Annotated in this window: 111 protein-coding genes and 1 tRNA gene (2 of these 112 running past the window's edge); 48 read left to right on the top strand and 64 right to left on the bottom strand. The window is 71.1% G+C overall.

Annotated features, from left to right (window positions below):
• The 4 genes in view from DX116_RS19550 to DX116_RS19535 are tightly spaced (at most 14 nt apart) and all read left to right on the top strand, a layout consistent with a single transcriptional unit that may run on beyond the window.
• A protein-coding gene (locus DX116_RS19550) for a glycosyltransferase family 4 protein (protein WP_119705962.1) crosses the window boundary here: on the top strand, positions 1-683 show its 3' portion. The gene continues 583 nt to the left of window position 1, outside the view; the window shows 683 of its 1,266 coding nt (coding positions 584-1,266); the start codon falls outside the window, past its left edge; it ends in the stop codon at positions 681-683.
• Between the two features lie 14 nt (positions 684-697).
• Complete coding sequence (locus DX116_RS19545) at positions 698-1,411, top strand: class I SAM-dependent methyltransferase (RefSeq protein WP_119705961.1); 714 nt, start codon at positions 698-700, stop codon at positions 1,409-1,411.
• Positions 1,412-1,416: 5 nt separating this feature from the next.
• The gene (locus tag DX116_RS19540) at positions 1,417-2,469 is read left to right on the top strand and encodes a prenyltransferase/squalene oxidase repeat-containing protein (RefSeq protein WP_119705960.1); all 1,053 of its coding nucleotides are present in this window, start codon (positions 1,417-1,419) and stop codon (positions 2,467-2,469) included.
• On the top strand, positions 2,466-3,125 hold the full coding sequence (locus tag DX116_RS19535) for a class I SAM-dependent methyltransferase (RefSeq protein ID WP_119706016.1): 660 nt from the start codon (positions 2,466-2,468) through the stop codon (positions 3,123-3,125). The genes DX116_RS19540 and DX116_RS19535 overlap by 4 nt, the downstream gene beginning before the upstream one ends.
• 77 nt (positions 3,126-3,202) lie before the next feature.
• Here DX116_RS19535 and glgB read toward each other — a convergent pair whose 3' ends face one another.
• The 7 genes from glgB to DX116_RS19500 all read right to left on the bottom strand — a co-directional run bounded on the left by glgB (position 3,203) and on the right by DX116_RS19500 (position 13,919).
• Positions 3,203-5,098, bottom strand: coding sequence for a 1,4-alpha-glucan branching protein GlgB (glgB, locus tag DX116_RS19530; RefSeq protein WP_119705959.1), 1,896 nt, complete (start codon positions 5,096-5,098; stop codon positions 3,203-3,205).
• Entirely contained in the window at positions 5,095-6,495 is a 1,401-nt protein-coding gene (locus DX116_RS19525; protein ID WP_158592046.1) for a maltokinase N-terminal cap-like domain-containing protein, read from the bottom strand. The genes glgB and DX116_RS19525 overlap by 4 nt, the downstream gene beginning before the upstream one ends.
• The gene (gene treS / locus DX116_RS19520; RefSeq protein ID WP_119705958.1) at positions 6,492-8,345 is read right to left on the bottom strand and encodes a maltose alpha-D-glucosyltransferase; all 1,854 of its coding nucleotides are present in this window, start codon (positions 8,343-8,345) and stop codon (positions 6,492-6,494) included. The genes DX116_RS19525 and treS overlap by 4 nt, the downstream gene beginning before the upstream one ends.
• Positions 8,342-10,318, bottom strand: coding sequence for an alpha-1,4-glucan--maltose-1-phosphate maltosyltransferase (locus tag DX116_RS19515; RefSeq protein ID WP_119705957.1), 1,977 nt, complete (start codon positions 10,316-10,318; stop codon positions 8,342-8,344). Before DX116_RS19515 ends, treS begins: the two co-directional genes overlap by 4 nt.
• Positions 10,319-10,417: 99 nt before the next feature.
• Positions 10,418-11,098, bottom strand: a complete 681-nt coding sequence (locus DX116_RS19510; RefSeq protein ID WP_233556967.1) for an alpha/beta hydrolase — start codon at positions 11,096-11,098, stop codon at positions 10,418-10,420.
• A gap of 29 nt (positions 11,099-11,127) precedes the next feature.
• Positions 11,128-13,263 carry a glycogen debranching protein GlgX gene (glgX, locus tag DX116_RS19505; RefSeq protein ID WP_119705956.1) on the bottom strand — a complete coding sequence of 712 codons (2,136 nt, stop codon included), beginning with the start codon at positions 13,261-13,263 and terminating at the stop codon, positions 11,128-11,130.
• Positions 13,264-13,331: 68 nt separating this feature from the next.
• A complete protein-coding gene (locus DX116_RS19500; protein ID WP_119705955.1) occupies positions 13,332-13,919 on the bottom strand; it encodes a hypothetical protein in 588 nt (195 codons plus the stop codon).
• 185 nt (positions 13,920-14,104) lie between these two features.
• Here DX116_RS19500 and DX116_RS19495 point away from each other — a divergent pair, with 185 nt between their 5' ends.
• On the top strand, positions 14,105-14,920 hold the full coding sequence (locus DX116_RS19495; RefSeq protein ID WP_119705954.1) for a PhzF family phenazine biosynthesis protein: 816 nt from the start codon (positions 14,105-14,107) through the stop codon (positions 14,918-14,920).
• A 105-nt stretch (positions 14,921-15,025) separates the two neighbouring features.
• Here DX116_RS19495 and treZ read toward each other — a convergent pair whose 3' ends face one another.
• The 7 genes from treZ to DX116_RS19460 form a co-directional block, all read right to left on the bottom strand.
• On the bottom strand, positions 15,026-16,660 hold the full coding sequence (gene treZ / locus DX116_RS19490; protein WP_119705953.1) for a malto-oligosyltrehalose trehalohydrolase: 1,635 nt from the start codon (positions 16,658-16,660) through the stop codon (positions 15,026-15,028).
• Between the two features lie 13 nt (positions 16,661-16,673).
• The gene (gene treY / locus DX116_RS19485; RefSeq protein WP_119705952.1) at positions 16,674-18,974 is read right to left on the bottom strand and encodes a malto-oligosyltrehalose synthase; all 2,301 of its coding nucleotides are present in this window, start codon (positions 18,972-18,974) and stop codon (positions 16,674-16,676) included.
• Positions 18,971-21,112 (bottom strand): glycogen debranching protein GlgX, encoded by a 2,142-nt coding sequence (gene glgX, locus DX116_RS19480; RefSeq protein WP_233556966.1) that lies wholly within the window; start codon positions 21,110-21,112, stop codon positions 18,971-18,973. Before glgX (DX116_RS19480) ends, treY begins: the two co-directional genes overlap by 4 nt.
• A 52-nt stretch (positions 21,113-21,164) precedes the next feature.
• On the bottom strand, positions 21,165-23,126 hold the full coding sequence (malQ, locus tag DX116_RS19475) for a 4-alpha-glucanotransferase (protein WP_233556965.1): 1,962 nt from the start codon (positions 23,124-23,126) through the stop codon (positions 21,165-21,167).
• Positions 23,127-23,319: 193 nt separating this feature from the next.
• The gene (locus DX116_RS19470; protein ID WP_119706013.1) at positions 23,320-24,099 is read right to left on the bottom strand and encodes an enoyl-CoA hydratase/isomerase family protein; all 780 of its coding nucleotides are present in this window, start codon (positions 24,097-24,099) and stop codon (positions 23,320-23,322) included.
• A complete protein-coding gene (locus tag DX116_RS19465; protein WP_199716185.1) occupies positions 24,092-25,399 on the bottom strand; it encodes an MFS transporter in 1,308 nt (435 codons plus the stop codon). Before DX116_RS19465 ends, DX116_RS19470 begins: the two co-directional genes overlap by 8 nt.
• The gene (locus DX116_RS19460; RefSeq protein WP_119705949.1) at positions 25,396-25,926 is read right to left on the bottom strand and encodes a winged helix-turn-helix domain-containing protein; all 531 of its coding nucleotides are present in this window, start codon (positions 25,924-25,926) and stop codon (positions 25,396-25,398) included. Before DX116_RS19460 ends, DX116_RS19465 begins: the two co-directional genes overlap by 4 nt.
• 100 nt (positions 25,927-26,026) lie before the next feature.
• Here DX116_RS19460 and DX116_RS20205 point away from each other — a divergent pair, with 100 nt between their 5' ends.
• Positions 26,027-26,887, top strand: a complete 861-nt coding sequence (locus DX116_RS20205; protein ID WP_199716183.1) for an NUDIX hydrolase — start codon at positions 26,027-26,029, stop codon at positions 26,885-26,887.
• Positions 26,888-26,914: 27 nt separating this feature from the next.
• Here the strand turns inward: DX116_RS20205 and DX116_RS19450 are convergent, their stop codons facing one another.
• The 7 genes from DX116_RS19450 to DX116_RS19425 form a co-directional block, all read right to left on the bottom strand.
• Positions 26,915-27,883, bottom strand: a complete 969-nt coding sequence (locus tag DX116_RS19450) for a hypothetical protein (protein WP_119705948.1) — start codon at positions 27,881-27,883, stop codon at positions 26,915-26,917.
• On the bottom strand, positions 27,880-28,926 hold the full coding sequence (locus tag DX116_RS19445; RefSeq protein ID WP_147393733.1) for a hypothetical protein: 1,047 nt from the start codon (positions 28,924-28,926) through the stop codon (positions 27,880-27,882). Before DX116_RS19445 ends, DX116_RS19450 begins: the two co-directional genes overlap by 4 nt.
• 129 nt (positions 28,927-29,055) lie before the next feature.
• Positions 29,056-29,973, bottom strand: coding sequence for a tetratricopeptide repeat protein (locus tag DX116_RS19440; protein WP_119705946.1), 918 nt, complete (start codon positions 29,971-29,973; stop codon positions 29,056-29,058).
• Between the two features lie 47 nt (positions 29,974-30,020).
• Entirely contained in the window at positions 30,021-30,593 is a 573-nt protein-coding gene (locus tag DX116_RS19435; protein ID WP_119705945.1) for a PH domain-containing protein, read from the bottom strand.
• Positions 30,594-30,600: 7 nt separating this feature from the next.
• Positions 30,601-30,759, bottom strand: a complete 159-nt coding sequence (locus tag DX116_RS20200) for a hypothetical protein (RefSeq protein ID WP_199716181.1) — start codon at positions 30,757-30,759, stop codon at positions 30,601-30,603.
• A gap of 71 nt (positions 30,760-30,830) precedes the next feature.
• Positions 30,831-31,793, bottom strand: a complete 963-nt coding sequence (gene meaB, locus DX116_RS19430) for a methylmalonyl Co-A mutase-associated GTPase MeaB (RefSeq protein ID WP_119705944.1) — start codon at positions 31,791-31,793, stop codon at positions 30,831-30,833.
• Between the two features lie 23 nt (positions 31,794-31,816).
• The gene (locus DX116_RS19425) at positions 31,817-33,019 is read right to left on the bottom strand and encodes an acetyl-CoA C-acetyltransferase (protein WP_119705943.1); all 1,203 of its coding nucleotides are present in this window, start codon (positions 33,017-33,019) and stop codon (positions 31,817-31,819) included.
• 143 nt (positions 33,020-33,162) lie between these two features.
• On the opposite strand from DX116_RS19425, the gene mce reads away from it, so the two are divergent.
• From mce to DX116_RS19410, 3 genes are all read left to right on the top strand, one after another.
• A complete protein-coding gene (mce, locus tag DX116_RS19420; RefSeq protein ID WP_119705942.1) occupies positions 33,163-33,606 on the top strand; it encodes a methylmalonyl-CoA epimerase in 444 nt (147 codons plus the stop codon).
• 84 nt (positions 33,607-33,690) lie between these two features.
• Complete coding sequence (ccrA, locus tag DX116_RS19415; RefSeq protein WP_199716178.1) at positions 33,691-35,028, top strand: crotonyl-CoA carboxylase/reductase; 1,338 nt, start codon at positions 33,691-33,693, stop codon at positions 35,026-35,028.
• 117 nt (positions 35,029-35,145) lie between these two features.
• The gene (locus tag DX116_RS19410; protein ID WP_119705941.1) at positions 35,146-36,363 is read left to right on the top strand and encodes a coiled-coil domain-containing protein; all 1,218 of its coding nucleotides are present in this window, start codon (positions 35,146-35,148) and stop codon (positions 36,361-36,363) included.
• A gap of 9 nt (positions 36,364-36,372) precedes the next feature.
• On the opposite strand, the gene DX116_RS19405 is transcribed toward DX116_RS19410, so the two are convergent.
• The 3 genes from DX116_RS19405 to DX116_RS19395 are packed head-to-tail and all read right to left on the bottom strand — an operon-like array spanning position 36,373 to position 38,663.
• Positions 36,373-37,167 carry an alpha/beta hydrolase gene (locus DX116_RS19405; RefSeq protein WP_119705940.1) on the bottom strand — a complete coding sequence of 265 codons (795 nt, stop codon included), beginning with the start codon at positions 37,165-37,167 and terminating at the stop codon, positions 36,373-36,375.
• Positions 37,168-37,173: 6 nt separating this feature from the next.
• Entirely contained in the window at positions 37,174-37,440 is a 267-nt protein-coding gene (locus tag DX116_RS19400; RefSeq protein ID WP_119705939.1) for a hypothetical protein, read from the bottom strand.
• A 29-nt stretch (positions 37,441-37,469) separates the two neighbouring features.
• Positions 37,470-38,663 (bottom strand): 3-hydroxyacyl-CoA dehydrogenase family protein, encoded by a 1,194-nt coding sequence (locus DX116_RS19395; RefSeq protein ID WP_119705938.1) that lies wholly within the window; start codon positions 38,661-38,663, stop codon positions 37,470-37,472.
• Positions 38,664-38,750: 87 nt separating this feature from the next.
• Here DX116_RS19395 and DX116_RS19390 point away from each other — a divergent pair, with 87 nt between their 5' ends.
• Together DX116_RS19390 and nucS are read left to right on the top strand one after the other, a co-directional pair.
• A complete protein-coding gene (locus DX116_RS19390; protein ID WP_147393732.1) occupies positions 38,751-39,134 on the top strand; it encodes a hypothetical protein in 384 nt (127 codons plus the stop codon).
• Positions 39,131-39,808: an endonuclease NucS gene (nucS, locus tag DX116_RS19385; RefSeq protein WP_119705936.1), complete on the top strand. Its 678-nt coding sequence runs from the start codon at positions 39,131-39,133 to the stop codon at positions 39,806-39,808. Before DX116_RS19390 ends, nucS begins: the two co-directional genes overlap by 4 nt.
• 151 nt (positions 39,809-39,959) lie before the next feature.
• Here the strand turns inward: nucS and DX116_RS19380 are convergent, their stop codons facing one another.
• On the bottom strand, positions 39,960-40,391 hold the full coding sequence (locus tag DX116_RS19380; protein WP_199716177.1) for an SSI family serine proteinase inhibitor: 432 nt from the start codon (positions 40,389-40,391) through the stop codon (positions 39,960-39,962).
• On the bottom strand, positions 40,384-40,908 hold the full coding sequence (locus DX116_RS19375; protein ID WP_119705934.1) for a ferritin: 525 nt from the start codon (positions 40,906-40,908) through the stop codon (positions 40,384-40,386). The genes DX116_RS19380 and DX116_RS19375 overlap by 8 nt, the downstream gene beginning before the upstream one ends.
• A gap of 55 nt (positions 40,909-40,963) precedes the next feature.
• Between DX116_RS19375 and DX116_RS19370 the strand changes: the two genes are divergently transcribed.
• The 6 genes from DX116_RS19370 (at position 40,964) to DX116_RS19345 (ending at position 47,245) form a co-directional block, all read left to right on the top strand.
• Positions 40,964-41,161, top strand: coding sequence for a hypothetical protein (locus DX116_RS19370; RefSeq protein ID WP_147393731.1), 198 nt, complete (start codon positions 40,964-40,966; stop codon positions 41,159-41,161).
• Positions 41,162-41,275: 114 nt separating this feature from the next.
• Positions 41,276-42,433 carry a sensor histidine kinase gene (locus DX116_RS19365; RefSeq protein WP_119705932.1) on the top strand — a complete coding sequence of 386 codons (1,158 nt, stop codon included), beginning with the start codon at positions 41,276-41,278 and terminating at the stop codon, positions 42,431-42,433.
• Positions 42,430-43,086 (top strand): response regulator, encoded by a 657-nt coding sequence (locus DX116_RS19360; protein WP_267897705.1) that lies wholly within the window; start codon positions 42,430-42,432, stop codon positions 43,084-43,086. The genes DX116_RS19365 and DX116_RS19360 overlap by 4 nt, the downstream gene beginning before the upstream one ends.
• A 138-nt stretch (positions 43,087-43,224) precedes the next feature.
• Complete coding sequence (locus tag DX116_RS19355; protein ID WP_119705931.1) at positions 43,225-43,989, top strand: ABC transporter ATP-binding protein; 765 nt, start codon at positions 43,225-43,227, stop codon at positions 43,987-43,989.
• A gap of 3 nt (positions 43,990-43,992) precedes the next feature.
• The gene (locus DX116_RS19350) at positions 43,993-46,431 is read left to right on the top strand and encodes an ABC transporter permease (protein ID WP_119705930.1); all 2,439 of its coding nucleotides are present in this window, start codon (positions 43,993-43,995) and stop codon (positions 46,429-46,431) included.
• 37 nt (positions 46,432-46,468) lie between these two features.
• Positions 46,469-47,245, top strand: a complete 777-nt coding sequence (locus DX116_RS19345; protein WP_119705929.1) for an isocitrate lyase/PEP mutase family protein — start codon at positions 46,469-46,471, stop codon at positions 47,243-47,245.
• 70 nt (positions 47,246-47,315) lie between these two features.
• Here the strand turns inward: DX116_RS19345 and DX116_RS19340 are convergent, their stop codons facing one another.
• The gene (locus DX116_RS19340; protein WP_119705928.1) at positions 47,316-49,289 is read right to left on the bottom strand and encodes a protein meaA; all 1,974 of its coding nucleotides are present in this window, start codon (positions 49,287-49,289) and stop codon (positions 47,316-47,318) included.
• A gap of 81 nt (positions 49,290-49,370) precedes the next feature.
• On the opposite strand from DX116_RS19340, the gene DX116_RS19335 reads away from it, so the two are divergent.
• Complete coding sequence (locus DX116_RS19335) at positions 49,371-49,943, top strand: cob(I)yrinic acid a,c-diamide adenosyltransferase (RefSeq protein ID WP_119705927.1); 573 nt, start codon at positions 49,371-49,373, stop codon at positions 49,941-49,943.
• A gap of 206 nt (positions 49,944-50,149) precedes the next feature.
• Here DX116_RS19335 and DX116_RS19330 read toward each other — a convergent pair whose 3' ends face one another.
• The 23 genes from DX116_RS19330 to DX116_RS19220 form a co-directional block, all read right to left on the bottom strand.
• Complete coding sequence (locus DX116_RS19330) at positions 50,150-50,359, bottom strand: hypothetical protein (protein ID WP_147393730.1); 210 nt, start codon at positions 50,357-50,359, stop codon at positions 50,150-50,152.
• 118 nt (positions 50,360-50,477) lie between these two features.
• Positions 50,478-50,924, bottom strand: coding sequence for a DUF2550 domain-containing protein (locus tag DX116_RS19325; protein ID WP_233556974.1), 447 nt, complete (start codon positions 50,922-50,924; stop codon positions 50,478-50,480).
• 35 nt (positions 50,925-50,959) lie between these two features.
• Positions 50,960-51,355: a F0F1 ATP synthase subunit epsilon gene (locus DX116_RS19320; protein WP_119705924.1), complete on the bottom strand. Its 396-nt coding sequence runs from the start codon at positions 51,353-51,355 to the stop codon at positions 50,960-50,962.
• On the bottom strand, positions 51,355-52,812 hold the full coding sequence (gene atpD / locus DX116_RS19315) for a F0F1 ATP synthase subunit beta (RefSeq protein ID WP_056607217.1): 1,458 nt from the start codon (positions 52,810-52,812) through the stop codon (positions 51,355-51,357). The genes DX116_RS19320 and atpD overlap by 1 nt, the downstream gene beginning before the upstream one ends.
• Before the next feature lie 5 nt (positions 52,813-52,817).
• The gene (locus DX116_RS19310) at positions 52,818-53,750 is read right to left on the bottom strand and encodes a F0F1 ATP synthase subunit gamma (protein ID WP_119705923.1); all 933 of its coding nucleotides are present in this window, start codon (positions 53,748-53,750) and stop codon (positions 52,818-52,820) included.
• A 2-nt stretch (positions 53,751-53,752) separates the two neighbouring features.
• Positions 53,753-55,393, bottom strand: a complete 1,641-nt coding sequence (atpA, locus tag DX116_RS19305) for a F0F1 ATP synthase subunit alpha (protein ID WP_119705922.1) — start codon at positions 55,391-55,393, stop codon at positions 53,753-53,755.
• A gap of 49 nt (positions 55,394-55,442) precedes the next feature.
• Positions 55,443-56,243, bottom strand: a complete 801-nt coding sequence (locus tag DX116_RS19300; RefSeq protein WP_119705921.1) for a F0F1 ATP synthase subunit delta — start codon at positions 56,241-56,243, stop codon at positions 55,443-55,445.
• Positions 56,243-56,794: a F0F1 ATP synthase subunit B gene (locus DX116_RS19295; RefSeq protein ID WP_119705920.1), complete on the bottom strand. Its 552-nt coding sequence runs from the start codon at positions 56,792-56,794 to the stop codon at positions 56,243-56,245. Before DX116_RS19295 ends, DX116_RS19300 begins: the two co-directional genes overlap by 1 nt.
• Before the next feature lie 29 nt (positions 56,795-56,823).
• Entirely contained in the window at positions 56,824-57,024 is a 201-nt protein-coding gene (locus DX116_RS19290) for an ATP synthase F0 subunit C (protein WP_197983596.1), read from the bottom strand.
• 107 nt (positions 57,025-57,131) lie between these two features.
• On the bottom strand, positions 57,132-57,923 hold the full coding sequence (gene atpB, locus DX116_RS19285; protein WP_233556963.1) for a F0F1 ATP synthase subunit A: 792 nt from the start codon (positions 57,921-57,923) through the stop codon (positions 57,132-57,134).
• 132 nt (positions 57,924-58,055) lie between these two features.
• Entirely contained in the window at positions 58,056-58,466 is a 411-nt protein-coding gene (locus DX116_RS19280; RefSeq protein ID WP_147393729.1) for a hypothetical protein, read from the bottom strand.
• Entirely contained in the window at positions 58,463-59,584 is a 1,122-nt protein-coding gene (locus DX116_RS19275) for a glycosyltransferase family 4 protein (protein WP_119705918.1), read from the bottom strand. Before DX116_RS19275 ends, DX116_RS19280 begins: the two co-directional genes overlap by 4 nt.
• Positions 59,581-60,234 carry an L-threonylcarbamoyladenylate synthase gene (locus tag DX116_RS19270; RefSeq protein ID WP_119705917.1) on the bottom strand — a complete coding sequence of 218 codons (654 nt, stop codon included), beginning with the start codon at positions 60,232-60,234 and terminating at the stop codon, positions 59,581-59,583. Before DX116_RS19270 ends, DX116_RS19275 begins: the two co-directional genes overlap by 4 nt.
• A 22-nt stretch (positions 60,235-60,256) precedes the next feature.
• Entirely contained in the window at positions 60,257-60,799 is a 543-nt protein-coding gene (locus DX116_RS19265; protein WP_119705916.1) for a VTT domain-containing protein, read from the bottom strand.
• Between the two features lie 12 nt (positions 60,800-60,811).
• Complete coding sequence (gene prmC / locus DX116_RS19260) at positions 60,812-61,660, bottom strand: peptide chain release factor N(5)-glutamine methyltransferase (protein ID WP_233556961.1); 849 nt, start codon at positions 61,658-61,660, stop codon at positions 60,812-60,814.
• Complete coding sequence (gene prfA, locus DX116_RS19255; protein WP_119705915.1) at positions 61,657-62,736, bottom strand: peptide chain release factor 1; 1,080 nt, start codon at positions 62,734-62,736, stop codon at positions 61,657-61,659. Before prfA ends, prmC begins: the two co-directional genes overlap by 4 nt.
• 89 nt (positions 62,737-62,825) lie before the next feature.
• Positions 62,826-63,032 carry a 50S ribosomal protein L31 gene (rpmE, locus tag DX116_RS19250; protein WP_119705914.1) on the bottom strand — a complete coding sequence of 69 codons (207 nt, stop codon included), beginning with the start codon at positions 63,030-63,032 and terminating at the stop codon, positions 62,826-62,828.
• A 265-nt stretch (positions 63,033-63,297) separates the two neighbouring features.
• Positions 63,298-63,780: a glutathione peroxidase gene (locus DX116_RS19245; protein WP_119705913.1), complete on the bottom strand. Its 483-nt coding sequence runs from the start codon at positions 63,778-63,780 to the stop codon at positions 63,298-63,300.
• Positions 63,781-63,906: 126 nt separating this feature from the next.
• Positions 63,907-65,958 (bottom strand): transcription termination factor Rho, encoded by a 2,052-nt coding sequence (gene rho / locus DX116_RS19240; RefSeq protein ID WP_119705912.1) that lies wholly within the window; start codon positions 65,956-65,958, stop codon positions 63,907-63,909.
• Between the two features lie 202 nt (positions 65,959-66,160).
• Positions 66,161-67,042 (bottom strand): homoserine kinase, encoded by an 882-nt coding sequence (gene thrB, locus DX116_RS19235; protein WP_119705911.1) that lies wholly within the window; start codon positions 67,040-67,042, stop codon positions 66,161-66,163.
• Positions 67,039-68,103: a threonine synthase gene (gene thrC, locus DX116_RS19230; protein WP_119705910.1), complete on the bottom strand. Its 1,065-nt coding sequence runs from the start codon at positions 68,101-68,103 to the stop codon at positions 67,039-67,041. Before thrC ends, thrB begins: the two co-directional genes overlap by 4 nt.
• Entirely contained in the window at positions 68,103-69,437 is a 1,335-nt protein-coding gene (locus tag DX116_RS19225; protein ID WP_119705909.1) for a homoserine dehydrogenase, read from the bottom strand. The genes thrC and DX116_RS19225 overlap by 1 nt, the downstream gene beginning before the upstream one ends.
• 60 nt (positions 69,438-69,497) lie before the next feature.
• Positions 69,498-70,853, bottom strand: a complete 1,356-nt coding sequence (locus DX116_RS19220; protein ID WP_119705908.1) for an MFS transporter — start codon at positions 70,851-70,853, stop codon at positions 69,498-69,500.
• A 170-nt stretch (positions 70,854-71,023) separates the two neighbouring features.
• Here DX116_RS19220 and DX116_RS19215 point away from each other — a divergent pair, with 170 nt between their 5' ends.
• From DX116_RS19215 to soxR, 3 genes are read left to right on the top strand one after another with little or no spacing between them, the layout of a single operon-like run.
• Positions 71,024-71,719, top strand: a complete 696-nt coding sequence (locus tag DX116_RS19215) for an AzlC family ABC transporter permease (RefSeq protein WP_233556959.1) — start codon at positions 71,024-71,026, stop codon at positions 71,717-71,719.
• Positions 71,716-72,027 carry an AzlD domain-containing protein gene (locus DX116_RS19210; protein WP_119705907.1) on the top strand — a complete coding sequence of 104 codons (312 nt, stop codon included), beginning with the start codon at positions 71,716-71,718 and terminating at the stop codon, positions 72,025-72,027. Before DX116_RS19215 ends, DX116_RS19210 begins: the two co-directional genes overlap by 4 nt.
• Positions 72,028-72,056: 29 nt before the next feature.
• Positions 72,057-72,533, top strand: coding sequence for a redox-sensitive transcriptional activator SoxR (gene soxR / locus DX116_RS19205; protein WP_119705906.1), 477 nt, complete (start codon positions 72,057-72,059; stop codon positions 72,531-72,533).
• On the opposite strand, the gene DX116_RS19200 is transcribed toward soxR, so the two are convergent.
• From DX116_RS19200 to DX116_RS19185, 4 genes are all read right to left on the bottom strand, one after another.
• On the bottom strand, positions 72,517-73,176 hold the full coding sequence (locus DX116_RS19200) for a DUF1345 domain-containing protein (protein WP_199716176.1): 660 nt from the start codon (positions 73,174-73,176) through the stop codon (positions 72,517-72,519). The two genes, soxR and DX116_RS19200, sit on opposite strands and share 17 nt — an antisense overlap.
• 2 nt (positions 73,177-73,178) lie before the next feature.
• A complete protein-coding gene (lysA, locus tag DX116_RS19195) occupies positions 73,179-74,573 on the bottom strand; it encodes a diaminopimelate decarboxylase (RefSeq protein ID WP_119705905.1) in 1,395 nt (464 codons plus the stop codon).
• A gap of 3 nt (positions 74,574-74,576) precedes the next feature.
• Positions 74,577-76,241 carry an arginine--tRNA ligase gene (argS, locus tag DX116_RS19190; protein ID WP_119705904.1) on the bottom strand — a complete coding sequence of 555 codons (1,665 nt, stop codon included), beginning with the start codon at positions 76,239-76,241 and terminating at the stop codon, positions 74,577-74,579.
• Positions 76,242-76,497: 256 nt separating this feature from the next.
• The gene (locus tag DX116_RS19185; protein WP_199716175.1) at positions 76,498-76,902 is read right to left on the bottom strand and encodes a response regulator; all 405 of its coding nucleotides are present in this window, start codon (positions 76,900-76,902) and stop codon (positions 76,498-76,500) included.
• A 52-nt stretch (positions 76,903-76,954) separates the two neighbouring features.
• On the opposite strand from DX116_RS19185, the gene DX116_RS19180 reads away from it, so the two are divergent.
• The 4 genes from DX116_RS19180 (at position 76,955) to DX116_RS19165 (ending at position 79,490) form a co-directional block, all read left to right on the top strand.
• A tRNA-Arg gene (locus tag DX116_RS19180) sits at positions 76,955-77,026 on the top strand.
• A gap of 57 nt (positions 77,027-77,083) precedes the next feature.
• Complete coding sequence (locus DX116_RS19175) at positions 77,084-77,761, top strand: GNAT family N-acetyltransferase (RefSeq protein ID WP_119705902.1); 678 nt, start codon at positions 77,084-77,086, stop codon at positions 77,759-77,761.
• Positions 77,762-77,833: 72 nt separating this feature from the next.
• Entirely contained in the window at positions 77,834-78,973 is a 1,140-nt protein-coding gene (locus tag DX116_RS19170; protein WP_119705901.1) for a N(5)-(carboxyethyl)ornithine synthase, read from the top strand.
• Positions 78,974-79,040: 67 nt separating this feature from the next.
• Positions 79,041-79,490 (top strand): OsmC family peroxiredoxin, encoded by a 450-nt coding sequence (locus DX116_RS19165; protein WP_119706004.1) that lies wholly within the window; start codon positions 79,041-79,043, stop codon positions 79,488-79,490.
• A gap of 81 nt (positions 79,491-79,571) precedes the next feature.
• Here DX116_RS19165 and DX116_RS19160 read toward each other — a convergent pair whose 3' ends face one another.
• The gene (locus DX116_RS19160; RefSeq protein ID WP_233556957.1) at positions 79,572-81,770 is read right to left on the bottom strand and encodes a glycosyltransferase family 2 protein; all 2,199 of its coding nucleotides are present in this window, start codon (positions 81,768-81,770) and stop codon (positions 79,572-79,574) included.
• Between the two features lie 217 nt (positions 81,771-81,987).
• Between DX116_RS19160 and DX116_RS19155 the strand changes: the two genes are divergently transcribed.
• From DX116_RS19155 to DX116_RS19135, 6 genes are all read left to right on the top strand, one after another.
• Positions 81,988-83,574: a chitinase gene (locus tag DX116_RS19155; RefSeq protein ID WP_119705899.1), complete on the top strand. Its 1,587-nt coding sequence runs from the start codon at positions 81,988-81,990 to the stop codon at positions 83,572-83,574.
• 4 nt (positions 83,575-83,578) lie between these two features.
• Positions 83,579-84,622, top strand: a complete 1,044-nt coding sequence (locus DX116_RS19150) for a winged helix DNA-binding domain-containing protein (protein WP_119705898.1) — start codon at positions 83,579-83,581, stop codon at positions 84,620-84,622.
• Positions 84,623-84,757: 135 nt separating this feature from the next.
• A complete protein-coding gene (locus tag DX116_RS19145) occupies positions 84,758-88,576 on the top strand; it encodes a multifunctional oxoglutarate decarboxylase/oxoglutarate dehydrogenase thiamine pyrophosphate-binding subunit/dihydrolipoyllysine-residue succinyltransferase subunit (RefSeq protein ID WP_119705897.1) in 3,819 nt (1,272 codons plus the stop codon).
• Between the two features lie 31 nt (positions 88,577-88,607).
• Positions 88,608-88,787 (top strand): DUF6104 family protein, encoded by a 180-nt coding sequence (locus DX116_RS19140; protein ID WP_119705896.1) that lies wholly within the window; start codon positions 88,608-88,610, stop codon positions 88,785-88,787.
• Positions 88,788-88,898: 111 nt separating this feature from the next.
• The gene (locus tag DX116_RS20195; RefSeq protein WP_199716174.1) at positions 88,899-89,069 is read left to right on the top strand and encodes a hypothetical protein; all 171 of its coding nucleotides are present in this window, start codon (positions 88,899-88,901) and stop codon (positions 89,067-89,069) included.
• Between the two features lie 13 nt (positions 89,070-89,082).
• Complete coding sequence (locus DX116_RS19135; protein ID WP_119705895.1) at positions 89,083-89,841, top strand: AAA family ATPase; 759 nt, start codon at positions 89,083-89,085, stop codon at positions 89,839-89,841.
• A gap of 43 nt (positions 89,842-89,884) precedes the next feature.
• On the opposite strand, the gene DX116_RS19130 is transcribed toward DX116_RS19135, so the two are convergent.
• The 3 genes from DX116_RS19130 to DX116_RS19120 all read right to left on the bottom strand — a co-directional run bounded on the left by DX116_RS19130 (position 89,885) and on the right by DX116_RS19120 (position 92,641).
• On the bottom strand, positions 89,885-90,853 hold the full coding sequence (locus DX116_RS19130; protein ID WP_119705894.1) for a zinc-binding dehydrogenase: 969 nt from the start codon (positions 90,851-90,853) through the stop codon (positions 89,885-89,887).
• Positions 90,854-90,881: 28 nt separating this feature from the next.
• On the bottom strand, positions 90,882-92,078 hold the full coding sequence (locus DX116_RS19125; protein ID WP_325048630.1) for an NAD(P)-dependent malic enzyme: 1,197 nt from the start codon (positions 92,076-92,078) through the stop codon (positions 90,882-90,884).
• A 167-nt stretch (positions 92,079-92,245) separates the two neighbouring features.
• Positions 92,246-92,641 carry a hypothetical protein gene (locus DX116_RS19120; protein WP_119705893.1) on the bottom strand — a complete coding sequence of 132 codons (396 nt, stop codon included), beginning with the start codon at positions 92,639-92,641 and terminating at the stop codon, positions 92,246-92,248.
• A 158-nt stretch (positions 92,642-92,799) separates the two neighbouring features.
• Between DX116_RS19120 and DX116_RS19115 the strand changes: the two genes are divergently transcribed.
• Positions 92,800-93,051, top strand: coding sequence for a WhiB family transcriptional regulator (locus DX116_RS19115; RefSeq protein WP_082530375.1), 252 nt, complete (start codon positions 92,800-92,802; stop codon positions 93,049-93,051).
• Positions 93,052-93,165: 114 nt separating this feature from the next.
• On the opposite strand, the gene DX116_RS19110 is transcribed toward DX116_RS19115, so the two are convergent.
• On the bottom strand, positions 93,166-94,620 hold the full coding sequence (locus DX116_RS19110) for a sensor histidine kinase (protein ID WP_119705892.1): 1,455 nt from the start codon (positions 94,618-94,620) through the stop codon (positions 93,166-93,168).
• A gap of 39 nt (positions 94,621-94,659) precedes the next feature.
• Between DX116_RS19110 and DX116_RS19105 the strand changes: the two genes are divergently transcribed.
• The 11 genes from DX116_RS19105 (at position 94,660) to DX116_RS20525 (ending at position 105,502) form a co-directional block, all read left to right on the top strand.
• Positions 94,660-95,577 (top strand): DUF2785 domain-containing protein, encoded by a 918-nt coding sequence (locus DX116_RS19105; protein WP_119705891.1) that lies wholly within the window; start codon positions 94,660-94,662, stop codon positions 95,575-95,577.
• A gap of 38 nt (positions 95,578-95,615) precedes the next feature.
• A complete protein-coding gene (locus DX116_RS19100) occupies positions 95,616-97,292 on the top strand; it encodes an acetolactate synthase (protein WP_119705890.1) in 1,677 nt (558 codons plus the stop codon).
• Positions 97,273-97,800, top strand: coding sequence for a GNAT family N-acetyltransferase (locus tag DX116_RS19095; RefSeq protein ID WP_119705889.1), 528 nt, complete (start codon positions 97,273-97,275; stop codon positions 97,798-97,800). The genes DX116_RS19100 and DX116_RS19095 overlap by 20 nt, the downstream gene beginning before the upstream one ends.
• Positions 97,801-97,849: 49 nt before the next feature.
• Positions 97,850-99,568, top strand: a complete 1,719-nt coding sequence (locus tag DX116_RS19090) for an ABC transporter ATP-binding protein (RefSeq protein ID WP_147393728.1) — start codon at positions 97,850-97,852, stop codon at positions 99,566-99,568.
• Positions 99,565-101,307, top strand: coding sequence for an ABC transporter ATP-binding protein (locus DX116_RS19085; RefSeq protein ID WP_119705887.1), 1,743 nt, complete (start codon positions 99,565-99,567; stop codon positions 101,305-101,307). The genes DX116_RS19090 and DX116_RS19085 overlap by 4 nt, the downstream gene beginning before the upstream one ends.
• 134 nt (positions 101,308-101,441) lie before the next feature.
• On the top strand, positions 101,442-102,302 hold the full coding sequence (locus DX116_RS19080; protein ID WP_119705886.1) for a hypothetical protein: 861 nt from the start codon (positions 101,442-101,444) through the stop codon (positions 102,300-102,302).
• A 111-nt stretch (positions 102,303-102,413) separates the two neighbouring features.
• The gene (locus tag DX116_RS20190; RefSeq protein WP_199716173.1) at positions 102,414-102,986 is read left to right on the top strand and encodes a hypothetical protein; all 573 of its coding nucleotides are present in this window, start codon (positions 102,414-102,416) and stop codon (positions 102,984-102,986) included.
• A 12-nt stretch (positions 102,987-102,998) separates the two neighbouring features.
• Entirely contained in the window at positions 102,999-104,372 is a 1,374-nt protein-coding gene (locus DX116_RS19070; protein ID WP_119705885.1) for a sensor histidine kinase, read from the top strand.
• On the top strand, positions 104,369-105,013 hold the full coding sequence (locus DX116_RS19065) for a response regulator (protein ID WP_119705884.1): 645 nt from the start codon (positions 104,369-104,371) through the stop codon (positions 105,011-105,013). Before DX116_RS19070 ends, DX116_RS19065 begins: the two co-directional genes overlap by 4 nt.
• A 13-nt stretch (positions 105,014-105,026) precedes the next feature.
• Positions 105,027-105,401 carry a thioesterase family protein gene (locus DX116_RS19060; protein ID WP_119705883.1) on the top strand — a complete coding sequence of 125 codons (375 nt, stop codon included), beginning with the start codon at positions 105,027-105,029 and terminating at the stop codon, positions 105,399-105,401.
• Between the two features lie 26 nt (positions 105,402-105,427).
• The gene (locus DX116_RS20525; RefSeq protein WP_369797015.1) at positions 105,428-105,502 is read left to right on the top strand and encodes a 50S ribosomal protein bL37; all 75 of its coding nucleotides are present in this window, start codon (positions 105,428-105,430) and stop codon (positions 105,500-105,502) included.
• Between the two features lie 77 nt (positions 105,503-105,579).
• Here DX116_RS20525 and aqpZ read toward each other — a convergent pair whose 3' ends face one another.
• The 5 genes from aqpZ to DX116_RS19035 all read right to left on the bottom strand — a co-directional run bounded on the left by aqpZ (position 105,580) and on the right by DX116_RS19035 (position 108,948).
• Entirely contained in the window at positions 105,580-106,290 is a 711-nt protein-coding gene (gene aqpZ / locus DX116_RS19055; RefSeq protein ID WP_233556954.1) for an aquaporin Z, read from the bottom strand.
• A 199-nt stretch (positions 106,291-106,489) separates the two neighbouring features.
• Positions 106,490-106,771 carry a mycothiol system anti-sigma-R factor gene (rsrA, locus tag DX116_RS19050; RefSeq protein ID WP_119705882.1) on the bottom strand — a complete coding sequence of 94 codons (282 nt, stop codon included), beginning with the start codon at positions 106,769-106,771 and terminating at the stop codon, positions 106,490-106,492.
• Positions 106,768-107,400 (bottom strand): sigma-70 family RNA polymerase sigma factor, encoded by a 633-nt coding sequence (locus DX116_RS19045; RefSeq protein ID WP_199716202.1) that lies wholly within the window; start codon positions 107,398-107,400, stop codon positions 106,768-106,770. Before DX116_RS19045 ends, rsrA begins: the two co-directional genes overlap by 4 nt.
• 119 nt (positions 107,401-107,519) lie before the next feature.
• Entirely contained in the window at positions 107,520-108,242 is a 723-nt protein-coding gene (locus DX116_RS19040; protein WP_119705880.1) for an SOS response-associated peptidase, read from the bottom strand.
• 52 nt (positions 108,243-108,294) lie between these two features.
• Positions 108,295-108,948: a hypothetical protein gene (locus DX116_RS19035; RefSeq protein WP_119705879.1), complete on the bottom strand. Its 654-nt coding sequence runs from the start codon at positions 108,946-108,948 to the stop codon at positions 108,295-108,297.
• 128 nt (positions 108,949-109,076) lie between these two features.
• On the opposite strand from DX116_RS19035, the gene DX116_RS19030 reads away from it, so the two are divergent.
• The 5 genes from DX116_RS19030 to DX116_RS19010 all read left to right on the top strand — a co-directional run.
• Positions 109,077-110,747, top strand: coding sequence for a sigma-70 family RNA polymerase sigma factor (locus tag DX116_RS19030; protein ID WP_233556969.1), 1,671 nt, complete (start codon positions 109,077-109,079; stop codon positions 110,745-110,747).
• Positions 110,748-110,817: 70 nt separating this feature from the next.
• Complete coding sequence (locus DX116_RS19025) at positions 110,818-111,303, top strand: DoxX family protein (RefSeq protein WP_119705877.1); 486 nt, start codon at positions 110,818-110,820, stop codon at positions 111,301-111,303.
• A gap of 36 nt (positions 111,304-111,339) precedes the next feature.
• Positions 111,340-112,623, top strand: a complete 1,284-nt coding sequence (gene aroA / locus DX116_RS19020; protein WP_119706001.1) for a 3-phosphoshikimate 1-carboxyvinyltransferase — start codon at positions 111,340-111,342, stop codon at positions 112,621-112,623.
• Positions 112,624-112,637: 14 nt separating this feature from the next.
• Positions 112,638-113,675: a ribosome small subunit-dependent GTPase A gene (gene rsgA / locus DX116_RS19015; protein WP_119705876.1), complete on the top strand. Its 1,038-nt coding sequence runs from the start codon at positions 112,638-112,640 to the stop codon at positions 113,673-113,675.
• A gap of 49 nt (positions 113,676-113,724) precedes the next feature.
• Positions 113,725-113,963, top strand: partial view of an inositol monophosphatase family protein gene (locus DX116_RS19010; protein WP_119705875.1) — the 5' end (the start) only. The gene runs 685 nt beyond the window's last position; the window shows 239 of its 924 coding nt (coding positions 1-239); the start codon lies at positions 113,725-113,727; its stop codon lies off the right edge, out of view.

The following is a 113,963-nucleotide window of genomic DNA, read 5'->3' as shown; positions in this document are numbered from 1 at the left end:
ACTCCGTCGCCGACTTCGACCTCGACGCCGACCAGATGCGTGTCGTGCCGCTCGGCGTCGACACCGAGACGTTCGCGCCGTCCGAGCAGCGCGTGCCGGGGCGCATCGTGGCGATCGCCAGCGCCGACAAGCCGCTCAAGGGCGTCGCCCACCTGCTCGAGGCCGTCGCGAAGGTCCGCACCGACCACGACGTCCACCTCGAGCTGGTCTCGCACCTCGAACCCGGTGGCACGACCGAGCAACGCATCGCCGAGCTGGGCATCGCCGATGCCGTCCACGTCGTCAGCGGCATCTCCGACGACGAGCTGGCCTCCCTCCTCGCCTCGGCCGAGGTCATGTGCGTCCCTTCGCTCTACGAGGGGTTCTCGCTGCCGACCGTCGAGGCGATGTCGTGCGGCACGCCGGTCGTCGCCAGCCGGGCGGGAGCGCTGCCCGAGGTCGTCGGCACCGACGAGTCCGGTGCGAGCGAGTGCGCCCTGCTGGTCGAGCCGGGTGACCCCGAGGCCCTCGCCGCGGCCATCCGCACGCTGATGGACGCTCCCGACGAGCGGGCTCGCCTCGGCGCGGCCGGACGTCGCCGCGCCCTCGAGCGCTACAGCTGGACCGCGGTCGCCGAGGCGACCGTCGCCGCCTACTCCGAGGCCATCGAGGCATCTGCCGGCCACCACCACCGCAACCCCTGACCACGAGGACGAACATGCTGACCGTTGACTTCGACCGGCTGAGGGTCGGCCGCCGCACCCGCTTCATCGACGTCGGGGCCGGCGCCGGACGTCACTCGTACGAGGCGCTGCGTCGCGGGGCCGACGTCACCGCGTTCGACATGGACGAGGTCGAGCTCAAGGGCGTCGACGACATGTTCGGCGCGATGGCCGAGGTCGGCGAGGTGCCGCCCGGCGGCACCGGCGCGGTCCAGGTCGGCACGATCCTCGACATGCCCTACGACGACGGATCGTTCGACGTCGTGCTCGCCTCGGAGATCCTCGAGCACGTGCCCGAGATCGACCAGGCCGTCGCCGAGCTGGTGCGCATCACCGCCCCCGGCGGCATCCTCGCGATCACCGTGCCGCGGTGGCTGCCCGAGCGCATCTGCTGGGCGCTGTCCGACGAGTACCACGCCAACGAGGGCGGCCACATCCGCATCTTCAAGGCCGACGAGCTGCAGGCCACGGTCGAGGGCTACGGGCTCACCACGACGCACCGGCACCATGCCCACGCCCTGCACGCGCCCTACTGGTGGCTCAAGTGCGCCGTGGGCGTCGAGCGCGACCAGCACCCGCTCGTGCGCGCCTACCACCGGCTGCTGGTGTGGGACATGATGAAGGCTCCCGCGGCCACCCGGCTCGCCGAGCGCGCCCTCGACCCCGTCATCGGCAAGAGCGTCGCGCTCTACTTCTCCAAGCCGTTCTGACCTGCGTGACCACTCCTCACGTCCCGGGCGTGCTGACGCCGGCGCAGGTCGAGCAGACCGCCGCGTCGATCGTCGCCGCCCAGCTGCCGTCCGGAGCCATCCCCTGGTTCGAGGGCGGTCACGTCGACCCTTGGGACCACGTGCAGGCGGCCATGGGGCTCAGCGCCGCCGGCCGCACCGCCGAGGCCGAGCGGGCCTACGAGTGGTCGCGCACCACCCAGCGCGACGACGGGTCGTGGGCCATCCGCTACGACGGCGACAGCATCACCGACGCCCACACCGACTCCAACTTCTGCGCCTACCTCGCGACGGGCGTCTGGCACCACTTTCTCGTCACGGGCGACCGGACGTTCGTCGAGACGATGTGGCCCGCCGTCGGCCGGGGCCTCGACGCCGCGCTGACGATGCAGCGTCCCGACGGTGCCGTCGTGTGGGCCAGCGCCAACGGCAACCTCGTGGCCGAGGCGCTGGTCACGGGCAATGCCAGCATCCACCTGAGCCTGCGCTGCGGCGTCGCGCTGGCCGACCTGGTCGGCAGCCCGCGCCCCGACTGGGAGCTGGCGGCCGCGCGCCTGCGGCACGCGCTCGACGAGCACCCCGAGCGCTTCGTCGACAAGCCGCACGCGATGGACTGGTACTACCCCGTGCTCGGCGGTGCCCTCTCCCCCGCATCGGCCGCCGCTCGCATCGACGCACGCTGGGACGACTACGTGGTGCCTGGATTCGGCGCCCGCTGCGTCGTGCCCAACAACTGGGTGACCGGCGCCGAGACGTGCGAGCTCGTGCTGGCCCTCGACGTCATCGGACGCACCGACGAGGCGGCCGCGCTGCTCGCGTCGATGCAGCACCTGCGCGATCCCGACGGCTCGTACTGGACCGGGCTCGTCTTCGACGACGACGTCCGGTGGCCGGTCGAGCGGACGACCTGGACGGCGGCGACCGTGGTGCTGGCCGCCGATGCTCTGTCGCGCACCACCCCGGGCAGCGACCTGTTCCGCGGAGCCGGCCTGCCCTCCCTGCCTCGCGACTGGAAGGTCGACATCCCGTGCACCCGATGACCCCTGCTGACGCTGTCCTGCCCCCCGAGCTGGGTTCGCTGATCGACGCGACCCGCGGCTTCATGCCGTCCGACGAGGGTCTCGCGCTGCACGCCGCGGCGGTCGAGCACCTGCAGGGCGGCGTCGCCCTGGAGATCGGCACGTACTGCGGCAAGTCGACGATCTACCTGGCCCACGCGGCGTCCGTCACCGGGTCCACCGTCGTCACGATCGACCACCACCGCGGCTCCGAGGAGCAGCAGCCCGGGTGGGAGTACCACGACGAGTCGCTCGTCGACCCCGAGCTGGGGCTCATGGACACCCTGCCGTTCGCGCGCCGGGCGATCGCCGCCTCGGGCCTCGAGGACGTCGTGGTGGCCATGGTGGGTCGGTCGTCGGCGATCTCACGGTGGTGGCAGACGCCGCTCGACCTGGTGTTCGTCGACGGCGGGCACACCGAGGAGGCGGCGCAGGCCGACTTCCACGGATGGGCGCCGCACGTGCGTCTCGGCGGCCTGCTGCTGATCCACGACGTCTTCCCCGACCCCGCCGACGGCGGCCAGGCGCCGTACCGCATCTACCGCGAGGCCCTCGACAGCGGCGAGTTCGTCGAGCGCTCCGTCACCGGCTCGCTGCGCGTGCTGCAGAGGGTCGTCCTCTCCGCCCACCACCACTAGTCCCTGGGCGGTGAGCTGGCGACCCGTCCCGGGCCGGGACAGGTCGCCAGCTCACCGCCTCGCGGGGGTGACGGCGCTCAGTCCTGCGTGAGCCAGAGGACGCCGCTGGGCGGCAGCTGCAGCACCGCCGACTGCTCGAAGCCGTGCATGGGGACGCCCTCGGCCTCGACCGCGCCGAGGTTGCCGACACCCGATCCGCCGTAGACCTCGGCGTCGGTGTTGAGCACCTCGCGCCACGTGCCCGTCGCCGGCATGCCGATGCGGTAGTCGTGGTGCGGCTCGCCCGCGAAGTTGGCGACGCACACGACCTGCGAGCCGTCCGAGCCGATGCGCACGAAGGCGATGACGTTGCCGGCGGTGTCGCTGGCGTCGATCCACCGGAACCCCTCGGGACGGTCGTCGATCGTCCACAGCGCCGGTGCCGGACGGTAGAACGCGTTGAGGTCGGTGACCAGGTGCAGGACGCCGAGGTGCAGCGGGTCGTCGAGCTGCCCCCACTCGAGCGACCGCGACTCGGCCCACTCGCTCTCCTGGCCGAACTCGCCACCCATGAACACCATCTGCTTGCCCGGGTGCGCCCACATGAAGGCGAGCAGCCCGCGCACGCCGGCCGCCTTGTTCCAGGCGTCGCCCGGCATGCGGCCCCACAGCGATCCCTTGCCGTGGACGACCTCGTCGTGCGACAGCGGGAGCACGAAGTTCTCGCTGAACGCGTAGTCGATCGAGAACGTCATCTCGCCGTGGTGGTACGAGCGGTGGATCGGGTCGTGCCCCAGGTACGACAGCGTGTCGTGCATCCAGCCCATGTTCCACTTGAAGCCGAAGCCCAGGCCGCCGCCGTCGGTCGGCCGGCTGACACCCGGCCACGCGGTCGACTCCTCGGCGATCATCATGACGTCGGGGTGGTGCTTGTAGACCGTCGCGTTGAGCTCTTGCAGCAGCTGGACGGCCTCGAGGTTCTCGCGGCCGCCGTGCTGGTTGGGCACCCACTCCCCCTCGTTGCGCGAGTAGTCGAGGTACAGCATCGACGCGACCGCGTCGACCCGCAGCCCGTCGAGGTGGAACTCCTCGAACCAGTAGAGCGCGTTGGCCACCAGGAAGTTGCGGACCTCGCGCCGGCCGAAGTCGAACACCAGGGTGCCCCAGTCGGGCTGCTCGCCCTTGCGCGGGTCGGGGTGCTCGTAGAGCGCGGTGCCGTCGAAGCGGGCCAGCGCCCACTCGTCCTTCGGGAAGTGCGCGGGCACCCAGTCGACGATGACGCCGATGCCTCGCTGGTGCAGCTGGTCGACGAACCAGCGGAAGTCGTCGGGCGAGCCGAAGCGCGAGGTGGGCGCGTAGTACGACGTCACCTGGTACCCCCACGAGCCGCCGAAGGGGTGCTCGGCGACGGGCATCAGCTCGACGTGCGTGAAGCCGGTCTCGGTGAGGTAGTCGCCGAGCTCGTCGGCGAGCTCGCGGTAGTCCAGGCCCGGGCGCCACGAGCCGAGGTGCACCTCGTAGATGCTCATGGGCGACGTCAGGGGCGACGCGGACGCGCGCTCGGCGATCCAGGCGTCATCGGCCCAGCGGTGCGCCGAGTCGGTCACGACCGAGGCCGTGGCGGGCGGAACCTCGGTGCCGAAGGCCATCGGGTCGGCCTTCTCGCGCCAGACCCCGTCGGGCCCCTGCACGCGGAACTTGTAGGCCGTGCCGGCTGCCACGCCGGGGACGAACAGGTCCCACACGCCCGAGCCGATGGGACGCATGCCGTGCTGGTCGCCGTCCCAGAAGTTGAAGTCGCCGATGACCTGCACGGCGCGCGCGTTGGGCGCCCACACCGCGAACGCCGTGCCCGCGACCGAGCCACCACCGGTGTCCTCGAACGTCCGCACGTGAGCGCCGAGGACGTCCCACAGCCGCTCGTGGCGACCCTCCGCGATGAGGTGGAGATCGAGCTCGCCGATGCTGGCCGGCCAGTCGTGAGCTGTGGTCATGAGGTTCCTTCGGTCATGATGCGCTCGATCGATGCCAGCGGCACCGCGAGCCAGTCGGGACGGTTGGCGTGCTCGTACGAGACCTCGTACACGGCCTTGTCGAGCTCGAGGGCGCGCAGCAGCACGGCCGCGTCGCGTGGGTCGGAGCCCGCGACCTCGGCGTAGCCGTCGCAGAACGCCTCGCGGTTGCGGTGCGCCCAGCGCATCGCGACGTCGGCGAGCACGGGATCGTCGGGTCCGCCGACCAGCAGCTGCTGGGCCGCGTAGTCGAACGAGCGCAGCATGCCCGCGACGTCGCGCAGCGCCGACCGGAGCCTCGACCGCTCGGCCACCGAGGCGGCGGGCTCGCCCTCAAAGTCGAGGATGAGCCATCCGCCGAGCGTGCGCAGCACCTGACCGAGGTGCAGGTCGCCGTGGACGAACTGCATCTCGACGGGCACGGGGTGGTGGCGCATCGCGTCGAACGCCTCGCGCAGGCCGGACAGGTACGGCGCGAGCTCGGGCACCTCTGCGGCCACGCGGTCGAGCCGCTCGAGCATGACCGTGACGGTGCGCTCGAGCTCGACGGCGTCGGCGTCCTCGGTGCCGAGCGCCGAGCGAAGGTCGGCATGGACGTCGGCGACGGCCGCACCGAGCCGCGACGCCTCGCCGGCGAAGTCGCCGCCCAGGTCTTCGGGGGCGATCGACGGATCGGCCATGAGGTCGCGCACGCTGGTCGTGGCCATGACCCAGCCGTCGACAGCATCGGGCATGAAGCGCTGCAGCATGCCGATCGTGGTGGGCTCGTCGTGCAGCGTGCCGCTGATCGACCCGAGGGGCTCGGCGATGTGCTTCGAGCCCACCTCGCGCAGGGCGCGGTGCAGGCGCATGTCCTTGTTGACGCCCGGGACGACCTTGCGGAACAGCTTGAGGATGTACTGCGAGCCGTACACCAGCGAGGTGTTGCTCTGCTCGGTCGTGATGGGGTGCGCGCGCAGGCCACGGGTCAGCTCGGCACCCGGCTCGGACTCGAACTGCAGCCCGTCGACCAGCGCGCCGCCGGCCATCAGCTCGAGCAGCACCGCGGTGAGGTCGGCGTCGCCGGACGCCTCGTAGAACGTCGCGCCGTCGACGTCGACGATCGTGGCCGAGCTCGCGACGTCGGGCACCTCGGACTGCCGGCTGCCCACCAGCAGCTGGTAGGGATCGGAGCGGTCGTCCTGCTCGACCTCGACGACCAGGTGCAGCAGCAGCGGGTCGCCGTCGAGGATCGTCGACCAGCTGAGGGGCCGGATGCCGGTGACCTCGCGGTCCTTGCCCGCGAACCACCGCTGCGACGGCAGCCAGCCAGGCAGGGCCTCGGCGATCGCCGCGACCGTGGCCTCGTGGGTGGTCGGGTTGTCGACAGGCCCGCTCATACGTTGCTCCTCCGCTCGCCCTCGTCGCCGCGCTCCGACAGCTGGAACCAGTAGAAGCCGTGCCCCGGCAGCGTCAGCAGGTACGGCAGCTCGCCGATGCGCGGGAACCGCACGTTGCCGGTCAGCTCGGCCGGCGTGAAGCCCTCGTACGCGCTCAGCTCGAGCTCGACGGGCTGCGGGAACCTCGAGAGGTTGTTGACGCACAGCACGACGTCCAGCTCGCCGTCGGGCCTCAGCCAGCGCCGCAGGTAGGCCAGCACGCTGGGGTTGGAGCCGCCGAGGTCGATGAACTCGCCCTCGGCGAAGGCCGCGTGCTGCTTGCGGATCGCGATCATGCGGCGCGTCCAGTTGAGCAGCGACGCGGCGTTGTCCTGCTGCGCCTCGACGTTGATCGCCTCGTAGCCGTAGGTCGGGTCCATGATCGGCGGCAGGTAGACGCGACCCGGGTCGGAGCGCGAGAAGCCGGCGTTGCGGTCGGGCGACCACTGCATCGGCGTGCGGACGGCATCGCGGTCGCCGAGCCAGATGTTGTCGCCCATGCCGATCTCGTCGCCGTAGTAGAGCACCGGCGAGCCGGGCAGGCTGAGCAGCATCGCGGTGAACAGCTCGAGCTGGTTGCGGTCGTTCTCGAGCAGCGGGGCGAGCCGCCGGCGGATGCCGATGTTGGCCTTCATGCGCGGGTCCTTGGCGTACTCCGCGTACATGTAGTCGCGCTCCTCGTCGGAGACCATCTCGAGCGTCAGCTCGTCGTGGTTGCGCAGGAAGATGCCCCACTGGGTGCCCGACGGGATCTCCGGCGTCTGCTGGAGGATCTCCGAGATCGGGAACCGCGACTCGCGGCGCACCGCCATGAAGATGCGCGGCATGAGCGGGAAGTGGAAGGCCATGTGGCACTCGTCGCCACCGACGTCGGGGTTGCCGAAGTACTCGACGACGTCGGCCGGCCACTGGTTGGCCTCGGCCAGCAGGATGCGTCCGGGGTACTCGCGGTCGATCGTGGCGCGCACCTCGCGCAGGTACTCGTGGGTGCGGGGCAGGTTCTCGCCGTTGGTGCCCTCCTCCTCGAACAGGTAGGGCACGGCGTCGAGCCGGAAGCCGTCGATGCCTAGGTCGAGCCAGAAGCGCAGGACGTCGATCATCGCCTCGCGCACCTCGGCGTTCTCGAAGTTCAGGTCGGGCTGGTGGCTGAAGAACCGGTGCCAGAAGAACTGTCCGCGGACGGGGTCGTAGGTCCAGTTGGACGACTCGGTGTCGACGAAGATGATGCGCGCGTCGGCGTACTTGGAGTCGTCGTCGCTCCACACGTAGTAGTCGCCGTACGGGCCGTCGGGGTCGTTGCGCGACGCCTGGAACCACGGGTGGGCGTCGGACGTGTGGTTGAGCACGAGATCGGTGATGACGCGGATGTCGCGCTTGTGGGCCTCTTCGAGCAGGTACACGAAGTCCTCGACCGTGCCGAACTCGGGCAGCACGGCCCGGAAGTCGCTGATGTCGTAGCCTCCGTCGCGCAGCGGCGACGCGTAGAACGGGGGCAGCCACAGGCAGTCGACGCCGAGCCACTGCAGGTAGTCGAGCTTGCCGGCCAGGCCGCGCAGGTCGCCGGTGCCGTCGCCGTTGGAGTCGGCGAAGGCGCGCACGAGCACCTCGTAGAACACGGCGCGCTTGAACCAGTCGGGATTGCTCGTCGCCTGCTCGGCATGGCCGAAGTCGTCGGCCTCGGGCTGCACCAGCGTGCCGTCGGCCTCGACGGCCTCGCCGGTGTGCGGGATGTCGTCGAGCCCGTCGAGGGCGCTGTCGGGCGCCGGTGCCGCTGACGCGCTCTGGGTGTCGGTGTGCTGCTGGTCGGTCATGTCAGCTCTCTCTCGGGCTGCTCAGGCTTGCGGTGGATCGTCAGGATGTGGGCGACGGCTCGCTGCGGGTCGAGCCGGACGTAGTTGTCGGTTCCCCACTCGTAGGTCTCGCCGGTGACCTCGTCGTGGGCGACCACACGGTCGTCCCAGGCCAGGCCGATGGCCGGCAGGTCGAGGTGCACCGTGCCCTCGCGCGCCTGGTGCGGGTCGAGCGACACGATGACCAGCACGGTGTCGCCGCTGGCCGGGTCCTGCTTCGAGAACGCGACCAGAGCGTCGTTGTCGACCGTGTGGACGTGCAGGGTGCGCATCTGCTGCAGGGCCGGGTGCGCCCGGCGGATCTCGTTCAGGCGCGTGATCCACGGCTCTAGCGAACGTCCCTCCTCGAGCGCCGCGACCCAGTCACGCGGACGCAGCTCGAACTTCTCGGAGTGCAGGTACTCCTCGCTGCCCGGCTTCTGCGGCTCGTGCTCGTACAGCTCGAAGCCCGAGTAGACGCCCCACGTGGGTGACAGCGTCGAGGCGAGGGCAGCGCGGATCGCGAACATCGCGGGCCCGCCGACCTGCAGGTGCTCGGGCAGGATGTCGGGGGTGTTGACGAACAGGTTGGCGCGCGACTCGTCCCAGCGATCGCGGATCTCCTCGGCGAACTCGACGATCTCGTCCTTCGTCGTGCGCCACGTGAAGTACGTGTAGCTCTGCGTGAAGCCGGCCCGACCGAGCCCGTAGAGACGGGCTGGACGCGTGAACGCCTCGGCCAGGAACAGCACGTCGGGGTGGGACTGCTTGACCGTCGCGATCAGCCACGCCCAGAAGTTGGTGGGCTTGGTGTGGGGGTTGTCGACGCGGAAGATGCGCACACCGCGCTCGACCCACACCATCGTGATGCGCAGCATCTCGGCGAAGGCGGCGTCGGGATCGTTGTCGAAGTTGAGCGGGTAGATGTCCTGGTACTTCTTGGGCGGATTCTCGGCGTAGGCGATCGTCCCGTCGGGCAGCACCGTGAAGAACTCGGGGTGCTCGGTGGCCCACGGGTGGTCGGGAGCGGCCTGCAGCGCAAGATCGAGGGCGACCTCGAGGTCGAGCTTGCGGGCGCGGCGGACGAGCGCGTCGAAGTCCTTGAACGTCCCCAAGGCGGGATGGATCGCGTCGTGGCCACCCTCCTCGGCACCGATGGCCCACGGCGACCCGACGTCGTCGGGCGTGGGCGTCAAGGTGTTGTCCTTGCCCTTGCGGTTGAGCCGGCCGATCGGGTGGATCGGCGGGAAGTAGACGACGTCGAAGCCCATCTGCGCCACGCGGTCGAGCGCCTTGGCGGTGGTCTTGAGCGTGCCGTGCTTGGGAACGCCGTCCTTGTCGACACCCCCGGTCGACCGCGGGAACAGCTCGTACCAGGAGCCGAAGGCCGCCCGGCGCCGGTCGACGAGCAGCGTGTGGTCGACGCCCTCGGTGAGCAGCTCGCGGACCGGGTCGTCGTGCATCGCCAGCTGCACCTCCTTGCCCAGGGCGAGGGCGAGGCGGTCGTCGAGCGTCAGGCTGGTGTCGCGCAGCGCCACGGCCGCGTCGCGCAGGATGCCCGTGCGTCCGGCCTTGAGGTCGAGCACGCGGGCGCCGATCTCGAGGTCGTTGGCGAGCTCGTCGGCGTCCTGCCCGGCGGCGTGCTTGACCGAGGCGGCATGCGTCCAGGTGGCCCACGGATCGCCCCAGGCGTCGACCCGGAACGTCCAGGTGCCGGCCGCGTCGGGCACGATCGTGGTCGCGAAGCGGTCGAGCCCCGTGCCGACCTCGCTCATGCGCGTGGTGCGCTCGACGCCGTCGGGCCCGCTCCACACGACGGTGGCGGCCACGGCGTCGTGTCCTTCGCGCCACACCGTCGCGGTGACGGGGACGTGCTCGCCGACCACGGCCTTGGCGGGGTCTCGTCCGCCCGCGACCTCCGGGGTGACGTCGTCGATGCCGAGACGGCCAGTCATGCACGCTCCTGTGGTGGTCGAGAGTTGAGGTCGGTCGTGCTCACGCGTGGTCCGGTACCCAGCCTGGCACGGCCTGCGCCTGACGCAACAAGCGGCGGCTCAGACGTCGATCGCGGCTTCGCCGGACAGTGCCCGGGCGACGACGCCGCGGGGCGTCCGGCCCTCCAGCAGGGTCGCGGCGGAGAAGTCGGCGGCCAGACGCTCGAACTCGCGGCCCCGTCGCAGCATGGCGTGCTTGGCCCCGTCGACCCGGACGTACGACACCTGCGCCGTCCGCGACAGCGACCGTGCCGCGGCGGCCGAGCGGTCGGGCGGGGCGATGCGGTCGTCGGTGCCGTGGACGACCAGCACGCGCCGGCCGCTGAGGTCGACGTCGCCGTCAGCGGGGTACACCCACGGGTTGAGCGCCACGACGCTGCGGACCTCGGGACGCTCGGCGGCCAGGATCGCCGCACGACCGCCCAAAGAGTGCCCCACCAGGCCGACCGGCAGGTCGGAGCCGAAGCCCTCGCGCAGCTGGTCGATCGCCCAGTGCACGTCGTCGACCGGCGTGTGACGGGTGTCCCAGCCGCGCGTCGAGTTGAGCAGGCGGTAGACCGCCAGCCGGCGACGGTCGGCCTTCGCGATGCGCTTCGCGATGGGGATCATCCGCAGGACCGACAGCTGCGTGGGGCTGACCCGCGGGTCGTCCCGCCGGCTGGCTCCGCCGTGCAGCACGAGCACCACCGCCTCGGCACGACGAGGCTCGGAGACGGCGATGAGGCGCGGACTGTTGGTCACCAGCTTCTCCTACCCCTCCGAGCGGCTTCTCACACTGTGTCGGTGCTCTCGCGGGGCGCCTTGAGCAGCAGCAACGAGCGTCCCTCGAGCGTCACGGTGCCTCCCGCCGGTAGCGGCTCCTCGGAGGCCGGGGCGCCGTCGGGCGTCGTGGTGTCGAGCGTCGGCTCGAACGACGTGCCGAACTCTGCTCCGGGCAGCGTGACCTCGACCGGGTCGGCACCGGCGTGCATCAGCAGCAGCCACGAGTGATCGGCCTGCAGCTCACCCTCGCGGGTGCGCGACTGGCTGTTGGACCCGTCGATCCACATGCCGAGCGTCCGGCACTCGTCGGCGGTCCACGCCGTCTCGTCCATCTCCTCGCCGTCGGGGCGCAGCCAGATGAGGTCGGGACGTCCGGTGGGCGTGGTGCGTCCGTCGAAGAACTCCGGCTGCCTCAGGGCGGGGCTGTTGGCCCGCAGGAACGTGACGCGGCGCGCGAAGGCGAGCATCTGCTCGGACTCCTGCGACTCGTGCCAGTCGACCCACGACGTCGGGTCGTCGAGGCAGTACGCGTTGTTGTTGCCGTGCTGCGTGCGCCACCGCTCGTCGCCGGCGACGAACATCGGCGTGCCGGTCGACAGCATCAGGGTCGCGAACAGGTTGCGTGCCTGCCGGGCCCGCAGCCGGTTGACGTCCGCGTCGTCGGTCGGTCCCTCGACGCCGTGGTTCCACGACCGGTTGTCGTTGGTGCCGTCGCGGTTGTCCTCGCCGTTGGCCTCGTTGTGCTTCTGGTCGTACGAGACCAGGTCGCGCAGGGTGAACCCGTCATGGGCGTTGACGAAGTTGATCGACTGCCACGGGCGGCGCAACGTGTGGTCGTACAGGTCGGACGATCCCGAGAGGCGGTACGCCAGGTCGTCGACGCCTGTCGCGCCGCGCCAGAAGTCGCGCACGGTGTCGCGGTAGACGCCGTTCCACTCGGCCCACTGAGCGGCGAAGAAGCCGACCTTGTAGCCCTCGCCGGTCGCGTCCCACGGCTCGGCGATGAGCTTGCAGCGCGCCAGCACCGGATCGGTGGTGATGGCGGTCAGCAGGGCCGAGTCGCGGTCGAACGCGCCCCCGTGCGGACGTCCCATCGTGCTGGCGAGGTCGAACCGGAAGCCGTCGACGCCCAGCTCGGTGGTCCAGTAGCGCAGGGAGTCGGTCACGAGCCGGATGACGGTCGGCGAGCTCGCCTCGAGGGTGTTGCCGCAGCCCGTGATGTCGGCCATGTGTCCGTCGTCGTCGTGCAGGTAGTAGGCGGTCGCCTCGTAGCCGCGGAAGCTCAGGGTCGGGCCGTCGGGGCCGCCCTCGCACGTGTGGTTGTAGACCACGTCGACGATGACCTCGATGTTGGCCGCGTGCAGAGCCGCGACCATGGTGCGGAACTCCTCGACCTCGCGACCCGGCTCGCTCGCGTAGCCCGCGTGGGGCGAGAAGTAGCCGAGCGGCGAGTAGCCCCAGTAGTTGTGCCGCTCGTCGCGCACCAGCGACGGCTCGTCGCTGAACGACTGCACGGGCAGCAGCTCGACGGCCGTGACGCCGAGGCGGACCAGGTAGTCGACGACCGCGGGGTGGGCCAGGCCGAGGTAGGTGCCGCGGAGCGCCTCGGGGACGTCCGGGTGCTGCGCCGTGAAGCCCTTGACGTGCAGCTCGTAGACCACGGTCTCCTCGAACGGGATCTCGGGCTTGGTGCCGGTGTCGGGTCCTCCGGGGCTCGTGACGACGCTCAGCGGGACGCTGCCGAGCGAGTCGACCGTGCTGGGCTCGCCGTCGGGGTCATCGGCGTAGCCGTAGGCCGCGCTCATGTCGGTCATCGTGCCGCTGATGCGGCGGGCGTACGGGTCGACCAGCAGCTTGTGCGGGTTGCAGCGCAGGCCGGTCTTGGGGTCGTACGGGCCATGGACGCGGAAGCCGTACCGCTGCCCGGGCGTGACGCCCGGGACGAGGCCGTGCCACACCCCGAACGTCCGCTCGGTGAGCTCGATGCGGCGCTCGGCGCCCTCGTCGTCGATCAGGCAGAGCTCGACGCGGTCGGCGACGCTGCTCGCGACGGCGAAGCGGACGCCGCCGGCCTCGGGATGAGCCCCGAGCGGGAACGGGCGGCCGGCGAGCACCTGGGCATCGGACGTGGGGTGGGTGGCCATGGGCCCAGTGTCGCAGGCTCATGTTTCACGTCGTGCCTCGCCGGGCCGTCGCCCGTCCCGCCGGTCGATCAGTGCGACGTGGCCTTGGCGAGGGCCTTGGAGGCCCTCTTCTTGGCCTTCTTGCTCGACTTCTTGAGGGCCTTCTTCTGGGACTTCGACACGAGGCCGTCCGAGCCCTTGCCCTTGCGCTCGAGCTTCTCGGCCTTGCGCTGCGCCTTGGCCGCCTTGCGCTCGGCCGAGCGGACCTTGCGGCTGTCGCCGCTGCCGTCGATCAGCAGGCTCGAGCCGATGCCGAGCAGCCAGACGTCCTTGGCGATCGCCGTGCCCTGCTGGGTCGGACGGATGCCGTCGCGCATGCCCGGCGTCTTGGCGTAGAGGCCCAGCAGGCCGCCCGAGAAGGCGACCAGGCCGGCGCCGGCCTTGGTGGACGAGACGCCCGGCAGCAGCAGGGCCGCGCCGAGCGCGATCTCGCCGGCCGCGAGCGCCTTGACGAACACCGGCGGGTCGATCTTCTTGACGACGGGGTACGTGCCGGCGGCGAACCCGTGGAGTCCCTCGGCCGCCTCCGCGTCGGCGGACCACTTGGTGAGGCCGGAGTTGAGGATGAACGCACCGGCCGTGGCGCGCAGCGGGACGTGGGACAGGCGGAACGACATGGGACCTCCAGGTAGGTGACGTTTCAAGCTCGTCCCCACCGTACGGGGCACGACCTCGGGCCGCCCCTCGGAGGTTGGACGGTGGGCGCCGGACCGATCATGAGACCTCTGGGTCGTCCTGACGACCGCGACGTCTCGACGTCCGTCCCTGCCCTGGTGCGAAGACACGTCGATAGCCTCGGCGTATGCGATTCACCCAGGTCGACGTGTTCACCGACGAGCTCATGTACGGCAACCCCGTGGCGGTCGTCCACGACGCCGACGGGCTGGACGACGAGCAGATGGCCGCGTTCGCGCGCTGGACCAACCTGTCGGAGACGACGTTCCTGCTGGCGCCGACCGATCCGTCCGCCGACTACCGCCTGCGCATCTTCACGACGCGCGGCGAGCTGCCGTTCGCCGGGCACCCCACCCTCGGGTCGGCGCGGGCGTGGCTCGCGGCGGGTGGCGAGCCGCGCGACGCCGGCGGGCTGGTGCAGGAGTGCGGCGCGGGGCTCGTCCGTGTGCGCGACGACGGCGGACGGCTGGCGTTCGCCGCTCCCCCGCTGCGGCGCGGCGGCCCGGTCGACGAGGCCGACATCGAGCAGGTGGCAGCGGCGCTCGGCATCGGGCGTCATGACGTGATCGGCGCGCAGTGGGCCGACAACGGCCCGGGGTGGGTCGCGCTGCTGATGCGAAGCGCCGAGGCCGTCCTGGCGATCGAGCCGCGCGGCTTCGGCGAGCTCGACAAGGTCGGCGTCGTCGGCCCCCACCCGCCCGGCGGCCCGGCCGACGTCGAGGTGCGCGCCTTCTTCCCGCCCGGCGAGGACCCCGTCACGGGCAGCCTCAACGCCGCGATCGGCCAGTGGCTGATCGGCTCGGGGCTGGCGACCGACAGCTACGTGGCCGCGCAGGGCACCCGGCTCGGCCGCCGCGGACGCGTGCACGTCTCGCGGGTCGGGGAGGACATCTGGGTCGGCGGCGACACCGTCGTCGGCATCGCCGGCGAGGTCGCCCTGTAGCCGCGAGTGGCGCACATCCGTTCGCGAGTGGCGCAAGTCCGCGCGACACGCCGTCTCAGAATCGCCAGACTGCGCCACTCGCGGGCCCGGCGGATCGCGCGTGGGTCAGTCGGCGGAGGTGACGTCGATGGCGCCCTCGGCGAAGTCGACGCGCACCTGGAAGCGTCCGCGGTGCATGACGATCCACGAGTCGTCGTCGGCGACCTCGACGCGGAAGTCGGCGAGCGACGGGTCGGACAGCTCGGGGAACTCCCGCCGCAGCGCGATCAGCGACTTGTGCAGCTCGAGGATGTTGACGTGGTCGGGGTGCTTGAGCTCGGACCAGTCGAGCTTCGAGCGCCGGAAGGTCGCCTCGTCCATCGGGTCGGGCACCTCGGACTCGCCCCAGCCGTGCCGGCCGAACTCCTTGCGGCGTCCGTTGCGGACGGCGTCGGCCAGCTCGGGATCGGGGAACGACGCGAAGAACTGCCACGGCGTCGATGCGGCCCATTCCTCGCCCATGAACAGCATGGGCGTGTAGGGCCCCAGCAGCACGATCGCCGCACCGCACGCGATGAGGCCCGGGGACACCGACGCCGAGATGCGGTCGCCCGTGGCGCGGTTGCCGATCTGGTCGTGGTTCTGCACGTAGGCCAGGAACGCCGATCCCGGGACGGACGCGACGTCGACCGGACGTCCGTGCGAGCGCTCGCGGAACGACGACCACGAGCCGTCGTGGAAGAACGCACCGCGGAGCGTCTTGGCCAGCGCACCAGGCGCGGCGAAGTCGGCGTAGTAGCCGTCGGTCTCGCCCGTCAGTCGGACGTGGATCGCGTGGTGCAGGTCGTCCGACCACTGGGCGTCCATGCCGAGCCCGTGCTCGGACCGTGGCGTGACGGTGCGCGGGTCGTTGAGGTCGGACTCCGCGATGAGCGTCAGCGGGCGGCCCAGCGTCTCGGAGAGCGCGGAGGTCTCGGCCGACAGCTCCTCCAGGATCGGCAGGGCGCGCTTGTCGGCGAGCGCGTGGACGGCATCGAGCCGCAGGCCGTCGACGTGGAAGTGCTCGAACCACGTGCGGGCGTTGTCGAGCACGTAGCGGCGCACCTCGTCGGAGCCCGGGCCGTCGAGGTTGAGGCCCGGCCCCCAGTCGTTCTGGCCCGCGAAGTACGGGCCGAAGCGGTCGAGGTAGGCACCGGAGGGCCCGAGGTGGTTGTAGACGACGTCGAGCACGACGCCGAGGCCACGCGCGTGGCACGCGTCGACGAAGCGCTTGAAGCCGTCCGGCCCCCCGTACGGCTCGTGCACCGCACCCCACAGCACGCCGTCGTAGCCCCACCCGTGCGGACCGTCGAAGGAGTTGACCGGCAGCACCTCGACGAGGTCGATGCCGAGGTCGACGAGGTGGTCGAGCCGCTCGACCGCCGCGTCGAAGGTGCCGCCGGGCGTGAACGTGCCGATGTGCAGCTCGTAGACGACCGACCGGGCGAGCTCACGGCCCGCCCACGACTGATCGGTCCAGGCGAACGCGTTATGGTCGTACACGCGCGACGCCGCGTGCACGCCCTGCGGCTGCCAGGCCGACCGCGGGTCGGGCAGCGGCGTCTCGTCGTCGCCGAGCACGAACGCGTAGTCGGTGCCGTGGGACGCGTCGACGTCCGCCGACCACCATCCCCCGTGCTCGGCGGGAGCCATGTCGTGCTCGACCCCGTCGACCTGCACGCGGACTCGTTCGAGGTCGGGGCACCACACCGTGAAGGTCATGTGTCGAGCCTAGTCAGGACGCGTCCGCGTCACGCACGAGCAGCACGACCGGGTAGCGGTCGAGCAGCGCGGCGAGCCGCACGGGCGTGCTGTCGACCGCCTCGCCCGTGAGCACGTCGGTCCAGGTGCCGGACGGCAGGGTGAGCGTCGTGTCGCGCCATCCGCCCGCCTCGGCCAGGCCGACCGGCAGACGGGTCGCCACCACCACGAGGTCGTCGCTGCGGGAGTACGCGACGGCGTGGTCGGCGGACGGCCCCTCGGCCCGCAGCGGCGTGTAGCCGCGGAACAGCTCGGGGCGGTCACGGCGCAGCGTCAGCGTGCGCTGGACGAGCAGCAGCTTGGCGGCGCCGGTCTCGTCGACCGCGGGCACCTCACCGTCCGCGAGCCGCGCGAGCATCGTGCGTCGCGCTCCGTAGTCGACCGCACGACGGTTGTCGGGGTCGACCAGCGAGAAGTCCCACAGCTCGGTGCCCTGGTAGACGTCGGGGACGCCGGGGGCGGTGAGCTGCAGCAGCTTCTGGCTGAGCGAGTTGGTCCAGCCGTGGGGCGTGATGCTCTCGACGAAGGCGTCGACCTCGTCGCCGACCGCGGCCCGGACGGCGGCGGGCCACTCGCGGACCTGCTGCTCGAACGGCTCGTCGGGCTCGGTCCACGTGGTGCGCAGCTTCGACTCGCGGGCGGCCTTCAGCAGGTAGTCGACCAGCCGCTCGTCGCTGATCGGCGCGGCGCCGACCAGCGTCTGCCAGGCCAGCAGCTCGAGCGACGGCTCGCCGAGGCCGCACTGCTGGGACCACCGGCGCACGTGCGCCACGAAGTCGTCGGCGACCTCCGACAGCACCGCGAGACGGGCCCGGGTGTCCTCCGAACGCTTCGTGTCGTGGGTCGTGAGCGTCGTCATCGCCCCTGGGGCACCGGCATCGCGCGCCGCCGCGAGGTCGTGCAGCTCGTCGACGCCGATGCCGAAGCGGTCGGGCGAGCCGCCGACCTCGTTGAGCGCGACGAAGCGCGTGTAGCGGTAGAACGTGGTGTCCTCGGTGCCCTTGGCCACGACCATGCCGGACGTCTGCTGGATGCGGGTGGCGAGCTCGCCCGAGGGATCGGACGTGACCTGGTGGTCGAGCGCGTCGAGCGCCTCGCCGAGGTCGGGGCGACGCTGCCGTGCCGTCGCGATCGCGGCGTGCCAGTGGGCGTGCTCCTGCGGCAGGTACGAGCGGTAGACGTCGAACGCGATCATCGTCTCGGCGACCGCCGCCCGGGCGGCACCTGCCTCGACGTCGTCGACCAGCGCGGCGATGCGACGCACCTCGGCGACCAGGATGTCGTCGGTGACGAGGCGCCGGGCGGTCTGCTCGACCTGCGCGTAGTCGACGTCCTGGCCGAGCTCGGCGGCCAGCGACGTCAGCGCGTCCTCGCCCCTCGGGTCGACCAGGACGCCGAAGATCTCGCCGAGGGCGTCGTAGCCCGTGGTGCCGTCGACCGGCCAGCTCTGGGGCAGGTCCTCGCCCGGGTGCAGGATCTTCTCGACCACGATCCACGCCTGCGGGGCGGCGGCGCGGAGTCGCTGCATGTACGCCGTCGGATCGGCCAGCCCGTCGGGGTGGTCGATGCGCAGGCCCGAGACGTCGCCGTCGGCGACCCACCTCAGCACCTCGGCGTGCACCGCCGCGAACACGTCCTGCTGCTCGACGCGCACGGCGGCCAGCGTGGTGATGTCGAAGAACCGGCGGTAGTTCAGCTCGGCGTTGCCGCGGCGCCAGTCGACCAGCTCGTACCTCTGGCGGTCGTGCACCTCGCGCGGCGTGCCGGAGGTGTCGCCGGCGATCGGGAACCGGTGGTCGTGGTAGACCAGCTGGTCGCCCTCGACCGTCAGCGCGTCGAGGTCGTCAGCCGATCCGAGCACCGGAACGAGGATGCGGTCGCGCGCCCAATCGACGTCGAACCAGTGGGCGAACTGCGAGGCCCGCCCCTTGGCCAGGAGGTCCCACCAGAACGGATTGGCCGTGGGCACCTCGACCGACATGTGGTTGGGCACGATGTCGACCACGAACCCGAGGCCGCAGGCCCGCACCGCGTCGGCCAGCGCCAGCCGGCCCTCCTCGCCGCCGAGGGCAGGACGCGCGAGCCGCGGGTCGGTGACGTCGTAGCCGTGCGTCGAGCCCGGGGTGGCGTCGAGCACCGGCGACACGTAGACCGCACCCACGCCGAGGTCGTGCAGGTAGCCGACCACGTCGCGGGCGTCGCCGAAGCCGAACTCCGGCCGCAGCTGCAGCCGGTAGGTCGACGAGGGCGTCGACGGCGACACCGCCCCGGTCATGAGACGACCCTCTGCAGCACCACCAACGAGCGCCCGGGCAGCGTCAGCGTGCCACCGGCGGGCACGGTGTCGCCCATCGGCGTGGCGTCGACCGTGCCGGCGCAGCTGTCGACGACCAGGCTCCAGCCCGGCCCGTAGTGCTCGTCGGGGAGCGTCCACTCGATGTCCTCGAAGTGGGCGTTGAACCCCATCAGGAACGAGTCGTCGACGACCCGCTCGCCGCGACGGTCGCGATCGGCGATCGCGTCGCCGTTGAGGAACATCACGATCGACTTGCCGAAGCCGTCGTCCCAGTTCTGCTCCTGCATCTCCTCGCCGGCCGGCGTGAACCACGCGATGTCGCGCAGCTCGTCGTCCTTGCGGATCGGCTTGCCCTCGAAGAATCGGCGGCGGCGGAACACGGGGTGCTGGTGCCGGAAGGCGGCGAGCGCGGACGTGAACTGCGTCATCGACCCGTCGGCGCCGGCCTTCTCCCAGTCGATCCAAGCAACCTCGTTGTCCTGGCAGTAGGCGTTGTTGTTGCCGCCCTGGCTGCGTCCGAGCTCGTCGCCGTGCAGGATCATCGGCACGCCCTGCGACAGCAGCAGCGTGGCCATCAGGTTGCGGCGCTGGCAGTCGCGCAGCGACAGGATCTCGGCGTCGTCGGTCGGACCCTCGACGCCGCAGTTCCAGGAGCGGTTGTCGTCGGCGCCGTCGTTGCCGTTCTCGCCGTTGGCCTCGTTGTGCTTGTCGTTGTAGGCCACGAGGTCGGCGAGCGTGAACCCGTCGTGCGCCGTGATGAAGTTGACCGAGGCGTACGGACGGCGTCCGTTGTCCTGGTAGAGGTCGGACGAGCCGGTGATGCGCGAGGCGAACTCGCCCAGCGTCGAGGGCTCGCCGCGCCAGAAGTCGCGGACGACGTCGCGGTACTCGCCGTTCCACTCGGTCCATTGCGGGGGGAACCCGCCGACCTGGTAGCCGCCGGGGCCGACGTCCCACGGCTCGGCGATGAGCTTGACCTGGCTGACCACCGGGTCCTGCTGCACGAGCTCGAAGAACGTCGCGAGCTTGTCGACGTCGTAGAACTCGCGGGCCAGCGTGGCCGCGAGGTCGAAGCGGAAGCCGTCGACGTGCATCTCGGTGACCCAGTAGCGCAGCGAGTCCATGATGAGCTGCAGCGCGTGCGGGTTGCCGACGTTGAGCGAGTTGCCGGTGCCCGTGTAGTCCATGTAGAACTGCTGGTCGTCCTCGACCAGGCGGTAGTACGACTGGTTGTCGATGCCCTTCATCGACAGGGTCGGTCCGAGGTGGTTGCCCTCGGCCGTGTGGTTGTAGACGACGTCGAGGATGACCTCGATGCCCGCCTCGTGCAGGGCGCGGACCATGCCCTTGAACTCCTCGACCTGGGCGCCGGGACGCGACGTGTAGGCGTCGTGCGGCGCGAAGAAGCCGATCGTGTTGTAGCCCCAGTAGTTCGTGAGGTCCTTCTCGACCAGGTAGTGGTCGGTGACGAACTGGTGCACGGGCAGCAGCTCGATCGCCGTCACGCCGAGGCCCTGCAGGTGCTCGACGATCGACGGGTGGCCGAGGGCCGCGTAGGTGCCGCGCAGCTCCTCGGGCACGTCGGGGTGCGTCATGGTCAGGCCCTTGACGTGGGCCTCGTAGATCACCGACTCGTTGTACGGCGTTCGCGGCAGGCGGTCGTTGGCCCAGTCGAAGAACGGGTTGGTGACCAGCGAGTACGGCACGTGCCCGGCCGAGTCGAGGTCGTTGCGCTCGTCGGGGTCGTCGAACGAGTAGCCGAACAACGAGTCGTCCCAGTCGACGCCGTGCGAGAAGGCCTTCGCGTACGGGTCGATCAGCAGCTTGTTGGGGTTGCAGCGCAGGCCCTGCGCAGGCTCGTAGGGCCCGTGCACGCGGTAGCCGTAGCGCTGGCCCGGTCCGACGCTCGGCAGGTAGCCGTGGTGGACGAAGCCGTCGACCTCCTCGAGGTGGATGCGGGTCTCCGTGCCGTTCTCGTCGAACAGGCAGAGCTCGACCTTGTCGGCGACCTCCGAGTAGAGGGCGAAGTTCGTGCCGACGCCGTCGTACGTGGCGCCCAACGGGTAGGCACTTCCGGGCCAGGGGCGCAAGGGGTCTCCAGTGGTTGTGATGGACATCTGCCTGGCATTACCCCCATTCGAGCGGGGCAACCCGGACACAGGTGTGAGGTCAGTCGCCGGCGGGCGGGCGCTCGGCGCGCAGGGGCGCCACGACGTCGGCGACGTGCGGGGCGTCGAAGAACTCCTCGAGCGTCACCGGCAGCGGGATGCGCCAGTTGGGATACTCGTCGACCGTGCCGGGCAGGTTGGGCTGACGCCGCTCGCCGACGACGTCGGTGGGCGCGCTGAGCACGAGCCGGGACGCCGCGCGGGCGATGACGGCGTGCAGGGCCACGACGGGGTCGGACGTGTCGATGCCCTCGTCGTCGACCAGCCGCATCAGTGCCGCGCGGTCGTCGGCGGCTGCGGCCAGCGCCTCGTCGACGGGCCCGTCGAGCAGGTCGAGGGACGCGCGCAGCCTGACGTGCTCGGCGTCGAGCCAGCCGGTGGCGGTGGGCAGGTCGTGGGTCGTGACGCTGGCCATGGTCTCGGGCTCCCAGTCGGCAGGACGGCGGAACGGCTGCCCGGCGGCGTCCCAGTCGCGCTCGAACCACAGCACCGCCGAGCTCAGCATGCCGCGCTCGTGCATCGTCTCGGTGACGACGTCCTCGACGGTGCCGAGGTCCTCGCCCACGATGATGGCGCCGGCACGGTGGGCCTCGAGCGCCAGCACGGCGAGCATCGCGTCGGCGTCGTAGTGCACGTAGGTGCCGCGGTGGGCGGGCTCTCCCGGCGGGATCCACCAGAGGCGCCACAGGCCTGCGATGTGGTCGATGCGGATGCCGTCGGCGTGCTGCAGCACGCTGCGCACCACGTCACGGAACGGGGCGTAGCCGGCCGCCGCGAGCTCGGCGGGCTTGAAGGGCGGCAGGCCCCAGTCCTGCCCCAGCTCGTTGAAGGCGTCGGCCGGGCAGCCGACGCGCACCGCTGGGGCGAAGACCTCGCGCTGCGACCACGTGTCGGGCCCGCCTGCGCTGACGCCCACCGGCAGGTCGTGGACGATGCCGACGCCCATGCCGCCGTCGTGAGCAGCAGAACGTGCCGCGTCGAGCTGCTGGCGGCACAGGTGCTGCAGCCAGGCGTGGAAGGCGATGCGCTCGGCCAGGTCGACGCGCGCCTGGGTGACGGCTGCGCCTGCCGGGTCCTGCAGCGAGACCGGCCAGTCGCGCCAGTCGCCGCCGTGCTGCTCGGCGAGCGCACAGAAGGTGGCGAAGTCGCGCAGGGAGGCGTCGACGTCGAGCTCGCGCTCGATGTCGGGCCGGTGCGGCCACAGCAGCTCGAGCGCCGCGTGCTTGGCGTCCCACACGGCGTCGTAGTCGATCGCGTCGGTGTCGCGCTGCGGGGCGAGCGCCAGCACGGCGGCCTGCGTCGCCGTGTCGGCCGCCGCGTAGGCCGCCGTGTCGGTGATGCGCAGGTAGAGCGGATTGGCGAAGCGTCTGCTCGCCGGCGAGTACGGCGACCGTTGCACCGGGTGCGTCGGCGCGACGGCCTGCACGGGGTTGACCAGGATGACGCCGGCGCCCTGCTCGGTCGCGGCGCGGCGCGCGAACTCGGCCAGGTCGCCGAAGTCGCCCATCCCCCACGAGCCGGTCGATCGCAGGGCGTACAGCTGGAGCATCCAGCCCCAGGTGGGGCGGATGTCGTCCATGCGCGCGGGCGCGACGACCAGCGTCGACGTCTGCTCGTCGGTCACGATCGTGTGCCAGCCGAGCGGCAGGTCGCCCGGCAGGTCGCCCGCGGTCTCGAGCGTGGTGCCGTCCTCGAGGTGCACTCGGGCCGCGACGCCGAGGGCACGCGCCTGCCCCTCGATCGCGATGACCGTGGGCGGCAGCGTCGTCGCGCGGTCGCGCTCGCGAGCAGCGTCGAGCGAGGCGCGGACGGCCTCGGGCGAGGTCGCGTCGACGTCCAGCATGCCGAGCACGGCCACCACCAGCTCGGGGTCGACGACGACGGGGGTGCGGTCGGATCCCTCGTACTCCGTGGCCACGCCGTGCGCGTGGGCCAGCTCGACGAGATCGGGGGGCGTGGTCACCGTCCCAGCATCGCGGACGGACCCTGACGGTGCCAATCCACGCGCGCCGCCCCTCGTGCACCTCGGCGTCCCGCCGCCCCCAGCCCGGGACGTCATCACGCCTGCTGCATCGCACATACTGCCGTGATGACGTCCCGGGGACGTCATCACGGACGTGCGTGCGTCGGCGCGGCCGTGATGACGTCGCTGCGGGTCAGCGGCCGGTGAAGGTCGCCTTGCCGGGGCCGTTCTCGACGAACGACGTCATGCCGGCGACGCGGTCGTCGGTCGCGAACAGCCCGGAGAACTCGACGCGCTCGATCTCGAGACCGGTCTGCAGGTCGACCTCGATGCCGCGGTCGACCGCGTTCTTGGCCGCCCGCAGCGCGAGCCGCGGACCGCCGACGAACTGCGCCGCCCACGAGACGGCCTGGGCGTACACGTCGGCGGCGGGGTGCACCTGGTCGACCAGACCGATGGCGAGCGCCTCGTGGGCGTCGACGAACCGGCCCGTGAAGATGAGGTCCTTGGCCTTGGCCGGGCCGACCAGGCGGGCCAGGCGCTGCGTGCCGCCCGCGCCGGGGATGATGCCGAGCAGGATCTCGGGCTGCCCGAGCTTGGCGTCGTCAGCGGCGAAGCGGACGTCGGTCGCCAGCGCCAGCTCGCACCCGCCGCCCAGCGCGAAGCCGGTGATCGCCGTGACGGTCGGCTTGCTGATCGCCGCGATGTCACGCGTGAAGGCCTGCAGCAGATGGGCGTGCTTGACCATCTCGCCGTGCGACATCGTGGCCATCTCCTTGACGTCGGCACCCGCCGCGAAGACCCGCTCGCCGCCGAACAGCACGACCGCCGCGACGTCGTCGCGCGCGTCGGCCTCCTTCGCCGCGGCGCTCAGCTCCTCCTGCAACTGAGCGTTGAGCGCATTCATCTTGGGCCGGTCGAGGCGGATCGTGCCCACCCCGTCGGTGACCTCGAGTCGGACGAATTCAGTCATGTCGTGCCTCCACAGCATCGCCGGCGGGCCGGATGCCGCCGTCGTGGTCGAGCATAGGAGGCAGTGCTGTCGCAGCACCGCGACCTTTGCCCTCCCGGACCAGGAACAGCGGCGCGGCCAGTGCCAGCACGACCCCGCCGACGATCATCGCGGCGCCGGGCGACGTGTCGGTCGCGACCGCGCCGAGCACCACCAGGCCGAGCGACCCACCGGGGTGCATCGCCATCGAGGCCAGCGACAGCACCGTCGCCCGGTGCTCGTGACCGACCCGTTCGTGCAACAGGGTCTCGTGGATCGCACCCGCGGCAGAGTGCACCGCGTACGTCGCCAGGAGGCCCACGACGACACCGACCGGCCCACCGGCCAGGCCCATCGCGACGACCGTTGCCCCTTGGACGATCCGCAGCACCACCGACACCGCGACCATGCTCCAGCGCCTCAGCATCATCGGCACCAGGGCCGCCCCCACCGCCGAGACACCCCAGGCTGCCGCGGTGGCCGGACCCATCACCGACGCTGCGGAATCACGGTCGCCCAGGAGCTCTGCGAGCCGGACGGGCGTCATCGTCTCGAACGCGATCATGCCGAAGCCCCACAGCAGCATGACCCCCATGAGCGCTGCCAGCACGCGCGACCTGAGCACGAGCCGCGCGCCAGTCGCGATCGTGCGCGGCGTCGCCCTGATCGAGGCACCCAGACGGCCCGGCTCAGCGCGGCCCGGCTCGTCCATGAGGATCAGCGCGGCGACGATCTGCAGCAGGGTCAGACCGATCGCGACCCAGTACGGAAGGGCCAGGGCGTCGGCTCGGCCCAGGGGCGCCCAGGCGACGAGCCCCGCAGCCAGGATCGCCCCCGCCGCGATGCCGACCCCGGCGATGCTGGCGTAGCCCGAGAGGCCGCGGGCGACCACCGACGACCTGTCGTCGGGCGGCGTCGTGGCATGGACCGCATCGACGAACCACGCGTTGAGCGGGCCGCTGTCGAGCGCTCGGTAGGCCCCGGCGAGCCCGGTGGCGACCGCGAAGGCCGCCGGCGAGTGCGCCAGCGCGTAGACCGCGTACGAGCCGACCGCCATCACCGCCGAGGCCACGAACACCGGCTTGCGTCCGACGGCATCGGCGAAGCCGCCGGTCGGCAGCTCGAGCACGAGCACCACGACTCCCTGCACGGCGGCCACGGCACCGTACTCGGCGATCGTCAGCCCTCGCTCGAGCGGCAGCAGCGCCGCGACCGGGACGATCAGACCCGTCGAGAGCCACCGGATGCCGGCGAGGAGCCAGAACCGCGTCCTGATGCTCACGGCGTGTCCGGCTTGGGCAGCGTCAGCACGTGCAGCACGACGGCCTCGGAACCCGCGCGGCCCGAGTAGCGGGTCGCGACCGCGTGCAGCTCCTCCTGCAGAGCCAGCAGGTCGGCCGGGTCGAGGCGCAGCCCGTAGTCGCTCATGCCGATGCCCGGACGAGGCTCGGTCCACGCCTCCAGCCCGTGACGCAGGTACTGCTCCTGGCGACGCCGGACCGCGTCGACGTACTCGCGTCCGCCATCGAGGTCGGCGAGCGACGACGGGAAGCTCGTGGCGTCGTGCAGGGCCCGCCAACGACGCTCGCGCGCGGACGGCTGCTCGTCATCGTCGGCGACGAGGCCGAAGCGCTCGAGCTGCCTCAGGTGGTACGACGTCGAGCCGCTCGACTCGCCCAGCGCACGCCCGAGCTGCGAGGCCGTCGCCGGGCCCTCGGTCCGCAACCGGCCGAGGAGCTCGAGCCGGAGCGGGTGCGAGACGGCCTTGAGGGTCTCGAGGTCGTCGACGACCTTGGAGGTGAACACCATGACCTCAGGCTAGACCGCAAAACCTTCTTTGCAAACACTTCTTTGCGTTCTCGCCGCCGCCGGGCCCGCGCCTCCCCCGGGGGACGGATAACCTGGCGACATGCCCGTGAGCCTGCGCGACGACGACCTGGCCCTCGAACCGACGTCGGGCTCCGACGAGTTCACCGGTTTCGCGATCATGCTCGCCGGCGAGCGGCACGGCACCGTCGCCCTGCGTCGCGAGAGCTCCACGACGGCGTCGATCCGCTGGAACTCCGGCATCGGGCAACCCTTCGTCGTCGCCCGAGCCCTGCGCCTGGCCGTCGCGCACGCCTTCGCTGCCCTCGACGTCGGCCGCGTCGAGGTGCGGCTGTCCGTCGACGCCAGCCGCGACGTGCGGGCTGCGTCGATCGCAGGCCTGCGCCGCGAGGGCATCGTGCGACTGCCCGGCGACACCGCCGACGAGGTGCTGATGGCCCGGTTGGCGGACGACCCGCCCGCCGACAGCCGCGACGGCTTCACCGCGATCCTCAATGCCGGGCTGCCGACCAAGCGGGTCATCAGCCAGGGGCTGCTGCGCGACGAGCAGGGACGCGTGCTGCTGTGCGAGCTGACCTACAAGCAGGAGTGGGACCTCCCGGGCGGGGTCGTCGAGGTGGGCGAGGCACCGTCGATCGGCCTGGTGCGCGAGCTCGAGGAAGAGCTCGGCATCACGGTCGAGGTGCGCGACCTGCTCACCGTCAACTGGTTGCCCGCCTGGCGAGGCTGGGACGACGCCTGCATCTTCCTGTTCGACCTCGGCGTCGTCGACAGCTCGATCACCGAGGGCATGACCCTGCAGCCGACCGAGATCAAGGCCGTCCACTGGTGCGATCCGTCCGAGGTCCGCTCGCGAGCCACCGACGCCGCGATCGAGCTGCTCGAGGCGGTCGACGCCGGATCGCTGCCGGCCTACCGCGAGGCGCCCAAGCAGCCCGAGTAGCCCGAGCCGGGGTGGCCCATCGGCGCGTCAGCGCACCGCGCCCTGATCGCCCTCGCCGCTGACGACGCCGCCGTACTGGCCCAGCGCCCGCGGCGGCCCGTCGCCGCCGGGCAGGTAGAGCAGCACCTGGTGCAGGTAGGTCAGGGTGCCCGAGCCCGAGATGCCGGCCGAGAGGAAGGCCCGTTGCGGCGTCCCCTCGGGCCAGGTGACCGTCAGCCCGTCGTCTACCGCGTAGGTGTCGGTGCGCAGGAGCGTGACGAAGGCCAGCGCGCCGCCGTCGCTGGTGCGCAGCGCGTACTGGACGTCCTGGGCCTCCCACGCCTGGCTGAACCGGACGTCCTTGAGGGCCGCGTTGGTCTCGGCGGTCGACCTCATCTGCTGGATGAAGGAGTCGTCGGCGATCGCGTCCGCGCCGGGCGCCTTCGGGTCGGCGAGCACGGCGGCATAGGCCTGGGCTGCCTTCTGCGGCGACATCGCCATGCCCACGCCGTCGTCGGCCGGCACCCTCAGCGCGGCTCCCTGCGATCGGCGGATCGGCGGCAGCTCGGTCTTGTCGAGCGTCTCGGGGCTCGCGGTCAGCACCCACGGATCGACCGACGACGTCCGCTCGAACACCTGCACGCGGTTGATGCCGAGCTTCGCGTCGCGCACCACGGCGTAGAACCACAGCGGGTACTTGGCGAACCGCGGCACCTCGACGTCGGTCACCTCTCCCCTGCCGGTGTCGTCGCCCTTCTGCGCGGTGGCCGAGCGCTGCAGCACCTCGAACGATCCCGTGTCGATCGCCAGCACGGCACCCTGCTCGACCGTCGACAGAGGCTTCGGGTCGAGCAGCTCGACGGCCGACTCGCGCACCTCGCGGTACTCGTCGAGCACCTCGTCGACCTCGGCCCGGCTCGCGGCTGCCTTGTCGAGCCGGACGTCGTCGCGGGCGTGCGGCACCGCGCAGGCCGACAGGGTCAGCGAGCACACCAGGGCCAGCACCGTGCGCCTCATGGACGCTCCTTCGCATCGGGATCGTCGGCATCGTCGAGGTCGTCGTCGACCACCTCGAACTCGTCCAGCTCGTCCTCGCCGACCTCGTGCTCGGTGCCGTCCTCGTCGACGAACACGTAGACGACCCGTTCCGGCTCGGCGGTCGGCGGCGCATCACCGCGGGGGTCCGCCGTGCGCGCAGACTCGGCCGCGATCTCGGCAGCCGTCGGCACCCCGGGCACGACGACCTGCGGCACGGTCGGCACCGACGGCTCGTCGGACGCGGACGGCCCCGCGGCTCCCGCGTCGTCGGCCACCTCCTCGACGACCTCGAGCTCGGCGGCCTCCTCGGCGGTGATCTCGTGCTCCACCCCGTCGTCGTCGACGTAGACGTAGACCACCTCCTCGACCTCGAGCGTGCCCGCCCCGTCGATCTCGTCGTCCTCGCCGTCGTCCCAGTCGTCGTCCGCCCACCGCGACCGCAGCACCATCACTCCCAGCCACAGTGCGGCCAGGCCCAGCAGCAGCGCCGAGATGCCCTTGGCGAATCCGCCCTTGACCCCGTAGGCGAGCGTGACCTCGAGGCCGGCCAGGTTGGACGAACCCACCGACAGCACCGCGATCGACACCGTCTCGTCGGGCAGACGAGCGCTGATGGAGGCTCCGCCCAGGCCTGCCGAGCTGTCGATCCACCAGTCGATCGCGGTCGGCGCTCCGGGCAGGTTGGGCTGACCCTCGACGGCGCGGGTCCGCAGCCGCCACGGACGACTGAACGACGTCACCTCCAGACGCTGCACCTTGGCGACGTAGTTCTGGACGTCCACGGCGTTGCCGATGCCGACGAACACCGGCTTGCGGACCGGCACCTCGACCAGCACGTCGACCTGGACGTCTGCCCAGCGGATGACCTGGGGCGACGTCACCACGGCGATGTCGTCGGTCTCGATCGCGTGCGGCCCGGTCGAGATGCGGCTGTCGGGGCCCAGCAGGACCATCAGTGCGACACCGGCCACGGCGACGAGCACGCCGAGCACCGACAGCGCCCAGCCCGTCACCGTCCGCATCGACACTCTCTCTCAGGGGGTCACCCTGAGCGGTGACGCGCCTGCGACCCTACCCTCCAGTAGCCCGTCGCGCCGTGAGGAAACGGCCTCGCGTCGGGCCGGACGATCCGTGGCCGCGGCCCAGGGTGCTCAGAACAGCGCGGTGGCCAGGGAGCGTCGAGCGGTCATGACGGCGGGATCGGCGATCCCGACCACCGTGAACAGCTCGAGCAGCCTCTCGCGGATGCGGTCGCGCTCGTCGCCCGTCGTGCTGCGCACGAGCGCGATGAGGCGGTCGAAGGCGTCCTCGACGTGTCCTCCGCTGATGTCGAGGTCGGCCACCAGCATCTGGGCGTCGACGTCGTCGGGGCGGTCGGCAGCCGCGGCCCGTGCCGCCTGGAGGTCGGCGTCCTTCGTGCGCGAGAGCCACTTGACGCGGGCGAGCCGCTCGGCGATCTCGACGTCGGCGGGGTACTGCACGCGCAGCTTCTCGTACTCGGCGACCGCGGTGGCGAAGTCGCTGGCCATGAAGGCCTCCTCGGCGGCGGCGAAGCGGGGGTCCTCCGGCTCCTCGACGTCCGCACCGTCCGCAGGTGCGCCGCCGACGGGCTGTGCGCGTCCGGTCAGGCCGTTCTCGGCGGCGAGCCGCACCAGCTCGTCGAAGTAGCGGCGCATCTCGGCCTCCTCGACCGTGCCCTGGAACAGCGGCACCGGCTGTCCCTTCACGAGGCCGGCGACGTACGGGACGCCCTGCACCTGCAGCGCCTGCGCGATCTGCGGGCTGGCGTCGACGTCGACCCGTGCCAGCAGCACCTGGCCGTCGTAGGAGTCCACGACGCTGCCCAGCAGCTCGTTGAAGGCTCCGCTCTGCGGCGAGCGCGACGACCACAGGCCCAGCACCACCACGTGCGACATCGAGGCCTCGAGCGCGACGGACTGGAACGTCGACTCGTCGACGTCGACGACGTACGAGCCTGCCTGGGCACCTGCACCCTGGGCGGGGGCCGGCCGTGCTGCGGGCTGCTTCAGTGCGGACAGATCGATGGCACCGGGACGCGAGAAGTTCATGTCCCCATACTAGGAACCACCTCGAGCGCCGCGCACGGCCGCCGTGATCAGTACTGCTGGTCGATGATGCGCTGCTGGTCGCTCGGTCGGCGGCCGCGGAGCCCGGCGTCCTGCACGACCTTCTGGATCGCGTGGTCGATGACGTCGACGTCGGCGATGTAGCGGATGTGCCGCACGCCCTGCTCCTGCGCGGCCGACTCGAACGTCATGTGCCCGTACGTGAAGGGCCACCGTCCCAGCAGGGGCCGCTCGACCGTCACGTCGAGGATGCGGTTGATCGGCACGGTGGCCCGCTTGGTCGAGAAGATGCCGGTGACGCGGAAGACCCGCATGTCGGTGAGCACGAAGATGTCGCGCTTGTCGCGCAGCCACAGGTAGACGGCGTGCCCGGTCAGCCCGGCGGCGAGCAGCAGCGGGAGCCAGCCGATGCTGGCCGGCCCGATCACCGCGAGGACGACCAGCACCACGGCGCCGACGAGCTCGGCGATCGACCGCGCGTAGACGACCGGATGGTGTGCGTACTCCCCCACCTTGTGCTCGGTGGGGTTCTGGAGCAGGTTGCCGTCGATGTCGTGATCGGGAAGCAGCTCCAGGACCCAGTCGAGCAACGCCCGGATCATGGTCTGACTACTCGACCAGCTCGTTGAAGAACACGCCGAACTGCCGGAAGGCGTCCATGATCGCGCCGAAAGCATCGCTGACGACGTCGGCGGCATTGGCTGGCGTGTTCAACAGGTAGTAGACGACGAACCCGAGCACGAGCAGCGCGATGACCTTCTTCAGCACGCCCTCATTGTGTGCACGCGGCGGGGAGATCCCTGGCAGGCGCGCCGGGGCGGCGACGAGAACCGTCGTCGTCAGAGGGTCTCGAGCAGCACGTCGGCCGCCGCGAACGGATCGGACGTGCCGGCCAGCACCTGGTCGGCGAGGGCGTCGAGGCGGACGTCTGCCGAGACGTGCGCGAACCGTGCGCTCACCTCGGTCAGGGCCAGCGCCTCGATCTCGCGACGGATGCGCGCCAGCCGCCGCCTGGTCAGCTCGCCCGACTGCTCGAGGTGGCGACGGTGGTCGGAGATCGCCTCGACCACCTCGTCCACGCCGTCGCCCGTCGTGGCGGTCGTCAGCAGGATGGGCGGCTTCCAGGACCCGTCGGCGCGATCGGTCATGCCGATGACGGACCGCAGCTCGCGGCGGGTGGACTGCGCCCCGTCGCGGTCGGCCTTGTTGACGACGAAGACGTCACCGATCTCGAGGATGCCCGCCTTCGCCGCCTGGATGCCGTCGCCCATGCCGGGCGCCAGCAGCACGATCGTGGTGTCGGCGAGACCGGCGACGTCGACCTCCGACTGCCCGACCCCGACGGTCTCGACCAGCACGACGTCGCAGCCAGCCGCGTCGAGCACCCGCAGCGCCTGCGGAGCGGTGGCCGAGAGCCCGCCGAGGTGACCGCGACTGGCCATCGACCGGATGTAGACGCCGTCGTCGAGCGCGTGGTCCTGCATGCGCACGCGATCGCCCAGCAGGGCGCCGCCGGAGAACGGCGACGTCGGGTCGACCGCCAGCACGCCCACGCGGCGGCCGGCGGCGCGCAGGGCCGACACGAGCGCCGAGGTGGACGTCGACTTGCCGACGCCCGGAGATCCGGTGATGCCCACGATGTGAGCGCCGCCGACGTGCTCGCGCAGGGCCGCGCTGACCTCGCGCAGCGCCGGCGACCGGTCCTCGACCAGCGAGATCAGCCGCGCCACCGCCCGTGGCTGGCCGTCTCGCGCCTGCTGCACGAGCTCGGCCACGGGCGCGGAGCGACGGACGGAACTCATCGACGGACCGGAAGGCCGTCCGGCTACTTCGAGGGGACGCGCAGGATCAGGGCGTCGCCCTGGCCCCCGCCGCCGCACAGGGCGGCCGCGCCGACGCCGCCGCCGCGACGTCCGAGCTCGAGCGCCAGGTGGAGCGCGATGCGTGCGCCGCTGGCACCGATCGGGTGACCCAGGGCGATCGCCCCGCCGTTGACGTTGACGATGTCGCCGGAGATGCCGAGCTCGGCCGTGCTGGCGATGCCCACGGCCGCGAAGGCCTCGTTGATCTCGACCAGGTCGAGGTCGGCGGGCGCGATGCCCTCCTTCTGGCACGCCGCGGCGATGGCGTTGGCGGGCTGGCTCTGCAGGCTCGAGTCGGGACCGGCGACGACACCGGCCGCACCGATCTCGGCGATCCACGACAGGCCGAGCTCCTCGGCCTTGGCCTTGCTCATGACGACCACCGCGGCGGCGCCGTCGGAGATCTGGCTGGCCGAGCCGGCCGTGATGGTGCCGTTCTTGTCGAAGGCCGGACGCAGCTTGCCCAGCGACTCGGTCGTGGTGTCGCTGCGCACGCCCTCGTCGGCGGCGACGACGATCGGGTCGCCCTTGCGGGTGGGGATCTCGACCGGGACGATCTCGTCGTCGAAGACGCCGTTCTTCTGGGCGAGGGCTGCCTTCTGGTGCGAGGCGGCGCTGAACGCGTCCTGCTCCTCACGGGTGAACTTCTGCTTCTCGGCGTTGATCTGCTCGGTGAGGCCGCCCATCGCCTGGTCGGTGAGCGCGTCCCACAGGCCGTCGGCGGCCATGTGGTCGACGAGCTTGGTGTCGCCGTACTTGGTGCCCTCGCGCGAACCCAGCAGCATGTGCGGAGCCTGCGTCATCGACTCCTGGCCGCCAGCCACGACGATCTCGTGCTCGCCGGCGCGGATGAGCTGATCGGCCAGCGCGATCGCGTTGATGCCCGACAGGCAGACCTTGTTGATCGTCAGCGCGGGGACGTTGAGCGGGATGCCGCCCTTGTGGGCCGCCTGGCGCGCCGGCACCTGACCGGCACCGGCCTGCAGCACCTGGCCCATGATCACGTAGTCGACCTGGTCGCCGCGGACGCCGGCCTTCTCGAGGGCACCCTTGATGGCCAGCCCGCCGAGGTCGGAGCCCGACAGGCTCTTGAGACCGCCCAGCAGGCGACCGATCGGGGTGCGGGCACCGGCGACGATGACGGACGGGTTCGCGGACTGGGTCATGGGAGGGGCTCCTTGGATGGCAGTCTCGAAAAGACGGTCCTTGAGACGATGCTGGGCACTTTACCCATCGGTAACGTCCCGGTGACAGGGGTGTGCGCCGGATCACCTCGGGACGGTCGTGCCCCTGCTCTACGCTGCTGGGCATGACTGAGCCCCTCGTGCCCGCACACCTGCTGTTGACCATCGACCACGTCGGCATCGCCGTGCCCGACCTCGACGACGCGCTCGAGTTCTACGCGTCCACGTTCGGCCTGCACTCGGTGCACGAAGAGGTCAACGAGGAGCAGGGCGTGCGCGAGGCCATGCTCGCCGTCGGCGACTCCGACACCCGCATCCAGCTGCTCGCCCCGCTCAGCGACGAGTCCACGATCGCCAAGTTCATCGCCCGCAACGGCCAGGGCATCCAGCAGCTCGCCTACCGCGTCGCCGACATCGACGCGGTCTCGGCGACGCTGCGCGAGCGCGGCGTGCGGCTGCTCTACGACGCGCCCAAGCGCGGCACGTCCGACTCGCGGGTCAACTTCGTGCACCCCAAGGACGCCGGCGGGGTCCTCGTCGAGCTGGTCGAGCCGGCCGCCTCGCACTGAGTGCTGGATCACAGTCACGACGGGTGACGCGCCAGGTTAACAGTGAGTAACATCCCCCGGAATACCTATCTGGAGGTCATACCTGTGCAGCAGATCCTCGACGCCATCCTCGCCGGCGACACCGCACCCGAAGAGTTCGCCGCCCTCCCGCTTCCCGACACGTACAAGGGCATCACCGTCCACAAGGACGAGGTCGAGATGTTCGCCGGCCTGGCGAGCCGCGACAAGGACCCCCGCAAGAGCCTGCACCTCGACGACGTGCCCGTGCCGGAGCTGGCCCCCGGCGAGGCGCTCGTGGCGGTCATGGCCAGCGCGATCAACTACAACACCGTCTGGACGTCGATCTTCGAGCCCGTCTCGACGTTCTCCTTCCTCGAGCGCTACGGGCGCCTGTCGGAGTACACCAAGCGTCACGACCTGCCGTACCACGTGGTCGGCTCCGACCTGGCCGGCGTCGTCCTGCGCACCGGCCCGGGCGTCAACGCCTGGAAGCCCGGCGCCGAGGTCGTCGCGCACTGCCTGTCGGTCGAGCTCGAGAGCCCCGACGGTCACGACGACACGATGATGGACCCGCAGCAGCGCATCTGGGGCTTCGAGACCAACTTCGGCGGCCTCGCCCAGCTCGCGATCGTCAAGTCCAACCAGCTGCTGCCCAAGCCCGACCACCTCACGTGGGAGGAGGCCGCCAGCCCCGGCCTGGTCAACGCGACCGCCTACCGCCAGCTGGTCTCCAAGAATGGCGCCCACATGAAGCAGGGCGACGTCGTGCTCATCTGGGGCGCCTCCGGCGGCCTCGGCTCCTACGCGACGCAGATGGCGCTCAACGGCGGAGCCATCCCTGTGTGCGTCGTGTCGTCCCCCGAGAAGGCCGAGATCGTCCGCTCGCTCGGCGCCCAGCACGTGATCGACCGCTCGGCCGAGGGCTACACGTTCTGGAAGGACGAGAACACCCAGGACCCCAAGGAGTGGCAGCGCTTCGGCAAGAAGATCCGCGAGCTCACCGGCGGCGAGGACCCGGACATCGTCTTCGAGCACCCCGGGCGCGAGACGTTCGGCGCGTCGGTCTACGTGGCGCGCAAGGGCGGCACGATCATCACGTGCGCGTCCACCTCGGGCTACATGCACCAGTACGACAACCGGTACCTCTGGATGAACCTCAAGAACATCAAGAGCTCGCACTTCGCCAACTACCGCGAGGCCTTCGAGGCCAACCGGCTGATCGACAAGGGCCTGATCCACCCGACGCTGTCGCGCGTCTACTCGCTCGAGGAGACCGGCCAGGCCGCGCTCGACGTCCACCACAACCTGCACCAGGGCAAGGTCGGCGTGCTGTGCCTGGCCCCCGAAGAGGGTCTCGGCGTCCGCGACGAGGCCAAGCGCGCGCAGTTCCTGACCGAGATCAACCGCTTCCGCGGCATCTGATCCAGCCTCGTCGACAGGGCGCACGGACGACCGATGTCGGTCGCCCGTGCGCCCTTTTCCGACGGGTACGCTGGACCGCACCAGACCTGAACTCCTATCGCGACGAATGGGATCCGTATGTCCGATCAGCCCGGCTTGTCCATCTTCGACTCCTCCTCGAACGCGAGCGACGCCTCGTTCCCCCTCGCCCGGCGGGGTGGCTACGACAGCGACGCGGTGGACGCCTGGGTGCGCACGCAGAGCGCCGAGCTGCAGCGCGCGATCGAGACGGTCCGGGCCCGTGAGAACGAGATCGAGAACCTGCGCGAGACCGTCGACACGCTGCAGGCCCGCGTCGAGGCCGTCGAGACGCCGACCTACACGGGGCTCGGCAACCACGCCGCGCAGCTGCTGGGCCTGGCTGAGCAGGAGGCCGACGACGTCCGCAACCGCGCGTCGCGCGAGGCCGACGAGCTGGTCAAGAACGCACAGGAGGAGGCCGCGCTCATCATCGCGACCGCTACGCACGACGCCGAGGAGATGCGCGGGCGCGCCGTCGCCGAGCTCGAGGAGAAGCGCAAGCAGCTGCTCGACGACGCCGAGGCGATGCACGCCGAGGCCGCTGCACACACCGACGACCTCAAGGCGCAGGCCGAGCGCGAGGCCGCCCAGCTCAGGCTCGCCGCCGAGCAGGACGCCCAGAACATGCGTCTCGGAGCCACCCGCGACGTCGAGCAGGCGCGCGCCGCAGCCGACCGCGAGGTCACCGAGGCACGTCGCGTGCTCGCGGTCGAGAAGGAGCGCCTGGCGCGCGAGGCGTCCGAGAACCACGCGTCAGCGATGGAGCAGACCGGCAAGCTCGTCAAGGACGCCGAGACCCGGGCGGCCGCGGCCGAGGAGCGTGCCCGCGACATCATGGCCCAGGCGTCGACGTCCCGCGAGGCTGCGACCGCCGAGTCGGCCCGACTGCTCGAGAACGCCAAGGCCCAGGCAGCCCAGCAGCTGTCGAGCGCCAACGCCGAGGCGGCCAAGATCCGTGCCACCGCCACGACCGACGTCGAGCGCCAGACCCGCTCGCTGCGGTCCGAGGTCGAGGAGCTGCAGCGCAAGCGCGACGGCATCATGGCCCAGATGGGTCAGCTCCGCGACATCGTGGCGTCCTTCGCCCCCGACTCGAGCGTCGCCCAGCAGGCGGCCGAGCACGTGGCGGCAGATGACGACGACACCCAGCACGTCGACGACCACGACGACGAGGTGGAGTCGGACGGCGTAGAACTCGACGACACCGACCTCGACGAGACGGAGTCAGACGACGCCGAGCCGGAGCCCGCCCAGACCCGGCCCGCCTCCAGCTGAGGCTGGCGGTCAGTCCGCCGGCTGCACCGGGACGTCCGCGAACGCGGCGACGGTGCGGTCGGCGTAGGCCGACGAGTCGGCCCGCTCCATCGGCCCGTCCCAGGTGTCGGGCAGCGGGACGGCGACGCCCGGCGCCAGCCGGCGGGTGATCTCGTCGAGCGCGCGCTCGGAGCTGCCGACCCACAGGTGCTTCGCACCGTCGACGCCGACGACCTCGGCCTGCGGGATCGCCGCGAAGCGCTCGCGGGCCTCGGTCGGCTGCAGGTAGTCGTCGTGCTCGGGCACCAGCGCCGTCACGGGCCGGCCCGACTCGGCCCACGCAGCCAGGTGCTCGGGGCGCGAGTAGCGCAGCGGCGGCGAGAGCAGCACGATGCCACGCACCGACGGCTCGAGGCCGTACATCAGCGTGAGGTCGGTGCCGAACGACCATCCGACCAGCCAGATCTCGGGCAGCTCGGCGAACTCGGCGAACTCGACGGCGGCCGCGACGTCGAACCGCTCCCCCACGCCGTTGTCGAACGTCCCCTCGCTGGTGCCCTGCACGCTGGAGGTGCCACGGGTGTTGAACCGCAGCACGGCGATGTCGGCCAGCGCCGGCAGCCGGTACGAGGCCTTGCGGAACAGGTGGCTGTCCATCATGCCGCCGTGGGTGGGCAGCGGGTGCAGGCAGATCATGGTCGCCACGGGTGGCCGCTCGAGCGGGAGCGCCAGCTCACCGACGAGCGACAAGCCGTCGGCCGTCTCGAGCGTGATGGCCTCTCGGCGGGCGGGCAGGACGGAGTTGCCGCGGATGCGTTCGCTCATGGGTACCTAGTGCTTCCTCGCCCAGCAGGCGGTGTGCCAGTGTCGCCGTTCGTCGATCGCCGCCTCGCTCAGGAGCGCCTTCTCGACCGGCCACACCACCAGGTGCGCGAGGCCCCGGCGGATGAGCTGCGAGCATCCGGGGCACCGGTACTCCTTGGTCGAGGAGCCCTGGAGGGTGCGGACCATCCACTCGCCGTCGGCCTTGTGCGCCCGTGCCTCCGTGCTGGTGCGCAGCGGGGGTGCCGTCGGTCGGGCGACGCGACGACGGGGCATGCCGCCAGTCTACGGTCGGCGCCGGAGGCTCAGTACGTGTGGAAGCCCTCGCCCGTCTTGCGCCCGAGCTTGCCCTCCGCGACCAGCTGGACGAGCGTCGGGGCCGGCTGCCAGCCCGCGTGGCCGAAGGTCTCGACCAGCGACTGCTGGATCGCCAGCGAGACGTCGTTGCCCACGACGTCGAGCAGCTGGAACGGACCCATCGGCAGGCCCGTGGCCTTCAAGGCGTCGTCGATGTCGGCACGCGTCGCGTCTCCGGCCTCGTCGAGCTTGATGGCGTCGTTGAGGTACGGGAACAGCAGCGCGTTGACGATGAAGCCGGCGCGGTCGCCGCACGACACGGGGTGCTTGCCGGTGGCGAAGCACAGGGCACGCACGGTCTCGTCGACCTCGACCGAGGTGTCGTCGGCCGTGACCACCTCGACCAGCTTCATGACGGCCGCGGGGTTGAAGAAGTGCATGCCGATGACGTCCTTCGGGCGGGCGGTCGCGGCGGCGCAGGCGTTGATCGACAGCGACGACGTGGTGGTGGCCAGGATCGCTCCCGGCTTGGCGATGCGGTCGAGGTCGGCGAACAGCGCCAGCTTGATGTCGAGGTCCTCGGCGATCGCCTCGACGATGATGTCGGCGTCGGCCAGCGCCGTCCGCTCGGTCGAGCCGGTGAGGCGGCCCAGCACGCCTGCGCGTCCGTCCTCGTCGAGCTTGCCGCGCGAGACGGCCTTGTCGAGGCTCTTGGTGATCGCGGCGACGACGCCGGCGACCTTGTCGTCGGCGCGACCGACGAACGTCACGTCGTAGCCGGCCTTGGCGAACACCTCGACGATGCCCGAGGCCATCGTGCCCGTGCCGACGACGCCGACCCGGTTGATCTCGTGCCGCAGCTGGGGCGTCGGGGCACCGGCCGCACCGGCGGCCGCCGCGAAGGTCGAGCCGTCCGCCGCCTGGGAGGAGAGGACCGCGGCGGGCTGGTGCAGCTCGTCGCCGGTCTCGGCGTACAGCTTCTCGAGGCCCGTCACGACGGCCTGCGCGCCGAGGGCGTCGACGAGCGCCAGCGGGCCGATCGGGTAGCCGCAACCGAAGCGCATCGACGCGTCGATGTCGTCGCTCGTGGCGTAGCCGCTCTCGTACATCGTGGCGGCGTGGTTCAGGTACGGGAGCAGAAGGGTCCGCGCGACCTCGGCGGCCGGATCACTCGCGCCAAGACGATCGACGATTTCCTGCATGGCTACTCCTCAGTAATATAGGCGTCGTGACACACTAGCGTGGCCTTGCCTGTCGCCCTAGGGGGAACGATGAAACTACGTATGACGATGGCCACAGTTCTGACCGGTGCCGTGCTGGCCCTGGCGGCCGGTTGCGGCTCGGACTCGTCCGACGGCCCGTCGACCGATGCGACCGCCTCCCCGACGCCGTCGGCGACCATCAGCGAGGCCCCGTCGGTCGATCCGCAGGACCCTGCTGCCGTCGAGCTGCGCGGCGACTGGGAGATCCCCTCCGAGCAGTACACGCTGCACCTCGTCGAGGACGGCACCTTCGTCGAGGACTTCCAGGGCGTCGTCGACTTCCGCACCGGCAAGTACAAGGTCGACGGCGACACGATCTCGCTGGTCGGCGACGACGGCAACACCGACAAGGGCAAGATCGTGGGCGACACCCTCGAGTTCACGCTCGGCACGGCCAACCGCGTCAAGTGAGACTGGTCATCGCGCACTGCCAGGTCGACTACGCAGGACGCCTGGCAGCGCACCTCCCCCTGGCCACGCGACTCATCATGGTCAAGAACGACGGGTCGGTGCTGATCCACTCCGACGGCGGCTCCTACAAGCCGCTCAACTGGATGAGCCCGCCGTGCACGCTGCGCGAGGGCGTGACCCCCGAGGGCGTCATCGAGTGGACCGTCACCGCCGGCAAGACCGACGACACCCTGCGCATCCTGATCGACGAGGTGCTGCACGACTCCGCGCACGAGCTCGGCATCGACCCCGGCCTGCAGAAGGACGGCGTCGAGAAGCACCTGCAAGAGCTGCTGGCCGAGCACACCGCAGCGCTCGGGCCCGGCATGAGCCTGGTGCGCCGTGAGTTCATGACCGCGATCGGGCCGGTCGACCTGCTCTGCAAGGACGCCGCCAACGCGTCCGTGGCCGTCGAGATCAAGCGTCGCGGCGACATCGACGGCGTCGAGCAGCTCACGCGCTACCTCGAGCTGATGAACCGCGACCCCGCGCTGCGCCCCGTCCGGGGCATCTTCGCGGCCCAGGAGATCAAGCCGCAGGCACGCGTGCTGGCGACTGATCGCGGCATCGAGTGCGTCGTCGTGAACTACGACGAGCTGAGAGGCATCGACGACCCCTCACTCAGACTGTTCTAGGGGCACCCGACCCAGATCGTCACCATGGGCCGAGCGAGCGCAGCTGGGGGTCCCCCCGGGAGCTCTGCGAGCAGGGGGCGCGAAGGCTGGCGCCCAGGCGAAGCCTGGCAGCCGTGAGGGACGAACGGCTGGAGCGGCGAAGCCGCGCGCCTCACTGCAGCGGCACGTCGAAGACCGTCGTGCCGAGCTTCTCCCAGCGGTCGATCTCGCAGCCATTCTCGCGGCTGAACGAGGCGTCGACGTCCTTGCCCTGGTAGGTGCCGGTGATGGTGGCCTTCTGGGGCCCGCCGAAGACCATGGTGCAGGTGGTGTCGGACGACACTGGCTCGAACACCGAGGCTCCGGCCGCCGCGATGGCGTCGCAGGCCTGCTCGGGCTGGGGGTGGTCTCCACCGGCCGGGTCGCAGGTCAACGTGTAGGTCTTGGGGTCGGCGCCCTCGCCCGGGGTGACGTCGATCGTCAACGACGTCTTGACAGCCGACGTGGGGCCGTCGCCGGACGCAGTGCCTCCGTCCGACGACTCCGACCCGCAGGCCGAGAGCGCCGCGAGAGCGACCAGGGCCACCACGACGGGGCTACGCACCGGCAATCCTCGGGGCCGTGGGGTCGGCCTCGGCGCCGGACTCCTCGCGGGCCACCCAGTCCTCGATGCGCTCGTAGTCGGCCTTCGAGCGCGTGACGACCGCCAGCAGGTCGCTCATCTTGGACAGCTCCTCGACCTGCTCCTTGATGAACCACTGCATGAACTGGTCGGACGCGAAGTCGTTGTTGTCGCGCGCGATGCGGGTGAGCTCGTAGATCTGCTCGGTGACGCGCTTCTCCTGCTCGAGGGCGAGGGCGACGGGCTCGATGACGTCGGCGAAGGCGACACGCGGAGCAGGAAGAGCCGGGATGACGGGCTGGTGATCGGCGTCGAGGAGGTACTGGACCATCATCATCGCGTGGTCGCGCTCCTCCTGCGCCTGCTGGTAGAACAGGGCGGCCATCTGGGGCATGGTGAGCGCGTCGTAGTACGTCGCGATCGCGATGTACTGCTGGTGGGCACTGAACTCGTGACCGATCTGCTCGTTGAGCCGATCGACGAATGCGGGTGCTGCCATGTGTCCCATGCTCCTAGTGTCGCGCATAAGGCGAGGCTCACCTCACGCTGGTATCGTGTCAGTCGTGTCCAAGTCGCCCAAGATGCCGAAGAAGAAGTGCTGCAGCGACAAGCCTGCCTGCAAGCGCTGCCCCCTTCGGATGATGAAGGAGGGCACGTTGCCCGAGGGCTACACCGTCAAGAAGCGAAAGCTCGTGAAGGTCGACGGCAAGGGCAAGAAGTCCTCGTCGAAGTCGTCCAAGATCGCCGCCTGACCGACGTCCGCAGCCTAGGGCACCTCGCGCCCGCAGCGCCACGAAGGAGTGGCTGACCTCAGGTCATCCCGTGGGTGGACGTGCTGGCGCGGCCACCTCACTAGGCTGACGGCCATGCGCGAACGTGTCCGGGCCTGGCGGCCGCTGGAGTCGATCGGCCTCGACATCGCCCTGGCCGGCCTGCTGATGGCCGTGCCGATCCTCATCGGTCTGGCGTCCTCCGACGGCGACCTGCTGCTCGACGCGCTGCTCATCGCCCCCCTGGTGCTGCGCCGGCGCGCGCCGGTCGTCTCGTTCACGACGATCTGCTTGCTGCTGCTGGTGCAGACCGTGCTGGTCGACACCTCGCGATACGGCGACGTCGCGCTGCTGTTCGGCCTGTACGCGATCGCGTCGTACGGTCCGACCTGGGCGGTGTGGGGTGGCCTCGGCGCCGGCCTGCTGGGAGCCGTCGTCGCCACGGTCGACTGGCTCGTCGGCCCCAACGACGCCCGGACGACGACGGTCTCGCTCGTCGCGCTCGCCACCGTGGTCTTCGCGTCGTGGCTGCTGGGCTACCTGTCGCGCACCCGGCGGGCCTACGTCGCCGCGCTCGAGGACCGCGCCGCGCAGCTCGAGCGCGATGCCGACCAGCAGGCCCAGATCGCGACCGCCGCCGAGCGGGCACGCATCGCCCGCGAGATGCACGACGTCGTCGCGCACAGCCTCTCGGTCATGGTCGTGCAGGCCGACGGCGCCCTCTACGCCGCGCGGCGGCGCCCGGAGCAGGCGGTCGAGACCCTGCGCACGATCTCGTCGACCGGACGCTCCTCACTCGCCGAGATGCGCAAGCTGCTGGGGCTGCTGCGCGACGACGGCACCTCCGGCGCGACCCTTGCCCCCGTGCCCGGCGCGGCCGACCTGCTCGAGCTCGTCGAGCAGCTGAGGGCCAGCGGCCTGACGATCTCGCTCGACGTCGACGGAGACCTGCAGCGCGTCGACCCCGCGACGGGGCTGACGACGTATCGGATCGTCCAGGAGGCCCTCACCAACACGCTCAGGCACGGCGGCCCCGACGTGCGTGCCTCGGTGGACGTGCACGTGACCGGCGACTCAGTCCGCATCCGGGTCGACGACGACGGACGCGGGTCGACCGTCGCGGCCGACGGCCAGGGTCACGGCATCGTCGGCATGCGCGAGCGCATCGCCGTCCACGCGGGGAAGGTCGAGGCCGGACCCCGCCCCGGTGGCGGGTTCCGCGTCGCCGCCGTCGTCCCGCTGGAGGTCGCGTGAAGGTCTTCCTGGTCGACGACCAACAGCTCGTCAGGGCCGGCTTCCGGATGCTGATCGAGTCGCAGGACGACATGGAGGTCGTGGGCGAGGCCGGCGACGGGGCCGAGGCGACCGAGCGGCTCGCCGTCACGTCGGCCGACCTCGTCCTGATGGACGTGCGCATGCCCCGCATGGACGGCGTCGAGGCCACCCGCGTGCTCGCGGCCCGTGGCGATCGTCCGCGCGTCGTGGTCCTGACGACGTTCGACCTCGACGAGTACGTCTACAGCGCCCTGCACGCCGGCGCCTCGGCCTTCCTGCTGAAGGATGCGCCCCCCGAGGTGCTGCTCGCCGCGATGCGCGACGTGCACGCCGGCGACGCCGTGGTGGCGCCGAGCGCGACCCGTCGGATGCTCGAGCGGTTCCTGAGCGAGCCGGTGGCACCCCGGCCGGACGACGACCCGCGCCTGGCCGACCTGACCGCCCGCGAGCGCGAGGTGCTCGAGCTGATCGCGCGGGGCCGGTCGAACAGCGAGATCTCCGCCGACCTGTTCCTGGCCGAGGCGACCGTCAAGACGCACGTCGGGCGCATCCTCGCCAAGACGGGGTCGCGCGACCGGGTGCACCTGGTGGTGCTGGGCTACGACACAGGGCTGGTCTCTCCGAGCGGTTGAGCGAGTGGTGGGGCGCGGGCCCGCGAGTACGACCGCGGTATGACGCCGGGTCGTCGACGTGGTCCCGCGGACTGACGATCGAGCGCCCGAATCTTCCTAGCGTGGTGGACGCACCCGTCGTCCACCCCAGGAGCACCCATGAACACCTCCCCCGTCCTCGACCACCTGCCCGCCACGCCCGGCGTCGCCGCCGAGGCCCGAGGCCTGACCAAGGTGTACGGGTCCGGCGCGGCCCAGGTGCACGCGCTCGCCGGCATCGACCTGACGATCGAGAGCGGACGCTTCACCGCGATCATGGGTCCGTCCGGCTCCGGCAAGTCGACCCTCATGCACTGCCTCGCGGGCCTCGACCAAGCCACTTCGGGTGAGGTCGTGGTGGGCGATCAGCGTCTCGCCGCCATGTCGGACAACGAGCTGACGGCCTTCCGCCGCCACCACGTCGGCTTCGTCTTCCAGTCGTTCAACCTGCTGCCCATGCTGACGGCCAAGCAGAACATCCTGCTGCCGCTCGACCTGGCGGGCGTGGACCCCGACTGGACCTGGTTCGACGAGCTGATCGGCGTGCTGGGGCTGGCCGACCGCCTCGGGCACCGGCCCACGCAGCTGTCCGGAGGCCAGCAGCAGCGGGTGGCGGTGGCCCGGGCGCTCATGAGCCGTCCGCGGATCGTCTTCGCCGACGAGCCCACCGGCAACCTCGACAGCCGCACCAGCGCGGAGGTGCTGGAGTTCCTGCGACGCTCGGTGCGCGAGCTCGGGCAGACCGTCGTGATGGTGACGCACGAACCCTCGGCCGCCGCCTACGCCGACCACGTCGTGCTGGTCGCCGACGGACGCGTCGCGGGGCGGCTCGACTCCCCCACCCAGGACGACGTGCTCGACGCCCTGCGGACGATGGGGGGCTGAGTCGTGCGGACCGTCATCCTCGCCTCGATGCGCACCTATGCGCGCCGCTACGTGGCCGCGTTGGTCGCGATCGTGATCGCGACGGCCTTCATCGTTGCGATCAACGCGCTCAGCTCGGCCGCTCGCGCCGGATCGGCCGCGGCCGTCGACCAGCAGTACGGCACGGCCGACCTGGTCCTCCCCGGTCGCGGTGACCTCTCGGGCTTCACCGAGAAGGCACGTCGCGTGTCGGACGTGCCGGGCGTGCGTGCCGTGGCCGTCAACTGGAGCGCCTACGGAAGCGCCACGCTGCCCGACGGCCCCCGCGACATCTCCGTGGGAAGCGTCGCCGACTCCCCCGCCCTGCGGTGGCAGCACGCGGCCACCGGGCGTCTGCCCCGGACGGACGACGAGGTGGCCGTGTCCTCGTCGGTCGCCTCGAAGCACGACGTCGCCCTGGGCTCGACCATCACCCTGGACCTCCCCGGCGGCGATCGTCGCCTGACCGTCACCGGCACGGTCGACGGCCCCGACGCCCCGCTGTCCGCTGCGGCCTACCTGCCCGAGCGGACGCTCGCCGGGCTCGGCGACGCGGCCTCGCCGCTCGACGCCGTCGTCGCGACCGACCGCGACGCGGCCAGCACGGGTCGCAGCATCGACCGCCAGCTCGGCGCCGACACCGTCGTCGCCGGCGACACGTACCGCGAGACCCTGCGCCTCGAGGCCACCCGCGGGGTCGACGTCTTCCAGAAGCTCATCTACGTCTTTGCCGGCATCTCGCTGTTCGTGGGCGCCCTGGTCATCGCCAACACGTTCACGATCCTGCTGGCGCAGCGATCCCGCGACCTCGCGCTGCTGCGGTGCGTCGGGGCGGTCCGCTCGCAGGTCGCTCGCTCGGTGGTGGCCGAGGGCGTCCTGCTGGGCGTCGTGGGATCGATCGTCGGCGTGCTGCTCGGCCTCGGCATCGCGACGGGCGGCGTGGCCCTGCTGGGTCGGCTGTCACCGCAGACGCCGATGGGACAGCCGTCGCTGACGCTGCTCGCCACTGCCGTGCCCATCGCCCTCGGCGTCGCCGTGACAGCGGCGGGGGCCTACCTGCCGGCCCAGCGCGCCGGTGCACAGTCGCCGCTCAGCGCCCTGCAGCCGCAGGACGTGGTCGAGGTGCGCTCTCGCTCGGGCGCGGTGCGGCTCACCACTGCCGGCGTGCTGGTCGTGCTCGGCATCGCCGGGCTCGTCGCCGGGTTGAGCGGATCGCTGCTCATCGGCATGGCGGGCGGCATGCTGTCGTTCGTGGGGCTCATGCTCCTGACCCCCGTGATCGTGCCGGCCGCCATCCGCCTCACCGGCCCGCTCGTGCGCCGCCTCGGGCTGCCCGGCCGGCTGGCCCACGCCAACTCGCTGCGCAACCCGCGCCGCACCGCCGCGACGTCGACGGCCCTGCTGATCGGCGTCACCCTGATCACGGCCGTCGTCGTGGGATCGGCATCGATCTCGCACAAGGTCAACACCTCCCTCGACGAGAACAACCCGGTCGACCTGATGGCGACCTCGAGCACGGCACCCGTGCCGGACCGCGTGACTGCCGAGATCCGGCGCGTCGACGGCGTCGAGGAGGTGGCGGCGCTGCCGGGTGCACCCGCACGCGTCGGTGGGCTCGACGTCGACGTGCTCGGCGCCGACGACCACGCCCTCGCGCTGATGCACGGGACGCCCGCCTTCTCGCCCCTCGGCGACGACCAGGTCGTGCTGCCGTCGAGCGTGGGCGACGTGACCCTCTCGGCGTCCGGCAGGACGGCCGAGGTGACGATCGCCGGCCGGACCCGTGAGATGACGGTGCTGCACGGCACCGGCATCGGCGACCGCCCGCTGGTGAGCACGACGACGCTCGACGCGATGGATGCGACCGACAGCCGCACGGCGGCCGTCTGGGTGCGGGCCGCCGCGTCGGCCGACCCGGCAGACGTGGCGGGCGACGTCACGGCCGTCGCCAAGACGGCCGATCTCGACGTGTCCGGAGGGCTCACCGACCGGGCCGACATCCTCGGGACGCTGGACGTCGTCATGGCCGTCACGATCGGGCTGCTCGCCGTCGCCGTCCTGATCGCGCTGGTCGGCGTCGGCAACACCTTGAGCCTGTCGGTGCTCGAGCGCGTCAGGGAGAGCTCGCTGCTGCGCGCGCTGGGGCTCGGACGCTCCGGGCTGCGGGCCATGCTGGCCATCGAGGCGCTGCTCATGGCAGGGGTCGCTGCGGTGCTGGGCGTCGCGCTCGGCACGGCCTACGCGTGGTTCGGCGTGCGCACCGCCTCGGTGGGGGTGTTCCGCTCCGGGCCCGACCTGACGATGCCGTGGGGACAGATCGCGCTGATCCTGGTCGTGGCAGCGCTGGCAGGCCTGGCCGCGTGCGTCCTGCCCGCCAGGCGGGCCGCTCGCATCGCTCCCGCTGCCGGACTCGTCGCGGACTGAGCCTGCCGCCTCTGGGACTGGGCCCTACCGTTGGGACATGACCGACATCCAAGCCCAGTCCCAGAAGCTCCTCGCCCTGCACGCCGCCCCCGAGCTGCTCAAGGTGGTCAACGTGTGGGATGCGATCAGCACCCGCGTCGTCTCCGAGGTCGAGGGCATCCACGCCATCGCCACGGCCAGCCACTCGATCGCCGCCGCCTACGGCTACGAGGACGGCGAGAACATCCCCGTCGAGCTGATGATCGAGGCCGTCGGCACGGTCGTGTCGGCCACCGATCTGCCCGTGACCGCCGATCTCGAGGCCGGCTACGGCAACCCGGGCGACACGACGCGCAGGGCCATCCAGGTCGGCGCCGTCGGCGCCAACCTCGAGGACCAGATGAAGCCGCTCGCCGAGTCCGTCGCCGCGGTCGAGGCCGTGCTCGCAGCGGGTCACGCCGAGGGCATCGACTTCGTGCTCAACGCTCGCACCGACGCCTTCGTCAAGGCCGGCGACCGCCCGCACGCCGATGTGCTGGCCGATGCGATCGAGCGCGGCTCGGCCTATCTGGCCGCCGGCGCTCCGGTCGTGTTCGTGCCGGGCGGTCTGTCGGAGGACGACATCAAGGCCATCGTCGACGTCTGGGGCCCGCAGAAGCTCACCCTGATCGGCGTGCCCGGCTCCGTGCCGCTCGACCGCATGCAGGAGCTCGGCGTGGCCCGCGTGTCGTACGGCCCCACGAGCCAGTCGGTCGCGCTGATGGCCCTGCAGGACCTCACCGCCGACATCGTCGCCGGCGGCGGCCTGCCCGAGAGCTTCCGCGGCCTCAACTGACCGCACCCCGCCCCGCTCGAGCCTGTCGAGAGCGCGTCAGGTCCTTTCGACAGGCTCGAGGAGCAAACAGTCAGGTCAGGTCGTTGGCCTTGCGGATCTCGTCGACGATGCGGTCCATGATCGTCGTCATGCCGAAGTCCTTGGGCGTGAACACCGCGGCGACGCCGGCGGCCTCCATGCGGCGGGCGTCGGACTCGGGGATGATCCCCCCGACGATCAGCGGGACGTCGCCGATGCCGGCCTCGTCCATCGCCTGCTGCACGTCGGGCACCAGCTCCATGTGCGAGCCCGACAGGATCGACAGGCCCACCGCGTGGACGTCCTCGGCCACGGCGGCGGCCACGATCTGTGCCGGCGTCAGGCGGATGCCCTGGTAGACGACCTCGAAGCCGGCATCGCGTGCGCGGACGGCGATCTGCTCGGCGCCGTTGGAGTGTCCGTCGAGACCCGGCTTGCCCACCAGGAAGCGCAGCCTGGTGCCGAGCTCCTCGCCGGTCTGGCGCACCCGCTCGCGCACCGCCGTCAGCTCGGCCCCGGCCTCGGCGACGCTCGCGACCCCGCTGACACCCGTGGGCGCGCGATACTCGCCGAACACCTCGCGCAGCGCGCCGGCCCACTCACCGACCGTGGCCCCGGCGCGCACGGCCTCGAGCGTCGCCTGCATCAGGTTGGCATCGGTCTTGGCCTCGCGCTGCAACCGCTGCAACGACTCGTCGACGGCTGACTGGTCGCGCTGCTCACGCCAGGCGCGGACGTCGGCGACGGCGTTGGCCTCGGCCTCGGGGTCGGCCGTCATGATCGCGCCGTCGAGATCGGCGGTCAGCGGCGACGGCTCGGTCTCGACATAGGAGTTGACGCCCACGACCTTCATCTCGCCGCTCTCGATGCGCGCGCGGCGCTCGCTGTGCGAGCCGACCAGGGCCTGCTTCATGTAGCCCGACTCGACGGCGGCCACCGCGCCGCCCATGGCCTGCACGCGGTCAATCTCGGCCTTGGCGCCCTCGATCAGCTCGCTGACCTTGGCCTCGATGACGACCGAGCCCTCGAAGATGTCGTCGTACTCGAGCAGATCGGACTCGAACGCCAGCACCTGCTGCAGGCGCAGCGACCACTGCTGGTCCCAGGGGCGCGGAAGACCCAACGCCTCGTTCCAGGCCGGGAGCTGCACGGCGCGGGCCCGCGCGTCCTTGCTGAGCGTCACGCCCAGCATCTCGAGCACGATGCGCTGGACGTTGTTCTCGGGCTGAGCCTCGGTGAGGCCCAGCGAGTTGACCTGAACGCCGTAGCGCAGGCGGCGCATCTTGGGGTCCTGGACGCCGTACCGCTCGCGAGTGATCTCGTCCCACAGGCGCCCGAAGGCGCGCATCTTGCACATCTCCTCGACGAACCGCACGCCGGCGTTGACGAAGAACGAGATGCGTCCGACGACCTTCTCGAACTCCTCGGGCGGCACCTGTCCGGAGTCGCGCACCGAGTCGAGCACCGCGATCGCGGTGGTCAGGGCGTAGGCCAGCTCCTGCGTGGGCGTGGCACCGGCCTCCTGCAGGTGGTAGCTGCAGATGTTGAGCGGGTTCCACTTCGGGATGGTGCTGACCGTGTACGCGATCATGTCGGTCGTCAGGCGCAACGACGGCGCCGGGCCGAAGACGTACGTGCCCCGCGACAGGTACTCCTTGATGATGTCGTTCTGCGTGGTGCCCGAGAGCAGCGACGGATCGACGCCCTGCTCCTCGGCCGCGACCTGGTACATCGCGAGCAGCCACATCGCGGTGGCGTTGATCGTCATCGACGTGTTCATCGTGTCGAGCGGGATGTCCTGGAACAACCGGCGCATCGCCCCCAGGTGCGGGATGGGGACGCCGACCTTGCCGACCTCTCCCCTGCTGAGCTCGTGGTCGGGGTCGTAGCCGGTCTGCGTCGGCAGGTCGAAGGCGACCGAGAGACCGGTCTGTCCCTTCGCCAGGTTGCGACGGTAGAGAGCATTCGACTCGGCGGCCGAGCTGTGTCCGGCGTACGTCCGCATCACCCAGGGCTTGTCAGGCATAGGCGTCAGGTTACCTGTCCGTAACCTGATGAGGACAGACTGCGGCGTGGATCACATCGGTGGGCCACCTAGGATCAGCGCATGGTCAACCTCACGCGGATATACACCCGAACCGGCGACGACGGCACCACCAACCTCGGCGACATGAGCAAGACCAGCAAGCTGGACCTGCGCCTGGCCGCCTATGCCGACGTCGACGAGGCCAATGCGCAGATCGGGCTCGCGATCGCGCTCGGCACGCTCGACGACGATGTCGTCTCGGTGCTGACGCACGTGCAGAACGACCTGTTCGACGTGGGAGCCGACCTGTCGTGCCCCGTCGTCGAGAATCCCGAGTACCCGCCGCTGCGCGTCGAGCCCGACTACGTCGATCGGCTGGAGGGCTGGTGCGACCACTACAACGAGCAGGTGCCGAAGCTGCGGTCGTTCATCCTGCGCGGGGGGACGCCGTCGGCCGCGGCCGTGCACGTCGCGTGCACCGTGGTGCGCCGGGCCGAGCGCTCGGCGTGGGCCGCGCTGGAGGAGCACGGCGAGACCATGAACGTGCTGACAGCCAAGTACCTCAACCGGCTCAGCGACCTGCTGTTCATCCTCGGCCGGTACGCCAACCGCGAGAAGGGCGATGTGCTCTGGGTGCCGGGTGGTGAGCGCTGATCGTCGAGGGCGCGTAGCGCCCGAGCGCGATCAGCGGGCTAGCGCAGCGTGAGTGGTCCGCGGCGAAGCCGCCCCGCCACGAAGCCTGGTGGGCGATCACGCTCGCACGACCATGCAGCCGGCCGAACTTCGCCTCGAACTTCGCCTCGGGCTTCGCCCTCACGTTCGGCCGCGAGCGGCCTCACTGGCGAACGACGCAAAGGCGCTCAGTCCCAGTCGATGCGCTGGGTCGTGTAACCGCGGCCCGGCGCGGGGGCCGGAGCGTCCCAGTCGATGACCTTGGGGGCCTTCGGCTTCTTGACCTTGACCTTGGCCACCGCGGTGTGGACCTCGCGATGGGGGGCCGCCGACGCAGCGGGCGCGACCCCGACCACAGCCACGGCCGACACGAACACTCCGACAACAAGTCGCTTCATCACGTAGGACACCTTCAGTTCCGGGGGGACGGGCCGGACGGCCCTGAGAACATCTGTCGATTCTCGCCTGCACCGCTCGGGCCGTCAACCGGTTTGGCACAGGTCGCACGGCTGCGTGTCACAGGACGTTGTTGACGCGCTGGCCCGGCGGCGAGGACTCCAACCACGACAGCAGGCCTGTCAGCGCGTCGGGGCTGAGGGCGAACTGCCGGACATCGGCGGCGCACGTCGTCTCGACGATGAGGTGACCCGGGTGGATCGCGTGCACCTCGTCGCCCTGGGGCTCGCGTCGCCCCTCGATCAGCACGTCGCCGCGGGTGAACCGGTAGCGCGGCCTCCACGACAGCGAGAACGTGCGGAACCAGCGCAGCTCGGTGTCACCGTAGACCGCAAGACCGTGCATCCAACCCTTCGCGCGCTTCTCGGAGCCGCGGGTCACGCTCATGTCGAAGGCGCCGCCGGAGCGGGCCAGCAGGCGACCGCGCACCAGCAGGCCCACCAGCAGCAGGACCAGCAGCACCACGACGAACAGGAGGGAGTCGACCAACCACCACCACAGCGGCACGGTCAACCCCCTCCTGTCGTCTCAGGCCTCGTGCGTCAGGGCGTCTTGTCGACGAGCCGCAGCTTCGCCTCGGCCCGGCGCTCGGCCTCGGTGTCGCCCTCGGCGCGTGCCGTCTCGATGTCTGCCTTGACGGCGGCGGCGTCGATCTCAGAGGCGAGGAACGCGTCCTCGCTCAGGATCGACACGTGGTTGTCGGAGACCGACAAGAAGCCGTCGCCGACCGCCACGCGGACGATCTCGCTGCCCTCGAGCGGACGGATCTCGACGACGCCCGGCACGAGCAGCGACAGCAGCGGCGCGTGGCCCGACAGCACCCCGAGGTCGCCGGCGACGGTACGCGCGAGGACCTCCCGGGCCTGCCCGGACCACACGACGCGGTCGGCCGCGACGAGCTCGATCTGCAGAGCCTTGCTCTGATCCGACGATGCCATCAGATGCTCTTCTGGATTTCTTCCCACTTCTTGTCGACGTCTTCGAGACCGCCGCACATGAAGAAGGCCTGCTCAGCCACGTGGTCGTAGTCGCCGTCGCAGATCTTGGTGAAGCCGTCGATGGTCTCGTCGATCGAGACGGTCGAGCCCTCGATGCCGGTGAACTGCTTGGCCACGTAGGTGTTCTGCGACAGGAAGCGCTGGATGCGACGAGCACGCGACACGAGCGTCTTGTCCTCTTCGCTGAGCTCGTCGACGCCGAGGATCGCGATGATGTCCTGAAGCTCCTTGTTGCGCTGCAGGATGCTCTTGACCCGGTTCGCCGTGTTGTAGTGATCGGCGCTGATGTAGCGGGGGTCGAGGATGCGCGAGGTCGACGTCAGCGGGTCGACCGCGGGGTAGATGCCCATCGAGGCGATCTCGCGGTTGAGCTCGGTCGTGGCGTCGAGGTGCGCGAACGTCGTGGCCGGCGCCGGGTCGGTGTAGTCGTCGGCGGGGACGTAGATCGCCTGCAGCGACGTGATCGAGTGACCACGCGTCGAGGTGATGCGCTCCTGCAGGACGCCCATCTCGTCGGCCAGCGTGGGCTGGTAGCCCACCGCGGAGGGCATGCGGCCGAGCAGCGTCGACACCTCGGAACCGGCCTGCGTGAACCGGAAGATGTTGTCGATGAACAGCAGCACGTCCTGGTTCTGGACGTCGCGGAAGTACTCGGCCATCGTCAGGGCCGACAGGGCCACGCGCAGGCGCGCTCCCGGCGGCTCGTCCATCTGGCCGAACACGAGCGCCACCTTGTCGAGGACGCCGGACTCCTCCATCTCGACGATGAGGTCGTTGCCCTCACGGGTGCGCTCGCCGACGCCCGCGAACACCGACACGCCGTCGTGGTCCTTGGCGACGCGGGCGATCATCTCCTGGATCAGCACGGTCTTGCCGACGCCGGCTCCACCGAACAGGCCGATCTTGCCTCCGAGCACGTACGGCGTCAGCAGGTCGATGACCTTGATGCCGGTCTGGAACATCTCGGTCTTCGGCTCGAGCTGGTCGAACGACGGCGCCTTGCCGTGGATGCCACGACGCTCCTTGACCTCCCACACCTCGCCCTCGGCCAGGTTCATGACGTCGCCGGTGGTGTTGAACACCTTGCCGAGCGTCTGGTCGCCGACGGGGACCGTGATGGGCTCGCCGGTGTTGGTGACCGTCGCGCCGCGGACGATGCCGTCGGTGGGACGCAGGCTGATCGCGCGGATCAGGCCGTCACCGATGTGGAGGGCGACCTCGAGAGTCAGCGTCTCGGTGACGCCGTCGATCGTGGTGTCGACCTTGAGAGCGTTGTACATGTCAGGGATCGCGTCGCTCGGGAACTCGACGTCGATCACGGGGCCGGTGACACGAGCGACCCGGCCCGTGGCCAGCGTCGCGTCGTCCGTGGTCAGGTCTGCGGTCTGTGCAGTCATCTCTCTCACTCACTCCCAGCGGTGGCATCGGCGAGCGCGTTGGCGCCGCCCACGATCTCGCTGATCTCCTGGGTAATACCCGCCTGGCGGGCCTGGTTGGCTGTCCGGGTGTACTTCTCGATGAGGTCCTGCGCGTTGTCCGTCGCCGACTTCATCGCCTTCTGACGTGCAGCCAGCTCGGAGGCCGAGGCCTGGAGCAAGCAGTAGTAGATACGGCTGTGGACGTACTTGGGCAGCAGCGCGTCGAGGACGTCGTGGGCCGACGGCTCGAACTCGTAGAGCGGCAGCACGTCGTCGGCGCTCGGCGCCTCCGTGCCCTCGACGACCTCGAGCGGCAGCAGCCGGATGACGTCGGGCTCCTGCGTCAGCATCGACTTGAAGCGCGTGAACACCACGTGCAGCTCGTCGGACGCCAGCGCAGGATCCAGGGCCTCTTCGTCCGACTCGTCGAGCGCGAACGTGCGGACCAGCGTGTTGCCGATCTCGCGGGCGTCGGAGTACTGCGGCTGGTCGGAGAAGCCCGTCCACGACTCGACGAACTCGCGTCCGCGGAACCGGTAGTACGCCTCGGCCTTGCGGCCGCTGAGGTACAGGTCGACGTCCTTGCCCTCGCCCTGCAGCTTCTCGACGAGGCGCTCGGCCTCCTTGAGCACTGCCGAGGAGTAGGCGCCGGCCAGACCACGATCGCTCGTGATGACCAGCACCGCCGCCTTGGTCGGGTTCTCCTTCTCGGTCGTCAACGGGTGGTCGACGTTGGAGAAGGTGGCGACGGCCGACACGGCGCGCGTGAGCTCGCGGGCGTACGGCGCTGCCGCCGCCGCTCGCTGCTGCGCCTTGATGATGCGCGACGCAGCGATGAGCTCCATGGCGCGCGTGATCTTCTTGGTCGCCTGGGTCGACCTGATCTTCGCGCGTAGCTCGCGTACCGATGCGGCCATCGTCAGCCCCGCTTCTGCTTGACGATCTGCTCCTGCTCGACGTCTTCGTCGGACAGCGCCTCGAACTCCTCGTGACCGGCCTTGATCGACCCGCCCTCGGAGGTCTCGAACTGATCGGTGAACGAGTCGTACGCCTGCTCGAGAGCCGACCGGTTGTCGTCCTCGAACTTGCCGGTCTCACGGATGGCATCGAGGATGCCGGCGTGCGACCGCTTGAGGTAGTCGAGGAACTCGGTCTCGAAGCGCGAGACGTCCTCGACCGGGACGGCGTCGAGCTTGCCGGCCGACGCGGCCCAGATCGAGACGACCTGGTTCTCGACCGGGAACGGCGCGTACTGCCCCTGCTTGAACAGCTCCATGATGCGCTGACCACGGGCCAGCTGCTGCTTGGACGCCGCGTCGAGGTCGGACGCGAACATCGCGAACGCCTCCATCGCGCGGTACTGCGCGAGCTCGACCTTCAGCGATCCGGTGACCTTCTTCATCGACTTCTGCATCGCGGCGCCGCCGACGCGCGACACCGAGATGCCGACGTCGACCGCGGGACGCTGGTTGGCGTTGAACAGGTCGGACTGCAGGAAGATCTGGCCGTCGGTGATCGAGATGACGTTGGTCGGGATGTAGGCCGACACGTCGTTGGCCTTGGTCTCGATGATCGGCAGACCCGTCATCGAGCCGGCACCCAGCTCGTCGCTGAGCTTGGCGCAGCGCTCGAGCAGCCGCGAGTGCAGGTAGAACACGTCACCCGGGTAGGCCTCGCGGCCCGGCGGACGACGCAGCAGCAGCGACACGGCGCGGTACGCCTCGGCCTGCTTGGACAGGTCGTCGAACACGATCAGGACGTGCTTGCCCTGGTACATCCACTCCTGGCCGATGGCCGAGCCGGTGTACGGGGCGAGGTACTTGAATCCCGCGGAGTCGGAGGCGGGAGCGGCCACGATCGTGGTGTACTCCAGCGCGCCGGCCTCTTCGAGGGCGCCGCGCACCGAGGCGATCGTCGAGCCCTTCTGGCCGATGGCGACGTAGATGCAGCGGACCTGCTTCTGCGGGTCGCCCGACTCCCAGAACTCCTTCTGGTTGATGATCGTGTCGATCGCGATGGCGGTCTTGCCGGTCTGGCGGTCGCCGATGATCAGCTGGCGCTGGCCGCGGCCGATGGGGGTCAGCGAGTCGATGGCCTTGAGGCCCGTCATCATCGGCTCGTGCACGCTCTTGCGCTGCATGACGTTGGGGGCCTGCAGCTCGAGGGCGCGACGCTTGTCGGTCACGATCTCGCCGAGGCCGTCGATCGGGGCGCCGAGCGGGTCGACGACGCGGCCGAGGTAGTTGTCGCCCACGGGGACCGACAGGACCTCGCCGGTGCGGCGGACGGTCTGGCCCTCTTCGATGCCGGAGAACTCACCGAGGATGACGACGCCGATCTCGCGGACGTCGAGGTTGAGGGCGAGGCCCAGCGTGCCGTCCTCGAACTCGAGGAGCTCGTTGGCCATGGCCGAGGGCAGACCCTCGACGCGGGCGATGCCGTCTCCGGCGGTCGCGACGATGCCGACCTCTTCGGTGGCCGCAGCGCTGGGCTTGTAGTCGGCCACGAACTTCTGCAACGCGTCACGGATCTCGTCCGGACGGATGGTGAGTTCCGCCATGTGTGTGCCTGCCTTCTTCTGTGGAAAGTCGTGGTTCGGTGAAAGAGCTTCAGCCCGCGAGTCGCCGACGGGCGACCTCGAGGCGAGTTGACATGGTGCCGTCGACGACCTCGTCGCCCACGGCGACGGAGATGCCTCCGACGATCGACGGATCGACGACGACGTTCAGGTGGACGTCGCGTCCGTACTTCTTGGCCAGCGCGGCGCCCAACCGGGTCTTCTCGTCCTCGCCGAGCTCGGTGGCGACCCGCACCTCGGCGAGCAGCCGGCTGCGACGCTCGGCCGCGACGACGCCGAACGCCGTCAGGACCCGCTCGAACGAGCCCGTGCGGGCGGTGGCCGCCTGCGAGGCCAGAGCCAGCGTCGTGGCCGACACCTTGCCGCCGAGCAGGCCGGACAGCAGCTCGCTCTTGGGCGCCGACGGCACCCCGCGGTCGGAGATGACCTGGCGCAGCTCGCCGTCGGAACGGACGAAGCGCCCGACCTCGAACAGCTCGGTCTCGACGTCGTCGAGCTGACCGGCGCTGTCGGCCGCAGCCACCAGTGCCGTCACCCCGGCGGTCTCGAGACCGTCGGTGAGGTCGCGGCCCGACGCCCAGCGGCCGCTGACGGCCACGCGCAGGACCGTGACGGCGTCGGCGCTGACCTTGCCGCCGAAGACCTGCTCGGCGAGCCCTGCTTTGGCCTCGGCCTCGGTCGACGGGTCGGTCAGCACGCGCCGCAGCGCGGGCTCACGATCGAGCGTCGCGACGATGTCGAACAGCTCGACTCCGAGGTCGCCCGATCCGGTCCCGGCCGCGCTGACCGCGGCCAGGACCTCGTCGAGAGACTTCGCTGAAATGCCTCGCATCAGTTCGCCGACTCCTCGAGCTCGGCGATGAAGCGCTCGACCGTGCGCTTCTGGGCCGCGGAGTCGTCGAGGACCTCGCCGACGATGCGGCCCGCCAGTGCGGTGGCCATCGATCCGACCTCGCCCTTGAGCTGAGCCAGGACCTGAGCACGCTCGGCCTCGACCTGCGCGTGCGCCGTCGTGGTGATGCGCTCGGCCTCGGCCTGCGCCTGGGCCCGCAGCTCGGCGATGATCTGTGCGCCCTGCTCCTTGGCCTCCTCGCGGATGGCGGCGGCTTCGTGCCGCGCCCCCGCGAGCTGGGCCGTGTACTGCTCGAGAGCGGCCTTGGCCTCCTTCTGGGCTGCCTGGGCCTCCTCGATGCCACCTTCGATGGCGGCAGTGCGCTCGGCGTACGCCTTCTCGAACAGCGGGACGACGACCTTCCAGATCAGCAGGAGGAGGATCGCGAAGAAGACGAAGCCGATGATGATCTCCGCGACGTGCGGGATCAACGGGTTCAGCTCCTCTTCCTCCGCGTTCTCCGCTGCCGCGAAGACGAATGTCGAGATCATGTGGCTGCCTTCTGTCGAAGAATCGTGAATCAGGTGTTGCTGGCCTTGAGGACGAACGCCAGGGCCAGTCCGATGATGAAGAACTGCTCGGCGAGGACGAAGCCGAGGATCGCGATCTGACGCAGCTTGCCCTCAGCCTCGGGCTGACGGGCGACACCGGTGACGAACGCGGCGAAGATCAGGCCGACGCCGATACCGGGGCCGATCGCGGCGAGGCCGAGACCGACCATGTTCAGAGTGCCGATGGTTTCCACGGCATTTCCTTTCGTTGCGACACGGAGTGTCCGAGTCGTGGGTGGGAAGAGATGACTGTGAAGTTGTCGTTCGCCTGCTGGTCTCAGTGCTCGTCAGCGATGGCTTCGCTGATGTACATCGAGGTCAGGAGGGTGAACACGTAGGCCTGGAGGAACATCACGAGGATCTCCAGGAAGCTGATGGCGATGGCCAGGACGACCGAGAACCCGCCGGCGACCTTGTTGAGCACGGGGTCGGAGTGCAGCAGCAGGTACTCGCCACCGAGCGAGAACAGGATCACGAGGAGGTGTCCGGCGAACATCGTCGCGAACAGACGCAGCGTCAGCGTGATGGGGCGCAGGATGATGTTGGACAGGAACTCCAGCGGCACCAGCAGCGGGAGGATCCACTTGTCCATGCCCGGCGGGACGGTCTCGTGCTTGAGGTAGCCGAAGAAGCCCTTCTTGGCGATGCCGGCTCCGTTGTAGACGAGCCAGGCCAGCACCGCGATCGACAACGGGTAGCCGATGTGCGACATCGTCGGGAACTGGATCACCGGGATGAGGCCGTAGAAGTTGTTCACCAGCACGAACAGGAACAACGAGAACAGGAAGGGCACGAACTTCTGGAAGTCGTGCGAGCCGATGTTCTCGCGGGCGATGCCGTTGCGGACGAAGCCGTAGACCAGCTCTCCGGCGAACTGCAGACGTCCGGGGACGACGGCGGCCGGGCGGGCCATCGAGTAGAACAGCGCCACGATCAGCACGACCGAGAGCGCCACGAGCACCATGGGCTTGGTGACGGCCGAACCGGCGATGCCGGGAAGATCGAAGTCGGACGGCCCGGGGCTGGGCGGACCGGTTACCGCACCGAATGCGATGGAGGCGAGCGTCACTCATTCACCTTTGTCTCATGGCGCGGTCGCCCTCGATTCTCATCGGTGGGGCATACGGCCAGCGTCATTGTCGTGCGAGGAGCCGGCGCATGGCATGGCCCGTCTCGCACTGCTGACATTATCAGGGTCTGCTCAGTCCTTGTTACCCAGGTCATAGGTGGGTACACGCTCGTTGCGGAACGCAACGAGCTGCAGGATCGTCCATGCCAACGACGCTGCAATGGCCGTGATCCCGAAGGCCATGAAGTCGATGCGGCCTGCCAGACCCCCCACGTCGAACAGCAGCGCGAGCACGACCAGCGCCGCCACCGACTTGACCCCGAGGAAGGTCAGCGCGACGGGCAGGGACATCGCCGCGCTGCGCCGGACCAACGGGGTCAGCACGACCGGCGTCGAGCCGAGGAACACGATCACGACCGCTCCCCCGAGCAGCGCTCCCACGACGCCGTCGAGGCCCTGGGCCGCGCCGAAGCTCGCCGCCGCCAGCGCCGTGACGCCCGCGACCGGCAGCACGACGCGCCGCATCGTCGACGAGGCGCTCACGACCACACCTTCTCCTCGAGCTTGGGCAGCAGGAAGACCGCCGCCGTCGTCAGCACCGCCAGGGCGCCGAAGCCCGCGATCGACTGCCAGCCGCTGAACAGGCTGATGACGACGCTGCCGAAGGCCACCAGGCCCGCGAAGGCGTACATGAGCAGCACGGCACGGCGGTGGGAGTGGCCGATCTCGAGCAGCCGGTGGTGGATGTGCATCTTGTCGGGGCTGAACGGCGATCGGCCGGCCCGCGTGCGGCGGACGACCGCCAGAGCGAGGTCGACGAACGGCACCAGCAGGATCGTGAACGGCAGGATCAGCGGCAGCAGCGTGGGCAGGAAGCTGCGCTCGGCACCGCCGATGCCCTCGGAGATCTCCGTCGCCGGGAACTGACCGGTCAGGCTGATCGACGAGCACGCCAGGACGAACCCGATCAGCATCGAGCCGGAGTCGCCGATGAACATCCGTGCCGGGAAGAAGTTGTGCGGCAGGATGCCGATGCAGGCGCCGGCCAGCGCCGCCGTCAGCAGCGCAGCCGCGATCGCGCGGGTCTCGCCGTTCTCGACAGCCAGCACGAAGGCGTAGGCGAAGAAGGCGACGGCTCCGATCGCGACCATGCCCGCAGCCAGCCCGTCGAGGCCGTCGACGAAGTTGACCGCATTGGCCGTGCCCACGATGAGGAGCACCGTGAAGATCATCGCCTGCGCCTGGTCGAGGCCGATGTAGTTGCCGTACAGCGGCAGGTAGTAGAACTGCACGCCCTGGGCGACCACGATGATGCCGGCCAGCACCTGCCCGGCGAACTTGCTGAGCGCGTCGAGCTCGTAGAGGTCGTCGACGACGCCCACCACGCAGATGACCAGGCCCCCGAGCACGACCGCGCGGACGTCGTCGAACACGCCGTCGTCGGCCAGCGACAGGAACGGCAGGCTCGTGGCGACCAGGTAGGCGGCCAGGAGGCCACCGAGCATCGCGGGGCCGCCGAAGTACGGCGTGGGGATCGCGTGGACGTCGCGGTCACGGACGCGCGCCACGGCACCGAGGTGGTAGGCGGCCTGACGGGCGATCGACGCCAGCAGGTACGTGACGCCGAGGGACACGCCGAAGACGACGAGGTACTCCCTCACGCGCCGGCGTCCGTCGCGGGCTCGATCGTGTTGTTGAAGCGGTGCAGCACCTCGAGGGAGATGGCGCCCTGGCGCAGCACGCGCGGTGTCGCGCCGGTCGCGTCGAGGATCGTCGACGGCGTGCCGGACGACGTGGGACCCCCGTCGAGGTAGACCGCGACCCGCGGGCCGAGCATCTCCTCGGCGTCGTCGACGTTCTGGGCGGCGGGCAGGCCGGTGGTGTTGGCGCTGCTGACGGCCAGCGGGCCGGTCTGCTTGAGCAGGGCCAGGGCACGCCGGTCGTCGGGCATCCGGACGGCGACGGTGTTGTGCGTGTCGCCGAGGTCCCACGTGAGCGAGGCCTGCTGACGGCAGACCACGGTCAGCGGGCCGGGCCACAGCTCCTCGACCATCGATCGCAACCAGGCGGGGATGTCGACGGCGAGGGCGTCGAGCGTCGTGGGGGCGCCGACCAGCACCGGCGGCGGCATGTCGCGGCCGCGGCCCTTGGCGTCGAGCAGGTTCTGCACGGCACGAGGCGAGAACGCATCGGCCGCCACCCCGTAGACCGTGTCGGTGGGCAGGACGACCAGCTTGCCCTGCTCGAGGGCCGCCTGGGCAGCCAGCAACCCGCGGTCGTACTCCTCGTCCACGCTGCAGTCGAACTTCACCCGGTCATCCTAGGACGAGCCTCTAGAACCAGCTGACCTGGTGGAGGAGGAAGGCGATCGCGAGGAACTGGATCAGGCGCCCGGTGAAGACCATGGTCAGGAACAGCCACTGCGGCTGCTTGGACGCCCCGGCCAGGATCGTGACGATGGCCAGCGGCGGGATGCCCGTCAACGACGACAGGAACGCCGTCAGGCCGCCGGAGTAGGGTCGGTCGAGCAGCGTCAGCAGCCAGTCGTTGAGCCGGCGGATGCGCTTCATGACGCGGGTGCGCCCCAGCCGTCGCCCGACACGACGAAGCCACGCCGTGAACGCGCTGCGAGGCGGACGTGGCTCGACCATGCGGATCTTGTTGGTGCCCTTGCGCGCCAGCTGGAACACGAAGGCCTTGCCGATCGTCGTCGCGATGACGTGGATGACGATCAGCAGAGCGAGGAACGGCCGGCTGTTGACCGTCGCGCCGATGGCGACGACGTAGACCTCGGCGTTGACGAAGACCGGCAGGACCGCCGCCCCGAGCCCGACGGCGATCGCGGCACCGATCAGTCCCAGCTCGTCGATGCCCATGGTGCCCCGAGCCTATCGGCGCGGCTTGGTGGCCGTGACGAAGCGGGGGCGTCCGGCGAGGTCGAGGTGGTCGCGCACGTCGGCCCACCGGGGGGCGAAGACGGCCGGAGCGGACTCGCCCTGGGCGTCGGCGTGCTCGGCTCCGACGACTCCCCCGGGCTTGAGCAGGCGCCAGGCGACCCGGTCGACGACGCGCATCGCGTCGAGCCCGTCGTCGCCCGACCACAGGGCGAGGGCGGGGTCGTGGTCGCGCGCCTCGGGGGCGACGCTCTCCCACGCGTCGAGCGGGATGTACGGCGGGTTGGCGACCACGACGTCGACCTGCCCGTCGAGGTCGCCGAAGGCGTCGGCCATGTCTCCGAGCCGCAGGTCGACGCCCGTGCCGGCCAGGTTGCGCTGGGCCCACTCGAACGCGGGCTCGTCGAGCTCGACGGCGTGGACCCGGGCTCCGGGCACCTCGTGGACGACCGACAACGAGATCGCGCCCGCACCGGCGCAGAGCTCGACGACGACGGGCGACTCGAGGGTCGTGGCGTGCGCGATCGCCCATCCCGCGAGCAGCTCGGTCTCGGGCCGGGGCACGAAGACGCCCGGGCCCACCTCGACGTCGACGTAGCGGAACCCGGTCGAGCCGGTGAGGTGCTGCAGCGGGACGCGACGCGCCCGGGCGTCGACCATCGCGCGGTAGGTCTCCTGCTGGGGTGCGCTGGGCGTGCCTCCGCCGATCAGCATCATGCGCGGGACGCCCGTCACGTGGCTCAGCAGCACCTCGGCGTCGTGCCGCGGGGACGAGACGCCCCCCGCCTCGAGGCTGGCGGTCGCCTCCTCGAGCATCCGCTCGACGCGTGGCCGGACGGTCACGAGCCGGACTCGACCGAGGCGAGGCGCTCGGCCAGCTCGGCGTCGACCAGCGACTTGATGACGTCGTCGAGCGCGCCGTCCATGACCTGGTCGAGGTTGTAGGCCTTGAAGCCCGTGCGGTGGTCGGACAGGCGGTTCTCGGGGAAGTTGTACGTGCGGATGCGCTCGGAGCGGTCGACCGTGCGGATCTGCGACTTGCGCACGCCGGCGGCCTCGGCATCGGCGGCGGCCTGGGCCGCGTCGAGCAGGCGCGAGCGCAGGATGCGCATCGCCTGCTCCTTGTTCTGCAGCTGGCTCTTCTCGTTCTGGCAGCTGGCCACGATGCCGGTCGGCACGTGCGTGATGCGCACCGCCGAGTCGGTCGTGTTGACGCTCTGACCACCGGGTCCCGACGACCGGTACACGTCGATGCGCAGGTCGCTGTCGTGGATCTCGACGTCGATGTCCTCGGCCTCGGCCAGCACCAGCACGCCCGCGGCCGAGGTGTGGATGCGCCCCTGCGACTCGGTCACCGGCACCCGCTGCACGCGGTGCACGCCACCCTCGAACTTGAGCAGCGCGTGCGGCGCCTCGCCCGGCTCGGGGGTGCCCTTGGACTTCACGGCCATCGTGACGGACTTGTACCCGCCGAGCGCCGACTCGGTCGCGTCGAGGATCTCGGTCTTCCAGCCGCGCTGCTCGGCGTAGCGCGCGTACATCCGCTGCAGGTCGCCGGCGAACAGCGCCGACTCCTCGCCGCCCTCGCCGCCCTTGATCTCGAGCAGGATGTCCTTGGCGTCCTGCGGGTCACGGGGCACCAGCAGGCGCTGCAGCCGCTCGGACAGCTCGTGCAGGCGCGGCTCGAGCTCGTCGACCTCGGCCGCCAGACCGGCGTCCTCTGACGCCAGCTCGCGCGCCACCTCGAGGTCGTCCGTGACCTGCTGGAAGTCACGGTAGGTCTTGACGATGGCGCTCAGCTCGGCGTACCGCTGGCCGAGCTTCTTGGCCAGGCCCGGATCGGAGTGGACCGCGGGATCGGCCATGCGCTCCTCGAGCTCGGCGTGCTCGGACACCAGCGACTCGACTGCCTCGAACATGGACGGCTCCTGTGACGCGGGACGACGGACGGTGACGAACGACAGCGCCGACCCGAGCCGCTGGGGCTGGGGTCGGCGCTGGTGGGTCGCTACTTCTTGGCGTAACGCTTCTCGAAGCGGGCGACGCGTCCGCCGGTGTCGAGGATCTTCTGCTTGCCCGTGTAGAACGGGTGGCAGGCCGAGCACACGTCGGCGCGGAGGACGCCCTCGGGCGCCGTGCTCTTGGTGGTGAACGTGTTGCCGCAGGTGCAGGTGACCTGGGTCTCGACGTAGTCGGGGTGGATGCTGTTCTTCATGATGTCCTCTCGGCGGTCGCTGGGTCGTCCCGCGGAGTGCGGTGGCGTGAACCAGAACCAAGGATGGATTGTGCCAGGTGGCACCCGTTACAAGGAAATCGGCACCAGGATTATTCCCACCCCGACGCTGAGGCGTGGGTTGCGCACCACCGACGCGTGGGTTGCGGGAGGCACGCGTCAGCGGGGCGAAAGCCACGCGTCAGCGGGGCGAAAGCCACGCGTCAGCGGGGCGAAAGCCACGCGTCAGCGGGGCGAAAGCCACGCGTCAGCGGGGCAGCAGCTTCTCGATGTCGCCGCGGATCTTCTCGGGCTTGGTCGCCGAGCCGTAGCGCTTGACGACGTTGCCGTCGGCGTCGACCAGGAACTTGGTGAAGTTCCACTTGATCTTGGACGGTCCGACGCCGCCCTTCTCCTTCTTCAGCCACTGGTACAGCGGGTGGGCGTTGTCGCCGTTGACCTCGATCTCGGAGAACAGCGGGAACGTGACGCCGAAGTTCTTCTCGCAGAACGTCGCGGTCTCCTCGTCGCCGTCGGGGTTCTGGTGGCCGAACTGGTCGCACGGGAACCCCAGGACGACCAGGCCACGGTCGACGTACTCCTGGTAGACAGACTCGAGCCCCTTGAACTGCGGCGTGAACCCGCACTGGGTCGCGGTGTTGACGATCAGCAGCACCTTGCCCTTGTAGTCGGCCAGAAGTCGTTCGGTGCCGTCGATCGCGGTCGCGGAGAAGTCGTGTGCGGTGGTCATGGGCTCAATCGTAGGGGTGGTGCCGACCACCGACCATCTCAAAACCGGCTCGCGACCGCCGCGTCGCACCGGACGCACGAGAGGGCGGACCCGGACGTCCGGACCCGCCCCCTCACGTGCGTGACGTCAGCTCGAGGCGACCTCGTCGGCCGGCAGCGTCTTGGTGATCTGCATCAGGAACTCCGCGTTGGTCGAGGACTTCTTGAGCTTCTCGAGCACCAGCTCCAGACCCTGCTGACCCTCGAGGCCCGCGAGCACCCGACGCAGCTTCCAGACGATGGCCAGCTCGTCCTTGCTCATCAGCAGCTCCTCGCGGCGCGTGCTGGACGCGGTGACGTCGATCGCCGGGAAGATCCGCTTGTCGGCCAGGTCGCGGCGCAGGCGGAGCTCCCAGTTGCCGGTGCCCTTGAACTCCTCGAAGATCACCTCGTCCATGCGCGAGCCGGTCTCGACCAGGGCGGTCGCGAGGATCGTCAACGATCCGCCGTCCTCGATGTTGCGAGCGGCGCCGAAGAACTTCTTGGGCGGGTAGAGCGCCGACGAGTCGACGCCGCCCGACATGACCCGGCCCGACGTCGGCGCGGCGAGGTTGTAGGCGCGACCCAGGCGGGTGATGCCGTCGAGCAGCAGCACGACGTCGTGACCCAGCTCGACCAGGCGCTTGGCCCGCTCGATCGCGAGCTCGGCGACCATCGTGTGGTCGGTGGCCGGACGGTCGAACGTCGACGCGATGACCTCGCCCTTGACGGACCGCTGGAAGTCGGTGACCTCCTCGGGGCGCTCGTCGACCAGGACGATCATCAGGTGGCACTCGGGGTTGTTGGCCGTGATGGCGTTGGCGAGCTGCTGCATGACCATCGTCTTGCCGGCCTTGGGGGGCGAGACGATGAGTCCGCGCTGGCCCTTGCCGATCGGCGACACGAGGTCGATGACGCGACCCGTGATGCCGCCGGCCTCGCCCTCGAGGCGCAGGCGCTCGCTCGGGTGCAGGGGCGTCAGCTTGGAGAAGTCGACGCGCTTGTTGGCCTCGTCGATGCTCATCCCGTTGACCGAGTCGATCTTGACCATCGGGTTGAACTTCTCCTTGCGCTCGCCCTCACGGGGCTGGCGCACCTGTCCGACGACGGCGTCGCCGCGACGCAGGCCCCACTTGCGGACCATCGACAGCGACACGTAGACGTCGTTGTCGCTGGGCAGGTAGCCGGTCGTGCGCACGAACGCGTAGTTGTCGAGGATGTCGAGGATGCCCGCGGCGGGCACCAGCACGTCGTCCTCGGTGTAGGAGGTGTCGACGTCCATCGCGCCGCCACGCCCGGCCGAGCCGTTGCGGTTGCGGCCGCGACGGTTGCGGCGGCGTCCGCCGGTCTCGTCGTCGTCCTCGGGACCGGTCGCCTGGGCGCCCTGGTTGCCCTGGTTGCGGCCCTGCTGGGGCGCGTTGCCGCCGCCCTGGGCGTTCTGGTTGCCCTGCCCGCCCTGGTTGCGGCCGCCGCCCTGCTCGGCGCCCTGGTTGCGGCCGCCCTGGTTGTTCTGGTTGCGGCCGCCGCCCTGCTCGCCGCCCTGGGTGTTCTGGGGGTTCTGGCCGTTCTGGCCGCCCTGGTTGCGGTTGCGGTTGCGGCTGCGACCGTTGCCGCCCTCGGAGCCGGCGTCGTCGTCCTTGGACTGGTCGTCGGCCTTGGCGTCGTTCTTGGCGTCGTTCTTCGAGTCGGTCTTGGCGTCGTTCTTGGACCCGACCTTGGCGTCGCCCCTCGCCTCGGCGGGCTCGGCCTTCTCGGCCGCTGCGGGCTGCTCGTCGGCCGCCGGCTTGTCGGCCTTGGGCTTGCGGGTGCGTGCCGGCTTGTCGGCCTTGGCCTTGGCCGGTGCGTCCTCGGCAGCCGGCTCGACCGCGACGTCGGGCAGGGCCACGGCCGCCGGAGGCGTCGTGTCGACGGCCGGGCCGGACGCGGCCTTCACCGCCGCCTTGGTCGAGGTGCCGGCGTCGCCGCGGGCGATCTTGATGGCGTCGATGAGTGCGCCCTTGCGCATCTTCTCGGCGCCGGTGATGCCCAGCTCGGAGGCGATCTCCTGCAGCTCGGCGAGCACCTTGCCGCCGAGTCCTCCCCCGGTGCGCTTCGGCGCGGCGGTGGCCGCGGGAGCGTCGGGAGGCGTGGAGGCAGCAGGTGTCGTGGTGGTGTCGGTCACGTAGGTTCCTTATGGGGATGAGGCCACACGGCCAGTGCTCCGGGAATCCGGGAGGCATCAGGGCGGGCCCGTATCTGACGGGCGGCGGGAGTGGCGCTGCTCACTTGCGGTGTCGCTGTCGGGGAGATGAACTCGACTCCGACTCGCTCACCATAACACCATCGGGTCGCTCGACATTCCGGTCGGCCCGGTGTCGACGACGTCAGCCGGAGACGACCTGCGCACCGGCCTGGTCGACGTCGAGCTCGTGCACGGACCAGCCCTGGGGCGCGGCATCGGCGACGCCGCGCGCGAAGGCCAGCACCGTCGGCCCGGCGCCGGAGATGATGGTCGGCACCCCCTCGACGCGCAGCGCCCGCAGCAGCTTGTACGAGTCGGGCATCGCCTCGGCGCGGTACGACTGGTGCAGACGGTCCTCGGTGGCCGAGATGAGGCGGTGGGGTGCGCCGGTCAGGGCCGCGACGAGCAGGGCGGCGCGGCCGGCGTTGACGGCGGCATCGCGGTGCGGCACCGACTCGGGAAGCAGGCCCCTCGCCTTCTCGGTGGAGACGGCGGACGGTGGCACGAACACGGTCACGGCCACGTCGGTGTCGAGCCGCTCGACCGCGGCCGCGGCACCGTCGACCCAGGCGATGGTCAGGCCGCCGAAGAAGGCCGCTGCGACGTTGTCGGGATGCCCCTCGAGATCGACCGTCAGCTGGAAGGCGGCAGCGTCGTCGAGCAGCTCGTCGCCACCGGCCACCAGCGCCCGGGCCAGCAGAACTCCCCCGACGATGGCGGCGGCCGACGACCCCAGGCCGCGCCCGTGCGGGATGGCGTTGGTGCAGCTGAGCCTCAGCCCCGGCGGACGCCCGCCCAGCAGGTCGAAGGCCGCGTGCATCGCCCGGACGACCAGGTGCGTCTCGTCGAGCGGGACGCCGTCGCGTCCCTCGCCCGTGACGCGGATCTCGAGACCTGCGTCGACCACCTCGGCCGAGATCTCGTCGTGCAGGTCGAGCGCGAGTCCGAGGGCGTCGAAGCCCGGACCCAGGTTGGCGCTGGAGGCCGGCACCCTGACGGCGACCGGGCCGATGACGAACGTCACAGCAGACCGGCGGCGTCGGCAGCGGCGTCGACGTCGAACTCGATGATTGCGTCGACGAGCGCGCCGGCGCCCGACAGGGCGGTGTCGATGTCCTTCAGGCCGTGGCCGGTCACCGTGACCGTGATCTTCTGGCCGGGCTCGACCTGGCCCGCGGCCGCGGCCTCGACCAGGCCCGCGACACCGGCCGCCGAGGCGGGCTCGACGAAGACGCCGTCGTGCGAGGCGAGGTCTCGCTGCGCCTGCAGGATCTGCTCGTCGCTGACCGATCCGATGCGGCCGGCCGACTCGTCACGGGCCGCCTCGGCGAGGTGCCACGACGCCGGGTTGCCGATGCGGATCGCGGTGGCGACCGTCTCGGGGTGCGGGATCGGTGCGCCCTGGACGATCGGGTCGGAACCCTTGGCCTGGAAGCCCCACATCTGCGGCGTCCGCGTGGCAACTCCGGCGTCGGCGTACTCGCGGTAGCCCAGCCAGTACGCCGAGATGTTGCCGGCGTTGCCGACGGGCAGCACGTGCAGGTCGGGGGCGTCGCCCAGCGTGTCGACGATCTCGAACGACGCGGTCTTCTGCCCTTGCAGACGGACGGGGTTGACCGAGTTGACCAGGGCGACGGGGTACTTGTCGGCCAGTGCGCGCGACAGCTGCAGGCACTCGTCGAAACCGCCCTTGACCTGGATGACCTCGGCCCCGTGCATGACGGCCTGGGCCATCTTGCCGGCGGCGATCTTGCCGTGAGGCACCAGCACGACGGGCGTCAGGCCGGCCTTGGCCGCGTAGGCGGTCATCGACGCGGACGTGTTGCCCGTCGACGCGCACACGACGGCCTTGGCACCCTCGCCCACGGCGACCGACACGGCCGTCGTCATGCCGCGGTCCTTGAACGAGCCGGTGGGGTTGTTGCCCTCGACCTTGAGCCACACGTCGCCGCGCACGAGGCCCGACAACCAGGCCGAGTGCACCAGCGGGGTGCCGCCCTCGCCCAGCGAGACGACCGGCGCGCCGGCCATGACGGGCAGCCAGTCGCGGTACTCCTCGATGACGCCTCTCCAGACGTGAGCCATCAGAATCCTCCCTCGACGCGCATCACCGATGTCACGTCACGCACCATGTCGAGCCCTCGAAGCGATGCCACGGTCGCCGACAGGGCGGCGTCCTCGGCCTCGTGGGTCACGATGACCAGCTGGGCGTCGGACCCGCTGCCCTCCTGCCGCACCGTCTTGATCGACACGTCGTACTCGGCGAATGCGCCGGCGACCGAGGCCAGCACTCCCGCGCGGTCGTCGACGTCGATCGAGACGTGGTAGCGGGTGCGGGCCCGTCCCATGTCGAGCACCTCGAGCTGTGCGTGGGTCGACTCGCCCGGGCCGAAGACGTCGCTGCGACGGTTGCGGGCGACCGACACGACGTCGCCCAGCACGGCGCTCGCCGTGGGCGCGCCGCCGGCGCCGGGGCCGTAGAACATGAGCTCGCCGGCCGCCTCGCTCTCGACGAACACCGCGTTGTAGGCGCCGCGGACGCTGGCCAGCGGGTGCGAGCGGGGGATCATGGCGGGGTGCACGCGTGCCGAGACGGCGGGACCGTCGGGGGTCTCGCGCCGCTCGCAGATCGCGAGCAGCTTGACGACGCAGCCCATCTCGTCGGCCGAGCGGACGTCGGCGGCCGACACGTCGGTGATGCCCTCGCGGTGGACGTCGCCGATCGTCACCCGGGTGTGGAACGCGAGCCCGGCGAGGATCGCGGCCTTCGAGGCGGCGTCGAAGCCCTCGATGTCGGCGGTGGGATCGGCCTCGGCGTACCCCAGGCGCTGCGCCTCGTCGAGCGCCTCGGAGAAGCCCTGACCCGTGGTGGTCATGGCGTCGAGGATGAAGTTGGTGGTGCCGTTGACGATGCCCAGCACGCGCTGCACCCGGTCGCCGGCGAGCGACTCGCGCAGGGGGCGGACGATCGGGATCGCGCCGGCCACGGCCGCCTCGAAGTAGAGGTCGCGCTCAGCCTTGTGCGCCGCCTCGAACAGCGTCGCGCCGTCCTCGGCCAGCAGGGCCTTGTTGGCGGTGACGACCGAGGCGCCGTGCTCGAGCGCCGAGAGGATCAGGTCGCGGGCGAGGTCGATGCCGCCGATGACCTCGATGACGACGTCGATGTCGCCGCGCGACACGAGCCCGGCGGCATCGGTGGTGAACAGCTCGTCGGGCACGTCGAGGTCGCGATCGCGTCCGAGACGTCGCACCGCGATGCCCACGAGCTCCATCGGCGCGCCGACGCGCTGGGCCAGCTCGTCGGCGTCACGCGTCAGCAGGCGCGCGACCTCGGTGCCGACGACCCCGCAGCCCAGCAGGGCGACGCGGAGTGGACGTCCGGGAGTCCACGAGGTGGCATCTGACGATGAAGGGTTCACCGGGCCAGGGTATCGGCGTCGGCGACCCGCTCGGCACTCACCTGCAACCGCGGCCGACGGTCACGAAGCGCTGGAGGTCACCCTCGACGAGGTCAGCACGCCCAGTGCCGCCACGGCGACCGCGCCGCCGAACACGAGCAGGTAGCCGGCCTGCTCGTGCTCGGCCAGCATGACCGCGAACACCACGCTGCCGAAGGCCAGCACCAAGGACTCCAGCACCGCGTCGCTCGTCTGCATGGCGGCGCTGTTCGCTCCTTGCTCGGCCGGCGTCGAGTGGTCGAGCATCAGCACCCCCAGGGTCGACACCGCGATGCCCATCCCGAGACCACCGATCCCCCAGGCGACCGCCACGACGTACACCGGCACCCACGGCACCAGCGTCAGGAAGCCCGCGCCGACACCGGTCGTGACGCACACCGCTCCCAGCCGCACCCGCAGGGGCTTCGAGGCCAGGGCGGGCACGTGCGCCGCCAGCCAGGCGCCGCTGAACCACAGGACGGCGGCACTCGTGAGCAGCAGCCCCGCCGTGGTGACGCTGAGGTCACGGTGCTGCACCAGCGACAGGGGGATGTACGTCTCGGCGCCGAGGAACGCGGCGCACAGCAGGCTGCGGGTGATCACGACGACGGGCAGGCCTCGACGCGCTCGCCACGTCCCGGCCGGGAGGAGCCGAGACGCGTGTCGCAGGGTGACGGTCGTGGCGACGAGCACGACGGCCGGCCACCACGACACCGTGCGCTGCCCGGCCACGCTGACGACGACCACCCCGGCTGCCACCATGACGGCCCAGCCCGCCCGCCGGCGGTCGACGACGACCTCCGGGTCACCCTCGATCGCGTCGAGCGCCTCCCAGATCAGCACCAGGGACGCGACCGCGATCGCCGGCACGGCGAGGAACACCCAGCGCCAGCCGGCCAGGTCGGTGATCGCCCCTGCGATGAACGGCCCGACCAGCGCCGGCAGCACCCAGGCACTCGTCACGACGGTGAACACGCGCGCCCGCAGGTCTTCGTGGAAGGTCTGCCCGATCACGACGTAGAGGCCCACCCCGACGAATCCCATGCCGAGCCCCTGCACGGCTCGGCCGGCCAGGAACACCGGCATGCTCGGCGCGAGTCCCGCCACGAGCAGTCCGATGACGAAGACCGCGACGCCGAGCCGCAGACCGAGCCCGGGCCCGCGGCGGTCCATGAGGGGGCCGGCGACCGTCATCGACACGATGCCCACGGCGATCGGGGCCGCGAACGACAGCGCGTACAGGCGCAGCCCGCCGAGCTCGTCGGCCACGGCCGGCATCACCGTGGCGACGGCCAGCGACTCGAACGCCACGAAGAAGGCCAGCGAGAAGATCCCCACGACGACGCGCCCGTGCGAGCCGGTCCACAGCCGTTCGGGGGCGTGCGTCTGCGTCGTCATGCCCGGACCTCCGGGTCACGCCGGGGCGTCTCGGACTCGTCGTGCTCGTGCTGCGTGACCGCGTGCATCGTTCTCCTTCGTCGTGATGATGCACCCATCCGACAACCTCAACCGCAGTTGAGGTCAAACCCGACCCTCCGGGCGCAGTCGCATGCTGGGAGGCTGACCCTGTGAGCTCGACGTCCGTGCCCGGCGAGGGACAGCGCGACGCCTCACTGCGTGCGGGGTTCCGGGCCGCCCTGCCCTACGCCGCCGTCGGGTTCCTGCTCTCGATGTCGTTCGGCATCCTCGCCCGCGACTCCGGCTTCCCTGCCGAGGCGGCGATCGTCATGTCGGCGATCGTCTTCGCCGGTTCGGCCCAGTTCGCGGCCGTGTCGATCCTCGCCTCCGGTGGCACGGCCGGCGCGGCCGTCGCAGCGGCCGCGCTGATGAACTCCCGCTTCCTGCCGATGGGCATCGCCCTCGGCCCCTCGCTGCCGGGCCGGGCCGCCTGGCGCGCCGCGCAGGGGCAGGCGGTCGTCGACGCGTCGTGGGCCATGTCGAACCGCGGCGACGGGACGTTCGATCGGTGGTTCCTGTTCGGCTCGACCGCCCCGCAGTACGTCACGTGGATCGCCGGGACGACGTTGGGCGCGCTGGGCGGCGACCTGTTCAGCGATCCGTCGCGGTTCGGGCTCGACGCGATCTACCCGACGTTCTTCCTGGCCCTGGTGATCTCCGAGGTCAAGGACCGCACGACGCTCGTCATCGCCGTCGTGGGCGGGCTGCTGGCGCTGAGCCTCGTCGAGGTGGCGCCCGCAGGCCTGCCGGTCCTGGCCGCGAGCCTCGTCGCCCTGTGGGGCCTGCGCCGAGGACGAGCCGCATGACGGCGACCGTCTGGTGGACGATCGCCGGCTGCACCGTCGTCACCGCCATCATCAAGGGCATCGGGCCCGTCGCGCTCGGCGGGCGCGACGTGCCCCCTCGCCTGACGGGCGTCATCACCCTCATGGCGCCGGCCCTGCTGGCCGCGCTCGTCGTCACCAGCACCTTCGCGACCGGCGACCGCTGGCACGTCGGGGCCCACACCGTCGGCGTCGCCGTCGGGGGCGTCGTGCTGCTGCGCCGCGGGCCCCTGATCGTCGCGGTCGTGCTCGCCGTCGCGGTCACCGCCGGGCTCCGCGCGATCACCTGAGCACCGCAGACCTCACCTATGGTCGAGGTATGCCCCCACCCCACGACCTCACGCCCGGCACGGTCGCGGCGCGCTGCGGCGTCTCGGTCTCGGCGCTGCACTTCTACGAGCGGGAGGGACTCATCGAGAGCCACCGCACCGCGGGCAACCAGCGCAGGTACCATCGCGACGTGCTGCGGCGCATCGCCTTCATCCGCGTCTCGCAGGGCCTGGGCATCTCGCTGGCGCAGATCCGCACGGCCCTCGGGACGCTGCCCGACGACCGCGTGCCGACCAAGGCCGACTGGTCGCGGCTCTCCCGCGGGTGGCGGGCCGACCTCGACGCCCGTATCGACCAGCTGCAGCGGCTGCGCGACGACCTCGACGGCTGCATCGGCTGCGGCTGCCTGTCGCTGCGCAGCTGCACGCTCTACAACCCCGGCGACTCGCTCGGCGCCGACGGCCCCGGAGCGCGACGCCTGCGCCGCGCGGACGCGCCGGCCGAGCCGCTCAACCGGCCAGGCTGATCGCCAGGTTGATCGTCGTGGCGACCACGACGGTGCCGAAGACGTACGAGAGCAGCGCGTGCCGCAGCACGAGCGAGCGGAGCCGGCTCGTGCGCAGGTCGGTGTCGGAGATCTGGAACGTCATCCCCACCGAGAACGCGACGTAGGCGAAGTCGGTGAAGCGGGGCGGCTCGTCGGTGTTGAAGTCGATGTCGCGCACGTCGCCGGCAGACGCATCGCCCTCGTAGTACTGCGCTGCGTAGCGCAACGTGAAGAGCGTGTGGACCAGCAGCCACGACAGGGCGACCCCGGCCAGTGCCGTGGCCGCCAACGCACCCGTACGGGCGTCCGACTCCCCCCTCGCCTCGGCCAGCAGCAGCGCCACGGCACCGAGGCTGGCGACCGACGCGACCAGGATCAGCAGGTCGGACACGCCGCGGGTCGGATCCTCGCGCCGGGCGTGCTCGGCCGTCGAGGCCGCGTCCATGCGACCGATCAGCAACCACACCCACGAGACGTAGAGCAGGCAGGCAGCACCCCAGCCGACCACCAGCCCGAGCTCCCAGGTGTCCCAGGACGCCACGACCGATCCGACGGCGACGGCGACCACCAGCATCGCCGCGAAGCGCAGCGCGAACCGGTGCGTCACCTGGGCCCCGGCCACGGCTATCCGACGTCGAGCGTCATGAGGTCGGCCTCGGTCTCGCGGCGCAGCACCAACCGGGCCTCGCCGTCGCGCACCGCGACGACCGCCGCGCGCGGCACGTGGTTGTAGTTGCTGGCCAGCGAGCGGCAGTAGGCCCCGGTGCCCGGCACGGCGAGCAGGTCGCCGGCCGCGACGTCGCCGGGCAGGAACTCGTCCTTGACGACGATGTCGCCCGACTCGCAGTGCTTGCCCACGACACGGCTGAGCACCGCGGGCGCATCGGACGCGCGCGAGGCCAGCGTGCACGAGTAGTCGGCGCCGTACAGCGCCGGACGGATGTTGTCGCTCATGCCCCCGTCGACCGAGACGTAGCGGCGCGACGCACCGCCGTCGAGCGCGACCGACTTGCTGGTGCCGACCTCGTAGAGGGTGAACGTCGACGGGCCCGCGATGGCTCGTCCCGGCTCGATCGACAGATGAGGAACTGCGACGCCCAGCGCGCGGCACTCGTCGTCGACGATCTTCAGCATCGACCGGGCCAGGTCGGCGGCGGTCGACGGATCGTCCTGCGTCGTGTAGGCGATGCCGAACCCGCCGCCGAGGTCGAACTCGGGCATCGTGACGCCGAGCTCGCGCTCGACCTGGGCGTGCAGGCGCAGCACCCGGCGCGCGGCGACCTCGAAGCCGTCGGTGACGAAGATCTGCGAGCCGATGTGCGAGTGCAGGCCGCGCAGCTCGAGGCCCGGCTCGGCGACGACCTGGCGGACGGCGTCGAGCGCGTCGCCGCCGGAGATCGAGAAGCCGAACTTCTGGTCCTCGTGCGACGTCGAGATGTACTCGTGGGTGTGCGCCTCGACCCCGGCCGTCACCCGGATCATGACCGGCGCCGTGACGCCCAGCTCGGCGGTGAGGTCGCGCAGGCGACCGATCTCCTCGACCGAGTCGATGATGATGCGACCGACGCCAACCTCGAGCGCGCGACGCAGCTCGGCGGTCGACTTGTTGTTGCCGTGCAGGCCGATGCGCGACGGCGGCACGTCCGCCGCGAGCGCGACCGCCAGCTCGCCGCCGGTGCAGACGTCGAGGTTGAGCCCCTCCTCGGTGATCCACCGGGCGGCGGCGACGCACAGGAACGCCTTGCCGGCGTAGTAGACGTCGGCGCCCACGAAGGCGTCCTTGAAGCCGCGCGCGCGGCGCCGGAAGTCGGCCTCGTCGATGACGTACGTGGGCGTGCCGAACTCGGCGGCGAGGTCGAGCACCGACTCCCCCGCGACGGTCAGCACGCCGTCGACCTTGGCGACGCCGTCGGACCACAGGTGCGGCACGAGCGGGTTGGGGTCGTCGGGATTCGTGAGCCAGGCGGGACCGCGGTCGCCGGCCTGGCCGTGCAGGGCACCGGCCTCGTGGGAGCGCATCGACTACATCCTCTCGGGAGCGGTGACGCCGAGCAGGTCGAGACCGTTGGCGATGACCTGGCGGGTGGCGGCCACGAGCATCAGCCGGGCCCGGTGCAGCTCGGAGGGCTCCTCGTCACCCTTGGGCAGCACGTGCGCGACGGAGTAGAACGTGTGGAAGGCCGAGGCGGTGTCCTCGAGGTAGCGCGCGACGCGGTGCGGCTCGCGCAGTTCGGCGGCCCGGGCGACGACCTTGGGGTAGTCGGCCAGCGAGCGCAGCAGCGCCCCCTCCTGCTCGACGACCAGCAGCGACGGGTCGAAGGTCGACTCGTCGATCGTCACGCCGAGGTCGCCGGCGTTGCGCAGGATCGACGACAGCCGGGCGTGGGCGTACTGGACGTAGAAGACCGGGTTGTCGCTGGTCTGGCTCGCCCACAGGTCGAGGTCGAGGTCGATCGTGGAGTCCATCGAGTAGCGGGCCAGCGCGTAGCGCGACGCGTCGACGCCGATGAGGTCGACGAGGTCCTCCAGCGTGATGACGGTGCCCGCGCGCTTGCTCATGCGCAGCGGCTGCCCGTCGCGCACGAGGTTGACCATCTGCCCGATCAGCAGCTCGAGGTTGACCTTGGGGGTGTCGCCGAACGCGGCGCACATCGCCATCATCCGCGAGACGTAGCCGTGGTGGTCGGCGCCCAGCATGATGAGGCAGCGGTCGAAGCCCCGCTCGCGCTTGTCGAGGTAGTACGCCAGGTCGCCGGAGATGTAGGCCGGCTCGCCGTCGGACTTGATGACGACGCGGTCCTTGTCGTCGCCGAACTCCGACGTCTTGAGCCAGCGCGCGTCGTCCTTGTCGTACATGACGCCGAGCTCGTCGAGCCGCGCGATCGCCCGGTCGACGGCGCCCGACTCGTGCAGGTCGTTCTCGTGGAAGTAGACGTCGAAGTCGACGCCGAAGTCGTGCAGGCTCGCCTTGATCTCGGCGAACATCAGGTCGACGCCCACGGAGCGGAACGTCTCGAGCGCCTCGTCGTCGGGCAGCTCGGCGGCGCCGGGCACCTTGGCCACCACGGTCGCGGCGATGTCGGAGATGTACTGACCGCCGTAGCCGTCCTCGGGTGCGTCCTCGCCCCGGGCGTCGGCGAGCAGCGAGCGGGCGAACCGGTCGATCTGCACGCCGTGGTCGTTGAAGTAGTACTCGCGCGTGACGTCGGCGCCGACGGCGCTCAGGATGCGCCCGAGGGAGTCGCCGACGGCGGCCCACCGCACCCCGCCGATGTGGATCGGGCCGGTGGGGTTGGCGCTGACGAACTCGAGGTTGACCTTCTGGCCCGCGTACAGCTCGCTGGTGCCGTACGACGCGCCGGCGGCGACGATCTGGGGCGCCAGTGCGCCTTGGGCGCCGGCGGCGACCCGGATGTTGAGGAAGCCGGGCCCGGCGATCTCGGCGCTCGCGACGCCCTCGGCCGTGGCCAGCTGGTCGGCGAGCAGCTGCGCGAATTCGCGCGGGTTCATCCCGGCCTTCTTGCCGAGCTGGAGCGCGATGTTGGTGGCGTAGTCGCCGTGCTCCTTCACCTTCGGACGCTCGACCGTGACCTGGGTCGGCACACCGTCCGGGAGGGTGATCGTCCCCGCGTCGCTGAGAGCGGTCAGGGCGTGGACGATCGTGCTGGAGAGCTGGTCAGGAGTCACGCGTCCCAGCGTATCGGCCCGTCGGAGGGCTCCGGACGTGGACGACCCGCAGGGCTGGGGCGAAGGCCCCTCACCGAGCGGACACACTCGGCCCCCTGCGGGTCGGATGACTGCGGGTATTCGCCGTCACCGGTCCAGTTGTTGCTGAACTGGGTCCGCGACTAGCGGACAGCCACCTCACATGTCCAAGACGAATTCATTCTTCGGACCACCTCCTTTCCGTGTACCAAAACCGTACGTCCGGCACGAGCCCATTTCAAGAGATGGGCGGTCCCTCGCGGCGCTCCCGCGTCCGGTCGAGCACCTCGCCGATCGTGACGATGAGGAAGTCCGGGTCGAACGGCTTGGTGACGTACGCGTCGACCCCCGCGTCGGTGGCCCGCTGGATGTCGGCGGTCTGGCCCTGGGTCGAGACCATGACGACGGCGATGTCGCGCGTACGCGCATCGGCGCGCAGCGCCGCCACCGTCGCGACGCCGTCGAGGCGGGGCATCATGACGTCGACCGTGATGACGTCCGGCATGACGTCGAGCCGCGCCAGGATCTCGAGGCAGTCGACGCCGTCGACCGCCTCGTCGACCTCGAATCCGGCCAGCTCGAGGTTGGTGCGGATGAGGAATCTGATCGAGGCGGTGTCGTCGACGACGAGCACTCTGGGCATGGCACCCACCGTAGTGGGCGTGGGGTAGGCTCACACCGCAGTTGGCCGAACGGCCCCCGTAGCTCAGGGGATAGAGCGCCGCCCTCCGGAGGCGGAAGCGGAGGTTCGAATCCTCCCGGGGGCACCGAGATACTCCGGTGCCGCGGCCCCCCGCGGTCTCGCACGAGACGCGGAGGGGCCCGTGGCAGTCGACCACCCGCTCGCGCGCCTGATCGCCGCGTTCGCCGACGGCGACTTCCTCGCCGCCGACGGCGGCTGGCAGCGGGTCGAGCCGTGGCGCCCGCAGCTCGAGGCCGTCGTCGCGTTCACCGGTCGCGCGGTGTTCGCGATCACCCCCGACATCGCCGACGAGCACCTGGTCGCGCTGGGCGCCGACGGATTCGGCGGCGCCCACGACCCCCGGCTCGTCACCGCCCTGGCCGGGCCGGACGCCTGGATCGACAGCCTCGACGCACTGCTGGTCGGTCGAGGCACCGGTGCACCGGGCGTCCGGCCCCGGCTCGTGGCACGCCCCGACCTAAGCGACCATCCGCGCGCACGCCTGGCCGCCGAGCTGCGGGACGACGTCGAGGTGCTCGGACGTCCCGGCGACCCGGGCTCGACCGTGGCGACCCTGGCCCGCGGCGTGGGCGGCCTGCGCGAGCTGAGCTTCGAGGTGGACCCCGCGCACCGTGGCGGATCGGGTGCGGCGCTCGTCGGCGACGCGCTCAGCACCGTGCCGGACGACGAGCTCGTGGTGGCCGCCGTGGCCCCCGGCAACGCCGCCAGCCTGCGTGCCGTGCTGTCGGCCGGCTTCACGCCGCTCGGGTCGCTCCAGCTGTTCCGCCGCGATGCGCAGAGCCGCTCGGGCACCGAGTAGCCTCGCAGCAGTCCTTCGGACCGGCTCGGCCGAGCAGCGGACCTCTGCGGAAACACCCACGACGGAGTGCCCATGGATCTGCTCGACCTCGGAGTCATCGCCCGCACGGCCAAGGAGAACGAACGGCGCCTGCCGCTGCATCCTCGCCACCTCGACCGGCTGAGCGACGAGGTCAGGCCGCACGTCTTCCTCGAGGAGGGCTACGGCGAGAGCTTCGGCGTCACCGACGACGAGCTGCGTCCGCTGGTCGGCGGGCTGCTGACGCGCGCCGAGCTCATCGCGCGCTGCGACGTCGTCCTGCTGACCAAGCCCAGCACGGACGACCTGCTCGAGCTGCGCGAGGGGCAGGTCCTCTGGGGCTGGCCGCACTGCGTGCAGGACGCCGCGCTGACGCAGGCCGCGATCGACCGCCGCCTGACGCTCGTCGCGTGGGAGGCGATGAACCACTGGGGCGGCGACGGCAGCTTCCTGCTGCACGTCTTCCACAAGAACAACGAGCTCGCCGGATACAGCTCGGTGCTGCACGCCATGTCGCTGGCCGGGCTGACCGGCACGTACGGCCGCCGGCTCACCGCAGCCGTCATCGGCTTCGGCGCGACCGCGCGCGGCGCCGTCACGGCACTGACCTCGCACGGCATCCACGACGTCGACATCTTCACGCAGCGCGGCGTCGCGGCCGTCAGCGCGCCGATCCACTCGGCACGCATCGTGCACTTCGACCCGGCCGACTCCCCCGCCGAGAGCCGCGCCCTGGTCGACCAGCAGTGGGTGCCGATGCCGGCGCTGCTCGCCGAGCACGACGTCATCGTCAACTGCGTCCTGCAGGACCCCAACTCCCCCGTCTCGTTCCTGATGGACGCCGACCTGCCGACCCTCGCGCCGGGCACGCTCGTCGTCGACGTGTCGTGCGACGAGGGCATGGGGTTCGAGTGGGCACGGCCGACGACGTTCGACGACCCGACGTTCACGGTCGGCCACGGCGTCACGTACTACGCCGTCGACCACAGCCCGTCGTACCTGTGGAACTCCGCGACGTGGGAGATCAGCCAGGCGCTGCTGCCGTACCTCGGCAAGGTGCTGGCCGGGCCGGCGTCGTGGGACGCCGACGAGACCGTCCGGCGCTCGATCGAGATCCGCCAGGGCGTCGTCCAGAACCCCGGCATCCTGGCCTTCCAGAACCGCGACAGCGAGTTCCCCCACCCCGTGGCGTGAGAACCCGGTTGCGCGTCGCGCGGGCGGCAGTAGCGTCGGTGACACACATCGACGAGAGGTTATGAGCATGCCGACACGTACTGCACGCACCGCCTGGGACGGCGGATTCGAGGACGGCTCCGGGCAGGTCGAGCTGACCGACTCCGGTCTCGGCACGTTCGAGATGTCGTTCAAGAAGCGCTCGTCCGACGACGGCGGCGGAGCGACCAACCCCGAGGAGCTGCTCGGCGCCGCGCACTCGTCCTGCTACACGATGCAGCTGGCCGCGCTGCTCGGCCAGAAGGGCGCGACCCCGGTCACGATCGAGACCACGGCCAAGGTCACGCTGGGCGAGGACCCCGACGACCAGGGCTTCAAGATCCACAAGATCGCCCTCACGGTGCGCGCCGAGGTCGAGGGCATCGACGACGCGGGCTTCGCCGAGGCCGCCGAGGCCGCGAAGGTCAGCTGCCCGCTCAGCAAGGCACTCGCGTCCGTCCCCGAGATCACGCTCGACGCGGCTCTCGAGACGGCCTGACCCGCCTCCGTCCGAACGACACGCGACGGCCCGCCCCGCTCCTCGAGGAGCACCGGGGCGGGTCGTCGCACGTCGCGACGGTCAGCGACGCGCGCGCGTCACGCGGCGACGCCGGTCGTCCGGACGCCGCAGGTCGCGTGCCAGACGGCGGTCGCCGAAGTACAGGATCCCCGCCCAGTCGATGGCGGCATCGGTCGGCTCGGGAGCGGCGACCTTCTTCGGACGACGCTCGACGTACAGCCAGTTGAGGACGCCGAGGCCCATGTCGACGAAGGACGCGCGCAGCCCGATGTACGCCCGGATCGCCGTGCCGGCCAGCACCGCGTTGAACACCGCGAAGCTGAAGTTCCCCCAGTTGTGCTGGTTGAAGTCGCGGTAGGCCGTCAGGATCGAGAACCCCACGATCAGGTACGGCACGAGCACGTGCCAGGCCGGGGCCGCCGTGCGGTTGCGCACCTTGGGCGTGCGGGCGAACGGGATCTTCTCGCCCGTGAACGCCTGCTGGATCGACTTCAGCACGCCGGCCAGGTTGACCGGCAGCAGCACGAGGTTGAAGCCGTAGATGCGGAAGATGTCGGAGAACCGGTGGCCACAGTCGCGCAGGTCGCTGCCCATCGCCACGAAGTACGGCAGCGCCGCAGCCAGCACCAGCGGGCTGAGCAGGCGGCTGTCGTACGGGTAGAACAGCAGGAAGAGCAGGCCGAAGCTGGCCCAGGCGATCGAGCCCATGTAGTTGACCCGCAGGGCGAGCTCGGTGAGGTGCACGCGCTCGCGGCTGTGGCGCCGGTGCCGCACCTGGCCCCACAGCTTGGGCAGGATCAGCAGTCCCCCGTTGGCCCACCGTCGTCGCTGCACGACGAGCGAGCCGAAGTCGGGCGGCGTCGCGCTGTAGCTCAGCCGCTCGGGATAGTTGACGAGTGACCAGCCCGCGGTGCCGATGTCGATGCTCGACTCGGTGTCCTCGATGACGGTCCGGTCCTGGATGTACGTCTTGATGTCGTAGCCGCCGACGTTCTGCACCTCGACGATGTCCTCGAGCGCCTCCTTGCGGATGACGGCGTTGGCCCCCACCCAGAACGTCGCGTTGTGGAAGGTCTTGCCCTGGTGGAGGATGTGCTGCAGGTCGGTCGAGGCGCCCGCGATCCGCTCGATGCGGGTCGGCGCACCGCGGAACGACGAGTACGGCGTCTGGATGATCGCGACGTGCCGGTTCTCGCTCTGCTCGAGGTAGAAGACCAGGCGCACGCAGTAGTCGCGCAGCAGCTGCGAGTCCGCGTCGAGCGTGAGCACGTAGCCGGAGTCGGGGATGACGAGGTCGCCCGGCTCGGCCGACTCGACCTCGTCGAGCATCAGGCCGGCGGCGGTGTCGTGCGGCCGCCACACGTGCCCCATCAGCCCGAGGTACGAGTTGACGTTCATGGCCTTGTTGGCCTCGTTCGACAGCGACGCGTACCGCTTGCGCTCGAAGCTGGTGAGATCGGCCCGGAAGATCCAGGCCAGCCGGCGGTGCAGCTCCTCGACCCGGTCGGCCTCGGGCAGTCCGCCCTGGTCGAGGGCTGCCTGCAGGGCGATCGCCGTCAGGTTGAGCTCGTTGGCCAGACCGACCAGCACCTGGTCGACGAAGAACTCGCTGACGTGGTCGACGACGTCCTCCTGCTCGGCCATCGCCTTCAACCAGGCCACCGCCGCCCGGTACTCGCGCAGGAGCGTCTTGACGGCCTTGCGGTCGACGTCGTGCGTCGCCAGGTACGCAGCGGCGGCCTCGAGGGACCCCTGGAAGCGGTCGCGCGGCTCGCGCAGCGCCTCCTCGATGTCGGGGGCCAGGCGGCGCGTGGCCTCGAGCTTGGCCAGCACGTCGGGGTCGGTCGGGTTCGGCGGGTCGTCGATCAGCAGCACGAGGTCGAGGTAGGGGTACTCCTGCAGGGCAGCGCTCCACAGCGTCAGCCGGACGACGTCGGGCTCCTCGGCGTACGACGGCACCAGGACCGTCAGCCGTTGGCTCCTGGTGTCGCCGAAGTGCCGGTCGAGCATGCCGCGCGGCGCCCGGGTGTGGTCGCGGAAGCGGATGAGCGCTCCTTGTCGCGCGACCAGGTACATCAGCGCCGAGAAGGTCAGGAAGGTCACCACGACGAGGTACGACAGCGCCTCCATCGTGAAGCGGAAGCTGCCGCCGTAGTCGATGAACTGACGGATGATCGTCGAGACGACGTAGCCGATCCACGCCAGGATCGTCACCACGATGCCCACCCGGCCCCAGGTGATCTTGGAGCCGCTCGGCACGGGATGGATGATCGACAACGGCTCCGACCGGCGTTCTGCACCCCACTGCCGTCGGGTCTTCGTCTCGGTCCGGTCCGCCCTGCCCCTGAGTCGCACGACCCTGTCTCCCTCGTCGGCCCCCGGCGACACAGTAGTGGCCGAGGACGCCCGGCTCCGCGCGGCCCTGCCCGCGATGTCACCATGGGGCGTTCGGGGAGAACGATGAGGAGCGTGGCCCGTGGGCCGATTCGATGGACGACGCCTGTCCGTGCCCCGGCTGGCGATCCTGGTCGCGATCGTCGGCGGACTGACCTTCGCCGGCACGTCCAGCTGGCGCCACGTGCAGGATGCTCAGGCGGCCGGCTCGCACGGCGCCGCCTGGTACGCAGGCTACGTCGACGCGACCGTCACCCCGCTCTACGAGTTCGAGCAGCCAGCGTCGAAGGCAGCGCGCGACATCGTGCTGTCGTTCGTCGTGGCCGACCCGGACAGCGCCTGCTCGCCCACCTGGGGCGGCGCGTACTCGCTGGACGCGGCGTCCGACGACATCGACCTCGACCGTCGCATCGCGCGGCTGCGCCAGGCCGGGGGCAGCGTCGTGGTCTCGTTCGGCGGTGCCGCGAACTCAGAGCTCTCCACGGCGTGCACCGACCCCTCCCAGCTGGTCGACGCCTACACCTCCGTCGTGGACCGGTACGACGTGCGCACGATCGACCTCGACATCGAGGGCCCGGCGCTGGCCGATGCCGCCGCCACGCAGCGCCGTGCCGCGGCCATCAAGGCGCTCCAGGTCGCCCGCGCGAAGGCCGGCAAGAACCTGCGCGTCTGGCTGACGCTGCCCGTCTCGCCGCAGGGCCTGTCGACCGAGGGACGTCAGGTGGTCGCGGCGATGCTCGAGCAGAAGGTCGAGCTGTCGGGCGTCAACGTCATGACGATGGACTACGGCGGCAGCCGCGCCAAGGACCAGACGATGCTCGACGCGTCCACCTCGGCCCTCACCGCGACGCACCGACAGCTCGGACAGGTCTACGCCCGCGCCGGCCAGGACGTCGGCTCGGCCACCCTGTGGCGCCGCATGGGTGCGACCCCGATGATCGGCCAGAACGACGTGCCCGGCGAGATCTTCTCGACCGCCGCCGCGAAGGGTCTCAGCGCCTTCGCCGCCGAGAAGGGCCTCGGCCGCATGTCGATGTGGTCGCTCAACCGCGACCGCACGTGCGGCGCCAACTACCCCGACGTCACCGTGGTCTCCAACTCGTGCAGCGGCGTCGACCAGGGCGCGGAGTCGTTCGCCGCGCTGCTGCGCGGCACCATGACCGGCAGCCCCGACAGCACCGAGGTCACCCCCGTCGTGGGCGGCCGGGCCGGCGGACGCGATTCCGCCGACAATCCCGTCGCCGACGATCCCGCCACCAGCCCGTACCCGATCTGGAGCGCCGACGAGACGTACGTCGAGGGCACCCGCGTCGTGTGGCACCGCAACGCCTACGTGGCCAAGTGGTGGACGCTCGGCGACACCCCCGACGACCCGGTCGTCGACGAGAGCGCCTCGCCGTGGCGGCTGATCGGGCCGGTGCTGCCCGGCGAGAAGCCGGTCCAGGTGCCCACGCTGCCCAGCGGCACCTATCCGGCCTGGGACCAGGGCGCGGCCTACCGCAAGGGCGAGCGCGTCATGCTGCGCGGCACGGCGTTCGTGGCCAAGTGGTACTCGACGGGCGTCAGCCCCGACGCCCGTGCCACCCAGAACGAGCCGTCGCCGTGGCGTCAGCTGACCGACGCCGAGATCCGACAGGCGGCTGCGGCCGCCTCGGCCGACACGGACTGACGCGGTGCGCCCCGTCCTCGGTCGGCTGCACGCCCAGGGGCTCGACGGCCCGCGGCCGGGCACCCTGGTCGACGTCGTGCGTCACCTGGGGTGCGTCCAGTCGCAGCTGCACGACATGGCGCTGTGGGGCGTGGGGCGACGCCTGCCCGGCACGACGCTCGCCGAGCTGCAGCAGGCCTTCGACACCGGCGAGGTCCTGCGCACGCACGTGCTGCGGCCCACCTGGCACCTCGTCGCCCCTGACGACCTGCCCTGGCTGCAGGCCCTCACCGGGCCCCGCGTGCGCCGCCTGCTCGAGACCACCAACCGGTCGATCGGGCTGACGTCCGACGTCGTCGACCGCGGCGCGTCCCTGGTCGTGGAGGCCCTCGCCGACGGACGTCCGCGCACCCGCCGCGAGCTGGCCGACGTCCTCGCGGCGTCCGGGCTCGTGCTCACCGGCCAGGCGGTCGCCCACGTCGTCATCAGCGCGGAGATCGACGCCGCGATCGCCAGCGGACCCATGGACGGCAAGCAGCACACCTACCGCCTGATCGAGACACGTCCGGTCGAGCGGTCGCGCGACGAGCTGCTGGCCGAGGTCGCCCGACGGTACGCCGCCGGCCACGGACCCGTCCGCGACCGCGACCTCGCGTGGTGGACGAGCCTGACGCTGACCGACAGCCGCCGGGCCATCGACCTCGCCGGGCTGCGGCCCCTCGACGTGGACGGGGTGACGCACTGGGCGCTCGACGAGCCCGTCGAGTCCGAACCCCCCGAGGTGATGCTGCTGCCGAACTTCGACGAGTACGTCTCGTACGCCCGCGACCCGGGCGACGACGACGGCATAGCCGGAGCCGGAGGCGAGGTCATGCGGGCCGCCGGCCTGCTGTTCGTCGCCGGACGGCTGGCCGGTTCGTGGACCCGCACCCTCGCGGCCCGGACCGTCGCGATCGACGTCCGGTCGGCCGCCCCCACGACCGCATCGCTGCGCCGGGGGCTGCAGGCCGAGGCCGACGCCTTCGGCCGATTCGTCGAGCGTGAGCCGCGCCTGAGCATCGCCGACTGACTGTCACCGTGGTGCGGCGCGTGTGACCCATCTCGGGGCCCCACCTGCCTGCGCTCGGCTGGTGCCTCGCGTTAGTGTGGAGAGCACACTTTCACCTACGCGCCAGCACACACATCGGAAGAGGCGATCGAGGCTGTGGCCGAGTCCTCCCAAGACCATTCAACTCCTGATTTCGGCACGAACCAGTGGCTCGTTGAAGAGATGCACGACCGCTACCGGGAGGACCCGTCGTCGGTAGACGAGACGTGGGTCGCCTTCTTCGAGACCGGTGACGGTGCCGACCTCGCGTCCGGTGCCGCGGCCAACGGAACGGCCCCGGTGCCTGCCGCCGCCACTCCGCCGCCCACCTCGCCGGCCTCCACCGTCGCGCCGGCCGCCAAGACCGAGCCGGTCTCGGTGGCACCGCCCGAGGAGAAGGCCCCCGACTCCCCTGCGCCGGTCAAGCCCGTCCCCGCGGCCGCCCCGGCCGACGCGGCCGCCCCCACGCCCAACGGCACGCCGGCGCCCAAGGCCCCGGCTGCGTCGTCCGCCCGCTCGGGCGCACCCGCCGACAAGCCGAAGGACGCCGCCAAGCCCACCGGTCCCGGCGAGGTCGAGAAGGTCGTCCTGCGCGGCGCGGCCGCCCGCACCGTCCAGAACATGGACGCGAGCCTGACCGTCCCGACGGCCACCAGCGTGCGCTCGGTGCCGGTCAAGCTGCTGTTCGACAACCGCACCGTCATCAACAACCACCTGGCCCGCGCTCGCGGCGGCAAGGTCTCGTTCACGCACCTGATCGGCTACGCGATCGTGCAGGCCGTCAAGGCCATGCCCGAGATGAACACCGGCTACGAGGTGGACGAGAAGGGCAAGCCCAACCAGCTCAAGCCCGAGCACGTCAACTTCGGCCTCGCGATCGACCTGCAGAAGCCCGACGGCTCGCGCCAGCTGCTGGTGCCGTCGATCAAGGCGACCGAGACCATGAGCTTCGCGGAGTTCTGGGCCGCCTACGAGACCATGGTCCGCAAGGCGCGCGACGGCAAGCTCGAGGTCAGCGACTTCCAGGGCACGACGCTCAGCCTGACCAACCCCGGCGGCATCGGCACCAACCACTCGGTGCCGCGACTCATGTCGGGCCAGGGCGTCATCATCGGCGTCGGCTCGATGGAGTACCCGCCGGAGTTCCAGGGCGCGTCCGACCACACCCTGGCGCAGATGGCCATCTCCAAGATGGTGACCCTGACGTCGACGTACGACCACCGCGTCATCCAGGGCGCCCAGTCCGGCGAGTTCCTCAAGCGCGTCCACGCGCTGCTGCTCGGCGAGAACGGCTTCTACGACGACATCTTCCGCGCGCTCAAGATCCCCTACGAGCCCATCCGCTGGGCCCAGGACATCGCGGTCAGCCACGACGACGAGGTGCACAAGCAGTCGCGCGTCCTCGAGCTGATCCACGCCTTCCGGGTCCGTGGCCACCTGATGGCCGACACCAACCCGCTCGACAACTCCCCGCGCAGCCACCCCGACCTCGACACGGCGTCGCACGGCCTGACGCTGTGGGACCTCGACCGCGAGTTCGCGACCGGCTCGTTCAAGAGCGACAAGCGCTTCATGAAGCTGCGCGAGATCCTCGGCATCCTGCGCGACTCCTACGCCCGCACGATCGGGCTGGAGTACATGCACATCCAGGAGCCCTCCGAGCGCGAGTGGTTCCAGGAGCGCATCGAGCGTCCGCACACCAAGCCGCCGCGCGAGGAGCAGCTGCGCATCCTGCAGAAGCTCAACCAGGCCGAGGCCTTCGAGACGTTCCTGCAGACCAAGTTCGTCGGTCAGAAGCGCTTCAGCCTCGAGGGCGGCGAGACGACCATCCCGTTCCTCGACGAGATCTGCGAGGCGGCAGCGGCCGACAAGCTCGACGAGGTGTGCATCGGCATGGCACACCGCGGCCGGCTCAACGCGCTGGTCAACATCGCCGGCAAGCGTCCCAGCCAGGTCTTCCGCGAGTTCGAGGGCAACATCGACCCGCGCACCGTGCAGGGCTCCGGCGACGTCAAGTACCACCTGGGCGTCGAGGGCGAGTTCACGTCCGGCAACGGCGACAAGGTCAAGGTCTCGATCGCGGCCAACCCCTCGCACCTCGAAGTCGTCGACCCCGTGCTCGAGGGCATCGCCCGCGCCAAGCAGGACCGCCTCAACCAGGGTGCGGCGTACCCCGTGCTGCCCGTCCTGGTCCACGGCGACGCCGCGTTCGCGGGCCAGGGAGTCGTCGCCGAGACGCTCAACCTGTCGCAGCTGCGCGGCTACCGCACCGGCGGCACGATCCACCTGATCGTCAACAACCAGGTCGGCTTCACCACGTCGCCGTCGTCGTCGCGCTCGTCCACCTACTGCACCGACGTCGCGCGCATGATCCAGGCGCCCGTGTTCCACGTCAACGGCGACGACCCCGAGGCGTGCATCCGCGTGGCACAGCTGGCCTACGAGTACCGGCGCACCTTCCACAAGGACGTCGTCATCGACCTGGTCTGCTACCGCCGCCGCGGTCACAACGAGGGCGACGACCCCAGCTTCACGCAGCCCCTGATGTACGACACGATCAACGCCAAGAAGTCGGTGCGCAAGCTCTACACCGAGGCGTTGGTGGGTCGCGGCGACATCACGCTCGAAGAGGCCGAGGTCGCCCTCAGCGACTACCAGGCCCAGCTCGAGCGCAACTTCGCCGAGGTCAAGCAGGCCACGTCGGACCCCGACTACACCCGCACGCCCGACTACCCCGAGAAGCCCGAGCACGCCGGCGAGCTCGTCACCGCGATCTCGACCGAGGCCATGAAGGCGATCGCCGACTCGTACACCAACGTGCCCGAGGGCTTCACGGTCCACCCGAAGGTGCTGCCGCAGCTCCAGCGCCGCGCGCAGTCCATCTCGGCCGGGCCGATCGACTGGGGCACCGGCGAGATCCTCGCGATGGGCTCGCTGCTGCTCGACGGACGTCCGGTGCGCATCTCCGGCCAGGACACCCGTCGCGGCACCTTCTCGTCGCGCTTCGCCACGATCATCGATCGCACCAACGCCGACGAGTGGACGCCGCTGTCCAACATCGGCGACGAGCAGGCCAGCTTCCACGTCTACGACTCGCTGCTCAGCGAGTACGCCGCCCTCGGCTTCGAGTACGGCTACTCGGTCGCGCGTCCCGAGGCGCTGACCATCTGGGAGGCCCAGTTCGGCGACTTCGTCAACGGCGCCCAGTCGGTCATCGACGAGTACATCTCGGCCGGCGAGACCAAGTGGGGCCAGAAGTCGGGCGTCGTCCTGCTGCTGCCCCACGGCTACGAGGGCCAGGGACCCGACCACTCGTCGGCCCGCATCGAGCGGTTCCTGACGTTGTGCGCCGACGAGGCCATGACGGTCGCCCAGCCCTCCACGCCCGCGTCGTACTTCCACCTCCTGCGCCGCCAGGCGCTCGAGAGCGAGCACCGTCCGTTGATCGTGTTCACGCCCAAGTCGATGCTGCGCAGCAAGGCAGCGGCGTCGCAGCCCGACGACTTCACGACGGGCACGTTCCGTCCGGTCATCGGCGATGCGGCCTTCGGCGAGGGCGCGGCCGATCCGTCGGCGGTGGAGCGCGTGCTGGTCTGCTCGGGTCGTGTCACGTGGGACCTCATGGCCGAGCGCGAGAAGCTCGAGGGCGACTCCAAGCGCACGGCGATCGTCCGCCTCGAGCAGATCTACCCCCGTCCGGTCGACGAGCTCAACGCCGAGGTGGCGCGGTTCACCAACGCCCGCGAGGTGCGGTGGGTGCAGGACGAGCCCGCCAACCAGGGCCCGTGGCCGCACGTCGCGCTGCACTTCAGCGGCGAGTTCGACGGGCTCCCGCTCGTGCGGGTGTCGCGTCCCGAGTCCTCCGCACCGTCGGTCGGCTCGCACAACCGCCACGTCGAGGAGCAGGCCGAGCTGATGCAGCAGGCCTTCGCCTGAGGCGCACGAAGAGCTGCGGAGACGATCGCTGATGTACTTCACCGACCGCGGGATCGAGGAGCTGCAGGCCAGGCGGGGTGACGAGGAAGTCACCTTCGCCTGGCTCGCCGAGCAGCTCAGCACGTTCGTCGACCTCAACCCCGACTTCGAGATCCCCGTCGAGCGCCTGGCCACCTGGCTGGCTCGCCTCGACGACGATGAGGATGAGTGACACCGCAGTGAGCTCTGCGAACGAGCGTGTCGCCAGGTTGAGCGAGACGCGGCGAAGCCGCCAGCCTGTCGAAACCACGCAAGCGCTCAGAGATCAGCAGGAGGAAGACCGATGGCCAAGATGTTGATGTGCCCGTGCGGCGAGCAGCTGGTGGGCCGCAGCGACGACGACTTCGTCACGGCGGTCGACGCGCACCTGCAGTCGGCCCACGAGGGTCGTACGTACCCCGCGAGCATGATCCTGCAGATGGCTCAGCCGTTCCCCGACGACCAAGTGCCCTGATCGACGCGCACGCATGAGGTTCGACCAGCCGCCCGTCGTGCGGGTCGTCATGTCCCCCCATCCGGACATCCCGTTCGACCCGGACGCGTGGCCGAACACGATCCCGGCCGTGGCGCAGGTGCTCGCCGACGGCCTCGACCTGCCGCCCGGCGTGACGTTCCTGGTCGGCGAGAACGGCTCGGGCAAGTCGACCCTCGTCGAGGCTGTCGCGGTCGCCTACGGGCTCTCGCCCGAGGGCGGCACTGCGCACGGGCGGCACGAGACGAGGGCCAGCGAGTCGCCGCTGCACCACCACCTCGGCATCCAACGAGGCATCGGGGCGGGACGGTGGGGCTTCTTCCTGCGCGCCGAGACGATGCACGGCTGGTACACCTACATGGACGAGCACCGCGGCCCGAACGACACCGATTACCACGCCATGAGCCACGGCGAGTCGTTCCTCGAGGTGCTGACGCGCAAGTTCGACTCCGCGGGCTTCTACTGCCTCGACGAGCCCGAGGCGGCCTTGTCATTCCGATCGAGCCTGACGCTCATCCGGGTCCTGCACGACATCGCGCAGGCCGGTGGCCAGGTGCTGTGCGCCACGCACTCCCCCGTCCTCGCGTCGCTGCCGGGCGCCCACGTCCTCGAGGTCGGTGACTGGGGTCTGCGCGAGACGACGTGGGACGAGCTCGAGCTGGTCCGTCACTACCGCGCCTACCTCGACACCCCCGCGCGCTACCTGCGCCACACCCCCGCGCGCTACCTGCGCCACACCCTCGCCGACGACTGAGCCGCCCCAACCCGGATCTGCGGAGGACTGCATCCTTCCTGGGTCAGAGGGTCAGGACGATCTTGCCGAAGACGCTGCCGTCGATGACGCTCTGCAGGCCCGAGGCGGCGTCGGCCATCGGGATCTCGCGGTCGATCAGCGGACGGGTGCCCGTGACGTCCATGAACTGGGCGAGCGCGTGCAGCTCGTCGCGGGTGCCCATCGTCGACCCGTGCACGCGCATCTGCTGGAAGAAGATGCGTGTCAGCTCGGCGTGCGTCGGGGCGTCGCCCGAGGTCGCGCCCGAGATCACGATCGTGCCGCCCGGGCGCATCGACTTGACCGAGTGCGACCACGTGGCGGCCCCGACGGTCTCGATGACCGCATCGACCTTGGCGGGCAGCCTGGCGCCCGACTCGAATGCCTCGTGCGCGCCGATCTCGACCGCGCGCGACCGCTTGTCCTCGTCGCGACTCGTCGCGTACACCCGAAAGCCGGCCGCCCGGGCGAGGGTGATCGCGGCGGTGGCCACGCCGCCCCCCGCGCCCTGCACCAGCACCGTGTCGCCCTGCTTGAGGCCCGACTGGGTGAACAGCATGCGGTAGGCCGTCAACCACGCCGTCGGCAGGCAGGCTGCCTCGGCGAACGAGAGCCCGGCCGGCTTGGGCACGACGTTGCGGGCGGGCACCGCGACCTTCTCGGCGAAGGTGCCCTGGTGCCGCTCCGACAGCAGCGAGCGCCGGGGGTCGAGGGTCTCGTCGCCGCGCCACGACGGGTCGCTGATGACCGCGTGCACCAGCACCTCGTTGCCGTCCTCGTCGTAGCCCGCGGCGTCGCACCCGAGGATCATGGGCAGCGACTCCTCGCGGAGACCGACGCCTCGCAGGCTCCACACGTCGTGGTGGTTGATCGATGCCGCCTTGACCGTCACCGTCGTCCATCCCTCGGGGACCTCGGGGTCGGGACGCTCGCCCACGACCAGACCCGACAGCGGGTCGGTGGGGACGATCTGGCCTGCGTAGACGGCGAACATGTCGTGCTCCTCGGATGTGCTCGGGGGATCAGTACGGTCGGCGGGCGAGACCCTCGCGGCGGGCCGAGTCGGTCACGGCGCGCGAGACGGCCGTCGCCACGCGCGAGTCGAACGGCGACGGGATGACGTAGGTCTCGGAGAGGTCGTCGCCCACGAGGTCGGCGATGGCGGTCGCGGCGGCGATCTTCATGTCCTCGGAGATGCGGGTGGCGCGCACGTCGAGCGCGCCGCGGAAGATGCCCGGGAACACCAGCACGTTGTTGATCTGGTTGGGGAAGTCGGAGCGGCCGGTGGCCACGACCCGTGCGTACTGGTGCGCGACGTCGGGGTGCACCTCGGGGTGCGGGTTGGCCATCGCGAACACGATGGCCTCGGGTGCCATGCGGGCGACCGCTTCTTCGGGCACCGTGCCGCCGGAGACGCCGATGAACACGTCGGCCTCGTCGAGGGCGTCGGCGATCGACCCGGGACGAGCCCAGCCCGCCGTCTGATCGGCGAGCCACCGCTTGACGTCGTTGAGGTCGTCGCGGCCCGGGTGAATCACGCCCGCGCGATCGACGACGGCGATCTTGCGCACCCCGGCCGACTGCAGGATCTTCATGATCGCGACGCCGGCGGCACCGGCACCGGAGATGACGACCTTGAGGTCCTGCAGGTCGCGGTCGGTCAGCCTGGCGGAGTTGATCAGGGCGGCCAGCGTCACGACGGCCGTGCCGTGCTGGTCGTCGTGGAAGACCGGGATGTCGAGCCGCTCGACGAGCCGCCGCTCGATCTCGAAGCACCGCGGGCTCGAGATGTCCTCGAGGTTGATGCCGCCGAACGACGGTGCGAGCCGCACGACGGTCTCGACGATCTCGTCGACGTCGGTCGTGTCGAGCGCGATCGGGATGGCGTCGACCCCGCCGAACTGCTTGAACAAGATGGCCTTGCCCTCCATGACCGGCATGGACGCGGCCGGGCCGATGTCGCCCAGCCCCAGCACGGCGGTGCCGTCGGTGACCACCGCGACGGTGTTGGAGACCCAGGTGTAGTCGTGCGCCACCTCGGGATCGGTCGCGATGGCCTCGCAGACCCTCGCCACGCCGGGCGTGTAGGCGAGCGACAGGTCGTGGGCGTCGCGGATCGGCACGGAGGCCGCGATGCTCATCTTCCCGCCGCGGTGCAGCGCGAAGACCGGGTCGTCGGGATCGGGGGCGTTCTGGACGTCGAGGTCGGTGGCGACGATGGACAAGATGATTCCTCGGGGGGACGTGGCCGGCAGGGCTCGACGAGAATTCTCTCAACGGGACCGATCAGGTCGCCGGCGCGGTGTCTGACCGCTGCTGTGCGAGCCGCCGAGGCGGGAGGGGGCGGGTTGCGCCCCGCTCCTATCGTGTCACACGCCGGCGACCGTCAGGCCCCGTGGTGGTCGGCCAGCGCGCGCGTGACCGGCGGCGCGAGCAGGCACCCCAGCACGGCGACGGCGGGCAGCGCGATGGCGGGCGTGAGCCAGGCCGGGTCGCCGCGGAAGTTCCACGCCAGGCCCAGCTGCACCAGCTGGGCCAGCACGAGGGGGCTGCGCGCCCACGACTCGCCCACCGCGACGCGGGACGCCGCCCACGCCAGGCCGGCAGCGACGACGAGCAGGAAGATCGTGGCGCCGACGCCGAGACCCACCCGGTCGGACGACACGGCGAGCAGCTCGAGCACCGCCAGCACGCCGAAGGTCAACGCCTCCACCGAGACGACGGCAGCAGCCGTCACGAGCAGGATCTTGGCCGTTCCCGACGGCCGTCCGGGAGACGTCACGACGCCAGCGTAGGCAGCATGTGACTCATCCGACAATTCGCCCGGCGTCGTTGCCCTTGTAAACGACCGGGAATGTTGAAACCATGGGACCCAATGCCCGTTTGACAGGTCAAACAGATCTGCCTCGGGCGCAACACCGAACGGGAAGGAGTGTCCCCATGGATTGGCGCCACAAGTCGGCATGCCTCGATGAGGATCCTGAGCTCTTCTTCCCCATCGGCAACACGGGTCCTGCCATCTTGCAGATCGAAGAGGCCAAGGTCGTATGCCGCCGCTGTGATGTCCGCGAGCAGTGCCTTCAGTGGGCACTCGAGTCCGGACAGGACCACGGTGTGTGGGGAGGCTTGAGCGAAGACGAACGTCGTACGCTGAAGCGTCGCAATGCACGGGCACGTATTCGTACCGCCTGAGCAAGCGCACGTATCGGTGAACCCCGTGGCCTGACGGCCGCGGGGTTCTTTGTATCTCCTGCCGCCCGCCGCGTCACCGCCTCGAGACCCGCTGCCAGCGCGAGCGACCAGGCCTCAGACGGTCAGGGTGATGGCCACCGTGGTGCCACCACCGACGCGCTGCTCGAAGGCCAGCGACCCGCCCAGCTCTCCCTCGACGAGCGTCGTGACGATCGACAGCCCCAGGCTGCTGGCGGGATCGAAGTCGCGCGGGAGCCCTGCTCCGTCGTCGCTGACCCGCAACCGGATCTTGTCGCGGATGCGGTTGACCGCGAGCGTCAGCGTCCCGCCCGACTCGTCGTAGGCGTGCGCCGATGCGTTCTGGATCAGCTCGGTCAGCACCATCGACAGCGGGGTCGCGATCTCGCCCGGCAGCAGCCCGAAGCTGCCGAACCGCTCGGGACGCACGAGGTTGGCGCCGGCCGGCCCGTTCGAGACGTCGAGCACGGTGTGCAGCAGGCGGTCGGCGATCTCGTCGAACTCGACGAAGTCGCTGAACGACTGGCTGAGCGTCTCGTGCACCAGCGCGATGGATCCCACGCGGCGCACGGCCTCCTCGAGCGCGGCCCGTGCCTCGGGGTTCTCGGTGCGACGACCTTGCAGGCGCAGCAGCGCCGCGACGGTCTGCAGGTTGTTCTTGACCCGGTGGTGGATCTCGCGGATCGTCGCGTCCTTCGAGACCAGCTCGCGCTCGCGCAGCCGTAGCTCGGTGACGTCGCGCAGCAGGATCAGGGCGCCGCTGCGCTGGCCCGACGAGCGCAGCGGGATCGTGCGCACCAGCAGCGAGGCGCTGGCGTTCTCGATCTCGGCCTCCGAGCCCTCGCGGCCGCTCAGCACCCCGCGGGCGCTGCGGTCGGTGGGACGCCGGTCGACCAGCGCCGTGGTGACGTCGCCGAGCTGCGTGCCGACGAGGTCGCCGACCACGCCGAGCCGCCGGTAGGCCGACATCGCGTTGGGGCTCGCGTAGCGCACCGTCCCACGCGCATCGGTGCGGATGAAGCCGTCGCCGACCCGCAACGAGTCGGCCAGGTCGGAGCGTGAGCCGGGGGCCGGGAACTCGCCGCGCCGGATCATCTCGCCCAGCTCGCCGGCCGCCTCGAGGTAGGCGTTCTCGAGGGTGCTGGACGGCCGCAGGCCCGACTCGCTGCTGCGCCGGACGACGACGCCGATCGTCCGTGCGGCGCGGCGCACCGGGATGGCCTCGACCAGGATGCGCGAGCCGTCGAGCTGCTGCTCGGCGTGCTGGGGCACCGTGCGGCCCGTCGTCATGGCGACCTCGAGCGGGTGCTCGCCGCGCGTCGGCAAGAAGGTGCCGGCGACGTCCTCGAGCAGCGTGGTGGGCCCCGTGGTCGGCCGGATCTGCGCTGCGGCCCACATGCCCTTGGCCTCGCCGTCGGGCACCCACAGCACGAGGTCGGCGAACGACAGGTCGGCGATGATCTGCCAGTCGGCGACCAGGGCGTGCAGCCAGCCCACGTCGTCTGCGGTCAGCGATGTCTGGGACTTCGCGATGTCGTCCAGCGTGGGCACACGTGCAGCGTAGTCGGGCCGCCGTGACACGATGAGGCAATGTCCGAGGCGTACTGGCAGTCGGTGATGCAGAGCGGCATGGACGTGCCCGCCGACCGGGGTCTCGACGAGTGCACCGTCGAGCTGGTCGAGATGCTGGGCCACCCCAATCCGCGCACGCGCGAGGACCTCGCCTATCCCCTGCTGACGACGTGGATCACCCGCGGGGTCTACGACCAGCTGCTGTCCGGGCTCGGCGACGGCATCGCGCCGGGGCTGCGCTACGGCCTGGGGCACGACGGCGACGTGTCGGTCATGCGCCGGTCGTACAGCGCGCTGATGCTGGCCGAGATCATCGGGCGTGACAACAACGAGCACCTGATGTCGTCGGAGTCGGTGCTCGACTGGGGCGACCGGGCCACCGCCTGGTACGTCCGCGAGCAGGACCAGCGCGGCTGGGTCCCCGAGATGGGCTGGGCCAACGCGATCGCCCACGGCGCCGATCTGCTGGCCGCCCTCGCCCGGTCGCGGCACTTCGGACGGCTCGAGCTGACGGTGCTGCTCGACGTCATCGCCGACCGCGTGCTGACCCCCACGTCGTACATCTGGCGACACGGCGAGGACGACCGCCTGGCCTACGCCGTCATGACGCTGCTGCACCGCAACGAGCTCGACCCCGTGATTGTCGAGCCGTGGCTGGCGCGCCTGGGGCAGGGCATCAAGCCGCCGCAGACCCGGGGCCACCTCGAGGCCGAGTGGCCCTCCCCCGGCGTCCGCAACGCGTCGTCGTTCCTGCGGGCGCTGCACCTCCAGCTCGCGCTCGGCGTGCAGGGACGTGACGACCTGCGGGCCGATGCCGAGCTCTTCGCCGAGCAGCCGGCCCACCGAGCCGACCTGATCCTGGCGGTGCTCGACCAGATCAGGGCCGAGCAGCCCTGGCTGTACCGGCCGACCACCCGGGCACGTCCGCTCGGGTGATCCGCAACTGGTCCGTACCGTCGAGTAACCTGCGTCACATGACGACCGACCAGACCTCCGAGCCGCAGCACGGCGGCATCCTCGCCCTCGACGTGGCCCGCGCCCACGGCGTCTCGACGCTGTTCACCCTGTCGGGGGCCCACGTGTTCCCGATGTACGACGCAGCGGTCAAGACCGAGCCCGCCATGCCGATCGTCGACGTGCGGCACGAGCCCACCGCGGTCTTCGCCGCCGAGGCGATCGGCAAGCTGACCCGCGCGCCCGGGCTCGCGGTGCTCACCGCCGGGCCCGGCGTCACCAACGGCGTCAGCGCCGTGGCGCAGGCCAGCTTCTCGGGCTCGCCGCTGGTGGTCGTCGGCGGCCGCGCGCCCAACAACCGGTGGGGCACCGGCAGCCTGCAAGAGCTCGACCACCCGCCGATCTTCTCGTCGATCTCCAAGTCGGCCACCACGGCGCACACCGTCGCCGACATCGCGCCCACGATCGACGAGGCCTTCACGCTGGCCGGCTCGTCTCACCGGGGCCCCGCGTTCGTCGACGTGCCGATGGACGAGTTCTTCAACAGCGCCCCGGTCGGCACGCCCTCGCAGGGCAACACCACGGCGCCCGTGCAGCCCGATCCCGACGCGCTGCGGGCCATCGCCGAGCTGCTGCGCACGTCCGAGCGCCCCGTGCTGGTGCTCGGCACCGACGTCTGGGCCGACCGCGCCGAGGTCGCCGCGCTGCAGTTCGTGCAGCAGACCGGCATCCCCGTCATCGCCAACGGAATGGGCCGCGGCATCGTCCCGGGTGGCCACCCGCAGCTCGTCACCAAGGCCCGGTCGACGTCGTTCAACCGGGCCGACCTGGTCGTCGTCGTCGGCACGCCGCTCGACTTCCGTCTCGGCTACGGCGTGTTCGGCGGCAAGGAGGGCGCGACGCCCGCCCGCACGGTGCACGTCGCCGACTCGGCCGACCAGGTCTCGTCGCACGCCGCGACCGCGGCGACCGCGCACGGCGACCTCAGCCTGTTCTTCACGGGCCTGTTCGACGCCCTGACGGGGTCGTCGGCGCACGGCTCGCGTCCCGACTGGACACCGTGGCTGTCGACCCTGCAGGACGAGGTCGCCGCGGCCACCGCGCGCGACGACGAGCTGCTGACCGCCGAGGCCGACCCGATCCATCCCGCCCGCATCTACGGCGAGCTGCTCCCCCGCCTGGCCGACGACGCCGTCGTGATCGGCGACGGCGGCGACTTCGTGTCGTTCGCGGGCAAGTTCGTCGAGCCCAAGCGCCCGGGCGGCTGGCTCGACCCCGGTCCGTACGGATGCCTCGGTGCCGGCATGGGCGCCGCGATGGCCGCCCGCATCGCCCGACCCTCGAGCCAGGTCGTGCTGCTGTACGGCGACGGAGCCGCCGGCATGTCGCTGATGGACGTCGACACGCTGGTGCGGCACGACCTGCCGGTCGTGATGGTCGTCGGCAACAACTCGGCCTGGGGCCTCGAGAAGGGGCCGATGCAGTGGATCTACGGCTACGACGTGGCCGCCGACCTCGCCCCGAACACCCGCTACGACCAGGTCGTCACGGCGCTCGGCGGCGGGGGCGAGATGGTCACCGATCCACGTCAGATCGGGCCGGCGATCGATCGCGCCCTGGCGTCCGGCGTGCCGTACCTCGTCAACGTCATGACCGACGTCGACGCGGCCTATCCCCGTGCCACCACCGGCATCTGATCTCGTCGTCCGTCCCGCCCGCGACGACGAGCACGACGCGGTCGGGCGGCTGACGGTCGCGGGCTACGACGCCGACGGCCACCTGTTGCGCCCCGACGGCACCTACGACCATGAGTACGCCGCGTGGATCGGCGACGTGGCCGGTCGCGCCGACCACAGCGAGGTCCTGGTGGCCGTCGACGGCGACCGGCTGCTCGGCACCGTCACCTGGTGCCCACCGGGCTCGGCCTCCGCCCAGCTCGCCCAGCAGGCGTGCCAGGGCGAGTTCAGGACGTTGTCCGTCGACCCGGCCGCGCGGGGTCGAGGAGTCGGACGCGCTCTGGTCGCCGCCTGCGTCGAGCGCGCTCGGCGGGCCGGGCTCCGCGAGGTGCTGCTGTGCTCGCTCACCGACATGACGACGGCGCACCGGCTGTACGCCTCGATGGGCTTCGTGCGGCGTCCCGACCTCGACTGGTCGCCGCTGCCCGGCGTGCGGCTGTGGGGGTTCGCGCTCACGCTCGACGCTTGAGCACGGTGCGGGTGATCTTCCCGCAGGCCAGTGAGGGTACCCTCACCTGGTGTCTCCCGCCGTGCTCGTTCCACCGACATCGGCGGCGGCGCTCATCCGGCGCGGGATGCGTCGCCACCGCGCCCGCCTGGCAGGCTCGTACCTGCTGATCACGTCGTGGCTGCTGTGCGAGGCCCTGGTGCCGGTCGTCATCGGCGTCATCGTCGACCGGGCCGTCGCGACCGGCGAGCTGCACGAGCTGGCCGTCTGGGGCGCGGCGCTCGTGACGCTGTTCGTCGTGCTGAGCTACTCGTACCGGTTCGGTGCCCGCCTCGGCGTCGGCGCCCTGCAGCGCGAGACGCACCTGCTGCGCGTCGAGGTCAGCGAGCACGTGCTGGGCGCCGGCGGTGCGCGCACGGGCCTGCTGCCCGGCGAGACGCTCTCGCTGGCCACCTCGGACGCCGAGACGATCGGTGAGCTGCTGTGGCACGTCGGCTACACGCTGGCCGGCCTCATCGGTGTCGTCGTCAGCGCGGTCGTGCTGTTCCGCATCGACCTCGTGCTCGGGCTCGTCGTGCTCGTGGGCGTGCCGCTGGTGCTCGTCGCGATCCAGGTCGTGACCCCGCTGATCGCCCGCGACACGACCGACCAGCAGGCCACCATCGCGACGGCCACCGGCATCGCGACCGACCTCGTCAAGGGCCTGCGTCCCCTGAAGGGTGTCGGCGCCGAGGACGTCGCCGCCGCCCGCTACCGCGGCCACAGTGCTTCGGCCCGTGACGCGAGCATCCGCACGGCTCGGTCCGTCGGGTACATGTTCGGCCTGACCGCGACCCTCAGCGGCCTGTTCCTCGCGCTGGTCGCCTACCTCGCCGGAACCCGCGCGCTCGACGGCGACATCAGCATCGGCGAGCTCATCGCGATCGTCGGCCTCACGCAGTTCCTGGCCGAGCCGATCGCCGGCCTCGGCGAGACCAGCGCCCAGGCGGCGCGCTCGTTCGCATCGGCCAAGCGGCTCGTCGACGTCCTTCAGACGCCGCCGCTCGCGGTGTCGGGCACCGAGGTGCTCGGTGATCCCGACGCGGAGATCGCGATCGAGTCGCTGACGTCCGGCCCCCTGCGAGCACTCGACCTCGGCACACGAGCCGGCGAGCTGGTCGGGGTCGTCGTCGACGACCCCGCGACCGGCGACACCCTCGTGCGCCTGCTGCGCGGCGAGGTGCCCCTGGCGGACCGCTCCGGGTCGCTGACGCTCGGAGGACGCACGATCGACGACCTGACGATCGACTCGCTGCGGTCGCAGGTCGTCGTGTGCCACCACCGCGTCGACCTCTTCGAGGGGACGCTGCGCGAGACCATCGACCCCGGCCGGACGCTCGACGACGCCGAGCTCGCCGAGGTGCTCGCCGCGTCGGCGGCCAGCGACGTCGTCGACCTGCATCCCGAGGGGCTCGAGCAGGTCGTCTCCGCCGGTGGCACGACGCTCTCGGGCGGTCAGCGGCAGCGCGTCGCGCTCGCCCGGGCGCTGGCGACGCGGGCCCCGATCCTGGTGCTCGACGAGCCCACGAGCGCCGTCGACGCGATGACCGAGCAGCGCATCGCCGACGGCATCCGCGCCTACCGCCACCCCGGCGGGTCGAGGTCGTCGACGCTGGTCATCACCTCGAGCCCCGCCCTGCTCGCCGCCGCCGACCGCGTGGTGCTGGTCGACGGCGGACGCGTCGTCGCCACCGGCACGCACCACGAGCTGGCGGCCCGCGACGACTATCGCGAGACGGTGCTGCGATGACCCGTCACCTGCTGCCGATCGCGTCACGGCGCGAGACCACCCGGCTCGCCGTCTCGCTGCTGCGCGACCATCGGGGTCCGCTGGCCGTGTCGGCTCTCGCCTTCGTGGTCGTGGGCCTGGCCGGTCTCGTGGCGCCGTGGGTCCTCGGCCAGATCGTCGACACCGTGATCGCCGAGGGGTCCTCGTCGAGCGTGCTGCGTGGCGCCTTGCTGATCGCCGCCGCGAGCGTCGTCGCGGGCATCGGCACGTCCGTGTCGGTCGCCTACCTGGCCCGGGCGGGCGAGCCAGCGCTGGCCGACCTGCGCGAGCAGGCACTCGACCGCGCGCTCCACCTCGACAGCTCCCGCCTGGAAGAGGCCGGAGCCGGCGACCTGCTCTCGCGCATGGGCGACGACGTGCGATCGGTGGCCGGCTCGCTGACCGAGATGGTCCCGCTGCTGATCGGCTCGCTCGTCACGGTCGTGTTCACCGCCGGCGGCCTCTTCGCCCTCGACTGGCGACTGGGACTGGCCGGACTGGCCAGTGCCCCGTTCTACGCGCTCGGCCTGCGCTGGTACCTGCCCCGGTCTGCGCCGTACTACCGCCGCGAGCGCATCGCGCAGGGCGAGCGCGCCGAGGTGCTCGTCAGCGGCGTGCAGGGAGCCTCGACGCTGAGGGCGCTGTCGCGCGAGCAGGCCCAGATCGACCTCATCACGCACCACTCGCGCAACGCCATGACCATCACGCTCGACGTCTTCGCGTTGCTGCTGCGCTTCGGCGCGCGCACCAACCGGTCCGAGCTGATCGGCCTGTCGCTCGTGCTCGGCACGGGCTTCTTCCTGGTGCGCGGCGACCTCACGACCGTCGGAGCGGTGACCGCGGCGGCCCTGTACTTCCACCGGTTGTTCAACCCGATCGGCGCGCTGCTGATGATCTTCGACGACATCCAGTCGGCCGGGGCGTCGCTGGCCCGGCTCGCCGGCGTGGCGCTGCTCGACCCCACCATCGGCAGCGACGCACCCTCGCCCGTCCGCACCGGCACCCTCGAGCTGACCGGCATCAGCCACGAGTACGTGGCCGGACGCCGGGTGCTGTCCGAGGTGACGCTGCGCATCCCGGACGGCGAGCGGGTCGCCCTCGTCGGCGCCACGGGCGCGGGCAAGAGCACGCTCGGCGCGATCGCGGCGGGACTGCTCAGCCCCACGCGGGGTCGGGTCGCGATCGGCGGCTTCCCGCTCGACGCGCTCGAGCCGTCGCACGTCCGATCGGCCATCGCACTGGTGACACAGGACGTCCATGTCTTCTCCGGCACGGTGCGCGAGAACGTCGACCTGGCGCGGCCGGGCGCGTCGGACGAGCAGATCCGGTCGGCCCTGTCGACGGTCCGTGCACGGGGATGGGTCGAGGCGCTGACCGACGGGCTCGACACCGTCGTCGGCGACCACGGTCATCCGCTCACGCCGTCGCAGGCCCAGCAGCTGGCGCTGGCGCGGGTGCTGCTGCACGACCCGGCGGTCGCGGTGTTCGACGAGGCCACCGCCGAGGCCGGCTCGAGCGGTGCTCGCGAGCTCGACAAGGCCGCGATCGCCGTCACCCAGGGACGCACGGCACTCGTGGTGGCGCACCGGTTGACGCAGGCGCAGTCGGCCGATCGGGTGATCGTGATGCACGAGGGACGCATCGTCGAGGAGGGCACGCACGACGAGCTCGTCGAGGCTGGAGGGCGCTACGCCGACCTCTGGTCCGCCTGGTCCTCCTGACCCCTGTCGCAGGACGGCCACCCGCAGCAGCGCGCAGGTACTAGGACCATCGGACACTGGCGAGTCCGACCTCGTGGACGGGACCGTGGACCCACCGCGTCAGAGGGACGCGGCACGTCCACGAGGGAGTACCCGTGTCCACCATCTCCATCCGTCGCGCCACACGCGCGGCTGTCGCCCTGGTCGCCGTCGTGGCCGCGGTCGGCTCGGTGCCGTCCGCCGCGCAGGCGAAAACCGATGCCACCGGCGACTTCACCGTCGTCCTGAACGGCACGACGTACCACCCGGCTCCCGGCAAGGACGTCAAGGTCTCCGGCGTGACACCGGCCGGCCCCATCGCCGTCACCGGTCGCCACGTGACGTTCAGGATCGACCCGTCCACGCTGGGCGTCTACGACTACTCCCTGACCGGCGCCGCGAGCCCCGACCGGATGGTCGCCAAGCCCACCGTGATCTTCGCGTCGAAGGTGCCGGTGCTCACCGCCGCACAGCGTGCTGGCACCAAGGTCAAGCAGCTCGAGGTCAAGGACGGCACCGTCGTCATCACGTTCGCGGCAGCGGGCGGCACGCTGAAGGTGCAGGCCAAGGACGCGCCGACCGGCGGCATCTTCCAGATGGAGCCGGAGTTCGCGTCGAAGGTCGAGCTGGTCCACACCTTGGGGTCGACGCTGTTCTACTTCGTCAACCCGTACACCGGCAAGATCAACTTCGGCGACGGCATCGATGCGGTCTCCCCCGCGCAGAGCGCCACCGGCTACCACCAGATGCTGCTGGGCAAGGACAGCCCCCAGGTCGCCGCGAAGCTGTTCCAGGACGGCACCACCACCCGCTGGGGCGTCGACCCGGGAGGACGCCTCGGAGGCGTGCTCGGCGAGGACGCGATCGAGCTCTCGGCCGGCGCGACGAGCTGCACCAGCAGGTGCCAGGCGCAGAACCAGGTCCGCGGCTCGCTGCCCGTCCCGCCGCTGCCGACGAACCCGACGCCGATCGGCTGACGCCGTCTCGTCCGGCGGGTCCTACGACCATCGGACGATGGCGACTCCGACTCGTCACCACCGAGGCTCGAAAAGACATCGACCCCAGCACGACCTACGAGAGGAACGATCATGCAACGACTCATCATCATTGCCACCGGACTGGTGGTGGCGGCGGTCCCGACGGTGCTCGGCGTCGTCGGCAACACCTCGCTGACCACCAGCGTGCCGCTGAAGCCCGCCGCCGTCACGAGCGCCGCACCCACCACGCCCTCGGCCACCACGCCCTCACCCGTCACGCCCTCGCCCACGACGGCCACGCCCAGTGCGGCTCCGCCTGCCTCGGTGCCCTCCGCCACGGACGACCGCGGTCACGGTGGGCGCCACGCAGAACCGGGCGACGACAAGGGCGGGCGCCGATCCGGCCGGCACAGCGAGCCCGGCGACGACAAGGGCGGACGCCGAGCAGGGCGTGACGACGATCGCGGGGGGTCCGACGACGGAGCCCACCACCAGCGCCACACCGGGACCGACGACACCAAGGTCGACGACGGAGCCCATCAGCAGCGCCACACCGGCACCGACGACACCAAGGTCGACGACGGAGCGCACCGCGACGGACGCGACGACAGCGGCCGTCACGGCGGCGACGACGACCGCCGCGACGGTCATACTGGATCGGATGACCACGGCAGTGACGACTGACAGCGAGACGGCATGACGTCCACGGCGCCCTCCGGGGTGCCGTGGCTCGTGTTGTCGGCGGGAGATCCTCCGGCACCCCCTGAGCCCCCGCTGCGCTCGCGCCGCGTCTACCTGCAGGTGGTCGCGCTGACGCTCGTCGTGCTGGTCGTCGTCGGCTTCCTCGGGTCGGCCGCCGCGCGACGCGTGGCCGAGCGCGAGGCCGTCAACGACGCGGCCCAGCGCGCGGGCATCCTGGCGGACGCCGTCGTCGAGCCGGCGCTCCTCGACAGCGTCGTCGACGGTGACCCCGCGGCGATCACCCGCCTCGACGAGGCCGTGCGGTCGAACATGCTGGGTGCGTCGATCGTCCGGGTGAAGTTCTGGCTGCCGGACGGCACGATCGTCTACTCCGACGAGTCTCGGCTGGTCGGACGCACGTTCGACCTCGGCCCCGACGAGCGTGCCGTGCTGAAAGATCCCGCGACGCGCGCCGAGGTCACCGATCTCGACGAGCCGGAGAACGAGTACGAGCGCGGGCAGGGCAAGCTGCTCGAGGTGTACCGGCCGGTGACCACGCCCGACGGCCACCGTCTGCTGTTCGAGACGTACGCCCCCTACGACGTCGTGCTCGCCCGCAGCGGCGATATCTGGCGCGGATTCGCGGGCATCACGGTGTCGAGCCTCATCGGCCTGCTCGTCCTGATGCTGCCCGTGCTCTGGCGCCTGCTCGACCGGCTGCGTCGTGGTCAGGCCCAGCGTGAGGAGCTCCTGCGCCAGGCCCTCGACGCGTCCGACGCCGAACGACGACGCATCGCGGCCACCCTGCACGACGGTGTCGTCCAAGAGCTCGCAGCGACCTCGTTCGCCGTGTCCGGCGCTGCGGCCACGAGCCGGGCCGCCGGTCACGGCGAGCTGGCCGACACGCTCGACGAGGCGGCCGTCGGTGTGCGGACGGGCATCGGCGGCCTCCGGTCCCTGCTCGTCGACATCTACCCGCCGACACTGGCCGAGACCGGCCTCGTGCCGGCACTGCGGGACCTGGCCGACGGCCTGCAGACGCGCGACATCTCCGTCCGCACGGTCCTCCCCGACGCGACCGACCGGACGCTCGATCGCGACACCGAGCGCCTCGTGTTCCAGGTCGCGCAGGAGTGCCTGCGCAACGCGGCCCGCCACGCGCAGGCCACCGAGGTCAGGCTGACGTTCACGACCGACGCGCACGCCGTGACGCTCGAGGTCGCCGACGACGGTGTCGGCTTCGACGTCGACGCAGCGCTCGCGCACCCCGAGGAGGGGCACTTCGGCCTGCGCCTGCTCATCGACGCTGCCGAGCGCCACGGGGCGGCGCTGCTGGTCGCGTCCACCCACGACGCCGGCACCCACTGGCGCCTGGAGGTGCCTCGATGACGACGTCCGTCCTGCTCGTCGACGACCACCAGCTCGTGCGCGCGGGGCTCGTCGCGCTCGTCGACAGCACGGACGACCTCGCGGTCGTCGGCCAGGCCGCCGACGGTCGCGAAGCGGTGCGGGCCGCGGGGGTGCTGCAGCCCGACGTGGTGCTGATGGACCTGTCGATGCCGGTCATGGACGGTGTCGAGGCCACCCGCCAGCTCGTCGCCGCCATGCCGGACGTCCGCATCGTGGTCCTCACGTCGTTCTCCGACCAGGGACGCGTCGCCGACGCACTCGCGGCGGGCGCGATCGGATACCTCCTGAAGGACTGCGAGCCCGAGCAGCTGCTCGCGGCGATCCGGTCGGCGGCGCTCGGCCACACGCCCATCGATCCTCGAGTGGCCCATGCGCTCCTGCCCCGACGGCCCGAGCCCGGGGAGGTCGCCGCGTCCGAGCTCAGCCCGCGGGAGGCCGAGGTGCTGCGCCTGGTGGCCGACGGCCTGGCCAACAAGCAGATCGCACGCCGTCTCGGCATCACCGAGCGCACCGTCAAGGCCCACGTCGGCAGCGTCTTTCGGCGCATCGGCGTCGGCGACCGGACGAGCGCGGCGCTCTGGGCTCGCGACAACCTGCCCGTCCAGCAGCCCGAGAACTGAGTAGATTGGGGGGATGATCGAGACCGCGAGCGTCACCCACGTCGTCACGGCGGACGACACCGCCCTCGCGCTGGGATCGGGCGATCTCGAGGTGCTGGCGACGCCGCGCGTGCTCGCCTGGATCGAGGAGGCGACGTGTGCGGCCCTCGACCTCCAGCCCGGTCAGACCAGCGTCGGCACCCGCGTCGACCTCGAGCACCTGGCGGCGAGCCCCGTCGGCGCCGAGGTCACGGCCACCGCGACCGTCCTGCTCACCGACGGCCGGTTGGTGCGGTTCCAGGTGGTCGCGCAGGACGCGTCCGGCACCCTGCTGGCGTCCGGCGAGGTGCGCCGAGTCGTCGTCGACCGGGAGCGCTTCCTCTCGCGGATCACCCCTGTGGGAGACTGAACCAACGTCTTTCGAGGAGGAACACCATGGGCAAGACCGGCCGCAAGCGTCGTGCACGCCGCAAGAAGGGCGCCAACCACGGCAAGCGTCCCAACGCTTGACCTGAGCGCACCTCGTGCACCGAAGCCCCCGTCCTGATGGACGGGGGCTTCGTCGTGCCGAGGCGCGGGACGGGCGACTACGCCTCGTCGCCCAGTACGAGGGCGTGCGCCACCCCGGCGATCGCCGCGCCGATGACGGGTGCCGCGACGAACACCCAGACCTGCGCCAGCGCGTCTCCACCGGCGAACCAGGCGACACCCAGCGAGCGGGCGGGGTTCACCGACGTGTTGCTCACCGGGATGCTGATGAGGTGGACCAGCGTCAGCGCCAGTCCGATCGCGACGCCCGAGAACCCGGCTGCGGCACGCTTGGACGACGCCCCGAGGATCACCAGGACGAAGAAGGCGGTGAGCACGACCTCGGTGGCCACGACGGCCCAGAAGCCGTATCCACCGGGCGACCGGTCGCCGAAGCCGTTCGAGGCGAAGCCCGACGCGGACGCGCTGAAGCCGTCCTTGCCGCTGGCGATCGCGAGCAGCAGCGCCCCGGCGAGGGTCGCCCCCACGACCTGCGCGACGACGTAGCCCGGGGCGTCGCGCCAGGCGAAGCGGCGAGCGGTCGCCAGGCCCACCGTGACGGCCGGGTTGAAGTGGCCGCCCGAGACCGGGCCGAAGGCGTAGGCACCGGTCAGGACGGTCAGGCCGAAGGCCGCCGCGATGCCGGGCGCCCCCACCTGGTCGCCGGCCAGCACGGCGGTGCCGCACCCGCCGAGGACGAGCCAGAAGGTGCCGAGCAGCTCGGCGGAGAGCTTCTGCGAGGTGGAGGGGTGGGTGGTCAGGTCGTTCACGGCGGTTCCGTTCTCGAGGGCAGACGACCGGCGCCGTCCGCGGGAAGGTGCGCGTGGACCGCACCACCCGTTAGACGTCGCGAGGCGCCCGATCCTCACGCGCCGGGCGACGTCGTCTGCGTCACTCCCCGCACATGACGACGCCCACGGCCCGTCCGCGAGGGACGAGGCCGTGGGCGTCAGGCAGGACGACGCAGGGTCAGACGATGCGCTGCTCGGTGATCTGCACCTGCACCGTGCGGATCGACAGCAGCACCTTCTCGCGCAGCGGATCGGGCGCGGTCTCGGAGCACGAGCGCGAGACCAGGCTCTTGACCACCCTCTCGAGGTCGTACTCGCTCAGGCACGAGGTGCACTCGTCGATGTGCGTCTGGATCTCGGCGCAGCTGGCGGTGTCGATCTCGCGGTCGATGAACAGGTACAGGTTCTCGAGCGCCTGCTCGCAGTCGGGACCCTCGCACGGGTTGCTGCCGGCGGTCATGCCTTGTCACCTGCTGCCGTGACGGCCATGCCGCGGTCGCGGGCATAGTCGGCCAGCATCTCGCGAAGCATGCGGCGTCCGCGGTGGAGCCGGGACATCACGGTGCCGATCGGCGTGTCCATGATCTCGGCGATCTCCTTGTACGGGAACCCCTCGACGTCGGCGAGGTAGACCGCGTAGCGGAAGTCGTCGGGGAGCGCCTGGAGCGCGTCCTTGACGTCGCTGTCGGGCAGGTGCTCGAGCGCCTCCATCTCGGCCGACTTGAGACCGGACGGTCCGTGCGACTCGGCCCGCGCGATCTGCCAGTCCTCGATCTCGTCGGTGACCTGCTGCGGCTGGCGCTGCTTCTTGCGGTACGAGTTGATGTAGGTGTTGGTGAGGATGCGGTACAACCAGGCCTTCAGGTTGGTGCCGGGCTTGAACTGGTGGAAGGCGCTGAACGCCTTCGAGAACGTCTCCTGGACGAGGTCCTCGGCGTCGTGCGGGTTGCGCGTCATGCGCAGCGCGGCCGAGTAGAGCTGGTCGAGGAACGGCAGGGCGTCGGCCTCGAAGCGCGCCTGGCGCTGCTCCGGGGTCTCGGTCTCCCGTGCGTCGGGAACGTCGGGGCTCTCAGGGGTGACGGTCATCATCTCCCAGCCTACTCCCGGGACCGACGGCCTGCGCAGTGGCGTGATCGTGCGATCGACCACCGGATGGGTCTGTGTCAGCATGTGTCCTCCTGTGGGGTTCAACCCCCGTGGACGACGTGCTATTCCGCGGCGATCGGGACGATCAGCTCGGGTCCGTTGTTGCGGACGTTGTTGACCGCGGTGGAGACCGGGAAGGCGTCGAGACGTCCGGGGGCCGCCGGGACCAGCAGCCCCAGCAGCTCGTCGGTGCTGCGGGGCGCGGGGTCGAGCCACTCGTCGAAGGCCTGCGGCTGGAGGAACAGCGGCATGCGCTCGTGGACGTGCCCGAGATCGTCCTCGGCGGTGGTCGTGAGGATCGTGAAGCTGACGACCCACTCGTCGGCCTCGCGGTCCTTCCAGAACTCGTAGAGCCCGGCCATCGCGAGCACCGAGCCGTCCTTGGGGGTGATGTAGAACGGCTGCTTGGCCGGCTTCTTCTCGCCCTCGCGCGGCTGCGCGGCGTACCACTCGTAGTAGCCGTCGGCGGGAACGAGTGCGCGGCGCTGGGCGAAGGCCTTCTTGAAGGCGGGCTTGTCGGCGACGGTCTCGGAGCGGGCGTTGATCATCCGGTTGCCGATGGACGGGTCCTTGGCCCAGCTGGGGACGAGGCCCCAGCGAGCGGTCAGCAGCTCACGTCGTGCGGACGCCGACTCGTCGCCGCGCCGTGCGATGACGACGGGAGCGAGCTTGGTGGGGGCCACGTTGTAGTCGGCCTCGAGCTCGACGAAGGAGGTGGCCAGGTCGGCCTCGAAGGCCTGGTGCAGCGTGGCCGAGGTCTGGGTCGTCGCATATCGCCCGCACATGCGCTCAGCGTGCCACACGGCGCCGACAGCATCGAGGGTCCGACCGCGGCTGCTACTCGCCCAGGCCGGCGAGCACCTGCGCGACCCCGTCGACCGAGGCCGGGAGGCGCTCGACCCACAAGCGCGGCTGTGCGCCAGCGCCGAACGCGCGGTCGAGCAGCACCCCCAGCAGATCGAGCGCGAGGTCGTCGGCCCGCTCGCGCGCCGCCAGCGCCGCGAACCGGCGGACCGACAGCTGAGCCACCGTCTCGTCGCCGACGAAGACCGTTCGCAGCACCTCGGCGACGTCGAGGGCCCGCAGCGCCTGCTCGATGTCGTTGCCGTGCGCCGCCCGGGGCAGCTCGACGACGACGAGGGCGTGCGAGTCGGCCGCGCGACGTCCTCGGCTGCCCGCACCGCGGTAGATCTCGGCGAGGCGCGACCTCAGGTACGGCACCGTCGCCAGCGACGTCAGCGGGTCGTCGCACGAGATGTCGGCCAGCCCCACGAGCGAGGCGTCGGCCCAGGCCAGCGCCGCGGCACGAGCCACCTCGAAGTCGGGCGCGTCCGGACGGTAGGCCCGCTCCACGTGGTCGAGGACCTCGTGGAGCGGGACGCCCGTCTGCGCTGCACTCGCTCCCACCTCGTGTGCAACGCCTTGCGCGTCCGACCTGCCGCCGCGGGCGGCGTCGCGCAGGCGCTCGACGTGCGTTCCCTGGTCGGACATCGAGCTCCTTTCGCGATCGGACACACATGAGACGGACGACCCGGCCGGTCGTGACGCGGTTCCGGCCAGAAAAACGTGACCGCTGCGGAGCCGGGTCGTTGAAGCACTGGGAGGACACCGTGACGCAGATGCTGAGTGCCATCGACGAGTCGAGCGACGCCGAGCTGATCTCGGCCGTGCGCGACGGCGACGCCGACGCCTTCGGCGCGCTGTTCGGACGCCACCGCGACGCCGCCGAGCGGCTCGCGCGTCAGCTCACGCGCGGCACGGACGTCGACGACCTCGTCGCCGAGTCGTTCACCCGGATGCTCGTGATGCTGCAGTCGGGACGAGGCCCCGACGAGGCGTTCAGGGCCTACCTGCTGACGTCGATCAGGCGGCTGCACATCGACCGCATCCGCGCCCGCAACAAGACCTGGTCGACGGCGCACGAGGCCGAGCTCGACCGCGTGGTCGAGTTCATCGACCCGGCCGAGATGACGTTCGAGCACGGGGCCGCCGCGGTGGCGTTCGCCTCGCTGCCCGAGCGGTGGCGCCTGGTGCTGTGGCACCTCGACGTCGAGGGCGACCGCCCTGCCGACGTCGCGCCCCTGCTCGGCATGACGCCGAACGGCGTGTCCGCACTGGCGTACCGGGCGCGCGAGGGTCTGCGTCAGGCCTATCTCCAGGGACACCTGGCGCCGCCGCTGCACGAGGGCTGCCGGCGCACCGCGGGGATGCTCGGCGCCTACGTGCGCAAGTCGATGTCGGCGCGCGACACCGCCAAGGTCGAGGCGCACCTCGACGACTGCAGCCGCTGCACGGGCCTGCTGCTCGAGCTGCGCGAGGTCAACGCCAACCTGTCGGGCGTGCTCGGCCCCGCGGTGCTGGGCGCGGTGTTCGCCGGCTACGTGGCCGCCGGTGCCGGCCTCGCCGCCCTGGGGGCGGGCACCGCCGCGGTCCTCGGGGCCAAGACGGTGGCGGCCGGTGCGGCCAAGCTCGCGGTCGTCCCCCTCAAGGTCGTCGGCGGCACGCTGGCCGGCGCCGGCACGCAGGGCGTCGTCGCGGCAGCCGTCGTCACGGGCGTCGCCACGGCGGGCACGGTGGCCGTCACGACCGACTTCGGCCGCGGACCGGCCGCGCGGACCGTCCTGGCTCCGGCTCCGTCGGCGCCCGGCACGCCGACGCCCGTTCCCGACGGCGGGAGCCCGGCCTCGGCGCCGACGACGAACGCCGACGCCGAGCCGTCCGCAGAGCCGGCGACCACCCCGTCGACGCCGTCGGCCGAGACACCGGCGGCCCAGCCCGTGCCCGACGCGAGCCCGTCACCGTCACCGTCGCCCGACGCCTCCCCCGAGACCGCCGAGATCGACGAGATCGACGAGCCGGTCGACACCGACCCCTCCGCGACGCCGGCTCCTGTCGAGACGCCGGTGGTGCCGACCGACTACGGCATCGAGGGTCTTGCCGTCACCGACGGCGACGGCCTGCTCCAGCGCAGGTTCACGGTGCCCGTCGTCGCGGCCACCGCGGGACGCGCCGCGGCGCAGCCCGTCACCATCACGGTCCAGCTCGTCCGTCCGGTCCGGCTCACCGACGTCGTCAGCACCGACTGGGACTGCGGCTCCACCCCGCGCGACCGGGCCGTCACGCTGCTCGTGTGCACCACGACGCCGTCGCCCGGCCAGGGCGCGACGCTCGTCGTCGCGGCACGGGGCGTCCGCCCCGAGGGCACCGCGCGGCTCAGCTCGCCGGGCGATCCCGACGCGGCCAACGACGCGGTGTCGTTCCGCGCGGGAGCGCAGCTGCTGCTGCTCTGAGGCCCGCACGCCACCAGGTCGGGTCGGCCGCCGGATGTCTGCCGCGCCGGATGTTTGATAGGACAGAGCCATGACCCTCCTGCGCGCCGTGGCCCGTCCGATGCTCGCCTCGATGTTCGTCGTCGGCGGCGCGGCGGCCCTCAAGGACCCCGGCCCACGGGCTGCCAAGGCGCAGCCCACCGCCGACCTGATCAAGCGGCTCTCCCCCGGCCTGCCGGTCAACGGCTCCAACCTGACCCGGGTCAACGGGGGTGTGCAGATGGTCGCCGGCCTGGCCTTGGCCACCGGCCACTTCCCGCGGACGGCTGCGCTCGTCCTGGCCGCGACGCTGCCCCCCACCACGGTCGCGGGGCACTCGTACTGGAACGAGGCCGATCCCGCCGCGCGCACCAACCAGCGCATCCACTTCCTGAAGAACCTGTCGATGACCGGCGGGCTCCTGATGGCGACGCTCGACCCCGATCCGCACAAGAAGTTCATCGGCCGCCGTGCCAAGGACAAGGTCACCGCGGCCGCGGGCTCGGCCGCCGACCAGCTCGACCACCTCCGCCGCTGAACCCCGTCGCGGCCACGCGCCGATAGGGTGACGGTGATGACCGATCCGCTGCCCTGGCCCGCCCCCCACCGCTCCTCGCCCTTCGTCGGCGAGGCGCTGGTGCCCGGCTCGAAGTCGCTGACCAACCGGGTGCTGATCCTCGCGGCGCTGGGTGACGGCCCGTCGACGATCACGCGCCCCCTCTCCTCCCGCGACACCGAGCTGATGGCGGCGGCGCTCACGGCGCTCGGCGCCACCATCGATCGCGACGGCACGACCTGGACCGTCTCGCCCATCGGCTCGGCGGGCTCCGGCGCCGCCACGGTCGACTGCGGGCTCGCCGGCACCGTGATGCGCTTCGTCCCCCTGCTGGCGGCCCTCGGCGACGCCCCCGTGACCTTCGACGGCGACGAGCACGCCCGCGTACGTCCGATGGCCTCCACCATCGCGACGCTGCGCAGCCTCGGCGTCGAGGTCGACGACGACGACCGCGGGTCGCTGCCGTTCACGGTGCGGCCCACCGGGCACGTCCGTGGGGGCCCGGTCTCGATCGACGCCTCGTCGTCGAGCCAGTTCGTGTCCGCGCCGCTGCTGGTGGGCGCCCGGCTCGCCGACGGCCTCGACCTGCGCCACACCGGCGCGACCCTCCCGTCGATGCCCCACATCGAGATGACGGTCGCCGAGCTGCGCCGCCGCCGCGTGCGCATCGACACGCCCGAGACCGCACGCTGGGTCGTCCACCCCGGCCCGATCGGCGCCCTCGACATCGAGATCGAGCCCGATCTCTCCAACGCCGGCGTCTTCATCGCTGGCGCCCTGGTCACCGGCGGCAGCGTGCGCATCCGCAGCTGGCCGCACCGCACCGACCAGGCCGGCGACGCGTGGCGCACGATCGTCCCGGCCTTCGGTGGCACCGTCGAGCGCGACGGCGACGACCTGGTGTTCTCGGCCGGCTCGACCCTCGACGGCGTCGAGCTCGACCTGCACGACGTCGGCGAGCTCACCCCCGTCGTCGCGGCGATGGCCGCGCTGGCCGGCGGTCCGTCGCGCCTCGCCGGCGTGGCGCACCTGCGCGGTCACGAGACCGACCGCCTCGCCGCCCTCGTCGCCGAGATCAACCGGCTCGGCGGAGACGCCGAGGAGACCGACGACGGCCTGCTGGTGCGTCCCCGTCCCCTGCACGGCGGCACGTTCCGCACGTACGCCGACCACCGCATGGCCCACGCCGCCGTGGTGCTCGGACTGCGGGTGCCCGACCTGCTCGTCGAGGACGTCGCCACGACGGCCAAGACCTACCCCGACTTCGCTCCCGCCTGGGAGCGCCTCATGACGAGCGACTGACGGCGGCCCGGGTCATGGCCAGAGAACGCGACGAGCACGACCGGTTCGAGCGCCCGCGCCGGCACACCAAGCCGCGCACCAAGGTGCGGCCCAACTACGACGCGGCCGCCACTGCCCGGGTCGTGACGATCGACCGCGGCCGCTACACCGTGACCCTCGACCCTTCGACAGGCTCAGGGAGCGGGAGCGACCCTTCGACGGGCTCAGGGAGCGAGAGCCGCGTCATCACGGCCATGAAGTCGCGCAACCTCGGTCGCAAGGGCGTCGTGGTCGGCGACCACGTGCGCGTGGTGGGCGACGTGTCGGGCGACGAGGGGTCCTTGGCACGCATCGTCGAGGTGACCCCGCGGCGCACCGTCCTGCGTCGCACCGCCGATGACGACGACCCCGTCGAGCGCATCATCGTCGCCAATGCCGACCAGCTCGTGATCGTCGCGGCGCTCGCAGACCCTCCGCCGCGCGCAGGACTCATCGACCGGTGCCTCGTGGCCGCCTTCGACGCCGGCATGCAGCCGCTGGTGTGCCTCACCAAGTCCGACCTCGGTTCGGCCGACGAGCTCGTCGCGATGCTCGAGCCCCTGGGCGTGAAGGTCGTCGTGACGCGGCAGGGCGGCGACCTCGAGGTCGTCCGCGACGCGCTGCGCGACCGCACGAGCGTGCTGGTGGGCCACAGCGGCGTCGGCAAGTCGACGCTCGTCAACGCCTTGGTCCCCGATGCCAACCGCTCGGTCAGCTACGTCAACGCCGTCACCGGACGCGGTCGGCACACGTCGACGTCCGCGATCAGCCTCGAGCTGCCCTTCGGCGGCTGGATCATCGACACGCCGGGCATCCGCTCGTTCGGCCTGGCGCACGTCGAGGTCGACGACCTCATCAAGGCCTTCCCCGACCTGCAGGACGCGGCCCGCGACTGCCCGCGCGGCTGCCTGCACACCGCCGCCGAGCCCGAGTGCGCCCTCGATGCCGCTGTCGCCGACGGCTCGTTGGCCCGCGAGCGGGTCGAGTCGTTCCGCCGCATCCTCGACAGCATGAACCAGCGCGACGACTACTAGGGCGGGTCCTGCGGCGTCCGCGGGCCGGTGAGGCCGTAGCCTGTGGGCCATGGCTCACTCGTACGGCGACGACCTGCGTCTCGCCCACGTGCTCGCCGACAACGCCGACAGCTTGTCGATGGAGCGGTTCCTGGCGATCGACCTGCAGGTCGACACCAAGCCCGACATGACGTACGTGACCGAGTCCGACCAGGCCGTCGAGACCGCGATCCGGCGCACGCTCAAGTCGGCGCGCACGCGCGACGTCGTCCTGGGCGAGGAGCAGGGCGAGCAGGAGGGCACGAACGG

The organism is Aeromicrobium endophyticum (assembly GCF_003586285.1).
Taxonomy (GTDB): Bacteria; Actinomycetota; Actinomycetes; order Propionibacteriales; family Nocardioidaceae; genus Aeromicrobium; species Aeromicrobium endophyticum.
Note: the sequence above shows the minus strand (reverse complement) of the source record. Positions and strands in the feature narration are given on the sequence as shown.

Coding starts and splice junctions, on each gene's coding strand:
- DX116_RS19545 (WP_119705961.1), top strand. CDS start 698: ATGCTGACCGTTGACTTCGACCGGCTGAGGGTCGGCCGCCGCACCCGC.
- DX116_RS19535 (WP_119706016.1), top strand. CDS start 2,466: ATGACCCCTGCTGACGCTGTCCTGCCCCCCGAGCTGGGTTCGCTGATC.
- glgB (WP_119705959.1), bottom strand. CDS start 5,098: ATGACCACAGCTCACGACTGGCCGGCCAGCATCGGCGAGCTCGATCTC.
- DX116_RS19525 (WP_158592046.1), bottom strand. CDS start 6,495: ATGAGCGGGCCTGTCGACAACCCGACCACCCACGAGGCCACGGTCGCG.
- treS (WP_119705958.1), bottom strand. CDS start 8,345: ATGACCGACCAGCAGCACACCGACACCCAGAGCGCGTCAGCGGCACCG.
- DX116_RS19515 (WP_119705957.1), bottom strand. CDS start 10,318: ATGACTGGCCGTCTCGGCATCGACGACGTCACCCCGGAGGTCGCGGGC.
- glgX (WP_119705956.1), bottom strand. CDS start 13,263: ATGGCCACCCACCCCACGTCCGATGCCCAGGTGCTCGCCGGCCGCCCG.
- DX116_RS19500 (WP_119705955.1), bottom strand. CDS start 13,919: ATGTCGTTCCGCCTGTCCCACGTCCCGCTGCGCGCCACGGCCGGTGCG.
- DX116_RS19495 (WP_119705954.1), top strand. CDS start 14,105: ATGCGATTCACCCAGGTCGACGTGTTCACCGACGAGCTCATGTACGGC.
- treZ (WP_119705953.1), bottom strand. CDS start 16,660: ATGACCTTCACGGTGTGGTGCCCCGACCTCGAACGAGTCCGCGTGCAG.
- treY (WP_119705952.1), bottom strand. CDS start 18,974: ATGACCGGGGCGGTGTCGCCGTCGACGCCCTCGTCGACCTACCGGCTG.
- glgX (WP_233556966.1), bottom strand. CDS start 21,112: ATGTCCATCACAACCACTGGAGACCCCTTGCGCCCCTGGCCCGGAAGT.
- DX116_RS19470 (WP_119706013.1), bottom strand. CDS start 24,099: ATGACTGAATTCGTCCGACTCGAGGTCACCGACGGGGTGGGCACGATC.
- DX116_RS19460 (WP_119705949.1), bottom strand. CDS start 25,926: ATGGTGTTCACCTCCAAGGTCGTCGACGACCTCGAGACCCTCAAGGCC.
- DX116_RS20205 (WP_199716183.1), top strand. CDS start 26,027: ATGCCCGTGAGCCTGCGCGACGACGACCTGGCCCTCGAACCGACGTCG.
- DX116_RS19450 (WP_119705948.1), bottom strand. CDS start 27,883: ATGAGGCGCACGGTGCTGGCCCTGGTGTGCTCGCTGACCCTGTCGGCC.
- DX116_RS19445 (WP_147393733.1), bottom strand. CDS start 28,926: ATGCGGACGGTGACGGGCTGGGCGCTGTCGGTGCTCGGCGTGCTCGTC.
- DX116_RS19440 (WP_119705946.1), bottom strand. CDS start 29,973: ATGAACTTCTCGCGTCCCGGTGCCATCGATCTGTCCGCACTGAAGCAG.
- DX116_RS19435 (WP_119705945.1), bottom strand. CDS start 30,593: ATGATCCGGGCGTTGCTCGACTGGGTCCTGGAGCTGCTTCCCGATCAC.
- meaB (WP_119705944.1), bottom strand. CDS start 31,793: ATGAGTTCCGTCCGTCGCTCCGCGCCCGTGGCCGAGCTCGTGCAGCAG.
- DX116_RS19425 (WP_119705943.1), bottom strand. CDS start 33,019: ATGACCCAGTCCGCGAACCCGTCCGTCATCGTCGCCGGTGCCCGCACC.
- mce (WP_119705942.1), top strand. CDS start 33,163: ATGACTGAGCCCCTCGTGCCCGCACACCTGCTGTTGACCATCGACCAC.
- DX116_RS19410 (WP_119705941.1), top strand. CDS start 35,146: ATGTCCGATCAGCCCGGCTTGTCCATCTTCGACTCCTCCTCGAACGCG.
- DX116_RS19405 (WP_119705940.1), bottom strand. CDS start 37,167: ATGAGCGAACGCATCCGCGGCAACTCCGTCCTGCCCGCCCGCCGAGAG.
- DX116_RS19400 (WP_119705939.1), bottom strand. CDS start 37,440: ATGCCCCGTCGTCGCGTCGCCCGACCGACGGCACCCCCGCTGCGCACC.
- DX116_RS19395 (WP_119705938.1), bottom strand. CDS start 38,663: ATGCAGGAAATCGTCGATCGTCTTGGCGCGAGTGATCCGGCCGCCGAG.
- DX116_RS19390 (WP_147393732.1), top strand. CDS start 38,751: ATGGCCACAGTTCTGACCGGTGCCGTGCTGGCCCTGGCGGCCGGTTGC.
- DX116_RS19375 (WP_119705934.1), bottom strand. CDS start 40,908: ATGGCAGCACCCGCATTCGTCGATCGGCTCAACGAGCAGATCGGTCAC.
- DX116_RS19365 (WP_119705932.1), top strand. CDS start 41,276: ATGCGCGAACGTGTCCGGGCCTGGCGGCCGCTGGAGTCGATCGGCCTC.
- DX116_RS19355 (WP_119705931.1), top strand. CDS start 43,225: ATGAACACCTCCCCCGTCCTCGACCACCTGCCCGCCACGCCCGGCGTC.
- DX116_RS19345 (WP_119705929.1), top strand. CDS start 46,469: ATGACCGACATCCAAGCCCAGTCCCAGAAGCTCCTCGCCCTGCACGCC.
- DX116_RS19340 (WP_119705928.1), bottom strand. CDS start 49,289: ATGCCTGACAAGCCCTGGGTGATGCGGACGTACGCCGGACACAGCTCG.
- DX116_RS19335 (WP_119705927.1), top strand. CDS start 49,371: ATGGTCAACCTCACGCGGATATACACCCGAACCGGCGACGACGGCACC.
- DX116_RS19330 (WP_147393730.1), bottom strand. CDS start 50,359: ATGAAGCGACTTGTTGTCGGAGTGTTCGTGTCGGCCGTGGCTGTGGTC.
- DX116_RS19320 (WP_119705924.1), bottom strand. CDS start 51,355: ATGGCATCGTCGGATCAGAGCAAGGCTCTGCAGATCGAGCTCGTCGCG.
- atpD (WP_056607217.1), bottom strand. CDS start 52,812: ATGACTGCACAGACCGCAGACCTGACCACGGACGACGCGACGCTGGCC.
- DX116_RS19310 (WP_119705923.1), bottom strand. CDS start 53,750: ATGGCCGCATCGGTACGCGAGCTACGCGCGAAGATCAGGTCGACCCAG.
- atpA (WP_119705922.1), bottom strand. CDS start 55,393: ATGGCGGAACTCACCATCCGTCCGGACGAGATCCGTGACGCGTTGCAG.
- DX116_RS19300 (WP_119705921.1), bottom strand. CDS start 56,243: ATGCGAGGCATTTCAGCGAAGTCTCTCGACGAGGTCCTGGCCGCGGTC.
- DX116_RS19295 (WP_119705920.1), bottom strand. CDS start 56,794: ATGATCTCGACATTCGTCTTCGCGGCAGCGGAGAACGCGGAGGAAGAG.
- DX116_RS19290 (WP_197983596.1), bottom strand. CDS start 57,024: ATGGTCGGTCTCGGCCTCGCCGCGATCGGCCCCGGTATCGGCGTCGGC.
- DX116_RS19265 (WP_119705916.1), bottom strand. CDS start 60,799: ATGGGCATCGACGAGCTGGGACTGATCGGTGCCGCGATCGCCGTCGGG.
- prfA (WP_119705915.1), bottom strand. CDS start 62,736: ATGTTCGAGGCAGTCGAGTCGCTGGTGTCCGAGCACGCCGAGCTCGAG.
- rpmE (WP_119705914.1), bottom strand. CDS start 63,032: ATGAAGAACAGCATCCACCCCGACTACGTCGAGACCCAGGTCACCTGC.
- DX116_RS19245 (WP_119705913.1), bottom strand. CDS start 63,780: ATGACCACCGCACACGACTTCTCCGCGACCGCGATCGACGGCACCGAA.
- thrC (WP_119705910.1), bottom strand. CDS start 68,103: ATGGCTCACGTCTGGAGAGGCGTCATCGAGGAGTACCGCGACTGGCTG.
- DX116_RS19220 (WP_119705908.1), bottom strand. CDS start 70,853: ATGACGACGCAGACGCACGCCCCCGAACGGCTGTGGACCGGCTCGCAC.
- DX116_RS19210 (WP_119705907.1), top strand. CDS start 71,716: ATGACGGCGACCGTCTGGTGGACGATCGCCGGCTGCACCGTCGTCACC.
- soxR (WP_119705906.1), top strand. CDS start 72,057: ATGCCCCCACCCCACGACCTCACGCCCGGCACGGTCGCGGCGCGCTGC.
- lysA (WP_119705905.1), bottom strand. CDS start 74,573: ATGCGCTCCCACGAGGCCGGTGCCCTGCACGGCCAGGCCGGCGACCGC.
- DX116_RS19185 (WP_199716175.1), bottom strand. CDS start 76,902: ATGCCCAGAGTGCTCGTCGTCGACGACACCGCCTCGATCAGATTCCTC.
- DX116_RS19170 (WP_119705901.1), top strand. CDS start 77,834: ATGGATCTGCTCGACCTCGGAGTCATCGCCCGCACGGCCAAGGAGAAC.
- DX116_RS19165 (WP_119706004.1), top strand. CDS start 79,041: ATGCCGACACGTACTGCACGCACCGCCTGGGACGGCGGATTCGAGGAC.
- DX116_RS19140 (WP_119705896.1), top strand. CDS start 88,608: ATGTACTTCACCGACCGCGGGATCGAGGAGCTGCAGGCCAGGCGGGGT.
- DX116_RS20195 (WP_199716174.1), top strand. CDS start 88,899: ATGGCCAAGATGTTGATGTGCCCGTGCGGCGAGCAGCTGGTGGGCCGC.
- DX116_RS19135 (WP_119705895.1), top strand. CDS start 89,083: ATGAGGTTCGACCAGCCGCCCGTCGTGCGGGTCGTCATGTCCCCCCAT.
- DX116_RS19130 (WP_119705894.1), bottom strand. CDS start 90,853: ATGTTCGCCGTCTACGCAGGCCAGATCGTCCCCACCGACCCGCTGTCG.
- DX116_RS19115 (WP_082530375.1), top strand. CDS start 92,800: ATGGATTGGCGCCACAAGTCGGCATGCCTCGATGAGGATCCTGAGCTC.
- DX116_RS19105 (WP_119705891.1), top strand. CDS start 94,660: ATGTCCGAGGCGTACTGGCAGTCGGTGATGCAGAGCGGCATGGACGTG.
- DX116_RS19100 (WP_119705890.1), top strand. CDS start 95,616: ATGACGACCGACCAGACCTCCGAGCCGCAGCACGGCGGCATCCTCGCC.
- DX116_RS19085 (WP_119705887.1), top strand. CDS start 99,565: ATGACCCGTCACCTGCTGCCGATCGCGTCACGGCGCGAGACCACCCGG.
- DX116_RS20190 (WP_199716173.1), top strand. CDS start 102,414: ATGCAACGACTCATCATCATTGCCACCGGACTGGTGGTGGCGGCGGTC.
- DX116_RS19070 (WP_119705885.1), top strand. CDS start 102,999: ATGACGTCCACGGCGCCCTCCGGGGTGCCGTGGCTCGTGTTGTCGGCG.
- DX116_RS19065 (WP_119705884.1), top strand. CDS start 104,369: ATGACGACGTCCGTCCTGCTCGTCGACGACCACCAGCTCGTGCGCGCG.
- DX116_RS19060 (WP_119705883.1), top strand. CDS start 105,027: ATGATCGAGACCGCGAGCGTCACCCACGTCGTCACGGCGGACGACACC.
- rsrA (WP_119705882.1), bottom strand. CDS start 106,771: ATGACCGCCGGCAGCAACCCGTGCGAGGGTCCCGACTGCGAGCAGGCG.
- DX116_RS19045 (WP_199716202.1), bottom strand. CDS start 107,400: ATGATGACCGTCACCCCTGAGAGCCCCGACGTTCCCGACGCACGGGAG.
- DX116_RS19040 (WP_119705880.1), bottom strand. CDS start 108,242: ATGTGCGGGCGATATGCGACGACCCAGACCTCGGCCACGCTGCACCAG.
- DX116_RS19035 (WP_119705879.1), bottom strand. CDS start 108,948: ATGTCCGACCAGGGAACGCACGTCGAGCGCCTGCGCGACGCCGCCCGC.
- DX116_RS19030 (WP_233556969.1), top strand. CDS start 109,077: ATGCTGAGTGCCATCGACGAGTCGAGCGACGCCGAGCTGATCTCGGCC.
- DX116_RS19025 (WP_119705877.1), top strand. CDS start 110,818: ATGACCCTCCTGCGCGCCGTGGCCCGTCCGATGCTCGCCTCGATGTTC.
- aroA (WP_119706001.1), top strand. CDS start 111,340: ATGACCGATCCGCTGCCCTGGCCCGCCCCCCACCGCTCCTCGCCCTTC.
- rsgA (WP_119705876.1), top strand. CDS start 112,638: ATGGCCAGAGAACGCGACGAGCACGACCGGTTCGAGCGCCCGCGCCGG.